This window comes from Acidovorax sp. LjRoot66 (assembly GCF_964253305.1).
Classification (GTDB): Bacteria; Pseudomonadota; Gammaproteobacteria; order Burkholderiales; family Burkholderiaceae_C; genus Acidovorax.
In genome coordinates this window covers 6,138,974-6,251,683 of sequence record NZ_CAXUQU020000001.1, presented here as the reverse complement: position 1 = coordinate 6,251,683, position 112,710 = coordinate 6,138,974, and the positions used below count along the sequence as shown (strand labels likewise).

Here is a 112,710-nt window from a genome sequence, read left to right as displayed (position 1 = left end):
AGAAGAATGCTAATTTTGCGGTTGGTGAGAGATGGCCTTTTGCTTTCCATCAGCTGCGACGAACAAGCGGCATTAATATGTTCGCAAGTGGACTACTCAGTGCTAGTTCAATACAGGTGGTGATGAAGCATTTGACAATGCTGCAGACAATGTATTACGGAAAAAACTTCAGTCACGCTCGATTTAATGAAGAGGTCGAGGAAATCACCTCAGCCGCTAGATTCGAGGTGCTTGCGAAAAATATTGAGACGCTTATGGATGAGCGCTACGTATCGCCCTTAGGTAGTCTTCGGAAAGATGAGATAATTGTAAATATTATCGGTGAAAAGGATTTCAAAAGGCTAGTGCGAGCTGGGAAGAATGGTGAAATTACATTTCGTGAGACACGACTGGGCGGCTGTGCTAAGCCCGGATTTTGCGATTACGGAGGCTATGAGTCGGTTGCGAACTGTTCGGGATATGAGGGGAAAAAACCCTGCGCCGACGCGATTTTTGACGTCAATAAGCGCGCAACAATCGAGACGCAGCTGAAGAGCATCGAAAGCCTTCTTGATGAAAACTCTGATGATGGCCCACGCCGACGAGTTTTAGTTTCAGAGGCACAGGGAATGAGGAGATATTTGGATGCAATACGAAAAAGAGACTGCTGAGGAGCGCTTTCGCGCTGCGTTTGAGCGGCTAAAAGAAAATAATCCGACTGAACTGAAAAGAGGCACGCCTGTAAGTCAAAATAACGTTGCAAAAGAAGCAGGAAAAGATCCCAGTGCGCTTCGAAAGAATCGACATGGAAAGCTAATCGCTGATATTCAAGCATGGGTCTCTGCCGGAAACATAGGCAGAGCAGGAAAGAGGGAAGAGAAAAAAGAGGGCAGATTAGGTAGGCTCGATGCTGACGAAAAATACCAAAGACTAACTGTCGAGAGGGATTTTGCGCAGTCGCAGCTTGTTTCTGCGCATCGTCAAATCCTTGAGTTGCTTGAGAAAAATGCGTATCTTCAGCAAAAAATCGATGAATTACTTCCGCCGCCTATACGGCTGCGACCGGAAAAATGAATACGGTTTCAAGCGGGCCGTAACGCAAAAAGGCTCAGCCACCGCTGTGAGCTTTGCGCGAGCATGCGGGCGCTGGGCGATGAGTGGCTGCAGGTGGGGCGCGACCATGAGAGCCGCTGTCCTGCTGCTGGGTCTGCTGGCGCTTGTGGGCTGCGCGAGTCCCGCGCCCGCCGGCCGAACGGTGGTGCCGGTGCCCGTGGAGTGCCGCGAACCTGTGCCCGACCGGCCCGCCATGCCTACCGAGCTGCTGCTGCCCGGCGCCTCGCCCTGGGTGCTGCTGCGCGCGTCGCTAGCTAGCCGAGATCGACCGGCGCGAGGGATACGAAGTGCAGCTCCGTGCGGCGCTAGCGGTCTGTACCTCGCCAGTCAGATGCCAGTAGTTCGAGCTACGCTCTGCTGGCCCAAAGTGGTGCCGTCGAACGCTACCTGATGCAGGCATTCGGCCCCGTTCTCCATGAATTCTGCAAACTCGAGTTGATGATCGCCCAAACATCTTTCAGCATCGCGCCGCAGCCTATCTTTAGCGAGGAGCGCAACCAACTCACCCTGCACCCGTGTGGGCCACGGGCCTGCTGAGTCCAGCAGGCTGCCGATGACTTGCTGGAACAGATGCCTGTCGATGCCTTGATTGCCGCGTAACCGAGCAAGAGCCTCCGCCCCATCGAGCAAGAGGAGCCGGGGTTCGGGAAATTGCTGCCGATGCGTCGATCGTTGGTCTATGTCGAAGGGTTTTCCGAAAGGGTATGTGAGGTCTGTGGAGCTGGCTGGCCAAACGAGAGAGGTGCCGCAGCGCTGAAGCGGGCTGGTTACCGGTCTTTCCCCCGACGCCGACACCGTGTGATCCCCTTGTCCACCGAACGAGCGGCAACAATCCGTGTCACGATGCAATCTCGGCATCCTGCCAAAATATGGCAATTGTCTCTAGTGGGGTGGATGCTGCGTGCGCAATTTTTCTCTCCTCGGACCCTGGGCCCATCGTGCCTTTTCTTCTGAGAACGGCTGGCTTCGCATCCGCCAGGCTTGCATCGCGTTCGTTACCATAGCAGTCGCCTTTATTTGCTTGCTGACTTGGCAACGGTTGAGAGCCGAGCAGGAATTGCTGGACAGCACTGCGCAGGCTCAGCAGCAGAGTCTTGCAACCATCATCTCCGAAAACCTTACGCAGGTGATTGATCGGGGCCGCACAGTGGCTGTCGCTGCGGAGTCTTGGCTAAGCGGAGACCATCGGGAAACCGAGCAACGGTTGGCGAGCATGCTGGCAATAGACGACATTTTTCTCAATCTATCGCTCTACGACACATCGCTGCAGCGAGTCTATAGTTCGTCGCCTGGATCCGTCGACCCTCTTGCTGACGGCGAACTGCAGTCTGCACTATTGACGGTCGACCGGACCGCCGCGCGCACGGCCACTGTGCTGGTGTCGTCGAGAGAGCAGGAGAATTTGTGGGCAGTACCCGTGCTTTTCCCGATAACGGATGACATCGGGGCAAGCAAGGGGTTTCTTCTTGTCACGCTCGACTTGGGCTACTTCCTTGGCCTGTTCCGCAATATTGATATTGGAAGGACGGGCGTCATCCATATTTTGGATGGAAATGGAGTCGAATTGGCGGAAGCCAGGGCGGAAGGGCTCACGCATCAACGCCAGCGCCAGAAGTTCGAGGAACTCGTTGCGGCGGCAGTTGCTGACGGTAGCTACGTGGGGGATTTGCGCGGGACTGGCCCCCAATTGGCAAACGCTCGAAGGGTGGACCGTGCTCCCTTCATCGTCGCCGTTACCAAAGAGCTGTCGGAAGTCAGAGCCAGCCATGTACGCAGCAGCATGCGTGTATGGTCCTCAATTGCGGTACTTGTCAGCGCTTTGGGCATCGCTACATGGGGCCTTCTTCGTGGCTTTCGTCGTCAGCAACAGTTGTTCGCAGCCTTGTTGAGATCTGACGGGGAGAAACGCTCCCTGATCGCCCAACTAGAGGCTGGAGAGGCTCGCGCTGTGACTTTGGCTTCTTTTGACCACCTCACGGGCTTGCATAACCGGCGCCTGTTCAATGAACTGGCAGCTAGCCATCTTGAGGTTGCGCGAAGGAGCCGAAAGCATTACGCGGTGGTCTACATGGATCTAGACCGATTCAAGTCCGTTAACGACACCCTTGGGCACCATGTGGGTGACCGCCTGCTGCAGGCCGTCGCAGAGAGGCTCAAAATTGGCTTGCGTAGCGCCGACATCGTGGGCCGTATGGGCGGCGACGAATTTGCAGTGCTGTTGACCGAGCTGGACTCGGCCGAGTCGGTGGACGTGATTGCCACCAAATTGCTGCACCAGTTGAGCCTACCCTACCCGGACCTCGACGGACATGATGTGCAGACAAGTCCAAGCATGGGCATCGCCTTTTTTCCGCGCGATGGGCACGACGTCAACAGCCTGTGCAGAAACGCCGATTCCGCCATGTATACGGCCAAGCGCCTTGGGCGTGGGTGCTTTTCGTACTACGACGCAGCGTTGCGGCCCCGGACCGACCGGGCATTTCGGCTGCAAGGCGAGTTGCCGCAGGCTATCAAAAAAGGCGAGCTGCTCCTGCACTTTCAGCCCAAGGTTCGGCTTTCGGACTATCGCATCGTCGGCTTTGAGGCCCTGGTGCGATGGAACCACACCGAGCTGGGCCTGATCCATCCGGGGGATTTCATTCCCATGGCCGAAGAGTCTGGCCTTATCCTGCCGCTGGGAGACTGGGTCATGCATGCCTGTTGCGCCCAACAAGCAGCCTGGCGTAGTGAGGGCGTGCAAGTGGTGCCCTTGGCCTTCAATGTGTCACCCCGTCAATTGCGCGACGCTGGGCTTCCACGGCGCGTCGCGGAACTGCTTTTCGCGCACGGCCTGGATGCAGGCGACATCGAAGTGGAGATCACTGAAAGCTCGCTTGTCGAACCTTTGGAAATGGCCGTGCAGGTACTGGAGGAACTCAAGCATATGGGGGTGGCGGTTGGGCTCGACGACTTCGGCAGCGGGTTTTCCAACTTGAGCCAAGTGCGTACGTTGCCGATCAGCAGCCTGAAGATCGATCGATCGTTCATCAACGACATCCGCACCAGCAAGGAGGTTGGGGTAATTGTCACCTCCATCATCACCCTCGCACATAGCCTGGGGATGCGCGTAATTGCAGAAGGCGTCGAGCTGCTCGACCAGCTCATCCAGCTCAAGACCGCAGGCTGTGATGAGGTGCAGGGCTACTACCTGAGCCGTCCTGTGCCGGCGAACGAAGCGCTCCGCTTGATGAGTCAGCCAACCATCGTGCCCCAATGAACCCGACCTTACCGAAATTGACGCTACTTTGCCTGATCGCTTGCGGTAGTGCGTCGGCCATAGCCCAGGGCTGCGACGACCCGCCCATTGTCCGTTTTGCATCCATTCCTAAGTCGGAGGGGGCCGACCAGCCGCAGACCCTGCGACCTTTGTTGAAGGAACTGGAGCGCGTGCTGCAAAAGCGCGTGGATGTCGTTCGCAGCAACTCGTACGCAGCGGTGGTGGAGGGACTGCAGGCCGGCAATGTCGATCTGGCCGAACTCGGCCCAGCATCGTATGCAGTACTGATGGAGCGCAATCCTTCCGTTACCGCTTTCGCTGTCCTCTCGGCGCGCAAGCCCGGCGGATCTGCAGAGGCTGGAACGTACCGCGCGGTTTTGGTAGTTCGCGCGGACAGCGCCTTTAAATCCATCAATGATCTCCGGGGAAAAACACTCAGTCTGACGGATCCCTTGAGCACATCGGGTACGTTACTGCCGATGCAGGCAGTGCAGAAACTGACCGGGCAGAGCGTGGAGAAGTACTTCGGCCGAGTTACTTATGCTGGCTCGCACCTTCGCGCGCTGGAGACCGTGCAGAAAGGGCTGGTCCACGCCGCGTTTGTATCCAGCACACGCCTGGACGAACATCGAGCGCAAAAGGGTCGAGCTGCCAATGAAATAAAGGTGCTATGGGAGTCGCCGCTCATTCCCACAGACCCCTTCGTTTACCGAAGCAGCCTGTGCAAGCCCCTTGTGGACAAGATCCTTCAAGTGTTCTTTACGGCCTCCCCAGCATTGCAGCCAATGTTCGAAGAGCTCGGCGGGCGACGGTTTGTCCCGGCCTCTGATGGGGACTACCGAGCCATTCGAGAGCTCATTCGACCCCGGTGAAGACCGTGGACGATGCCCTATCCGCAAATGCGTAAAGTGATAGTCAAAGCCCGTCATTGTTAAAGACGGGGTGATGACAAAACACTCGGAAATAGGGTAATCCCGAGGTCACTAAGTTGCAACAAATTATTTCCACAATCAGCTCGCATCCCCATATGGGACGGTGCAACCTGGCCCAACAACCGATGGTAGGGGAGCCTTTGTGGAAATCAGTTCGGGTCGCAGACAGTGGATGCGCTACGGCGTGGCAGGCATGGCCGCCTCATTGACGGGATGGACTGCCACCGCAGCTGAGCCGGACGTCTTCGTAGTTTCCCAAATAGTGGATATGTCTGCCCAGCAGCAGGATGTGAGCCGAGACTTCGTAGCGGGGTCCAAGGCTGCATGGCAAACCCTCAATATCAAGGGTGGCATACGCGGCAAAAAAATCCAGCACGTCGTCACTGAGACCGATGGGTCGACTACAGCGGTAAAGAACGCCTGGAATGCGGCCTTGGCCGACCCACGCTGCATAGCCATTTCCGGATGTGTGGGAAGCACTGTCTCCGAGCAGCTATCTGCTTTGCAGATGTCTTCGGCCAAAGGCAAGACCCTACCTATCATCGCACCATGGCTGCACAGCCCACCGGACAAAGCCAGTCGCGAAGGCGTTTTTGACATCTTCGCCGGCCAGCACCAGCAGATTGAATTTGCCGTGCGTTCCCTGGCCATCATGGGCGTTCCCCGGGTAGTCAGCATATTCTCCTCTGCACTTTACGAGCAACAGTCCCGAAGCCAAGTAGAAAAAGCCGCGAGTGCCACACGCATTGCAGTTGACTACGTGCCCGCAGCCAAGCTCAGCCAAGGAGGCTACAAGTACCAGCCCGACGTGCCGGTGGTGCTGTTTCTGGGTGGCACCCTGGAATTGCACGAATTCATCAAGCAAATGGCCATGCCGGCTGGCCGGCAGTGCTACGTCATCGCCCTTGCAGACGTCAATCTGCAGGTGCTGGCACAGATGTCCAAGATTCCAAGCCAGATATCGGTAGTTGCCACCCAGGTGGTGCCACCAGTCACTTCTGGGACGGCAGTGGTGCGCGAGTATCGCGACGCGCTGAGCCGGCTGTTCGACGAAGAGCCTACACCGCAGGGATTGGCCGGCTTCATTGCGGCAAAATTCACTGAGTCGACCATTGCGCGCTCGGCTCAACCATGGAGCAGGTCGTCGCTGCTTGCCACGCTCAGGAAGCAGGAAGACAGCGATCTGGGCGGCTTCAACGTGCTGTTTGAAAAGGGCACTCGCATCAGCCAGTACGTCACACAAACCGTCATAGCGAGAGATGGGCGGGTACTGAGGTAGACGCACTTTAGGCCAACAGTCCGAGAAAATCGCGCGGCCTGTGCCGCATTCGAGTTCCGCATTTTGGAGGTTTGATGGCAGATGTCCATGTGGTCGTATTTGTATCCCAGCGCAATTCGTTTCGAAGCGTTCTCGCTCGCGCCTGCCTTGAGCATGTGGGCAAGGGCCGTTTCAAGGCCTACTCTTGCGGCAATCCCTCCAGGTTGGCTTCCGAACCGCATGACCTTGCCTTGCATGCGATCCGCACCGCGGGCATTCCACTGCGACAAGACAAGCAACACGACTGGAACGAGTTTGCGCGCCTGGGCGCGATGAAGGCCCAGTTCGTCATCACTTTGGATGCCACCGTCCAGGACTTGACGCCAAAGTGGAGCGGTCAGCCCGACACCGCCTTGTGGGCCTACCCTGATCTGGTGGGCGATGCAACAGGTACCGTAGACCTGCAGCGGGCTGCAAGTGTCATGCTGTTGTCGCTGCGTCGCCGCCTGGAGATCCTGTCGAGTCTGCCCATGACCCATGGGGATCGAACGGCCCTTCGCCACGATGTCAGAGATCTGGGCTACCTTGAGTGATCGGTCTTGCGCTATCGACGGCTTCTGATCAGGACGCTCTCATTGCAGCCGTGGCATTGAATTCGCGAAGTCCTCGACAGCCATCCCAGCCCGGAGTGAACTGCGTTTAGGAAATGGGAATAGCCCTTCCAGTGAAACGACAGCAGCATGGGTTTACCCTTGGCCTATGAGACTTCTACCCCGCGTATTGATCGTCGAAGACGAGCCCGCGATTGCAGAGCTGATCTCCATAAACCTGAGACACAACGGGTTCACACCGTGCTGCGTCGAAGATGGGGAGTCGGCCCAGCGGGAGCTGGATATCGAACTGCCGGACGTGATCCTTCTTGACTGGGTGCTCCCGGGTGAAAGCGGCTTGTTGTTCGCCCGCAAATGGCGTGCAGCCCCCCGTACGAGGCGCGTTCCCATCGTGATGCTGACTGCCCGGGGTGATGAGTGGGACAAGGTGACCGCACTGGATGCTGGAGCAGACGACTACATGACCAAGCCGTTTTCCACCCAGGAATTGCTCGCCCGGATTCGTGCGGTCATGCGGCGCAATATGTTTGATCCAGGCCGTGAAAAAGTCACCATTGGTCAACTGACCCTGGATGCGGCCACGCACCGCGTAACCTTCAACGCCCAGGAACTCGAGCTCGGGCCCAGGGAATTCAAGTTGTTGCGATACTTGATGACACATGCAGAACGAATCCATACGCGATCGCATTTGCTCGACATGGTATGGTCAGAAAATGTGCTGATCGAAGAACGCACTGTCGACACCCATGTCAAGCGACTGCGTGACGCCTTAGGCGATGCAGGCGCCATGATTGAAACAGTGCGTGGCGCCGGTTACCGCCTGATCGCCAATTCCCAACCGAGCTCATAGATTCCCGCAGGCGCGACATAGCGTATACGCTGGTGCAAATACCATGTGGCACCCGCCGACAGGATCTAATTCGGCACTAATGCTGCGTGTTCTCTAAAGCTCTCGATCACCGGTAGCAGCCATGATTCCTCGTCCAGTGAAGCATGCTGTAGGCTGATGCTGGAGAATTAGCTGACTTCAGCGAGGAGCCCTGTGGCAAATGTCCTTTTTGTGTCATCCGAGAACGCAGTTCGTAGCCAGTTGGCCGAGGCGTGTCTTCGCCATGTCGGCAAGGGACGCTTCGGGGCTTTCTCATGCGGGGTACCTGGAAAGACGGCGAACACGGTGAGCCCTGTTGCGCTGGAAGTGCTTCATCGCGCAGGCATGCCTCTGGCCTACCTTTCCCCCAAAACCTGGGAACGGTTTCTTGCACCGGGCGGTACGCGCATCGATATTGTGGTCGCCCTGGATGGCGAAAGCATGCACACCCATCCGACATGGCCTTGGCAAGCGCGCAGCGCGCACTGGGCCTACCCACCGCTGCTGCACACCCTTACGCCGGTATCCAACCGCGTGCAGCAAGCTGAGCGGACGCTGCATTCACTGCGCCACCGCGTCGAGCTTATCGTCAACCTGCACGCCAGCGGCAAGCTGCGGAGTGGTGACTGGCAAGGCATTGGCGAGGCGTCGCCTATGGCTGCGTTCTCTGCAAAATGATGAAAAGGCAGCAAGCCTGCCCCCAAAAAGGACACCCATGGAAGTCGAATTCAAGTTCCATATCCCAGACAACCAGCTGGCTGCGTTGAAGGCCGCTTCCCGCCGGGGCGACTGTGCCAGCGTGCGGCTGGAGGCGCGCTATTTCGATACCAAGGACGCTGCACTGTCGTCGCGCGGCATCGCACTGCGTCTGCGCAAAGAGGGCGACCAGTGGGTGCAGACCGTGAAGGCCCGGGGCGATGGCCCGCTGGACCGCGAAGAGCACAACGCAGAGGTCGACGCATCAAACCCTTCGGTGCAGCCCGAGTTGCATGCGGGCACTACGGTGGGGAAGCGGCTGCGCGAGGCGCTGAATAGCGCTGAAGGCCCACTGGAAGAAACCTACCGCACCGAGATCGACCGCGCCATACGCAACCTGCAGTTCGATGGCGGCAGGGTGGAGTTGGCGCTGGACACCGGCAAGATCGTCGCCCACGGCGGTACCGAACACGAGAAGCAGGCAAGTGTGTGCGAGCTGGAGCTTGAACTCAAGGAGGGCCCCGTATCCGGCTTGGTCGAAGTGGCCACCCAGTGGGCGTCCAAGCATGGGCTGGTGGTGAACACGGTTTCCAAGGCCGAGCGCGGCGAGCGGCTGCTGGCGGCCGGGTGGGGACGGCCTGCCGCCAAGGCCCGGCCCATGGTGGCGCCAAGCGGCACGCGCAAATTCCTCAAAGGACCAGCGCTGCAGCGCGCCGCCGTGGCCAACTGCCTGGCGCAGATTCTGGGCAACGCCAGCGAAATCGTCGAGGGCTCGGATGACGAAACCCATGTGCACCAGCTGCGCGTGGGCATTCGCCGGCTGCGCACCGTGCTGCGGGAGCTGGATGCGCTGGCCCCGGGCGCTTTCGACACTGCCTGGGAGGCGCCGCTGGTGGAGGTCTTCCGCCGCCTGGGGGAGCTGCGCGACCGCGACCAGGCGGTGCAAACCATCGGCGCGGAGCTTTTGGAAGCAGGCGCTCCACCGGTTGATGCGCCGCCGCAGGCCACCACGGCGTCGCCGCTGGAAATCGTGCGCTCGCCGGCCTTTCAGGGCACGCTGATCGCCCTCATGGGCTTTACTGCGCACCCAGCCGACACCGAGGCTCCCGGCATGGCAGGCTCGCCCCTGGGAGCCCGGGACACGCGCAGGTACCTGCACCAGCGGCTGCGCACGCTGCGCAAGAAGGTGCACCAGGACGCAGGCAGGTTCGAATCCCTGTCAATTGACGACCAGCACAGCGTGCGCAAACGCCTCAAGCGGCTGCGGTTTCTGGCGGAGTTTGCTGCACCGGCGATCCAACGCGAGGCCGGTGATTTCCTTGAAAGCCTGCAGCCGGCTCTGTCCGCGCTGGGTCGTCTTAACGACGAATATGTGGCAAGCACCTTGTACCGCGAGATGGCAGACAAGGATCCCAAGGCCTGGTTCGGCGTGGGCTGGTTGGTGGCGCGGCGCGAGGCTTCCGTCAAGGCAACCAAGAAGGCGCTGGCCAAGATGCAGCGTGTGCCGCGAATGCGCCGTGTCTGACGCGACCGGGCAGCCTGCTATCTGGTCTGTGCGATCAACTCCCGGTCAATTCCGTTTTCCGCGCAAAGTTCCGAGAGATCATTCATCGCAGCCTCCAGATGCCCGTGGGTGAATGTGAGTTCTGCCACCAGGACATCTTCGCGTTCATCGACCAGCACCCGGATGCTTCTGTCACCGTCCAGCGCGCGCCAGACGGTGATTGCGCTGAGCGCATCAGTGGCTGCGCTGGCCTGGGACTTGATGGGCGCTCGGGCGGCTCGGATGAACCTGAATGATTGGGATACATTTCGCATATTGATCCGTGTTCAACCAGCTTGCACCGCTTCAACTCCTGTTGATCTGCGCAGAAGCCCTGCTGATGCTACTTGACCATTTAGACATCACTGTGTCGGAGATGAGCGACCGCTGGTGGGAACTACGCCATCGTCCAGTCCTTAGCATTGGCATTGGCATTGGCATTGGCAGGGGAGCCGAGACATGAAGCTGCAAGAGCATCAAGCCCTGGCCATACTTGCGATGGCCGAACATCGGAACGAGTACAACTTCGGGGTCTTTGCCATGCTGGGCAAATTCGACCTTGCCGTTGACTACGGTGCTGCCTGCAGGGCGGTTGACGCCACCTGTTCTGCTCTGCAAGATGCTTTGGGAGCGGCAGGCAGACATGACATGGCGTTCAGGGAAGCCATGGAGCATCCATCCGCACTTGGAGTCAAGATTGTCGAGCTTGTCGCTTCCTGCGAAGCAGCCAGCGAACGCCGCGCCAGCATCTGGGCAGAGATCGAAGAGCTCAAGGAGCAGTACAGAGATGTTGGTGCGCAGGCTATCAGAAACTGGATTCCTTGAGCCCATCTTTCATGCCCACATTACGACCTCAAGCGGCTTGCGCCTCGAATTCAGAGATTCAAGGACAGTAACGCAAGCCGGCTTGCTGATGGCCATTTGCAGCGATCACTGACTTCATGTCAGAGCAAAATCAGCTCCATCGCCACCCCCCGGCGCTCACTCGTTTTGTCGCCTTGTCGATGGCAAAACCATTGGCTTCCTCTTGCGTCTCAAAGGTATCGACCGATGCACGAAAGCATCTGGCGGGCTCCTGGGTGTGAAGGCGCTGAACGTCAACTTGGGCCACCCATCTCCCATCCGCTGTCGAGTATGAGGATGGCGTCAGGCGCAAGCTCTTAATGACCAGAGTAGACATCGTGCATCTGTACTTCGTTGTGAGCTGCTCGCGGAAAGAAGCGATCAGCGCCTTCAAATCTCGCACACTCGGCTGCACCCGGGTTGTCAAAAATTGTTAAATCCAGCCCATTGACCCTAAAGCGGCGCACAAACGGGCCTATCCAAGCGGGCTGATCGGCATAGTTGTGACGTCTGCTCCTGAAACTGCGTTCAAGGAGCGAGCAGCGAGACCCTCGATGATGCCCAGATTCCGTTCGGCGCTGCCCCGCGCCCTGTTTGTCCTGCTTGGCCTGTGGCTGCCGAGCCCATCCTATGCAGGGCTGGTGTGCCCGACGTCGCCCGAACGTGCGGTGCTGCGATTGCAACCTGCGAACCAGCCTGCCCAAGTCTGCGACCTCCAGGCGCTGGATAGCCTGCCAGCACGCACCATCGTCACCGCATTGCCGCAGGCACTGGGGATGCCGGGCCAATCCCAGTGGCGAGGAGTCTCTTTGCGCCAGCTCGTTGAACTGCTGGGCGGCAACGAAAACAGCCAGATTGAACTCACGGCCATGAACGACTACTTTGTGCGAATTCCCTGGGCCGATCTCGTTCAGTACGATCCGATCCTTGCCTATAGCCGCAACAACCAGCCCACTGGCATACGCGACAAGGGGCCGCTGATCCTCATCTACCCCTTTGACCGCAATCCTCGGCTGCAGACGCAGGACTACATCAACCGTACCATCTGGCAGGTCAATGGTAAGCGGCCAGCCATGGCATCTTGAAACAATGGCGTACTCGTAGGAGCCTCGTGTCCACCTCAACTCTAGGTGGACACGTGAACACTACTCCTGAACAAAGCGGCGAAGGTCGTCGGCGCCGACGCTTGCACAGTGACGAATTCAAAGCGAACGCAGTGGCGTCATGCATGCAGCCAGGCATCTCGATGGCTGCGGTGGCGATGGCCAATGGGATCAACGCGAACCTTCTGCGCCGCTGGGTGCAGTCTGCCGAGATGCGCCCCGGTAGCGTCGTTCCAGATGCACCGCCGGCGCCCAAGCGCCAGGGGGCAAACACACCTACAGCCTTCGTGCCGATGCAGCTACCCGCCAAGGCTGCTGCGGCTGACATCCGCATTGAACTGCGTCGCGGCAATACCTCGATCTCCATGACATGGCCCATCGATGCCGCCAGCGAGTGCGCGGCCTGGGTGCGCGAGCTGCTTCGATGATGCGCATCGATGCCATGTGGCTCGCAGTGGACCCCGTGGACATGCGTGCCGGCGCCGACCGCCTGATCGCCCGCGTGGTGCAAGTCTTCGGCGCCGCGCAGGCCCACCACGGCTACCTCTTTGCCAATGCGCGCGGCACGCGGATGAAGCTGGTGGTGCATGACGGCTTTGGCGTATGGTGCGCAACGCGCCGGCTCAACCAGGGACGCTTCGCTTGGCCCAGCGATGGGGCGCCGCTGCAGCAACCCGCACTCACGCAGGCCCAGTTCGAAGCCCTGATCGTGGGCCTGCCGTGGCAGCGGCTCGCGCACATGCAGACCATCACGCGCGTGTGATGGTGTGTGACGGATAGCCCCGTGCGCGCCGGTGAGGGTCGCGCCCGGGGCAATTCGAGAATGCCCCGATGACATCCATCGCCAAGCTTCGGACAATGGCGCATGCTCGATGTGAATGCGCTCAAAGCCCAGGACCTCCAAGGTCTGAGCCAGAGCGCCATGGTCGAGTTGGCCACAGAGATGCTGGCCCGGATCGCGGCGATGAACACTCTGCTGCAGGCACGCGACAAGCAGGCAGCCGAGCACGCCCAGGAGATCAAGTTCAAGGACACCAAGCTGGAGCGCATCACGCACGAGCTGGCGCGTCTGAAGGCCTGGAAGTTCGGAGCCAAGACCGAACGCATGAACGCCGGGCAGCGGCAGATGTTCGAAGAGACAGCGGCCGAGGATGAGGCCAGCCTGCAGGCCCAACTGCTGGCCTTGCAGGGCACATCCGAGCCGAGCACCTCGCCTGCGGCAGGCACCAAGCGCCAGCCGCGTCGCCAACCGCTGCCAGAGCACCTGCGCCGCGTCGAGCATCGCCACGAACCCGAGAACACCACATGCACATCGCCTGGGTGCGGTCGGGCAATGGTGCGTATTGGCGAAGACGTGAGCGAGCGGCTGGATATCGTTCCAGCCGAATTCTTCGTGCAGCGCCACGTGCGCGGCAAGTGGGCCTGCAAGTGCTGCCAGCTACTGGTGCAAGAGCCCGTCGAGCCTCAGATCATCGACAAGGGCATGCCGACATCGGGGCTGCTCGCGCACACACTGGTCAGCCGCTTCGTGGACCATCTGCCGTACTACCGGCAAGAACAGATCAATGCCCGCGCTGGCGTGCACACGCCGCGCTCGACGTTGGCTGCGTGGTCTGGAGCTGCTGGGGCCAGCCTGCAGCCGCTGTATGACGCGCATCGTGCGTTCGTGCTGGGAGCGCAGGTACTGCACGCCGATGAAACACCGGTGAGGATGCTCGACCCCGGGGCAGGCAAGACCACCAAGGCCTACATCTGGGCGTATGCCCGAGGCGAGCACAACTGCACTCCTGGCGTGATCTACGACTTCTGCGCAGGTCGGGGTGCAAAGTATCCAATGGCGTTCCTGCAAGGCTGGTGCGGCACCATCACCTGTGACGACTACAAGGCGTACGACGCGGTGTTGCGCACAGAAGGACGCAAAGAGGCTGGGTGCCTGGCGCATGCGCGCCGCAAGTTCGATGAACTGGCCAAAGCTCATGCAAGCCCGGTAGCTGCACAGGCCATCCAGCGCATGGCCGCGCTGTACCGAATCGAGCAGCAAGCGCGGGAGATGACAGCGGCGGATCGGTTGGCACTACGCCAGTTGCACGCACAGCCGCTGTGGGACGAGTTGCACGTGTGGCTGCGGCTGGAGAGAACCCGGGTGGCGGACGGTGGGGGCATCGCCGCTGCTCTGGACTACAGCCTCAAGCGCTGGGAGGCACTGGGGCGCTTCCTGCACGATGGTGATGTCAGTATCGACAACAACCACGTCGAGCGCATGATGCGCCCATGGGCGATGGGGCGCAATAAGGCGAACTCCGGTTTTATGCTCAGTCGACGCCGCGATGTTCAGTCGGTGGCGCTTCCTGCCTTTGCCGCGTCGGTCTGATCACCTGCTGGACTTCGCATAAGAAGTCGCGTCTCCTGGGGGGCCAACCCCCTTCAGGAGATCGCGATGGATGTCTTCGATGCCCTCACGGAACTGGCCGCTGCTCGACTTCGGGTGAGCGCTCTTGCCCCCTTTGTTCAGCCCTTCTGGGATCGGCTGAACGAGCAGCGTTACTCGCCGGGCACGGCTCGCCAGTACATGAACTGCGTTGCCCACTTCGCCCACTGGTTAAGGCGCCGTCGCGTCTCCCTTCAGACTCTCGATCAACACGTCGTTGCCTTCGTTGACGAACACCTGCCGCGCTGCACTTGCGCCGCTCCGGTGCAGCGCAGCCGCAACCAGGTCCGCGCGGCTCTGCATCATCTGTTGGCTGTTGTTTGCGCTTCGGGCGTCCAGCAAGATTCCCGACAGAGCAGTCTGATCGACGAGCAATTGCTGCGCTTTGACGAGCACCTGCTGCACGCGAAGGGACTCGTTGGCAGCACGCGTCTTCGGCGCACGAAGATCATTCATGCGTTGCTGTCTATGACATCGAACTCGACGACGCCGTCGGCCGATGAGTTGCGGCAATTCCTGGCCCAAGAGCTCTCGCGGGTGAGCGCCGCCAGCGGCGGCGTCACCGCGACCGCAGTGCGCAGCTACCTGCACTTCCGCGCCTTCGAAGGCGATCACGTCGAGCACCTACTGCCTGTGGTTGCCGCGCCGGCGCACTGGCGTCTTGCACCCTTGCCACAGACGCTCGCCCCGGACGAGGTCAGTCGGCTGCTGGTTGCCTTCCCGGTGGATCTGCCATCGCGCCTGCGCTGCTACGCCCTCGTGCGCTGCGTCGTTGACCTCGGCTTACGAAGCAGCGAGGCGATCGCGCTGGAACTCGACGACATCGACTGGGTGGCCGGCACCGTGCGCATCGGCACAAGCAAATCGCGACGCGCTGATGTGCTGCCGCTACCACAACTCACCGGTGCCGCCATTGCTGACTACGTACGATCGGAACGACCCCAGACCACAAGCCACCGGGTCTTCGTTCGGCATGTGGCGCCTGTAGATGAACCAGTGACCGCCGACGTCGTCAGGCGTGCCGTGCGCCAGGCCTATCGGCGCGCCGGGTTGCAATACACCCGGGTGCACATTCTTCGGCATACGCTGGCCAGCCGGCTCCTGAACACCGGCGGCACGCTCAAGGAAGTCGCCGATGTGCTTCGCCATCGCGAACTAGACACTTCACTCATCTATGCCAAGGTCGACTTCACTCGGCTGGGTGCGGTGGCCATGCCCTGGCCCGGGAGCCGGCCATGAGTGCGGCAACAACAATGCAAGCCGCAGTGGAGCGCTATCTCGAGGATCGCCGCCGCCTGGGTTTTGCGCTGACGGCACCGGCCACCGAGCTCGCCCGATTTGCCCGGTACGCCGATGCACGAGAGCACCGAGGCCCGCTCACGCAGGAGTTGATGCTCGGCTGGGCACGGGAGCATGTGCATCGAACCAGCGATGTGACTGCGGCACGCCGGCTGGAGATCCTGCTTCCATTCGCCGCGCACTACCGGCAGTTCGAACCGGCCACGGAGATTCCCCCGAGGGGGATTCTGGGTCGTGGTCATCGGCGCTTGGCGCCACACATTTACACGGACCAGGAGATCATCCAACTGCTGGACGCTGCCGGCGGACTGACCTTGACTTGGCCTCTTCGAGCGCTGACCTACCGCAGCCTGTTCGGGCTGATCGCAGCGGCTGGCCTCAGGCTGTCTGAAGCGCTGATGCTCACGATGGGCGACGTCGACCTACAGGCAGCCGCGCTCACCGTGCGCCAGACCAAGTTCCACAAGTCCCGCTGCCTGCCGCTTCATCCGAGCACAGTGCAAGAACTCAGGCGGTACCGGCAAGCCCGTGACCGATGCCGGAGCACCGACGATAGCGCCCCGTTCTTCGCCTCGCACGATGGTGGGCATCTTCCCAAACGCACAGTAGAGAACGTCTTCCGGCGCCTGCAGCCAAGACTCGGCTGGCGTGCCCGGGGGGATCATCCATACCCCCGGATCCACGATCTGAGGCACACGATGGCGGTCCGGCGCTTGCAGTGCTGGCGCGAGTCTGGTCAGTCGATCGACCAAGCGATGTTCTGGCTGTGCACCTATCTGGGCCACGCCAAGATATCCGACACCTACTGGTACCTGTCCGGCATCCCCGAGCTGATGGACACCATCAGCGCGAGGTTCGAGCGCTTCGTCGCGCAGGGGGACGAACAATGAGCAGTCAGACCACACCGACGTTCGCCGGTCTTGTGCAGGAATTCTTCACCGACTACATGGTGCAGCAGCGCGGCTTGAGCTCGCGCACGGTGGCGTCATATCGGGACACCTTCGTGCTGTTGCTGCGCTTCGCTGAAGACAAGCGACATCTGCCGGCGCACGGGATGACGATGGCCGACCTGAATGCCCGGTTCCTGGCCGACTTCCTGGATCACCTGGAGGTCCATCGGCACAACTGCGTGCGAAGTCGCAATGTTCGATTGGCCGCGGTACGGGCGTTCCTGAAGTTCGCCGCCAGGCGTGACCTGGCCAACCTGGGGGTGATCGAGAACGCGTTGGCCGTGCCGATGAAGCGCTTCGAGCGCAAGATGGTCGGCTTCGTGCCACACGAGCAGATGCTGGCGGTGATCGACGTGGCGATCGACACCTGGATCGGGCAGCGTGACCGACTGATGCTGACTCTCATGTTCAACACGGGCGCTCGCGTCTCCGAGATCATCGGCGTGCGAGTGGCCGACGTCGTGCTCGGGCCGAGCAACAGCATCCGACTGCACGGCAAGGGGCGCAAGCAGCGCTCGCTGCCGTTGTGGAAGAGTTCGGCGCGGGCCGTGCGCGAATGGCTGCATTTGAATCCGCAGTTACACGAGGATTCGCCGCTGCTGCCTACACGAGACGGACGGGCGATGACCAGGGCCAACATCGCCCAGCGGCTGAAGCTGGCCGTTGACGTGGCATCGGTCAAACACACGCAGCTCAAGACGATGTCGGTGTCGCCGCATGTCGTGCGGCACTCGACTGCAATGAGCCTGCTGCAGTCCGGGGTCGACCCTTGCGAGATCGCGCTCTGGCTGGGGCACGAGAGTCCGTCGACAACTCACATGTACGTCGAGGCAGACCTGGCCATGAAGGAGCGCGCGTTGGCGCGTCTGAAGCAGCCTGAGGTCAAGCAAACGCGGTACCAGGCGCCGAAAGCCCTGTTGGCATTCCTGCAAGGGTTGTGATTATGCGAAGCGGTATCGGTGCCTTGGGCCGGCCTGGCCCTGGTCGCCGACACCACAGCGCCGAGCCGACTGCGCATAAAACCGGAGTTCGCCTTATTGCGCTTATGCGTAGCTGCGCATAAGCGCAAAGCGTGGCTCTTCTGTGGCAGCGAACTGGCTGGTCAGCGGGCCGCCATGGTGATGAGCCTCGTGCAGTCAGCCAAGCTGCATGGGCACGATCCCTGGGGTTACGTCAAGGACGTGCTGGAGCGGCTGCAAGCGCACCCGAACCACCGGATTGATGAGTTGCTGCCGCATCGCTGGAGCCCTGCGGAAGACGGCAAAATGCCGTCGCATGAAGAACATTGAAGCACTCATCGACGACGGCGGCGACATCACCCTTGGTGCGATCTACCCGATCAAATGCGCAGCCACAGCTGCTGACGGCCACAACAGTGTGGCCATGCTGGTTCGCCGGGAAGGTGAGACGCTGAACGCGTTGCTCAAGAGGCTGGACAAAGCCATCGGTAAGTTCTACGACGGCGGGGACGCGGTTGACGAGATCAACGGCTACTGAGGCGATCAGCGTCGCCGTCAAGATGGCATGGCTGGCCGCTTACGGTCAATGCCCTCTCAATCCGATAAGCGACTGGCATCTGGACAGGCAGACCGCAGTCTGCCGAGCCAGCGAAGGGGAACCTATTGGTCGCTGGCGGTTGTGCTGACCATGGTGGTAGCCACGTCCGCCTCCCTTTGGTGGACGCTTCGGCAGGTGCAATCGCTGGCGCAGCCATTTCAGCACAACGACCTTTGGCACGTATCGAGCGTTCACAGCGAACTGGCACGCGTTGCCTTGTTGGCGCGCCAAGTCAAGGAGCTGGAAGCGCCTGATGTCCATTTGCAGGAGCGCCTGGAGGTACTCCTGAGCACGCTCGACATATCGGGCTCGAGTCCGCGCATCAGCACACGTTTGCGGCAAACTCTTCCGCAGACGGCCCTCGATCTGGAAGATTTGGCCAGGCATGCCGAGCGGTGGGCAAAGCGCATGGGATCGGCGGCGCGCGAGCGTGCGGGAGTAAGCGACGACATCAATCTGCACGCCGATGATCTGCTGCAGCGCGTGCGCAAGGCTGTGGTGGCGGTGCATCTGTTCGCTACCCAGGAAACGGACCGGCTTCGCCAGGAACTGCACAAAAACTTTATGCAGCTCAGCGCTGTGCTCGGTGGACTGCTGGTCGGCACTGCACTGCTGATCCGCAAGCTACTGAGCGAAGCCCGCGCGGCCCAGGCCCTTTCCCTGCAGTTGTCGCAGGCGAACCGCCAATTGGAGGCGAGAGTGTCCAGCCGCACGCGCAAGATCGAGGAGAGCCGTGCGCTCCTGAGTTTCATCCTGAACTCCAGCCCGAGCGATGTGGTTCTCGTGGATGTTGAGAGTGGCTTCGTGCACTTCATCAACAACCAATTGGTGGAGCGCCTCGGGCTGCAATGGCCGCCTATCAAGCTTTATCTGCCGGAGTTGCTGCAGGACCCCGACACCAGTCGGCGGTTGATGGACGCACTTGAAAAGTACGGCCAGGTCGATGCGATGGAAGCACTCATCGGTGGCAGAAGCCCCCGATGGAGTTCACTGTCTGCACGCCTCATCGAAGTCGATGGCAGGCTGGCCCATTTGTTGTGGGGTTTCGACATAAGCACCCACAAGCAGTTGGAGTCGCAGTTGCGCGAAATCGCCTCACACGATTCGTTGACAGGGGTGCTCAACAGGCGAGCTTTCATGGAGCGAGGAACCGCTCTTCTCGACCACTGCCGCCGCCACGCCAAGCCCTGCGCTGTGATGATGATCGACATCGACCACTTCAAGCTCGTCAACGACAGGTATGGGCACCAGACCGGCGACGATGCGCTGCGCGCCTGCGCCACCTCGATTGCCGGCGCGCTGCGGGAAGCCGATATCCTGGGACGCCTTGGGGGCGAGGAGTTCGCGGTTGTACTGCCTCACTCGTCTGTCGAAAGTGCCTTTTCGGTGGCAGAGCGGATCCGCGAGGCCATCTTCGAGATGCAAATTCTCGCTGGCGGCGCTACGCGATTGAGCATTACAGTGTCCATCGGGATGGCAGAGATGGATCATCGTGATGCGGACATTGAAGCCATTCTTGGATGGGCCGACCAGGCGCTCTATCGTGCCAAGGCCACCGGCCGCAACAGGGCGATTGCCTACGAGCGACCTACTCCGTCTGCTGAGCACAAGGGGGTTTCATCATGAGCTTACGCCTTCTCATCGTTGACGACAGCCGCATGTCCCGGCTCATCCTGCAGGGATTCGTTGAACAAGCCTATCCCCATTGGACCATCTTGCACGCCGGCAGTGGCGAAGAGGCCTTGAGCATGGTGGAGCAGCATGAGGTGGATATCGTGTCCATGGACTTCAACATGCACGGGATGAATGGCCTGGAAGCGGCCCTGGTTTTGCGAGAGACCCGACCACAACTGCCCATCGCGATCGTCACGGCCAACGTCCAGGGGGCAGTTCAGGAACGCATTGAGAAGGCCGGCTTGGTCTTCATTGCAAAACCCATTACGGCCGATGCAGCGAGGAAGCTCGCGACACTGGCAGGAGCCTGACATGACTGCCCAACTCGATGCGGAACAAATAGACGCGCTCAGCGAGATCTTCAACATCGGTGTCGGCAAGGCGGCCGCTGCGATGGGCAAGCTCATGCACGACGAGGTGCTGCTGTCGGTGCCGCGAGTGAGCATTTTCACGGTGAGCGAGGCGGCGCAGCAGTTGGGCACGACCGGCAGCACCATGTATGGAGTTCGCCAGCCGTTCCGGGGCGTCTTCAGCGGCGACGCGCTGCTGATCTTTCCGGGCGACAAGAGCCTTGAGATCGTCCGCATCGTTGCGGGCCAGAGCGTGCCGGGCGAGGACCTGAGCGCCATCGAGCAGGATGCGATGACGGAGTTGGGCAACGTGATGCTCAGCGCCTGCCTGGCCACCCTGGCCGACCTGCTGGGCAACGAGTTCGAGCTGAGCCCGCCCCGTGTCGATGTCGGTGACAGCCGAACCATTCTGGGCACGCGCATCCAGAACCACCTGGTGGTGTTCCTGCACATCCGCTTCGAGCTGCTCAACAGCCAGATCGAAGGCTTCGTGGTGTTCGTGCTCAACACTACTTCACTGGCGGCGCTTCGCTCCGCGGTGGACAGGCTTCTTGGGCGCCAAGCGGATGAAATTTGAACCTAATTGCCGACAAGATCCACTGCGCTGGCGTGAGCGCGGGGGCGGACTGTGGGGGATGCGCTGATCGGCAAAAGAACCGCAGCCGACCTCAAGCCGCGGCGCCTATATGCAGCACCCTGTGCGTACATCGCTCGAGCGACGTGGCGCAGATCCAGACGGGAGCAATAGCTGCCGCAGCCCACCCCAGGGTGCTGACAGCCTAGCGCTGAGCCTCCCTGCGTGCTCAAGGTCTCGTCGCGAGGCAGGGACTGTGTGGCCGTTCTGCGCCACCCGCACTCCATCTCACAGGCCGGTCAACTGCTTGCCTGAAACCACCACCCTCTTGCAGCCATCCGCCACGAGGCACATGCCGCAAGGTTTCCCAGTTGCTCTGCAACTGGGCTCCACACCAAGTCGCGCGAATTGCGCATCAGGCGCAACGCCAGACGAGCGCCCCCAAAACACAAACGCATTCAGGCCAAGGACTGAGGCAACAACTTGGGCATGATGTGGGGTGTTCAAGTTTTGTGAAGGCCTTGCCAGGTGATTTTCAATGGTGCAAAAAAGCCAACTCAGCAGGAATATTCCTCGCAAAGGTTGGAACCCTGGAATGTTTTTTGGTGCGTATTCGTATTAGCAGGTTTGGCCGTTGGAGCGCAATTGCTCAACGCCAGGCATGCCACCAGAGAGGCAGAGTCCGCTCGGTTACTGGACATCAGTAGGTATGTGTCTGAAAACCTCACGCGCCAACTCAACGGTCTCAATACGACACTGACCAACGTTGACCGCGACTACCGTGCCTCAATCCTCACCGCGTCAAGCGCGGATTCGTCGCGGCAGCTGCACCTGCTAACCGATGCGATCCAGGCTGTGCGCGGACTCGCGGTGTATGACGCCAATGGCACTGCCGTCGCCTCTGATCGAGACAGCAACGTGGGAAAGGATTTCTATTCTCATGAGTTCTTCACAGCGGTGCGGATGCGACCCGACCCCAATGTGCTTTACCTTTCGCGACCGTCGCCCACGGATGATGAAAGAGTTGCCTTGCACCTGTCTCGCGCGATCTTTGACGCCAACGGCCAATTCACTGGCGTAGTGAGCGCGACTTTGGACGAAGAGTTTTTCGCGTTCATAGTTCGTTCCGCACTTTTTGCACCTGACATGCGCGCCACGCTGGTACACCCGGACGGCGCAATCTTCGTGACGGTTCCAAAAATCGAGGGCCGGCGTCCCGTAAACGTAGCAACACCTGGCTCAGCTTTTGTAGATCACGTTTCCAGCAAGCGCCAGAGTACAGTTTTCGAGGGGCTTGTCGCTGTGACCGGTCGTGAGCGCTTGTTGGTGCTCACCAGTGTCCAGCCGCCTGCCCTTGGTTTGGACAACACCATTGTTTTCGTCGTCAGCCGTGAACGATCTGCAGTTTATGCGCCGTGGTACGACCAGGTGAGGATTTATGCCTCGCTGTACTTTGCGGTGCTTTTGATGGCCACGGCACTTCGATTGTTCGAAAGGCGCAGGCGTCGCAAACTACTTCAGCAGGAAGAGGCCGCGCAAGCGGCGCTGCGCTTGAGTGCGTCACGATTGGAGCGGGCACTCGACGGTGCCCAGTTGGGTTTGTGGGAACTGCATGTGGACAGTAGGCAGCTCAAACTGGACGCGCGCGGCGCACGCATGCTCGGCTATGAAGAGGCCGAAATGGTCCGCAGCACCGAGGAGTGGACTCAGACGCTGCATCCGGGCGATCGCGAAGGCAACACTGCGGCCTTCTCAGCGCACCTGAATGCCGACACGCCGGTCTACGAAAACGAGTTTCGTGTCGCGCTTCCGGACATGCAGTACGTATGGCTTTTTAGTCGTGGCAAGGTCACAGAGCGTGCGCAAACGGGAGCACCCCTTCGCATCATTGGTACTTTCATGGATATTTCCTCACGCAAAGCAGATGAAGCCGCCTTGGCTGAGGCCACCCTGTTGCAAAAACTGTCCGGCGAGATAGCGCAGATTGGAGGTTGGACCGTGGAGGTGCCTTCGGGCATTTCCCGCTGGACTGAGGAGGTCTACCGGATTCACGATCTTGATCTCGCCAATGCTCCGGATTTGTCCAACGCGCTTGCCTTCTACACAGAGGAATTCAGACCCGTGATTGCGGCTGCGGTTGCGAAGGGGATGCAGGACGGAACACCTTGGGATCTGGAACTGCAGATCGTGTCAGCCAAAGGCCGTCTTGTCTGGGTGCGGGCGCAAGGCGAGGCTATCTATCAAGCCGGCGCCATCGTGAGGCTTGCGGGCGCGCTCCAGGACATTACCGCACGCAAGGAAGCCGCGTTAGAACTCCAACGCCTGAATTTGGCCCTGTCCGAGCTCTCCTATCAAGATGCATTGACTGGGGTGGGGAACCGAAGGCTGTTCGATGAAACTCTGGCGGCCGAATGGGGCCGCAATGCCAGACGGGGTTCGGTGCTCTCGCTGCTGATGATTGATATCGACTACTTCAAACGCTACAACGATCATCACGGACATCTGGGAGGAGACGAATGCTTGCGCCAAGTAGCCAACGTGCTCAGAGATACGCTTCGGCGCGCCCACGAACGTGCGATGCGGTACGGAGGGGAGGAATTCGCGATTTTGCTTCCAGAGACATCAGTTGAGGGGGCATCCCTTGTTGCACTGCGCATTTTGGGCGCCGTGGCAGCTGCGCAGATTCCTCATGGCGCGTCGCCAGTGAGTCCATGGATAACGTTGAGTATCGGCGTCGCAGGCGTACTGCCTTCGGTGGACGCAAAACCATCATCGTTGACACGCAATGCAGATATGGCTCTCTACCAAGCCAAGGCCCAAGGGCGCGCTCGCTTGGCCATCTATGACGATGTAGAAAAGGAATGAGATCTACGGGGTTACGGCAAGCTGCCGAAAATCGAAACGCTACAGCAACGACCTTTTATCGCGTCACTGGATTTAACGCAATCACACAACCTGAAACAAAAGAACGGAGGACAATATTTTGAACTTATGGGGCCGGAGTGAATAGCATTCTTGTAGTGGATGACTCGTTAGAGACACTGCAGCTCATGAGTGAGTTGCTGGAGTTCTCTGGCTACGTAGTTCGCCAGGCCACTTCCGGCAAGGAGGCCCTCGATCACATGTTCGAGCATTTCGTACCCGTCGTGCTTATTGATGAGGATCTTCCCGATTTCACTGGTATCGATCTGTCGTATCACCTTAAAGCTGCGGCCCAAGTGACCTGGGGCGGCAAGAAGTGCGTCACTATCGCGATCCGGGGCGACCTAGCGGCGGATCAGGTGGGCGATTGGCCCGGCGCCGACCATGTGGTTCTCAAGCCGATCAACTACGACGTCTTCAACGCGTTGATCGCGAGATGCTGCAACGAGGCGGCAGGGGCGGCTGAGGTCAGGACCGATTTAGAGGAGATGGTTGGCAAAGAGTGAGCAACTTGAGTTAGCCCAGTTTTGATGAAGGGGGCAACGCCCAATGCAATGCCTTGGCCTCCGATCCGGCCTTCCTGGAATTGCCAGGCCAAAGCCGGAAGACAGCGCTGAGAACCTGCTGCGCTAATTCGGCACCAACTTGGCGACCGGGCGCCGAGAGAATGGGTCTTGCCGTACCTATGGAATGGAGTGCCGAGGCAGTGAGATGGTGAACACGCAGCCTGAGCCTGGAACATCGCGCACGGTCAGGGTGCCGTGGTCGGCTTCTATGCTCTGGCGGGCGATGGACAGCCCAAGCCCCAGGCCTGCGCGGCTGTCATCGTTCTGCCGGAACGGGATGAACATTCTGGCGGCGCCCCCCGTGGGCAGGCCGCCGCAGTGGTCCTCGACGTCCATCAGGACATACTCTCCGAACGCATAGGCCGTCAGCGTCACCACGGTGTTTTCGTGCGTGTACTTGAATGCGTTCTGCAGCAGATTGGCCAGCGCGGCATGCAGCAGTTCGCGGTTGGCTTCGACCGCCAGCGCAGGATCTACCGCAATGACTTCCAGCACAGCACCTTTCAGGCCCACGTCCAGGCGCGCAGCCAGTTCGACGTCGGAGATGAACGCAGCGACGGAAAATGCCTGGCGCTTGTCCGAGCCCTCGCCGCGCACTTCGGCGGTGGCCCTGCTGATCAGCAGGCCGAGCGTCGACAGGCTGCGCTTGAGCACCGCGCCGGTGGCGCCGCCGATGGCCATGTTGCCCAGCTCCAGCGCCCTCACGGCCAGGGTGGCCGTGCCCAGGGAGTTGCGCAGCTCATGCACCAGAAACCCCAGCCGCTGCTTTTCTCCAGCGAGCTGTTGCATGAATAGCTGCGCGTCGCGCTGGAAGCTGAACTCTGTCACCGCGTCGGCGATGGCGTTGTCCAGGCACCGGTTCAAGGTGCGGAACTCCACCACGGCAAACGGCGCATCTCGCTCGAACGCCAGGTCGGTGATGGCCTGGCACAGGTCGCCGTAGTCGTGAACCACCTGGTCGACGGTGTAGCCGAGCAGCAGCAGCTCCTTGCCATGCGCGGTGGCACTCACGCCGATTTCAGACAGTGCCGACCCGTCGCCCCCCGAGGGGCCCGAGATGGCTGCACTCGTCGCCGCATCGTCATCGTCCTCTGCCGCCAGGGTGCGAGTGAGCTGGTCCAGGAACAGGGGCACCCCATGGGCCAGTTGCTGGTCGGTGGCCTGGCGCCGGGGTCTCTCGGCTACCTTGTGTTTGCACCGCGCGATCAGCTCGTCGCGGTTGTTGGATAGGAAGCGGTGCATGGAAATTCTCAGGGTCTGGCACGATGTGGATGGATGGGCGGGCAGCGTGTGCTTTGGGGATCGGAGAGGCCGCAACAAACCCGCTGGCTCTCGGAGCGTCCTTGCGTTTCTAAAGAATTTCCCTCCTTCAGGGTGGAGTCGATGATTCGTCTTCTTTGATCTTCTTCGCCCGGTACATGGCAGCATCTGCGTGAAGCATCAACTCGTCGAGCTCCAGACCATCGTCTGGGTACACGCACACGCCAATGCTGGCCGAGATCACCAGTTGCTCGGTGCCCAGCGTCATCGGCGTGGCAATGGCGGCGGCGACCTTGTCGGACACCAGCACGGCATCCGATATTTCTGCGATGTCGGTCAGCAGAATCACGAACTCGTCGCCGCCATAGCGGCTCACGGTGTCCACGTCCCGGATCGAGGCTTCCATGCAGCGGGCGGTCTGCTGCAGCACCGTGTCTCCCGCCGCGTGGCCGAGGGTGTCATTGATGGACTTGAACTTGTCCAGGTCGATGAACAGCAGTCCCAGCCGGTTGTGGTGCCGCTTGGCATGTGCAATGGCCTGCACGAAGCGGTCGTGCAGCAGGGCCCGGTTGGGCAGCTGCGTGAGCCCGTCGAGCTCTGCAGAGCGCGAAAGCGCGGTCAACTCCTGGGTGACTTGCTCGGTATCGGCCCGGCTCTGAAGGGCTGTGATGACCAGGTGCGCGTTGGCTTCCACCAGGTGCTGGCTGGTGCCGGGCTCGACCAGCGCCTTGGCGCCCTCCAGCTCGGTGTGTAGGTCGGCCAGCAAGCAGCGCGCGTTGTCAATCTGTAGCAGTAGCTCGGTCAGTTCCTGCGAGGCGGTGCGCAGGTCTGTGGCGACCAGCGCCACGGCATGGGCCACGGGCTCGGCCTGGGCGGTCCGCTCAACATCTGGCTGCGGCATCAGGGCGCATCCCCGGTGGCAGCGGTTTGGCGGGCCTGTTGGCGCGTGGGGCGGGGACCCAGAACGCCCTCGTAGCCCGTCATGCGGTCTTCGATGTGCAGACCGTCGTCGTCTATGCTGAACAAGCGCATCTCATCGGAGTGCGCGCTGGCGCGGATCTTCACTACAGCGATCATGCGGCGCAGCCGGCTGTCGATCTCGATGTAGCGCTGCATGATGATGGCGTCGGTCAGAAAGGCCGTGCCATACGGGCTGAAGCGAAGGTCGGTGTAGCGGTCTTCCAGCTCTGAGGTCATGAGCACCGTGACCCCCCTGCGCGCCAACGCGCTGACCATGCCCGACAGCGACTCGCGAAAGTCGTCCCTGAACGTGGGTGCCAGGGCCAGCTCGAACCCCGATAGCGAATCGATCACGACGCGGGTTGCTTTGAGGCGCTCTATCTCGACGATGATCAGGTGCACTATCTCGTCGATGGATAGGTCTGGCGCGCGGCTGTCCACGATGCCAACCACGCCTTGGGCGATGAGCGCGGCCACCATCGGGTTGCGCGAGCCGCTGGGCTGCTGCTCAAAGGCGGCAATCACGCCGGTTTCCCCTTGGCGGGCGCCCTCGGCCAGGAAAGCAGCCGCCAGGACGCTCTTGCCCGAGCCCGAGGGTCCGGCCACCAGCACCGAGTAGCCACGCGGCAGTCCCCCGCCCAGCATGGTGTCCAGTTGGGGCACACCGATGGACAGGCGACTCGCACGGCCCACTGGCTCCTTGCATGGGGCAGATATCTGCCGCTCCTGCCCTACCGGTGCAAAGACGCGAATGCCCTCGCGTTCAATGCGAAAGGTGTGCAGTCCTGGCAGGGTGGACTGGCCACGCATCTTCAGGATTTCCATCTTTCGTACCATGGAGTTGCGCTGCACGCTCTGGCGCAGCCAGATGAGCCCATCGGCCACGGTGCACACTGGGTTGGCATCGGTGTCGTCGAAATACTCGCCAATCAGGAAGGTCGTCGCCTGCCAGCTTGTCATGAGCATGCCCAATTGGTGCACAAACAGTTGCAGCTCTGCCTGTGACTTACCCAGCACCTGGTTGGCCAGAATAACGGAGCGGAACGAGTCCACAAACACCAGCGCCGGACTTTGCTTTTGCACCTCTTCGGTGATGCGCCACAGCACGGTGTCCAGGTCTCCCTCCAGAGTGGCGTCGGACAGGTTGATGAACTGGATGGCGTGGTTGACCTTGTCGCTGTCGAAGAACCCGAACTGCTGTTGGTAGCGCAGCATTTTCAGCGGCGGTTCACCCAGAACCGTGAAATACAGGGCCGGGCGCTCGGGCGTGGCCAACGCAAACATGATCTGGTGCGCCAGCGTGGTTTTGCCCGACCCGGGCTGACCGGCGATCAGGTTGAAGGAGAACTCCGATAGCCCACCGCCCAGCACCTCGTCCAGGCCGGGAACCCCGGTGGCCAGTTGCCTGATCCCGGGCCGTGAGCACGCCATCGTCCAGCGTGGTCTCGACGGCCGCCATATCGGGCGGCAACAGGGCGACGCCATCTCCCCATTGGCAACCTGGAACGGTCACCAGAAGTAACACCCCGACCATGGCGCGGGCAAGGCAGGCGCCCACACGGACAGCGGTTGCATTCAACATGGCAAGGCCCTCGGAGCAGCGGCTGCCCGCGGCAACCATGGGGGCAGTTTCACACCCATTTAAACCCTCGTCGGTACGAAACCGCACGAAACTCCATGTAAATTCCTTTGAGGCTTTGGTGCTCGGCCAATCGGAATTTGCAACTACGGAGTGAAAAATGTCACGCGAATCGATGTAATCGAGGTAGCTCCAAAGCGGCTACCTCAGTTCGGCATTCAGCCGCACACCGCCCTAAGTTATTGATCACTGCGGGCGATAGACCAACCCGTTTGCATAGCGAAGCAGAATTTGCAGCCCCCTGGGGGCAAGACCAGCGTGATCGGTTCGATCATGGCGGTGATCGACCGGCCAACAACGCGTTTAAACCATTGAAATGGCGCAAATGCGAAGTGGCGCACGCTCCCGGCAATACGTCGCGCGCCGCACGCGAGAAGGAAGGTCGGAGGATGAGATTCACCGCTTCCCTAATCGCTACATCATCCTTAAGCTCAGCCCTGCTGGGATACATTGCCTCATATCTGCACCCGTGTACCCAACTCCACCACGCCGTTGTGCGGGAGCCGCAGGAAATCCCCCACGCTGCTGGCATTGCGTGCCATGGTGGCAAACAGCGCCTCGCGCCAGTGGACCATCCCCGCTCCGCGGGTCGGGATCACGATCTCCCGGCTCAGGAAATAGGAGAGCGCGGATTGGTCGATCAACAGTCCTTGTTGCTTGCACAGGCGAAGCGCACGCGGGACGTCGGGCTCATCCTTGAATCCGAAGTTCACCTGCACCCTCCAGAATCCTTCGACCAGTGCCTCTACCTGCAGGCGGTCTTCTTCGGGTACCCAGGGCACCTCCTGAAAGCGCACAGTGAGAATCACGTTTTGCTCGTGCAGCACCTGGTAGTGCTTGAGGTTGTGCAGCAGCGCCTGGGGCACCGTATCTGGATTGGCCACGGCATACACCGCAGTCCTGGAGGTGCGCCGCACATGTTCGTCAGCCACGAGTTGCTGGATGAAAGGCAACAACTCAGGGTCATCGCGTCGAATGTGCTCGATCAGCAATTCTCGGCCACGCCGCCAGGTCGCCATCACCGCGAAAATGACCCCCCCCAGGACGATGGGGAACCAGCCTCCCTGCCAAAACTTGAGCGCGCACGAAATCACCAGCACGGCATCAACCAACAGGAATGCGCCCGTCGCTGCCAAGGCGAGCGGTAGCGGATAGCTCCAGGCATGCCGAACGACAAAGAAGGTGAGCAAGGTAGTGATGAGCATTGTGACCGTGACTGCGATGCCATACGCCGACGCGAGTGCGGAAGAGCTTCCGAAGCCCACCATGGCCAGCAGTACCGCCACCATCACCACCCAGTTGACGAGAGGAACATAGATCTGCCCAACCTCGTTCTCCGAGGTGTGCAAAATTTGCATGCGCGGGAGCAGTCCCAACTGGATCGCCTGCTTGGTCAACGAATACGCGCCAGAAATCGTGGCCTGGGATGCGATTACAGAGGCCAATGTCGCCAGCACGACTGCGGGAATCAGCCACGACGAAGGGAACAGCCGGAAGAATGGGTTGCCCAAGGCAGTGGCGTCGCTCATGAGCAGCGCCCCCTGTCCCATGTAGTTCAGCGCCAGCGCAGGCAGAACAAAGGTGTTCCAGGCCAGCCGAATCGGCTTCTTGCCGAAATGCCCCATGTCGGCATACAGTGCCTCGGCGCCGGTCAGCGCCAAGACGATCGCCCCCATGACGACAAACAGGTGCCAGCCGCGCGCCTGCACGAATTCCACGGCCCGTAGCGGATTGAGCGCCGCCAGGATGGCCGGGTTTTGAAAAATCTGCACGACGCCCGTAAGGGCAAGGACCGCGAACCAGACGACAACGATCGGGCCAAACAACTTACCGACGACCGCGGTGCCATAGCGCTGCCCCAGGAACAGCCCGATGATCACGGCCGTCGAGATAGGCAGCACATAGGGCTTGAGCGCAGGGGTGATGGTTTCCAACCCCTCCACCGCACTCAGCACGGATATTGCCGGCGTGATGACGGCGTCGCCGTAGAAAAGTGCCGCGCCGAGCACGCCGATCAACAAGAGCACCGTGTGGCGTCTGGGTGTGCTCCCAGCCGCTTTGGCCGCGAGGGCCGTTAGCGCCATGATCCCGCCTTCGCCCCGGTTGTTGGCGCGCAGGATGAGCACCACGTACTTGAGCGTCACCACGATCATCAGCGCCCACAGGATTGTGGACACCGCGCCAATGATGTTCGCGGCGTCCAGTGCGAGCGAATGGGCGGGGTTGAAGACCTCCTTCATGGTGTACAGAGGGCTGGTACCGATGTCGCCATAGACGACGCCCAGTGCGCTCAGCGTAAGAACTCCCAGACCTTGTCGAGATGGCTGCATTCCGTGGCTTTCTTTTTGGTACAGATGGGCGAGGCCGATCAAGCTATCATTTTCGAGAAACTCCGTCGCATCGTGCTCAGATTTGCGCGGTGGAGCCGGGCATGCAGTGAACCACAAACTGCGGCTGTTTTCTCGCTGCGCCCTTCGTAAATCTTGCTACGATGAGGACAGAACTTCGCTGGTAGACCCGGGCGCAAGCCAGCTTCGATCCTGAAATCGGCGCCGTCTTCCTCACCAAGAGCGGCACAATGACGCGCCAGTGTCAGCAAGAACGAATAGCAAACGATAGGCGCAAAGGCCAAAAAATGTGCCAATCCGAGCCGAAGTAGTAGGCTTTAACGCTTCAAAGCCGGGAGCTAGTCATGACAGACGTGCTTGGTCATATTCAGTTGCAAACGGTACGCTGCTTCACCCTGTTTTATCCGGGTGGAAGCGTATACGCGAGCGACACTACTGGGCGTCTCATTGCCGTCGCAGTGGTTTCTGGTCATCCGGGACAGTACAGCTTCAAGCTTGAGGGCAACGGTATCGCAGGCGAGGGGTTTGAGGATTTGCTGGCCCTTTTGGAAGGTGTCGCCAGTCAGCTTACGGCCAACTACCTGGAAGTGCAGTTTCGCAATATGCCGGACTTGTCGAATGCGGATGTTTTCGACCTCACGGCCGGACCCCATTTACACATGAAGCTCCAAGCGTGAGGCTCCGGGCAAGCCCCTGCACGGGACGAATGGTCCTAGCAGGCTGAAGAAATACTCAACAGATTCCAAGCCCGTCCTGCCCCACAGCCGCAGGCTGGCTCGCTTTTTTCACATTCCGGGATTAGCGTGCCCAATTGAGCGTTTTATTGCACTTCAGAGGCCGCTTTTGGCTTCGTTTGCCCTCAATGCGCCTCCTGCAGACGCACCTGTCCCAATTGCTCCAAAGTGCGCATGCGCACCAGGTTGTAGCCCGCCATCGTCAGCACGAACATCTGGTCCACGCGCTCAAGGCCTCGCACCATCACTTGCCTCATGCCGCCCACGGTCTTGGCCCAGCCAAAGCCTTGCTCGATGAGCTTTCTCTTTTGTTGCGATACCGCGTAGCCTTCACTTTGCGCAATCGCATCGGGCACAGCCGAGCTTCTGCCTGACTTGTTCTGCGCCACATGGGGAATGACGTTCATGGCCTGGCAGGCCTCAATGAATTCGCGTGCGTCATAGCCTTTGTCCGCTCCCAGCGTGATGGTTCGCGTGGGATCGGCCTGCGCCTGTCTGGCGTCGTTGACCATGGCTTTGGCCGCTTCGCGCTCTGCGTAGCCATCGGCCAGCGTGACCACTGCATTGGCCACCAGGCCGTGGCGGTTGTCGCTCAGGGTGTGGCCCATGTAGCGCAGCTCGCTGGCGGTTTTGCCTTTGCGGTACAGCCGGGCATCGCCGTCCGTTGTGGATTCATGGGTGTCGTTGCTGCGCCGCTGGCCCTTGAAGTTGCCGCCATCGCTGTTGGCTTTGGCTTCTGCACCAGGGCCATCATCTGTGTTGTCGCCATTGCCATCACGATCATCACCGCTCGCGTCATCGTCGCCTTTGCGCACGAAGCTCTTGTGGCCCGCCCAGGCCTGGATGAGTGTTCCGTCCACGCTGAAGTGCTCGCCCGAGAGCCAGTGTTTCTTGTCGGCGATCTTGAGCACTTCGTTGAAGAACTCGATCACGGCATCGTGTTCGATCAGCCGCTCGCGGTTCTTGGTGAACACGCTGGGTACCCAGACCTCATCGTCCATGGACAGGCCGATGAACCAGCGAAACAAGAGGTTGTACTGCACCTGCTCCATCAGCTGGCGCTCCGAGCGCACGCTGTACAGCACCTGCAGCAGCATGGCGCGCAGCAGCTTCTCGGGGGCGATGCTGGGGCGTCCGCCTTCGATGTCTGCTTCGTACATGCGCGAGAACAGGGCATCCATCTTGGCCAAGGCGGTGTTGACCATCTTGCGAACGGGGCGCAGGGGGTGCGCGGCAGGGACAAAGTCTTCGAGCTTGCGGACAGAGAACAGGCTCTCGGTGAAGGTGTCGGCGCCGCGCATGGGGGTCAGGATCAAGCTATGTGGGGGGACCGGTGAGCTTACCGGGGTTGGGCTGCTGGGCTGGCCGGGTGGGAGGTATTTCTTCAGCCTGCTAGAGTTGACGGGAGCATGTCGTAGTGATGCGAAATTGAGGGTTTGCTCTGAAGTTGATGACGGACCGTGATGGACCCCAGGCTGCCGGTGAGCGCCATGACAGCGCATGTCGAGCTGACCCTGCGAGTTGTAGACTACGCAATGCAAAAATTTCCCTTCAGCGTTACTGCAGCTATTCGCTGGCTGGTTTTGGCAGGTTTGTGCTTCGGCATTGCCACTGTCGGCATGAAGGTGATTGTTTATCAGCTCACGAGCTGGGGAAGGCACGTCTGTCCAGAGGGCTGGTGGCGCTCATCGCCTGGCCTTTGTGCTTTTCCACCCGTATCAATTTCTATCTGGTCAATTGGCTATGCTGCAGTTTCGACGCTTCTTCTCTGCGCTACCGTGTTTCTCGCTCCCGCTCATAAGCTTAGAGTTTGCGCAACCCTGCTGATCGCGTTGATGTGTTGGCAAGCCAACATTCTCATCTCCAATTCCTTTTCTTGGGTGGCTTTGGGCTCGCTGTGCGCAGTCGTTGGCATAGCAACATGCTTTAGTCTAGGCGCCTTAGCCTTGCACAACAAATCCTTCAAGTACACCTCCCCGACAGTCCTCGTCGGCGAATAAAGTGCCACCGCCGAGCGTCTGTCCGGTACTCAAGGGGTAGGTGATCAACTTTTTTCCTGCGCGCGGGACGGACTTGCGTTGCCCAATCATTTCGTTTCTCGCGACTCACCCGCACGTCGCTGCGTTGGTTCAATCTGTGTGGAGCGCAGCACCTTTGAGGTAAGGGCTCTGCGCCCCCGCTCGGTGAGGCCCCGTATTACAGCCCAGTCTGGTTCAGGGTCTTCTGCCGCCGTGCACTTTGCATTGACCAAGCCTTCATCGCGTAGCTGTTGAACCCATCGAGCTGCTTCGCCAACAACGAAAAATGGGAACTCGTGGCCTTCAAGTGCGTGAAGGAACTCCATGGAGGAATTCGCCAAGGGCAGGGGAACTGGCATTCGTGCAGTAGTCAATTGGTCGCGGATCCAGTGCTCACCCCCAAGCAACGCCAGCTTTCCCGCCTCCTTCCTGGACAGCAGCATGCACAAGCTCTCCGGCTTGTCCACTTCGCTCTCGCCAATGAGCCAGGAAACGTGCTGCAGATCCGGATCACCAAATTTCCGGGTTTTTGAGCGAATGATTGCACCGGAATGCAGATCCACAATGTGGGCCCAATCCGCAGTGATGGTATGTCCGGCCGCGATGCATTGCTCAAGCGTGCCTCGCGTCACCATGTCGAGCCAGCCGCCGGTGGTGTCTCGGACGAGGTTTGCGAAAAGCACGTACGTCATGCGAGCCTGCCAAAAAGTGAGCTGCTCGAGAAAAAGACTAAATTCATGGCCGATAGTAGCGCCTTGCCAACCTGGATCCTCGTAGGACGCAACCGGGTAGAGACGACGCCCAAGTTGCATCATCGCAGTCACCCCTGCCTATGCAGCCTTGCGGGATCTGCTTCACAAGGTCATGCCCTTCCAGCGGGAGACAGAGTGCCTAGGCTGGATGCGAACCAACAGACCCGGGCATGCCACATGGATCGCGGTCGACGAGCGGCCTTGGCTTTCCAGGCCTTTCAGCCGAGCTTTTCCTGTCGCCGGCAAGACATGCCTGGATGCAGCAGCCAACAGCCGGTTGCTTGAACGGCTTGAGCGCCTATAGTTCTGGCAGGCAGGGCGTATCAACGACCGGCATCCGACTGACAGGCGAGCGCAAAGGAGGCGTGGTGGGTGAACTCGAAGACTATCTGCAGGCGGCAGACCGAGAGACCACGGTGCGCAGCTATGCGGCTGCCATCAAGCATTTCGAGCTGGAATGGAGAGGGCTGTTGCCGGCCACCAGCGACACTGTCGCTCGCTATCTCGTGGCTTATGCGGGTACCCACAAGATCAGCACCTTGAGGCAGCGCCTGGCGGCCCTGGCACGCTGGCATGCGGAGCAGGGATTCGCCGATCCGACCAAGACGCCCCTGGTGCGCAAGGTGCTGCGAGGCATCGTAGCCAAGCACCCGACAAAGCAAAAGCAGGCGCGGCCGCTTGAGCTCGACCAACTGCAGAAGGTCTCCGAATGGCTGCAGGATGCGCAGCGCACTGCACGCGGGAAAGGCGACGACACCGCAGTGCTGCAGCTGACGCGCAACCGATCCATCGTGCTGCTGGGCTTCTGGCGAGCGTTTCGCTCCGACGAGATCGTCAACATGCGCGTGGAGAACGTGACTGCCGTCGCCGGCAAGGGCCTGACCTGCAGGCTTGATCGCAGCAAGACCGATCGGGCACTTGAGGGGCGCACGTTCCACTGCCCGGCACTGTCCCGACTGTGCCCTGTGGACGCCTACTTGGAATGGATCGCCGTCAGCGGCCGCCAGGCGGGCCCGGTGTACTGTGGCATCGACCAATGGGGCAACCTGTCCGAGCGCACCATGAACCCGACCAGCCTGATTCCCTTGTTGCGCAAGGTGTTCCACGACGCCGGCGTCGAGTCTGCCGAGGGCTACTCCAGCCATTCGCTGCGCCGCGGCTTCGCGGGGTGGGCGCGCGCCAGCGGCTGGGACATCAAGGAAATGATGGAGTACGTCGGGTGGCGCGACATGGAGTCGGCCTTGCGATACCTCGATGCGCCATCCTCAGGGCTGCAGGCGCGTTTCGAAAGCGGGCTCTGAGCCTTCCGATGCGACCAACCCTCGCCTCCATGTCCTGGCGTTTAGGAATGCCATGACGGCACTGCCGCCCGGACCGCAGTGCCTGAAAAGCGCCGCGCAGGCGGCACTACCAACGCTACCTGAAATCGTGGCTCTCCGTTCCCCGCAGAACACGGGTGGAGTGTCTGAGATTTGCCGACAGTCACGTCTGAATTTCAGAGAAGCATGGCTGCATTCTTGCGATGCAAGCTTCAGATAAACCCTGGACAGCCACGCACTGACGCCAGTTCGCTGCGATCAGGTCCGCCACCTCTTCAAAGATCGTTTCAGCGTTTTTCCGCTCTGAGGCGAATACCTCGCAGTCGCCCAGCAAGTTCTCCTTGGTTGCAATGGACTCACCTTTGCCCACCACCATAGCTTGATGGCGCGCGCGGGTCCCGTGGGCTCTGGGCACCATGTCGTACGCTGGGGCCAGGCGCAAGCTGCCCGGCATGTCGTCAGCCACCAGCCCGTGATTGCGCTCATGATCGTCAGTGTTGGAGATGAGCGCATTAAAGACCATGCGCCGAAACAACTGTGCCTGGTCTTCCGCGCTCTGGCACGAATAGCGCCTCAGCTCGGACGCAAATTGGACATAGCTCCCACCAAAGTTCGACCGAAACCCCGTGCACTCAAAGAGCGTGCGAGCACTCAAAAACGCATCGCGCCGCGCCATGCCGTCGCCGTCGACCGGCCCTCTGTCAAAACGCTCCACCAAAAGAACATCGTCATGCACCACATGCGCTCGAACCGAGTCGATGCCACAGCGCCTAGCCAGGTCCAACACCGCGGCCTCGAGTTTGGCAATCGGCACGAGTGGATCGTCCTTACCCGATGGAAACTTCGCCAGCCACAGCCGCCCCTCTTTCTCAACCGTGAGCTTCGGCCGGGCACCACCCATGGCGGTGTTTGCCCAGACTTGCTCCACCAGTTCCGGCGGTACATCGTGGGGTGACTCCAGGTCCAGCAGAACGGCTCGCGCAAGGCCTATGTCTTCGGCGCCAATTGCTCGCCGGCGCCTTGGAGCATCCGTGCGCGAATGGCTAAACGCGATGTTTCCGACGGAATCGCCCGATGTATGGAGCATGTAGTTTGCGGGGAACACCTGCTGCCCATGCAGCTTGTCGATGACGTACCGTCCCCAGTCATCCGGCATGGCATCCAGCAATGCCCCAAAGACCCCATTGGAGAGGGTCGTACGAAACTCCTGCGCCCGCAATGGCAGCGCGATCGGATCAAGGGCGAACGCGCTCGGGTCCTTCAGGTAGGAGGTGCAGTAGTTGAAGGTCCCCACAGGTCCAGCGAAATGCGACTAGTTAGACGTGGTCTTTTTAGTCGCCATCGGCGGAAATCAAGTGAATGCCCACCCGAAAGTCAGATCCGCCAAAAGCTGCTGTTGGTCGCGCGCTCAAGCAGCTGCGCGAAGCTCGCGGCTTTACCCAGGAGGATCTGACACCGGCGATCAGCCGGCGGCACATTGGGCGTCTCGAGCAGGGCGAGCAGCTCCCCAGCATTGGCATGGTGGAGCACCTCGCTGAAGGCCTGCAGGTTCACCCAATGACTCTCCTTGCAGTGGCATACGCGCGCAGATTCGATGCAGCATCGATTGAGAAGGTGCTGAAGTCCGTCCGAACCGATCTCTCTACACTGCTGCCTGAGGACGTCGCTTAGCCCTTCTTGCCTGCGATGGAGAACTATCTCCGACCATGATGGCTTCAATTCCAGTCAGCATGGACAACGATTCATCTTCGTTTGGGCGATTGAGTAGTCTGTTCACGATCTCGCGGTCTGCGGCCATGCTGAGCACCATCATCACGTCGCGTAACTGCTCAAGGCTGCCTTCAAACATGAGTTCGCCATTTAGGGGAGGCGACGGATGTGCTTTTGCTATCAGCAGCAACGCCATCGCGATCGCTGCATTGGGTTCGCCGTCAGGACCTCATGTGCCTTCTCCCCACAGCATGGCCCGAAGTTGATCGGAAACATACACCAATTGGCCGTCGCTAAGGCTTCTTGGAAGGATTGCATCAAAGCCACCGGTTTGAAGGATTTCTTCCAGGTCCATCTCGCTGAAATGGCCGATTTGTTCTTTGTCTAAATGCAGCATGCTCGTCAAAAATTTAAGGGACTAGTTGGTCTCGTTTGGGACTGAGCGTGCGAAGATAGCTGAACTTTCTCTGTGTGGGCCGCTTCTGAAGACGGTCCTGCGCAAATCGAAAGCTCCCGGTTGCCTTGCTGCGACGTGCGCGCAACCATAGCGTTGTCTTGAACTTTCGCACCCACCCGCCCCTGATGAGTCGATTGGATATTTCCCGTTTGGTTGAGCTCGACAGCCAGTTTCGCGAACTCGCGAAGCTGCAGGGTTTTGGCACGCCCAGGTGCGGGTGGGTGAAGACGGTGCGCTTGGCGCTTGGGATGAACTCTGAGACCTTGGGTCGCCGTATCGGCATCTCTCAGCAGGGCGTGCGGAAACTTGAGCAATCAGAAGCCGATGGCTCGATCTCCCTCAACACGCTGGCCAAAATCGCAAATGGATTGAATTGCGACGTGCGCTATGTGCTCGTTCCCAGGATCAGCTTGGTGGATCAGGTCATGGCCAGAGCCAGGGAGCATTCCAATGGCGCGATATCGACGGGCGCTGGCGGCGCGCCGATCAAGGTTGATAGCGAGTCGCTGGTTGTACTCGCGTCGCTTCTCTCACGCATCGACAAACGGGCATTTTGGTAGCTGACGTCGTGGCTTGCTGTTGAAATGGGGCCGAACATGCCGGCAGGATAGCCATGGAGGCCGCAGCGGCGAGTTGTTGCGCAACGGCCAGAGCGCCTACATGGTCGCACCCGGACCTGTCCCAGGCGAGTTGGCTGTTGTGGGGCCGAGCGCAAAAAGAGGCGTGGTGTGGTGGGGGATCCGATGAGATCGTCAACATGCGCATCGAGGACGTGACGGCCATCTCAGGTAAGGGCCTGACCTGCAAGCTGGATCAAAGCAAGGCGGATCGCGCGTTGGAGGGCCTTACGTTCGCTCATACCTTTCGGCCCAACATGCCGTTAGCCTCAGCAACAAGGGCGCCCGTCTGCAAAAAGTTGATGGCGTCCGAGGACGGTTTCTTCCTTGCCGGGTTTGCTTGACCTTCAGCCGCTGGGCACATCGAGTTTTGGGAGACGAGATGCTTCTTGTGTATGTGGATACCGGTGGAATGCTCAAGGAAGTCGCTGCACTGGAAACTGCGGGCTTTCTGAAAACCCATTATTTCCCCTTCGAGCAACGAAATCGCAGGGTCAAGGCCTTCGTGCCTGGCTCGGGCGCTACTTGGAAGCAAAGCAATCTGAGTTGGAAAGAGGCTCGGGGAACCTGGAACGACTACAAAGTATCCGTTCTCTTTGAACCCCTACGCAAGTTGCTGGGCGCGCATGTCGATGCGCAGCATCTCGATTCGGCAGTCAAGGCCGGCTGCTCAGTTTTTCTCACGAGCGACAAGACAGATATTTGGTCCAAGCGCGAAGCGATTCTGGCGCTCACCAACATCCGGGTGCTCCACATGCCTTCTGAGCTGGCGAAACTGCGGCAAATGGCCGATGCAGGGTAAACCCTTGGTTGCAAACGGAATTATTTGCACGGAAAACGAGATCACCCCTACTGTGCCGAGCCGGGTACTGCAGGCTTGCATTGAGCCATCCTATTTCGCAGTGGGATAGGGGGGCACCAGATCGTTCAGCGTGAGGTAGCTCGCCACCAGGAGCATCAGTTTGGTGTCGACCTGGGCAACGTCCCTGGGCACCAGGTCGTAGTGGCACAAGGTGCCCACGATGGTCCCATTCGAATCCATGACCGGAACGCCCACATAGGAGGCCACCGCAGATCTTGCGGGGTGCGAATTCAGGCGTTCGTCCACCAGCGCGTGGGGCGTCTTAAAAGGTTTGCCGCTCTCGCGCACATAGCAGCAGTAGGTGGCGTTCTGTGACACCTCCACCGCGCTCATTGCAGACGGGTCTTGCCGATCAAAGTGCACAGCGGCATTGGCCATGCCGCCCTGGAACCGCCAAATGCCGATGTAGCGGAAGTCCGTCATCAGCAGTAGTCTCGCAAGGGCATCGCGTACTGACCGATTCTTGGCGGTCAGCACGAAGTCGGCGAAGGTTGCACTTGACGAGGGAGAAGAAGGCATGCGATTCTAATGTTGGCCGGTACGCGAGAAAGGTCGCCCCAGGTCCATTGTCACAGAGATCAGGGCTACAGCAGCAGCAACACGCTCACGGCAACCGGGTTCTACATCCCGACCCAGTGCGGCACCGGCGATTTGCGGAAGGGAGGACGATGACCTGTAGCCTGATCGTGGTGGATGATTTTCACAATACGCTTGTAACCCTGCAGGAGCTTTTTTGACTCGACGGGAGAGACGTTAGATCAGCTTCCAGCGGGACCGAAGCCATCGCGCTCATGAACGAGCGACCTGCCTAGGTAGTGTGGATCGATGAAGATTTGTACGACTTCTCAGGTTCGGATCTGGCATTTCACCTGAAGGCGATTGTGCAGACCCACTACCCACATAGAGAGTGCATTACCGTCGCAGTGCGAGGAGACCTTTCGCCTGAAGAGATGCGCGACATCCCTGGCTTCGACTATGCGTTCTCCAAACCCTTGGACTTCGCTAAGTTCGATTCGTTTCTTGCTGAGTGCGATCAGCGATTCAGGAATTCCAAACGAGCAACAGGGAACCCAATGCCACCTGCGGCCAGCTGACCAGATCTGACTGAGAAGCTCAGCATTGGTCTGTTGAGCGCATGGCTGCGCTGGCTTCCAATGTTGAAAGAGATTTAGGAAGCCTTACGGTAAACGTGCTTCCCTGCTGTAACCCGGGACTTGAAACGGCCACCACGCCGCCGTGCAGCTCCACGATTTGGCGCACCAGTGCCAGGCCGATGCCCAGGCCTCCATAGTCGGGCGCGGGGTTTTCGCTCACCTGCATGAACATGTCAAACACGCGGTTGAGCATCTCCGCAGGAATGCCCTTGCCCGTGTCCGCCACCTCGAACACGACGCCGCCGGTATCGGAAGCGGCCGTGACCTGGATATGGCCCCCGCTCTCGGTGTATTTGGTGGCATTGTTGATGAGGTTGATGAGCACCTGCGCCAAGCGGCGTGGATCGACCTCCAGTACCAGCGGGTCCGAGGGAGCGAACACCTGCAGGGATAGGCCCTTTGCGTCTACCATGGGCGCCGACACCTCCAAGGCCAAAGACAGAATGTCCTGCGCCGTGGTGCGTTCAGTCTGCAGTTTGAGCTTGCCGCTGCGGATGCTCACCACGTCCGTGATGTCCTCCACAAGCGAGGCCAACTGCTTGGTCTGCTTCTGGATGATGGCGATGGTCTTGTGCTGCGCGGACACTTCGCCCTGCGCCAATGACAGGACCTTGGCCGCCAGGCCGATAGAGCCGAGCGGGTTGCGTATCTCATGAGCGAGCATGGCCAGGAAGTTGTCCTTGTTCCGGTCGACTTCCTGAAGATGGTTGGCAAGCGCCACCGATTGCATGGCTGCACCCGCGAAATTTGTGAGCACGCCCACAATGCGCAGATCCTCCGCATCGAATGTACGGTCATCATGGTTGATCACCCACACCGTACCTACCGGTCTTCCCTCGCGGTGAAACGGCAACAGCAATGCCTCTCGCACCGGCGCATGCAGGGATTTGATGTACGGAAATACCTTAACCGGCTCGCGCATGACCATGGCCTGGTTCTTCGCCACCACGCTGCCGCACGGGCTAAAGTTGCGTGGCATGGTGCCTTTGACGTAGCGCGCGAACTCGCCTGCAGTTGCGATCCACTCGAAGATGATGCCCGGCTGTCGATCTCGCTCAAGAGTGACACCCGCCGAGTTCGCGCCGGTGAGCGCCATGGCCGCTTCGGCAAGGGCTTGGGGCAGTTCTTCGGGGCGGTTGGCCAGCATCTCGACCAGCTTGGCCATGCTGCGGCTTTCGGCCTCGAAATCGCTGGCGCGTGAAGGACGCGCTGCCACGGTCGCGGTTACATCGACGTCTCCCAGGGAGACTACCGTGTCTTCAAGGATGGCGTGGTCTGTCATATCGACCCCTGGAAAAGTGGACTGGGTGATGCGTACGGGTGCCGAAGCTCGACGACAGAAGTCGCCAACATTCGTCCCAGATCCGTGGAATTCTCCGGGAAAACCTCACGTACCTGTGGGGTGCAAATTGGGCGCGGCAGCGGTGAACCGACCGGCGCCAGGGTATTTTCGCCTACTTCCAGTTAATGAGGCACGGGCACACCAGCACGGGCAAAGTGCGTCTGCACCACATAGGTGACAACGTTGCGATCCGATCGTGGGTTAAAGCACTCTGTGATCTAACGCCGGTAAGTTGCCTCTCAAAACCTGCGGTCGCTCCCGGACGCAGTCAAGATGTCTTCGCTGGACGCTTACTTTTATTCGACCGGCAACCCCCCATTCGTTGCGGGAACAGAGCCGCCTGCTAGGCTAGATCGGTCCCCAAGCACGCGTGCCAAGATTGAAAATCGTGACGTTGCCGCGCAGCGCGCGCATCTGCCCGCCCTACGAAGCCAAGTGGGCATCCCTGGATGGCTCGCCTATCGACGTCAATGTCGGGCCCTGGCTGCAGCAGACGTGCGAGGTCGCACTTCCGGGCGGCAGCACCCAGCCTATAGCAGCCTTTACAACGGAATGTTGATTTCCATCCAGAAGTGACCCACTAAGCCCTGTGGCCGTCCGTTGGAGGCTGCCATGGGGCTATTCCAAGAGGGGCAAGCGAGAGGCTGGAAGACCGTTTTTCACGTAGAAGGCCTCCAGACGCTTTCGCCCCGGGTCACCCGCCCTTAGGCTGAGGAACTTTGCTGCATTGCCCGAAAACAGGCGCTTGAGCCGCTCTGCGTCCTTTCCGTCGCCGCCGGTGAATACTCTGGTCCGGAAGTACTCGTACACGCTACCCGAAAAGATGTCGTAGGACTTGTCAAGGCCGAGCATCGTCCAATCGGTTCCGAACATTAGGTGCTGACAGTCGGGGTCGAACTCAGACATCCACCGCTTCAAGGTCACCGTGTATGCCGACAGATCCGCATCAGTTCGGCCGAAAAGCTCGGAGAGGTAACTGATGTCGCCGAACACTGGCGCCATCGGATTCGCTTTCAAGTGACGGCCCAGCGTCCATTCCCAACTGGACTCAGGCAGAGGCTTGCCTTTCTCGGAGTCCGACGTGGACGCGAAGTGCCCGAAGTGGGCCAAGCAGACCCTCAGCGTGGGCCATTTACGGAAGACTGGTAGCCAGAACTCCGGATCTGCGCGCTTGGAGTAGTCATTTCCGCCGCTGTTGCTGTTGTTGGCGTGGGCGATGACGCTCCCGCCCTCGCGTACGCAAGCGTCGAACAGGCGGCCCATGGCCTTATCAAGCGACGCGCCAATCTGGCGCGAGCCATCCTCTGGGCGAACCTCGCACTTCGCCGTCGATTGGTCGACAGGCTGCCCGTTGAGCAGCTGTTGAAACGTCTTGGTGTCAGGGTACCTTTGGCACGTGGCCAACTCGTTGCCAGTGGCTCTGAAACCCATGGGTGGATACAACTTGACGCCAACAAAGCCGTGCAGACGGATCGCATCCACGACGACCTGCAGCGGGTCGTAGTCCTTGCGGATGCCTTTGTCGAACAGCACCTGGCGAAGGGGGTCGAAGCCGACATACCCGTGAACAGCCGGTCCCTTCTTCCGCAGCGCAACGCGCCCCATAACCTCCACTTGGAGAGGAATCGGGGAGGTCTCAACATGCTCGCCGAGCCAGTTGTCGTAGTCGACGATGGCCGGGCAGAGCAGCAAAGGCGAGAAGCCTTGGCGTGCATGGTCGGCGGCCAGCTTCTCCGCCAGAATGTAGCGGTAGCGAGTAAACAAACCAAACCACCGAAGTAGCAGGCCCAAGTCAACCTTGGACTTGTAGGCCCGTTCAGCCACGAGTTTTGCGCCGTCGTCTGGAATTGGGCCGCTCATGACCGAAACTGATGTGTCGCCTGCGGCACGTAGTAGCGCGCGACGCACCTTCTTGATGCCTCTGTCCTCGGGAGTGTCAGAGACGCCCATCGCGCCAGATGCGGCGAACTCCGCGATGGCATTTATGACGGCCGACTCGTTGACCTTGTCGTCGGAGTTGACCATGTTGATCTGTTCGCCCTTAAGGGCCTTTATCTCGTCCTCAGCCGACGGGGCTTTCGTGCGCCCCACGATCCAGGTGAAGAGGGCAATCAACCCGTCCAGCGCATCGGGGTCTTCGATTGAGAGCGTCTTGATGGCGTCCTTGGGGTAGTGTTCCAGAACGACGATCTTGATAAACCTCACTGTCGGCAAGTCGCTGCTGTTGAAGAGGTGACAGTGAATGTCCACAAGCCCTGTTCCCTTTGGCGCCGTTGGACCGGTGGCAGGTGCGGTTGAACAGCCCTGTAGCGGCAGGCCGCCTAAGATGGCGCCGCCGGTAGCCAGCAGAAGTCGTCTTTTCATCAAATGCTCCCTCTTTAGTTCGAACGAGACTCTGGGCGGACGATCAGCTCCGCCACCTCTTCCAACGGTTTAGACAGGATTTTCCGAGGCTTCAGCTCAACGAAGCCGGTGGGCGTGAGCATCCAACTGGCTTCAAAGACAATCTGGCCATCTGTGTTCCCAGCCAGCGGGCACGGCTGATCCAAGTTGGAATTCAGCCGACCCGTGAACAAGCGGTCAGCGGTCTTGCTTCGCTTGATTGCCCAGACGTCGGGCAGCGGATCTTCATTACTGTGATCGGCCTCCTCGCATCTGGCGCCAGAGAGCTTCAGCGCTTCTCCAACGTAGCGGCCGCGTTCCTCGCCTGTGACCTCAATGTAGTCTTGGAACCAAAGAAGAGCCTTGGGGATGTTGAGGCGAACGCCGTAGGCAAGTCGCTTGAGGTCATCGACGTTATCCATGAGGTCGCCGGAGACGATAAACCTTTGCTTTACCGCCGCTGCGGAGGCGGATGTGTCAAGGGACCAAAGCAGTGACCCTCCGAACGTGATGGCGGGGGCGGCTTGGGACGTCCCGCTAAGCGCAACCGGCGCTGGCTGATTGGATATCCAAGAGTCGATTTCGCAACCGGGTGCGGCCATGTCTACCGACTTGCCGCTCTTATTAGAAAACGGAGCCAGCCCACCATCACCATCTAGAGCTGCCACACTGATGACATTCTTAGCCATGAGACCACCCAATGAAGCCGGATAGGCCTTGAGCTCTGTCACATCACTGTGGCTGTTCCCTGCGGCGACCACGAACAGGCTGTCGTCGAACCTCTTGAAGAGAGCGCGATAGCCCTCGCCAGCATCGTTGTCGACACGACCATCGTGAGTGAGGCTCATGTTGATGATGTGTCGACGCTTGTCCGTTGGAATCAGCGATGACAGGGAGTGGTATGCCCCACCAATCAAGTGCTCATTGCCATTTGCAACGTTTAAGATATTCACCGAGGCCCACGTGCTCACTGCAACCGGCCACTGGTTCAGAAAATAGTTGAAGCTCGGCCCGCCTAAAGCGAGTCCTGTCACGTGTGTTCCGTGGCCGCGGATTGCGTCGGGTGCCGCTTCAGCGTCGAAACTGACCGGACGAAGCTCCTCGCCGCTTGAGATCACATATGACCGCGCGACCGTGGTTTTGGGGTTGACATCAAAATATCGGCGATTGAAGGGACTACCGTCGAACGCGACTTCCAACCCTTTGCTCGGGTCCGCGCCCATGAAGCCGTTGTCGACAATCGTTATGGATGTCTGTCCGTTCGGGGGCAATGGCTCGACTTGGTTTCGGCGGTCGTCCGCAAAACGATAGAAGGCGGCCACCTCTTTGGCGTCGAATTGGGCTCCAGATGGCTTGCGACACTTGGTCTCTGCGGCTGCTACCGTTCCCCCAATAATGATTTTCCCTTGCTGCGGTAGTGGTACCCGAACAAATGCCGACACCGAAACGTTTGGCGCCTTATCTTGCACGGATTGCCCCACGATGGCTTTGAACTTCTCCGGTGACATGTTGACTGGTGTAAGCGCAACAGGCGCAGTTCGGTGAGCTCCATAAACGAACTTCTTCGCATCACCCGTATTTACCCGATTAGCGGTCGCGCCGAAGAACTTCTTCAGCACTGATGGCATGCCATCGCCACCGGTCAATTCCGTGTAGATCTTCTTCTTGTTCTCGTCTGGTGTTACCTCGCGCTTGATGCCAACGTCGCTGCGCTCAACGTACAGGCACGCTGGAAATACAATAGTGGTGGCGAGGTCTCCAAGTACCAGTCCTTTGCTTAAGGCCATGGAGCTATTGGCCGCCGAGAGGGCTTCGAAGTATGCATCCCGGTAGCTTCCGCACACCTTGGCGATGGCCGCCTCCAAAGGCATCTTTGCGAGCTGCGCGCGCATTCCTTCGCCGACATCAAACGGGGCAGCATTTTTCGCGATAGCAGCCACGGTTGCGTCGGGCACATGCGGCCCCACCGCCCGAAGCACTACCACTGCCTCTTCCTGTTGAGCGTGCGTAGTCGCGCAAACGCTGATAAGCGCTAGACCAAGTACTCTGCTGAGGTTGCGGAAAGTCATTGCCTGCATGGATAGTCCCCTGCCTTCTTGTTCACGCCGCAGATGGTTGGGGCGATGGCCGGCTTGAGCTTTTCCTCGTCCTTCAACCACTCTCGAGCCCAGGTGTCGAAGGTGATGGTCGAGGTCGAAGAGACGAACGACAGGATGTCGTAGCCGCCAACGACCTTCTCCATGTTGATAGAGGAGTTCACCGCGCGAATACGCCGCTTGGCACGAGGGTTCGTCGTCGTGGCGCCGGAAAACATTGGCCCGCCGGAATCGCCCGGACACAGCGCAGGCTCCTCACCTCGGACGGAGCGCAATCGTGCATAGGCGGGCTGAGCTGGGTCGTACTTCGGCGCCCTCTCAACCTGCTGGTCGCCGATGCGCAAGGTCTTGTCGGACGACTTCCAACTGAACTCCTCGTTGACAACCTTGAGGTCTGTGCAGCCGTAGCCAACCATCAGCACCTTGTCGTCCTTCACAAGAGTCTGGGTGACTTCAACTACCTCAATGGTGAGCGCTTTGAGGGATGCCGGAAGGGGGTCCTTCCCCCGCCAGATACAGAGTGCGTAGTCCTCGCTTCCGCGTGGGGACGTGATCCGAGGCGGATGCTGAAGATACGCAGGACTGATCGTGCAGTTAAACAGAAGCTTGCGCCCATCAACCTCCACCCACAGCTCGCGAGGTTTTGGTGAGAGAGCTGCATCAACGCAGTGAGCCGCGGTCAGCATCACGGTAGGTCCCACGAAGGTCGCTGTGCAGGACGCCATACCAGAGCCCACCGGAATCTGCGCGATGGCTAGGGCTGGCCAGTCGCCGACGCTCACTGTCACCCCGCCTGACAATTGCACTTTGCCTGCCGGAATAATGGCGGTTGCAAGTCGGAAGAAAACCTTCTCGGAATCCGCCTTCGTAGCGGGAGTAGATGCTGAAGTGCTAGGCGCTGATGCCGTGATCGCACGAGAAAGCGGTGGCGTCTGGGCAAATGAACCCATGAGCATGGACGCGAGACTCGCTGCGGCTACTTGGCGGGAGAAAGTTGAAAGGGCGTTCATTGGTCGGCGAACGATATCGCGCTGCGCTGCGCCGCAAGCCCGCAAGACCATCGTGTGGCTGGCTCTATCACTGAATGCCATTTCACCCTCCCGTTCGACCCGGCACAGCAACGGCGAACATCGCCGAAGCCAACCCAAGTCAATATTTGTAATAAGGGTATCAGTTGCACGAAAGAACCTCCAACTTTTTATGGCAGTTGGTTCGAATGGCGAAGCCCGCTGTGGTCTGCAGCGCTGGGCAACGAGGATCCTGCCGCTGGCAGAGAGAAGCCTAGGCCCCGCTCGCACGTAACTCGGCAATCGAACGATCAACAGGGGGAAAACGACCTGGCATCAGGCAAGCGTGTATCCACGGTAGAAGGCTGGACCGGCAACAGCGGGCCACCGCATCGCCGATTCGGGCAAACACTTGCCACTGGAGAGTGCGGCCGGCAAGTTGGCGAGCACCAGCCGTCGCCCTTGACTGAGACCAGCGTGATGCCAACCAGCTTGCTGGCGGCATCGACCTGCAGCCGCTCACCCGCTCGCAGGCTCTTGCCGCCCAACTCGGGCAGGGATCCCCGCAGGCGGTACCAGCGAGCCGGACACGATCGCAACGGCCAGCGACTGCGCATCGCTGCGCGTGCCCGCACCGCCGTAACATCGCCTGCCAGCGCCATAGGCTGGCGTGCAGTGGGCTAGTTATCGACGCCGAGCCCGGCACGTGACAAAAATCAGCACGGCCTGGTCGTGGACCTGGGTGGTCTTGAGCTGCGTACCGGCAGGGCCTGGATCTGCAGGGATTGGCCGTGGACAGCGATGCTCGGCTCCACTGGCGTGCTACCTGTGCCGGGCAGCACGATGGTGGTGCCAGCCGCGCTGGAATCGCCTTCACGCCCGAGCTGATCTGTGTGTCCAGCCATGCCGGTCCAGCCGTTCAACTCATATGGCGCCGCCTGTCCACCAACGACCGAAGCATTCAAGCTGCAAAGAGTTATTTCTGCCTACCTGCTTCAATGCGGGCATCCACTTCAGCTCTTGCTATGGCAAGAGCTTCCACGGATTCGGATGCTTGCTTCTGATTCACATCCCCAAGACCTACTCGGGCAAGGTGGGAGGGCGGCACAGGTTGCGTCTTGACTTTCTGTCTTCCGCAAAGCCTCGATTTGAGCGTCGAGGTTTTGGCGTTGCGCGAGAAGTTCTTTATAGTTCGGCATAAATTTATCGGTCCGTTAAACACTAGATACTGACCCAAATACTACATCAGTCCTCCGCTGATATGGAGTCGATCCAGCGTTCAAAGTCTTGAACGTATGCGTACTTGTTTTTGCCGTCTGCTATGGGAATCGCCGAACCTCGCAGAAATGACCAAAAGCTGCTTTGGTAGGGCTCGGGAAGTGTGTCAACCACAACGTAGATCGCGTCCACATAACGGTAGGTTGCAATAGACTTCCTAACAGGCTGAAGAAATACCTCCCGGCCGGCGTTTCCCAAAAATCTTCGACCTCGTAGAACGCGCTACAAGCGACTTTCCTGACGCTGGCAAGGGGTAAGGCACCCTCGAATCGAACAAATTTCAGATCCGAAAACAGTATTTCTTCAGCCTGCTAAGACCTTCAAGCACGAGTGAGCTCGACATTTTCAACGCGCAGAAGTGGGCCAGTTAGGTCGGCAGTCTGTGTGAACCTCGCATCTCGTGCGGTGCCACGCCTCTTGAATGAGTTTGCCAGGCGCTCCGCACAGTTCACAGGTTTGGAGTGAGAGGCTTTCAGTGTGCGCAACAATCGCCGCGTCGGCGGGGTCAAGTGGGCTAAAACGCAGAGTTAAGCGACCCCACTTTTCGCGAGCGATATGCGCGCGGGCCTGCACCCCTCCACCATCTGCGCGAGCTTGCAGTTGAATCAAAAGCGTCTCGAGAATTGATAGCCAACCTGGACCTCCGGTTGGGTGACATCTGGGGAAGATGAAAGGAAATTTTGACTCCAAGTCGCAAATGCTCATAGCGGACTCCCGATGCTTTCGAAGAAATTTTCGATTCGATGTTGCTCGGCTGTTCTCTGGTCGATGGTCCAATCTGTTCTATATCCTACCTTCAAAAGCTGTCGATAGTGAAGGCGCAAACTGTCTAAGCCCTTCTGCTTTAGAGGATTGACGCCGCTTCTGCACATAGGGCATTTCCCCTCTTCGCCAACATCGACGCGAGTGCCCAACCAATCGCATCGAGGGCATCCCATCGGGCTGTTGGGGGATTCGACTTCGTAGGTCATTAGATGGTCCCTTTGCTGGACATTTCAGTATGAGATAGCAGAAGTACGATGTTGGCCGAATGCCGAAGTAGCCGCGAAGCCAATTCACTCTTTTTGGGTGCAAGAATTCACTACGGTACTGCTATCTGGTGCATGGGTCACCTGCAAGTGGTGCGACTACGCGCCGAGTCACTCATCTCGGCGAATCGCACTCGAAAATTGTCGAGCGCCCATTGGGTTCTATCCGGGAGTGCCAGCGTGCAACCTGACCCCAACCCTATTTCGACGTGTGCGTCGAACATTCACGTTCGGAGTGATCTGTCTCTACTAAATGCGTGACATACGCCCCCGACTCGGGGTCGTGGTACCCAACACCCGCATCCAGGCTGCTGTCGCGGGCTGCAAGATAGGCCTTCGTCACCGTCAGTTCACTGTAATAAAGGTGAGTACTGAAGATCCGCAAAACCTGACCTACGGCACGTTCCATGCGCGCGTTCTCTCCTCGCAGAAACGTAATGAACGCCTGTTGCTCAAGTGCAAGATCGGATGCCAGGCCATGGGGATAACCGTCGGGAGAGCCGATGCCAAAGATGCTGACCAGCCCGGATCCCTCTACGAAAAAAATCGCCTCAAAACGCTGGATCAAAGACTCGCTTCGGCTCACTTCCACGTCGGCCACCCAAAGCTCTTCATCACTTCTCGGAAACTTGGCTACGAAGCGCGGGAGGTTCACTTCGGCGACCAGCGGGGCCGTGTCGTCGATCAAATCCAGACTGTCCAGGCGCATCGCGGTCTCACTCCCTCGGTGAAGAGCGCAGCGACATCACACTACGCGTGTTCGTGAAAAGCGGGCGAGAACCGCTCCAGAAGAACGTCAAGCGTCGCCCCCTGCCCATGCGCAACCCTCGAAAAAGCTGCTTTCAAATGAACACTATAGATTGTAGTCCTATAGTGTTCATTTGGCGGTAATCGGAGGAATGTCCTCCAAGCGCCGCGTCACCAACAGCCTTCCTCGCGCAATCAAGGCTATTCGGGACGTGCGTGCGCTTAGCCAGGAGGATTTCAGCTTGGTTTCCAGCCGTACCTACATGAGCACCGTGGAGCGTGGCCTCAAGAGCCCAACGTTAGGCAAACTGGAGCAGATCGCATCGGTGATGCAAATCCATCCCCTCACATTGCTAGTACTCACCTATGCGAGCTCCGCGTCGCCTAACGCGGCCGCAGAAATGTTCGACATAGTCCAACGCGATGTTGAACAGCTCTGGCCGCGCGAACGTAAAGTGTAGATGCGGTGTCCTCAGTGCTTACCCAACTGCAGCGGTTGTGGTGCTGCGATTCCGTTGTGAGGCCTCAAGTTGAGGGTGCTGAAATTTAGAACGGAAAGCGCAGCCGGGCTGTAAACCTTTTGTTGAAGTTGTCTTGAAGCAACACTACCAAAACTTTTTTTGTGTCCATATGGACGGCGCGAAAATGCAAACAAGTTAAATTAATTCAATGGCTTAAGCAGGTGTCCATACAAATTTACGTAGGGGTGCAGGGTCAACGTCTGACCCCTGGCAGATTCCCCGGCAGGCGCCCTTGCTCCTGCCCCGCATCCCTGCAGTGCCCCGTGCCTTGCAGGGATTTTTTTCATGTGCCCCCGGCGATGCGCCGTGTGCCGATGCCCTGATGGACCCATGAACACCGGAATCCTCTACGCCAGCCTGGCCTATGTCGCCTGGGGCCTCTTGCCCCTGTACTTTCGCCAGGTGGCCGATGTGCCGGCGCTCGAAGTGGTGGTGCACCGCACCGCCTGGGCGCTCATGTTCCTGCTGGTGGTGCTGGGCCTGCGCCGGCAGTGGGCCTGGCTGCCGGCGCTGCTGCGCCAGCCCCGGGTGGTGCTGGCCTTCGGGCTGTCGGCGCTGCTGCTCTCGTCCAACTGGCTGACCTATGTGTGGGCGGTGCAGAACCAGCATGTGGTGGACGCCAGCCTGGGCTACTTCATCCTGCCGCTGGTGAACGTGGCCATGGGTTTCTTCTTTTTGCACGAGCGGCCCCGGCGCGGGCAGTGGCTGGCGCTGGCCGTGGCGGCTGCCGGTGTGCTGTGGCTCACGGTGCAGACCGGCAGGCTGCCGTGGATTGCGCTGGTGTTGGCGCTCACTTTTGGTGTCTATGGCCTGCTGCGCAAGCTGGCGCCCCTGGGTGCGCTGGAAGGGCTGACCCTGGAGACGCTGATGCTCGCGCCGCTGGCCTTCGGCGCCATGGCCTGGTGGGCCTGGCAAGGGCAGGGCGTGCTGGTGCAGGGCGATGCCGCCTCGGTTGGCTGGCTGGCGCTGGCGGGGCCGCTCACGGCCATCCCGCTGCTGCTGTTCGCTGCCGGTGCCCGCCGGCTGCCCCTGGCGACGCTGGGCATCCTGCAGTACATCTCGCCCAGCCTGCAGTTCGCGCTGGGCGTCTGGCTGTTCCATGAGCCCCTGCAGCCGTCCCGGCTGGCAGGCTTCGTGCTTATCTGGGCTGCATTGCTCGTCTACAGCCTGGAGGGCTGGTGGCAACTGCGGGCAGGCTCCGCCGCCGTGGCGGCAGGGCGCTGATGGGGGTGGCTACTGGAAAACACGGGGGCAATAGCGATAGGCTGTACCTAAAATACCGGGTCCCATGATCGGGGCCCTCGACTGGGCGTGTGCGCCATGTTTGTGCGGGCGAGGCCCTGCTGGCTGTCCATTGACTGAAAAAACGAACGTTTCCAACCAAGTGCACAGACCACCATGGGCGCCACCTCCCCTTTCTCGACGCTCTTCGGACGCAAGAAGCCGCTGTTTGCCAACACGGACGCCTTTCCGCTGACGGACGCCATCCTGGAGTTCGATGACTCCAGCGACGAGACGGCGATCCATCACCACCCTTCGCGCAGGGAAATGGATGCGGCCGGCCAGCCACGCGATCTGGCCACTGCCCGCCGCTGGTGGATCGCCAGTGGCCTGATTGCCTTGTATTTCGTGGCGATGCTGGTGTTCCATGCGATGGGCCTGGTGCAGACGCGCACCGTGTTCGTGGCCCTGGCGCTGGTGGCCGTGTTCGTGCCGGTGTTCGCCATGGTTTTTGCACTGGGCCTGCACCATCGCTTCAAGGAAAAGCAGCTCAAGCTGCCCATTGCCGCTGTGGCCTATGGCGGCCTGCTGCTCATCTGCTACCTCGACCCCATCATGCAGATCCTGATGGCGCCGTTCGCCTTTGTCGTCGTGGCCTATTCCATGTACCGCGTCTCGGGCCGTGCGCTCATTGCCCTGGCGGCCCTGCTGCTGCTGGGCTATGCGGTGGTGATCGCGGTGCACTACGCAGAGCAGTCCAACGACGCGCTGCTGCGGCTGGAGCTTGCGCACTGGCTGTCGCTGGCGTTCGCGCTGCCGGCCGTCATCCTGCTGATCGGCAAGGTGCAGAAGCTGCACCGTGTGCTGCACCGCGCCAGCCGCAAGATCCGCAACATCCAGCAGGATGCGCAGCGCGACACGCTGGTGGGCTGCTTCAACCGGCGCTACACGGTGGCGGCTCTCGAAGAGCAAAAGCAGCTCGCCGATGAAAGCGGCATCCCGCTGTGCCTGGCGGTCATCGACCTGGACCACTTCAAGCGCATCAACGACGAGCTCGGCCACCTGGGTGGCGACGAGGTGCTGCGCACCTTCTCGCGCGTGGCGCAGGACAACGTGCGTGCGGGCGACATCTTCGGGCGCTACGGCGGCGAGGAGTTTCTGCTGATCTTCCCGGGCACCTCGCTGCTGCCGGCGCTCAATACCTGCGAGCGCATCCGCTCGCACGTCGAATCGCATCCCTGGACCGATGTGCTCAAGAGCCGCGTGTCGGTGTCCATCGGTGTCACACAGTACATCCTGGGCGAGTCGGTGCTCGAATTCTTCTCGCGCGCCGACACCGCCATGTACATGGCCAAGGAAGGCGGGCGCAACCAGGTGGTGGTGGAGGAGCCCGTCTCCAAGGGTGATTCGTCCATCGCGCCCCTGGGCACCGAGAAGGATTTCCTGGGTACGCCCGCACCCTGAGAAGGTGCGAACGAACCCGGCATACCCGCTCATCCCGCCAAAACGCGCGCGCTCGTCGTTGCAAATGCTCGCCATAGCCCGAGCTATGGCTGTGCTTTGCGCCTAGATCGCACGCGTTTTGACGGCCTGCTCGGCCCGCCGGATTCCTTCACCCCTTCTGAGCGATCAGGTGCCGATCTGCCCCGGCATGAAGTGCAGCAACACGGTGGTCATTACCATGTAGCGCATGAACTTGCCCACCGCCATGTAGGCCAGGCACGGCCAGAACGGCAGCTTGAGCCAGCCGGCCACGGCGCACAGCGGGTCGCCCACCACGGGCAGCCAGCTGAGCAGGCAGGCGCGGGCGCCAAAGCGTTCCAGCCACGCCAGCGCACGCACATTGGTTGTGTGCCCACGGGCCTTGTCCACGGCCTTGTGGGCCCCGAGGCCCATCCACCAACTGACCCCGCCGCCCAGGGTGTTGCCCACCGTGGCCACCAGGATGGCGGGCCAGTACATCTCCGGGTTGAGCTTGATGAGGCCAAAAACGGCCGGCTCCGAACCCAGCGGCAGCAGTGTCGCCGAGATGAACGAGACCACGAAGACGGTGCTCAGGCCGAACTGCGGCAGGGCCAGCCACTGCATCAGCTGGTGCATCCATATTTCCATGCACCGGAGTTTAGGGGCACCCCGCGCACGAAAAGCCGGGTGAAGGCTCCGTCCTACACCGGTGCGCGCCATCCGCGCATGGCCCGTGGCGAGGTCTGTTTGTATCGTTCATGGACGCTACCGCTCAAGCAGGAGGCCCCCATGCACAGCACCCACCACACCACCACCGCAACCCACCGCAGCCCCTGGCTATCGCTGGCAGCGGCGGCGCTGCTGGCCGCATGCGTGCAAAGCCCCCAGGCGGCCGTGCCCCAGCCAGTGGCTGCGTTGCCATCGGGCGCGATCAGCGTGGTGCAGGAGCGCGGCTGCGGCGCCAATGGCCAACCGGCGGCCCTGCGCTCTGCGCAAGACGGCCTCAAGGCCCAAGGGATGGCGCTCAAGGCCCGGTGCGATCTCCAGACAGGTGCCTGGGTGGTGCAGGTCATCGTGGTCGACGGCATGCGTGCCAGCAAGGTGGTGCGCGGGCCTCTGGCCGATGGAGGCGAGGTGGACATGGGCACGCCTTCCGGGGTGCTGAGCTCTGCCACGCAGAACCTCTCGCCGGACGTGCACCACAACCGCCAATGGCTGCGCGCTTTGATGGCGCACCACCAGTTCGATAACCTGCCCGGCGCCTGGTGGCACTATGCCCAGCGCGGCATGCCGGTACAGGCCAGCGATACCGACCTCGCGGCGCGCTGACAAGGCATCACCGGAGGGGTGCGCAGCGGCACTGTTGCGCAGCAGCACAGGCGGGCTGTAAAAGTCGCGCAGATTTCATTTGCTGAAATTTTGAGCAGGTACAATCCTGCCTCCTTTTTCAGCATTCGCAGCTTCGGCGCACCCCCATCCTTCCCATGCACATCGGCCACATTCCTTTGGCGAACCGCTTGTTCGTCGCCCCCATGGCGGGCGTCACGGACCGGCCGTTTCGCCAGCTGTGCAAGGAACTGGGGGCGGGCTATGCCGTGAGTGAAATGGTGACCTCGCGCAAGGACTTGTGGAACAGCCTCAAGACCTCGCGCCGGGCCAACCATGAAGGGGAGCCGGGGCCGATCGCGGTGCAGATCGCCGGCACCGAGGCGCAGATGATGGCCGAGGCTGCGGTCTACAACGTGGAGCGCGGTGCGCAGATCATCGACATCAACATGGGCTGTCCGGCCAAGAAGGTGTGCAACAAGTGGGCCGGCTCAGCCCTGATGCAGGACGAGGCGCTGGCCGTGTCCATCGCGCAGGCGGTGGTCGAGGCCTGTGCGCCGCACCAGGTGCCCGTCACGCTCAAGATGCGCACCGGCTGGTGCCAGGAGCACAAGAACGCCGTCGCGCTGGCGCGCCAGTTTGAGGCCGTGGGGATCCAGATGCTCACGGTGCATGGACGCACGCGCGAGCAGGGCTACAAGGGCCATGCCGAGTACGACACCATCGCCGCCGTGAAGGCGGCGGTGCGCGTACCGGTGGTGGCCAATGGCGACATCACTTCGCCCGAGAAAGCGCGCGAGGTGCTGGCCGCCACGGGGGCCGATGCGATCATGATCGGCCGCGCGGCACAAGGACGACCGTGGATCTTCCGCGAGATCGGGCATTTTCTCGCCACGGGCGAACACCTGGCGCCACCGCTGGTGGCCGAGGTACGGCGCCTGCTGCTCGAGCATCTGCACGACCACTACCGCCTGTATGGCGAGCTGACCGGGGTGCGCAGTGCGCGCAAGCACATTGCCTGGTACCTGCGCTCCATGCCGGGCGGCGAAGCCTTTCGACAACACATCAACACCATAGAGGACTGCGCGGCCCAGTGGCAGGCGGTGGCGGACTATCTGGATGCCCTGGCGCAGCAGATGGACCGCTTTCCCGCCGCCAGCACACTGGCTGCCGACGCAGACCCCAGCGAAGAACAAGAGGGATTGGCTGCATGAGCAAGAAACATATTGAAGAATGCGTGCGCGAGAGCCTGCAGGGCTACTTTCGCGACCTGGGCGGAGAGACGCCCGATGGCATGTACGACATGCTGGTGCGCGTGGTCGAAAGGCCGCTGCTGGAAGTCGTGATGCAGCAGGCCGACAACAACCAGTCGCGCGCTGCTGAATGGCTGGGCCTGAACCGCAACACCCTGCGCAAGAAGCTGGTGGAACACAAGCTGATCTGATGCCCCGTTGCGCCGGGCAACGCTGGCGCTTCCCACTACCGCAGTGCAGTTGCCGGCAACTGCACCCCACCCGATTCCAAACTCCTTTACCGACCTGCCATGAACGCACTTCTTTCCGTCTCCGACAAAACCGGCATTGTTGAATTTGCCCAGGCGCTGCACGCCCTGGGCATCAAGCTGCTGTCCACCGGGGGCACCGCCAAGCTGCTGGCCGACAAGGGCCTGCCCGTAACCGAAGTGGCCGAGGTCACCCAGTTCCCCGAAATGCTCGACGGCCGCGTGAAGACCCTGCACCCCAAGGTACACGGCGGCCTGCTGGCGCGCCGCGAGCTGCCCGAGCACATGGCCGCGCTCAAGGCGCATGGCATCGACACCATCGACCTGCTGGTGGTCAACCTCTACCCCTTCGAGTCCACCGTGGCCAAGGCCGGCTGCACGCTGGCCGACGCCATCGAGAACATCGACATAGGCGGCCCCGCCATGGTGCGCAGCGCCGCCAAGAACTGGAAGGACGTGGGCGTGCTGACCGATGCCTCGCAGTACCCCGCCGTGCTCGAAGAACTCAAGGCCTCGGGCAAGCTCTCGGACAAGCTGCGCTTTGCGCTGTCGGTGGCGGCATTCAACCGCATTGCCCAGTACGACGGCGCGATCAGCGACTACCTCTCGTCCGTCAGCTTCGAGGAAGACAAGCTGTCCGAAACCTACGTGCCCGCGCGTGCCCAGTTCGCCGGCCAGAGCAACGGCATCTTCACCAAGGTGCAGGACCTGCGCTACGGCGAGAACGCCCACCAGCAGGCCGCGCTGTACCGCGACCTGCACCCCGCGCCCGGCTCGCTGGTCACCGGGGTGCAACTGCAGGGCAAGGAGCTGTCGTACAACAACATCGCCGACGCCGATGCCGCCTGGGAATGCGTCAAGAGCTTCGAGGCGCCGGCCTGCGTTATCGTCAAGCACGCCAACCCCTGCGGCGTGGCCGTGGGCCTGGACGCGCTGGACAGCTACGGCAAGGCCTTCCAGACGGACCCCACCAGCGCCTTCGGCGGCATCATCGCCTTCAACCGCCCGGTGGACGGCAAGGCAGCGCAGCAGATCTCCAAGCAGTTCGTCGAAGTGCTGATGGCCCCGGACTTCACGGCCGAGGCGCTCGAAGTCTTCAAGGCCAAGGCCAATGTGCGCCTGCTCAAGATCGCACTGCCCGCCCACGGCGGCACCACCGACTGGCAGCGTGGCCGCAACGCCATGGATGCCAAGCGCATCGGTTCGGGCCTGCTGCTGCAGACCGCCGACAACCAGGAGCTGTCGCTGATCGACCTCAAGGTCGTGACCAAGAAGCAGCCTACGCTCGAAGAGATGGAAGACCTGCTGTTCGCCTGGAAAGTGGCCAAGTACGTCAAGAGCAATGCCATCGTCTTCTGCAAGGGTGGCATGACCATGGGCGTGGGGGCCGGCCAGATGAGCCGCCTCGACTCGGCCCGCATCGCCAGCATCAAGGCCGGCCATGCCAGTCTGAGCCTGCAGGGCACCGTGGTGGCCAGCGACGCGTTCTTCCCCTTCCGCGATGGCCTGGATGTCGTGGTCGATGCCGGTGCCACCTGCGTGATCCAGCCCGGCGGCTCGATGCGCGACAACGAAGTCATCGACGCTGCGAACGAGCGCGGCGTGTCCATGGTGTTCAGCGGCGTGCGCCACTTCCGGCATTGATCCGGTTGCGATGCCGCCGCCAGCGGTGGCATTGGCGCACAAGAAAGGCGGCCTCGGCCGCCTTTTTCTTTCCTGGTCCGGTTCGTTCAGACCGCCACGATGCGGCCGCGCCCGGCGGTGCCGGCCACCACCTTGAGTGACTTGTCCGTGCTGGCGATGTAGCTGCGGCTGGTGATGGTGTTCACGTAGACCCAGTCGGCGCGGCACTCGGTGGCCGTGGCGGTAAGCAGCATGTAGCCGCGGCGCGAGGTGTCGCAGTATTTGAGCGGCGAGATCAGTTGCTGCAGTGCGCCGGCCAGCACGGCCGGGTTTTCCTTGGGCAGGTAGTCCTCGAACCCAGGAGAGGTGACGGACGAGGTGGCGAACTCCACGCCCACGGCATTGCCGCCCAGGTCGGCCAGCTCGTTGGCCCAGGCGTTGTGCGTGTCGCCCGACAGCACCACCAGGTTCTTGTTCAAGCCGCGCGCCATGCCCAGCACGGTTTCGCGCGCGGCTTGGTAGCCGTCCCATGCATCGAGGTTGTAGGGGATGGAGGGCTGGGCCAGCACGCCCTTTTCGGTCGCTGTCAGCGTGGCGGGTGCCGCCTGCGCCTTGGCCACGATGGCCGCGTACTGGGACACGCTCACCCCGGCCCCAGGCTGCAGGGTGTCGATGAGGATGGGGGCAGGGATGTTCATGCGGCCCATCAGCACCTGCTGGCCCAGCACCTGCCAGGTGGCGGACGATGCGGCCATCTGCTGCTGCAGCCACTGGGTCTGTGTGCTGCCCATGAGCTGGCGCGTGGGGGCGCCCACGGCAGCGGTGAAGCCCGCGGCATCGAAGCCGCTGGCCGTGAAGAAGCGGCTGTAGTCGGCCTGCTCGTCGCGCCCGATCACGCGGGTGTCGAGCATGTGCAGGGCCACCAGGTCGCCGAAGGCAAAGCTGCGGTAGATCAGTTCGGGCTGCGCGTTGCGGGTGGGCATCCACTCGTGGTAGGCCTGCATCGCCACGGCCTTGCGCGCGGCAAAGCTGCCTTCGGTCGCGCTCTGGTGGTTCTCGGCGCCATTGGCCCAGGTGTCGTTGGCGATCTCGTGGTCGTCCCACACGGCGATCATGGGGGCGGCGGCATGCAGGGCCTGCAGATCGGCATCGGTCTTGTACTGGGCGTGGCGCGTGCGGTAGTCGGCCAGTGACAGGATTTCACCCACAGGCTGGGAGAGGCGGCCCAGTTGCTCGGCATTGGCGGACGCGTAGCCGCCCCGGGCATATTCGTACACGTAGTCGCCCAGGTGCACGGTCGCGTCCAGGTCATTGCGGCGTGCCGCCTCTGCATACACGTTGAAGTAGCCGGCAGGGTAGTTGGCGCAGGAGAACACGGCCAGGCGCACCTGGGACACGCTGCCGGTCGGCAGGGTGCGCGTGCGCGCCGTGGCCGAGGTGGCGGCATAGGCCATGAAGCGGTAGTAGTACGGGGTGGCAGGCCTGAGGCCGGTGGCATCAACCTTCACCGTGAAGTCGCGGGCCGCCGTGGCGGATGCCGTGCCCTGGGCCACCAGGGTGGCAAAAGCGGAGTCGCTTGCCACTTCCCAGCGCACGGGGATGTCGGCGCTGTGGTTGGCGGGCGGCGTGACGCGCGTCCACAGGATGACGCGGTCGCTCAGGGGATCGCCGCTGGCCACGCCATGCGCAAAGCGCACCTCCGGTGCATCGTCGCTGCCGCCGCAGGCCGCCAGGGGCAGGGTGCCCAGTGCTGCAGCACCGAGCGCCAACTGGCGCACAAAGCTGCGGCGGCTGGCATGGGCGGGATCGGCTGGGGCATCGTTCTCGGGTGCATTGCCCTGCAGCAGATTGGTCAGCGGGCGTGGGGTTCGGGGAGGGCGGTTCATGGTGGAGCGGTCCGTTGTGTATCCGCCAAGGCTCGCATGGCGGTGTGACGGACCGATGAACGGCCACCCCGTTGTCAGCGCCCGTGTGCCGACGTTGTTGCCTGCGCCCCGAAATCCATCGGCAGCCCCACATAGTTCTCGGCCAGCGCGGTGGATGCGGCGCGCGAGTGGACCAGGTAGTCGAGCTCGGCCTCCTGCATCTTCTGGCCGAACTCGCCGGTGTCCGGAAAACGGTGCATCAGCGAGGTGAACCACCACGAGAAGCGTTCGGCGCGCCACACGCGGCGCAGGCAGCGGTCGGAGTAGGTATCGATGCCGGCATCCGACTTGTCGCCGTAATGATCGGCGAAGGCGTTCCACAGGTAACCCACGTCGCTGGCCGCCAGGTTCAGGCCCTTGGCACCCGTGGGCGGCACGATGTGGGCCGCGTCGCCGGCCAGGAACAGGCGGCCAAAGCGCATGGGCTCGGCCACGAAGCTGCGCAGCGGCGCGATGCTCATCTCCAGCGCCGGGCCGGTCACCAGGTTCGCGCGCGCCTCGGGGTCCAGCCGATTGCCCAGTTCGGCCCAGAACTGGTCGATGCTCCAGTTCTCCAGCTTGTCGGTGTCGGGCACCTGCAGGTAGTAGCGGCTGCGCGTGGTGCTGCGCATGCTGCACAGCGCAAAGCCGCGCTCGGTGTTGGCGTAGATCAGCTCGTGCGAAACCGGCGGCACATCGGCCAGCACGCCCAGCCAGCCGAAGGGGTAGACGCGTTCATAGGTCTTGAGCGCGCCCTCGGGCACGCTGGCGCGGCACACGCCGTGGTAGCCGTCGCAGCCGGCGATGAAGTCGCAGGTGATCTCGTGCGCCTGGCCATCCTTCTCATAGGTCACACGGGGCTTGCCACCGTCGAAGTCGTGCACGCGGACGTTGCCGGCTTCATATACGGTGACCAGGCCCGCAGCGGAGCGCGCATCCATCAGGTCGTGCGTGACCTCGGTCTGGCCGTACACCGTCACGCGGCTGCCGCCGCTGAGCGCATGCAGGTCGATGCGGTGGCGCTGGCCCTTGAACAACAGCTCGATGCCGTCGTGCGGCAGGCCCTGTGCATGGGCGCGGGCGCTCACGCCGGCTTTCTCCAGCAGGTCCATGGTGACCTGTTCGAGCACGCCGGCGCGGATGCGGCCGAGCACGTAGTCGGCGCTGCGCTGCTCGATGATGACGGCGTCGATGCCGGATGTGTGCAGCAACTGGCCGAGCAGCAGACCGGCCGGGCCGGCGCCGATGATGGCAACCTGGGTACGCATGGATGAACCTCGCAAAGCTGGGGAAGGAAGGCCCCGAGCACCGGCTCGAAGGCATGGCCCAAGCGTAGGTTGACGCAGGTCAACGCGGGGTGCCTCCCGGCCGGTTGCGTGCGATGTGCAGATGCTTTGTGCGATCATCGCGCAATCACTGCGCGCTTGGCCATCCCGCTCCATGGCGCCCGCCCCATGAACACCCCTCCCACCCCCGCATCCACCCCCATCGCCAAGGCCGACTTCATCGAGGGCATGGCCAAGGGCATGGCCGTGCTGGAGAGCTTCGACACCGAGCGCCAGCGCCTCAATGCCTCGCTGGCGGCGCAGCGCACGGGGCTCACGCGGGCGGCGGCGCGGCGGCACCTGCTCACGCTGGCGCACCTGGGTTATCTGGAAAGTGATGGCAGCTACTTCTGGCTGGCGCCCAAGGTGCTGCGCTTTTCGGGCAGCTACCTGGCATCGGCCCGGCTGCCGCGCGTGCTGCAGCCCACGCTGAACCGGCTGGCCGCGCAGACGCAGCAATCCTTTTCGGCCGTGGTGCTCGACGGCAGCGAGGTGGTGATCGTGGCGCGCAGCGGGGTGTATGGGGCGCCCTCGCGCGTGCTGGCCTACGGCCTGCACCTGGGGGCGCGGCTGCCGGCCCACCCCACGTCCACCGGGCGGGTGCTGCTGGCGGCACTGCCGGCGGCGGCGCTCACGGCCTGGCTCAAGGGGGCCACGCTGCAGCGGCTCACGCCCCACACACTCACCCAGGTAGGGCCGCTGCGCCAGGCCATCGCGCGTGCGCGGCGCGACGACTGGTGTCTGGCGGTAGAGGAGCACGAGCTGGGCGTGCACGCCCTGGCCGTGCCGCTGCGCAACCTGCAGGGGCAGACCGTGGCGGCGCTCAACGTGGTGGCCTCGCCCAGGCAACTGGACGAGGGCAGCCTGCAGCGGGAGATGCTGCCGCTGTTGCAGGAGGCCGCGCGCGAGCTGCGCGGGCTTCTCTAGATGCCTACTTCGCCAATGTCTTGAACACTTCGCGCGCGGCAGCCACCGTGGCGTCGATGTCGTCCGCACTGTGGGCGGCGCTCACGAAGCCGGCCTCATACAGCGCTGGCGCTATATAGATACCGCGGTCCAGCAGCCCATGGAACAGCTGGTTGAAGCGCGCACTGTCGGTGGTGAGCACCTGGGGGTAGCTCTGGGGCAGGCTGGGCAGCAAGAAGAAGCCGAACATGCCGCCCTCACAGTCGGCGCTGAAGGGCACGCCCTCGGCCGCGGCGGCGGCCTTGAGGCCATCCACCAGTGACTGGGTGCGTGCCGACAGGGCGTCGAAGAAGCCGGGCTTGGTGATTTCGCGCAGCGTGGCCAGGCCGCAGGCCGTGGCCACCGGGTTGCCCGACAGGGTGCCCGCCTGGTACACGGCGCCGATGGGCGCCAGGTGCTCCATGATGGCGCGCGGCCCGCCGAAGGCCGCCAGCGGCATGCCGCCGCCGATCACCTTGCCCAGCACGGTCAGGTCAGGCTTGAAGCCTGGAATGTCCTTGGCATACACGCCCTGGGCGCTGGTCAGGCCCACGCGGAAACCGGTCATCACCTCGTCCAGCACCAGCAGCGCGCCATATTCGGTGCACAGCTCGCGGCAGCGCTGCATGAAGGGGACGCTCGCGCGCACGAAGTTCATGTTGCCGGCAATCGGCTCGATCATCAGGCAGGCCAGCTCCTTGCCATGCAGGGCAAAGGCCTCCTCCAGCTGGGCGATGTCGTTGTATTCGAGCACCAGGGTGTGCTGCACCACTTCAGGGGGCACGCCCGCGCTGGTGGCGTTGCCGAAGGTGGCCAGGCCCGAGCCGGCCTTGACCAGCAGGGCATCGGCATGGCCGTGGTAGCAGCCGTTGAACTTGATGATCTTGCTGCGGCCGGTGGCGCCGCGCGCCAGGCGGATGGCGCTCATGCCCGCTTCGGTGCCCGAGCTGACCAGGCGAATCATCTCCATCGAGGGCACCAGGCCGATGATGGCCTCGGCCAGTTCCACTTCGCGTTCGGTGGGGGCGCCGAAGCTGAAGCCTTCGAGCGCCGCCTTCTGCACCGCTTCGAGCACGGCCGGGTGGCCGTGGCCCAGGATCATCGGCCCCCAGGAGCCGATGTAGTCGATGAAGCGCTGGTCGTTGGCGTCCCAGAAGTAGGCGCCCTGGGCCCGCTTGACGAAGCGCGGAGTGCCGCCCACGGCCTTGAAGGCCCGCACGGGCGAGTTCACGCCGCCGGGGATGAGCGCCTTGGCGCGTTCGAACAGGGGGATGTTGAGATCAGTGCTTGGTGTCATGGGGGGGCATCACAAAGCCTTCGATGGCTGCTGTGTCGTCAATCGGTGTGTCGTCGTCGGCCCCGTCCTCATCGTCGGGCTGGGCCCAGAACATGCGGTCGGGCACGATGTGCCCCATTCCGGGGCGGAAACCGGCGTCAAGGCAGCGGTCCAGGTAGCCCAGCGCTTCGCTGGTGGCCTCGCCCAGGTCGTTGCCGCTGGCCACCAGAGCCGTGAGTGCGGCCGACAGGGTGTCGCCCGCGCCCGAGAAGGTGGCGTCGAACAGCTCGAACTTGCCGCTGCCCAGCACCGTCTGGGGCGAGGCCAGCACGTTTTCGACGAACTGCTCGGGCAGGGGGATGCCGGTGACCAGGGTGTAGGGCACGCCCATCTCGGAAGCGGCCCGGGCAATGTCGCGCGCGGTGGGGCTGCGGTCGCTCTTCCAGTCCGGCAAAAGCCAGCGCCACAGCGTACTGTGGTTTCCTACCAACACTGAGGTCTGCGGCAACAACAGCTCGCGGAAGGCGTCCAGGTACTCGTCGATCTGCTCTTCCGTCCACCAGGACAGGTTGGGCATGTACGCTATCACCGGGACTTCGTCATAGTCTGTGGTTATTTCGGCGATGGCGCTGATGTTCTCGGGGCTGCCCACGAAACCCACCTTGATGGCCTGCACGGGCATGTCTTCCAGCACCGCGCGGGCCTGCTCGGAAACGGCCTCGTCGTCGAAGCTGAAATGGTCGAATATCTGCGCCGTATCACGCGCGTAGGCCCCCGTGACCACCGCGATGGGGTGGCCGCCGACGGATGCGATGGTGGTGATGTCGGCCGTCAGGCCGCCCGCGCCGCTGGGGTCGCTGGCGTTGAAAACGAGCACGCAGGCCGGGCTGGCTTCGTCACCAGATTCGTCGTCGGCGTGTTCGGTGTCGGGAGGGGGGAGTGCGGATGTGGTCATGGTCCAGTGGCGGCATCGGGGGTGGCACGGAAGCTGCAGCCCGGGGAGATGACTAGATACAATCGTTGCATTCTATGTGAAGGCCCTTTAAGCTGTGATCGACTCTAAAACTTGGATGTGTTTGATCTGCGGGTGGATTTATGACGAGGCAGAGGGTGCGCCCGAGCACGGCATTGCCCCCAACACGCCATGGGACCAGGTGCCCATGAATTGGACCTGTCCTGAGTGTGGCGCCCGCAAGGAAGATTTCGAGATGGTTCAGATTTGATGCGCGGCTCGGGCCGCGCTGTTTGTTTTTCCATCGGGAGCATTAGCAATTGACTACAACAGGCGCATCTTTCAAAGTGCTCGTGGTGGATGACAGCAATACCATCCGCCGAAGCGCCGAGATTTTTCTCAAGCAGGGGGGGCACGAAGTCTTGTTGGCAGACGACGGCTTTGATGCTTTGGCGAAAGTGAACGATTACCAGCCGCAGCTGATTTTCTGTGACATTCTCATGCCCAAGCTCGACGGGTACCAGACCTGCGCGATCATCAAGCGCAATGCCCGATTCGCAGATACCCCGGTGGTGATGCTGTCCTCCAAGGACGGCGTGTTCGACAAGGCGCGCGGGCGCATGGTCGGCTGCCAGGAATATCTCACCAAACCGTTTACCAAAGACCAGTTGCTGCAGGCCGTGCAGCAATTTGGCAATGCCCAACAAGGAGCGATGTAATGCCCATCCAGAAAGTTCTGGTCGTCGACGATTCGAAGACCGAGTTGATGTTTCTGACCGACCTGCTGCAGAAAAAAGGCATGCAGGTGCGCACGGCCGAGAACGCCGAAGAAGCCTTCCGCCGCCTGGCTGAAGACAAGCCCGACCTGATCCTCATGGACGTGGTGATGCCCGGACAGAACGGTTTTCAGCTCACGCGTGCGATCACCCGTGATCCGCTGTACGCCGACGTGCCCATCATCATGTGCACCAGCAAGAACCAGGAGACCGACCGGGTCTGGGGTATGCGCCAGGGCGCGCGCGGCTATATCACCAAGCCGGTGGATCCCGCCGAGCTGCAGGCCAAGATTGACGCGCTGAACTGAGGCAGCGGCGCGTTCATGGCCAACCGCGAAGCCCTCCGCGAGCTACAAGTCCGACTGGCCAGCCGTCTTCAGGCAGCCAGGACGGAAGGCTTGTCCGTATCGTCCTGGCTGGCTGTCGAGACAGCAGGACAGTACTACCTTCTACCTCTCGCCCAGTCGGGCGAGATTTTTCCTTGGGTCACCGTCCAGCCCGTGCCGTACACGCAAAGCTGGTTCCTCGGTGTCGCCAACCTGCGTGGCGGCCTGGTCGGCGTTGCCGACCTCGCCGGCATGCTGGGCACCACGGTCACGCGCACCGAGCAGGCGCTGTCCGAGTCCAGCCTGCTGGCGTTCAATGCCGTGCTCGAAGTGAATGCCGCCTTGCTGGTGGACCGGCTGGCCGGCCTGCGCGGCACGGAGTCCTTCGTGTCCTCCGAGCCTCCCGCACCCGAATCTCCCGCATTCTTCGGCACCACCTACATCGATGCAGGTGGTGCGCGCTGGCAGGAGCTCAATTTGCAGATCCTGTCCCAACATCCCGCTTTCCTGAGCATCAGTGCTTGAGTTTTTCTGTAAGGCTGCACCATGTCCGTCGTCAATCAATTTGGAAAACTGTTCAACCGGAAACCCGGCACGCCGAACGCCGCAGCGGGCCACGCCGCGGCCGATGACGGCCAGGATCTGATGGGGACCGGTTCGCTCGAAGCAGCGGCGCTGCGCGAGTACCAGAGCGATGCCATGAACAGCGTGCAGGGGGATCCCGGCGGCTATGCCCCCGAACTCACCGAACCCGATAGCGACGAAGACCTGATCTCCCTGCCGGTGCTGGGTACATCCACGGCGGCTGGCCACCAGCGCCGCCTGCTGGCCTTGCTGGCCATTGGCGTGGTGGTGCTGGGTGCGATCGCCTTCTGGGTGCTGCAGCAGGCAGACCGTTCCGCACAGCAGCTCGCCGCTACCGGCCAGTCCCTGATGCAGTCGCAGCGCCTGGCCAAATCGGTGTCGCAGGCCCTGGTGGGTAGCCCCCAGGCCTTCCCCGACGTGGTGGAAAGCTCGGGCGTGCTGGCGCGCAACGTGCGCGCCCTGACCGCTGGCGACAACGAGCTCGGCGTGCAATCGCTGGGCGAGCCCTACAAACCTGATCTGGACGCCGTGACGCCCCTGATGGAGCGCGCCGAACGCAATGCCAGCGTGGTGATGGGCCAGCAAAAGATCCTGACCCAGGTGGGTGACGCTCTGCGCACCATCAACCGCCAGTCGTCCGACCTGCTGGAAATCGCCGAAACGGTGTCCTCGCTCAAGCTGCAGCAGAACGCCCCCGCCGCCGAGATCTCGGCCGCCGGCCAGCTGGTGATGTTGACCCAGCGCATCGGCAAGTCCGCCAATGAGTTCCAGACCATGGAAGGCGTGAGCCCCGAGGCCGTGTTCCTTCTGGGCAAGGACTTGAACTCCTTCAAGGAAATCGCACAGGGCCTGCTGGACGGCAGCCCCGAACTGCGCCTTTCCGCCACCAAGGACGGCCAGACCCGCGAACAGCTCGATGCCCTTGTGAAGCTGTACGAGCAGACCCGCACGCAGGCCAGCGCCATTCTGGGCAACCTGCAGGGCCTGGTGTCCGCCCGTGAAGCGCAGTCCGCCATCATTGCCGACAGCGAACCGCTGCGCCGCCAACTGGAAAACCTGCAGGGCAAGCTGTCCGCACAGACCGGCCTGGGTGCCGGGCAGATCGGTGCCCTGGCCCTCGCCGGCCTGTTCGTGCTGCTGTGCGGTATCGGCATTTCGCGCGTCCAGCTGCTGGACAGCCGGGGCCGCCAGACGGCTGCCGAATCGCAGCAAAAGGACGCCAAGCGCCAGGAGCAGGAAGCCAAGCGCGTCAACGACGCCAACCAGGCCGCCATTTTGCGTCTGATGAACGAACTGCAGTCGGTTGCTGAAGGCGATCTGACCCAGGAAGCCACCGTCACCGAAGACATCACGGGCGCCATCGCCGACTCGGTGAACTACACGGTGGAAGAACTGCGCCAACTGGTGGGCAGCGTGCAGAACACGGCGACCCGCGTGGCACAGACGACGGCCCAGGTGGACAGCACCTCGACCGAACTGCTCGCCGCCTCGACCGAGCAGCTGCGTGAAATTCGCGAAACCGGCCGCTCCGTTCTGGACATGGCGACTCGAATCAACGAAGTGTCCACCCAGGCGCAAGAGTCCGCCACGGTGGCCCGCCAATCGCTGCAAGCCGCCGACTCCGGTCTGCAGGCCGTGCAGAACGCCATCGGCGGTATGAACTCCATCCGCGACCAGATCCAGGACACCTCCAAGCGGATCAAGCGCCTGGGCGAATCGTCGCAGGAGATCGGTGAAATCACCGAGCTGATTTCCGACATTACCGAGCAGACGAACGTGCTGGCACTGAACGCCGCCATCCAGGCCGCATCCGCCGGTGAAGCCGGTCGAGGCTTCTCGGTGGTGGCCGAAGAAGTGCAGCGACTGGCTGAACGTTCCGCCGATGCCACGCGCCAGATCTCGGCGCTGGTGAAAGCCATTCAGACCGACACCCAGGATGCCGTGGCCGCTATGGAGCGCTCCACGCAGGGTGTGGTGGAAGGGGCCCGACTGTCCGACAGCGCTGGTACCGCACTGACGGAAATTGACCGCGTGTCGCGCCGCCTGGCCGACCTGATTGAACAGATCTCGTCCTCGACCTCGCGTGAAGCCGTTCTGGCCAACGAAGTGGCCGACAACATCCAGCACATTTTTGCCGTGACGGAACAGACCGGTGAAGGTACCCGCACGACGGCCCAGCAGGTGCGCGAACTCTCGCACATGGCCGAAGAATTGCGCCAGTCTGTCGCCCGTTTCAAGATCGCTTAAGGCGATCCGTAGTCATCAACCAGCTGGCTCATTGCAGCCGGGGACGAACCCATGCCATCTATTGATGTCAAAAATGCACCGGCCGCAGACTGGACCCAGGGAGAGCAGGACCTGGGTCCTTTGGCTTGGGTGCTCGACGAACTGCGCAAATCCCTGGGGGGCGCTGTCAAGTCGATGCGCCGCTTTGTGCGCGACGTGGAAACAGCGACCGAGTCGGACCTTGCGGCGCTCGACGCCGGCGCCTTGCGCATTGCAAGGCAGCAACTGCACCAGGCCAGCGGCGCGCTGGAAATGGTCGGTATGGGGCCACCGGCCCTCGTGCTGCGGGCCATGGAGTCCGCCGTGCAGCGCTTTGTGCAACGCCCTGAGCTGTGCACCGATGAGGCCACCAGCACCATCGAAAAAGCCAGCTTCGGCCTGATCGAATACCTGGAAAGCGTGCTGTCCGGCAAGTCCGTCTCGCCCGTCGCCCTGTTTCCCCAGTACCGTGAGGCCCAGGCCCTGGCCGGAGCCGAGCGCGTGCACCCCGCAGACCTGTGGCCTGTGGAGCGGCGTTTCCGCGAACCGGAAGTCACCATCCCTGCGGAACCCCTGCCCTATGGCCCGCAGGCGCGGGCGCACCTGGACGCGGCGGTGCTGCGCATCGTCAAGACGGGCGACCTCAAGGCCGCCCGCAGCATGTACGAAACCTGCCTGGGCCTGGTTGCGGCCCAGTCGGACCGCCAGTCGCGCGCGTTCTGGAAGATCTGCGCTGCCTTCTTCGAAGCCTTTGCCGGCGGCCTGCTGCCAGCGGACGTGTATGCGAAGCGCGTGGCTTCCCGCGTGCTCATGCAGTACGCCACCCTGGCCAAGGGCGACAACACCATTGCCGACCGCCTGGTGCAGGACCTGCTGTTCTTCTGCTCGCAGACCACGGTGCCTGCGGGCGCAGAGGCCAAGTTCCCCGCGCTGATGACCGTGCGCCATGCCTTCAGCCTGGACCGCTTCAAGCCGGTGGACTACGACACCGCGCGCTTTGGCCGTTTCGACCCTGCCGTGCTGGCCCAGGCCCGCAAGCGCATTGCCGCCGCCACCGAAACCTGGTCGGCCCTGGCCGGCGGTGACCGCAACAAGATCAAGCCCGCTGCCGACCAGTTCAGCCTGGTCTGCGATTCGCTGCGCAAGCTCAGCCCTGGCAGCGAGAAGCTGGCCACGGCGCTCACGCACGTGATGGACACCACCACCAAGTCTGGCGAGCCGCCATCGGCTGCTCTGGCCATGGAGGTGGCCACCTCGGTGCTGTACCTGCAGGCTGCGTTCGAAGAGCTTGATGCGGCCGAAGACCAGATGGCCGTGCGCGCTGCCCGCCTGTCCGAGCGGCTTGAAGCCGTGGGCTCCGGCGCCGAACCCGAGCCCCTGGAAGGCTGGATGGAAGAGCTGTACCGCCGTGTCAGCGACAACCAGACCATGGGCAGCGTGGTGGACGAACTGCGCGCCACCCTGGCCGAGGCGGAAAAATCGCTGGACCTGTTCTTCCGCGACCCCAAGGACCCCACGGTGCTGGCGCCGGTGCCCGGGCACATGGCGCAGATGCGCGGCGTGCTGTCCGTGCTCGGCCTGGACCAGGCCTCGCTGGCCGTGGTGCGCATGCGCGACACCGTGGACCGCCTGCTGATCAACGACATCCCCGAGGAAGAGCGCCAGCCCGTCTTCGAGAAGCTGGGCAGCAGCATGGGGGCCCTGGGCTTCCTGATCGACATGCTCAGCTACCAGCGCGCCATGGCGCGCAAGCTCTTCGTCTACGACGAGGAACTGGGTGAGTTGCGCATCCTCACGGGCCGCACGCGCGCCCGCGTCAGCGACACCCAGGAAGTCACGCCCGCCAAGCTCGACGAGCGCGCCGCCATTCCGCTGCCCGATGTGGTGCCGCGCTTCCCGGTCGAAGAGCCCGAAAGCGCCCCCACCGACTTCTCGCCCCTGCCCGGCGAATTTGCCGAGCCCGCGCCCGCCCCGGCACCGGTCGAGCAACTGGCTCCCGACATCGGCTTCGGCCACCTGGGTGCTGCGCCCGCATCACCTGTGGCCCCCGTGCCAGCCACGGCGCCAGCCGCCGCCTTGCCGGCACTCGTGGTGCGCCCCCCGGTGGACGTCGAAGACGAACTGCTCGAAATCTTCCTGGAGGAAGCGCGCGAAGTCGTCACCACCGGCTTGGCAGCCATCGCCACCCTGCGCAACGAGCCGGGTGAACTGAGCGAGCAGACCACGCTGCGCCGTGCCTTCCACACCTTGAAGGGCAGCTCGCGCATGGTGGGCCTCAACGACTTCGGCGAAGCCGCCTGGTCGATGGAGCAGGTGCTCAACGCCTGGCTGGCCGAACAAAAGCCCATGCACGCGCCGTTGCTGCAGCTGTCCACCGATACGCTGCACGCCTTTGGCGACTGGGCCGACAGCCTGGCCTCGGGCAATCCGACCCATTGGCAACCCGAGGCCTTCCGCAAGGCCGCAGAGGCCATGCGCCAGGATGGCACCTTGCTGCCATTGACGGGCGGCCCTGCCGAGGTCGCCTCCCTGATCGAGGTGCCTGCCGACAACACCGTGGCAGAAGTGCCCGCCGAGCTGCCTGAGGCCGTGCCCCAGCCGGTGGAAGACTTCGTGCCTGTGCCGGAACTGGTCGATGCCCCCGTCGCCCTGGAGCCAGCGCCCGAGGCCTTGCCGCACGAAGACGAAGAAATCGTCCACGCCGACTTCGTTTCCACCGAAGTCCCTGAAGACGCCGTCGAGCCCGAGATCATCGCGCTCGAGGCGCCCAAGGAAGTTCCCGACACCAGCTCCACGGTCACCGAGGAGATCGACTTCGCGGTGTTCGCCGAAGCCGTCGCGCAGGTGCCCGACAGCATCGACGCACCTGCCATCGAGCCTCCCGTTGTGGTCGAGCCAGTCGCCGCCACGGTGGTGGACTTCGACCTGCCGCTGCTCGATGCCGTCGAGATCGCCGCAGAGCCAGCTCCTGCACCCGTGCCCGAGCCGGTGGTGCAGGCCGTGTTCGACACCCCGTTCGAATTCGCGCTCGACGACCAGTTGCTGGAAGCCGGCGCCCCCGCACAGCCCGAGGCCGCGCCGGAGCCCGAAGCCGTTCTGGAGTTTGCCCCCGAGCCTGAACTGCAGGCCCCGGCCGTGGTGGCCGAGCCCGCCCAGCCTGTTGAAGCGGTGCTGGAGCCCGTCCTCGATGTGCTGCCAGAAACCCCGGCAATCCCCGTGGCACCGGTCGCTGCGCCCGTGGCCGAAGAGGCTTCCTTCGACGAGGCTGTCAAGGTCATCGAGACGCTGCGCATCGGCATCCCGCTGTACAACGTCTACCTGAACGAAGCCGACGAATGGTCGCGCCGCCTCGTCACCTGCTTGCAGGAATGGTCGCTGGAGCTGCACGAACCCCTGCCGGACACGGCCGTGGCCCTCGCGCATTCGCTGGCGGGCAGCTCTGCCACGGTGGGCTTCAACGCGCTGTCCGAAATGGCACGCGTGCTTGAGCATGCGCTGCAGCATGTACAGCTGCAGACGCGCGGCTCCGAAGAGCAGGCCCGCGTCTTCATGGATGCGGCGGAAGACATCCGCCGCCTGCTGCACCAGTTCGCCGCCGGTTTCCTCAAGGAGCCCAGCCAGGAAGTGCTGGAAGCGCTGCGCCAGATCCTGCAGACCGAGGTCGACAACACCCTGACCCCGATCGAGGATGAGATCGACGATGAGCCAGTCCGGGATGCCGAGGCCGAGGCTGAGGATTCCGCTGCGGCAGCGCTGGCAGCGGCTGAGGTGGCGCCCGTCCTTTCTGTCGTCCCTACCGGGCATGTGGCACCCGCGCTGTCGCCGGTGGTGCACGACAGCGACCACGACCAGGATGTGGACGACGCCATCGCGCGTGCGGTGGCGCTGTCGTCCGACCTTGACGATGACATCGACGTCATCGACGTGATCGACCCCGACCTCTTCCCGATCTTCGAAGAAGAAGCCCAGGAACTGCTGCCCCAGTTGGGCGGCGCCCTGCGCCAATGGGCCTCGCGCCCCGACAACCTGGGCGCCCGCAGCGAAGTGCTGCGCGCACTGCACACGCTCAAGGGCAGCTCGCGGCTGGCCGGTGCCATGCGCCTGGGCGAAATGGCCCACCGCCTGGAGTCCGCCATCGAGCAGCTCGATGTGGACACCGTCACCAGCGCCGAGATCGAGCCGCTGCAAGCCAGCTTTGACGGCCTGCAGGCCAACTTCGCTGCCTTGAGTGCCATTGGCAGCCAGGGCCCGGCCGATGCTGTCGTCACCCCGCCAGTGGCCGCCCAAGTGCCAGCCGCTGCAGCGGCACAGCCCGCCGCCTCTGCGGCAACTGCAGCCAGCACCCCGGAGCAGCGGCCTGCTGCTGCCGCCGTGGCGCCAGCCGCTCGCCTGGCGGGTCCGTCGCAACTGGCACCGCTGCGTGTCGCAGCCAACCAGTCGGTGCGCGTGCGCGCCCAACTGCTGGACCGTCTGGTCAACCAGGCGGGCGAGGTGATGATCAGCCGCTCGCGGCTGGACGTGCGCCTGTCGCAGTTCCGCTCCTCGCTGACCGACCTGTCGGGCAACCTGGACCGCCTGCGCCTGCAGCTGCGCGACATCGAAGTGCAGGCCGAATCGCAGATGCAATCGCGCCTGGCGCTGTCCAAGGACTCGGCCGCCGGCTTCGACCCGCTGGAGTTCGACCGCTTCACCCGTGTGCAGGAGCTGACCCGCATGATGGCCGAGTCCGTCAACGACGTGGCCACCGTACAGCGCAACCTGCAGCGCACCATGGAAGGCGCCGAAGACGACCTGATCGCCCAGGGCCGCCAGGCGCGTGAGCTGCAGCGCGATCTGCTGCGCACCCGCATGGTCGAGTTCGAAGGCATCGCCGAACGCCTGTACGCCGTGGTGCGCCAGGCGTCCAAGGAAACCGGCAAGCAGATCAAGCTCGATATCACCGGCGGCTCCATCGAAATGGACCGCGGCGTGCTGGACCGCATGACCCCCGCCTTCGAGCACTTGCTGCGCAACTGCGTGGCCCACGGTATCGAGAACCCCGAAGCCCGCGTGGCCGCCGGCAAGCCGGCATCGGGCACCATCACGGTGGACCTGCACCACGAAGGCAACGACGTGTCGGTGGAGTTCCGCGACGACGGCGCCGGCCTGAACCTGCCGCGCATCCGCGAAAAGGCCATCGCCCAGGGGCTCATCGAGCCGGGCCTGGACCTGAGCGATGCCGACGCCGCCAACCTGATCTTCACGCCCGGTTTCAGTACCGCCAGCGAAGTGACCGGCCTGGCCGGCCGGGGCATCGGCATGGACGTGGTCCGCTCCGAAATCAATGCCTTGGGCGGCCGCATCGAGACCACGACCGAAACCGGCAAGGGCGCTGCCTTCCGCATGATCCTGCCCTTGACCACAGCGGTCACGCAGGTGGTGATGCTGCGGGCCGGCGACCTGTCCATCGGGGTGCCTGCCAACCTGGTGGAAATCGTGCGCCGTACTTCGGTGGCCGACCTGCAGGAAGCCTACAAGTCCAGCCACTTCGACGACGGCACGGAGCAACTGCCCTTCTTCTGGGCCGGTGCGCTGCTGCAGGCCTCGGCCCGCAGCCATGAATCGGTCGGCAAGACCCGCCCCGTGGTGGTCTTCCGAAGCGCCTCGCAGCGCATCGCCATGCACGTGGACGAAGTGCTGGGCAACCAGGAAGTGGTGGTGAAGAACCTCGGGCCGCAGCTGTCGCGCCTGCCTGGCCTGGCCGGCATGTCCGTGCTGGCTTCGGGTGCCGTGGTGCTGATCTACAACCCGGTGGCCCTGTCCACCGTGTACGGCGACCAGGTACGTGCCGCCAGCGCCGACCTGCCGATGGTCACCGACCGGGTGGATGCCAAGGGTGCGACCGTTGCGCCGCTGCCATCGGGCATCAGCCAGGTGCCGCTGATCCTGGTGGTGGACGATTCCATCACCGTGCGCCGCGTCACGCAGCGCCTGCTGCAGCGCGAAGGTTACCGCGTGGCCCTGGCCGCAGACGGCCTGCAAGCGCTGGAACGCCTGCAGGACGAGCGCCCCACGGTGGTGCTGTCGGACATCGAAATGCCCCGCATGGACGGTTTCGATCTGGCGCGCAACATCCGCGCCGACGGTGCACTGCGCGATCTGCCCATCATCATGATCACCTCGCGGATTGCCGAGAAGCACCGCGAGCATGCGATGGAGCTCGGGGTGAACCACTACCTGGGCAAACCTTACTCGGACGAAGAGCTGCTCAGCCTGATTCAGCACTACGCCCGCATCGCCGCTGCCGCAGAGGCCTGACAAACCACCCGACGCCTGCATCCCTCACCGGTGCAGGCGTTGGTGTTTGTGGGGACCTGCGGCTTGTTTGTGTCTGTCAGCCTGATCAGAGGTACCGATGGAGTCGACTTCACCTGCCGGCGACAGCCGGCTGCTGGCCTGCCTGGGCCTGGTGGCGCGCGAAGGCGCGTCCGACCTGTTTCTGCTCGCGGGCGCCTCGCCCACGGTCAAGCGCCAGGGGCTGTACGTTCCCATCTCGCGCCAGGTGCTGGGCGCCGACGATATCCGCATGATGGCCTACTCGGTGATGCGCAAGGCGCAGCGCGAGGAGTTCGAAGCCACCATGGAGTGCGACCTCTCGTACACCACGCCGGACGGCGAGCGCTTTCGCTTCAACATCCACATGCAGCGCGGCCAGGTCGGCATCGTGGTGCGGCATGTGGTGTCGAACATTCCGCAGCTTGACCAACTGGGTCTGCCGCCGGTGCTCAAGCAGCTGGCGTTCTTGAACGGCGGGCTGATCCTGACCGTGGGCGCGGCGGGTTCGGGCAAGACCACCACGCTGGCGGCCATGCTGGACCACCGCAACGAGCACGCCAACGGGCACATCCTCACCATCGAGGATCCCATCGAGTACCTGCACAACCACAAGAAGTCCCTGGTCACCCAGCGCGAGGTGGGGCTCGATACGCTGTCGTACGACGAGGCCCTGCGCCGCGCCATGCGCGAGGCACCCAGCGTGATCCTGATCGGTGAGATCCGCGACCGCGCCACCATGCAGCATGCGCTGCACTACGCCCAGTCGGGCCACCTGTGCGTGTCCACCCTGCATGCGCACAACGCCAGCCAGTCGGTGCAGCGCATCTTGAACTTCTTCCCCGAGACGGCCCACCAGCAACTGCTGATGGACCTGTCGCTGAGCCTGAAGGCTGTTGTCGCGCAGCGCCTGATCAAGAGCGTCAAGGGCACCCTGGTGCCCGCCACCGAGGTCATGCTGCTCACGCCCTATGTGGCCGACCTGATCCAGAAGGGCCAGGTCGACGAGCTCAAGACCGCCATCATCCGCGGCACCGAGCAGGGCATGGGCAGCTTCGACCAGTCGCTGCTGGCCCTGGTGGAGGCCGGCTCCATTACCCCGGCCGAAGCCGTGGCCAATGCCGACAACCGCACCGACGTCACCCTGCGCCTGCGCTTGGCATCGGGCAATTCACTGGCCATCGACGATGGCGGCATGCAGATGGCCGAGAAGCCGCGCGACTCGAGGTTCTGACCGCGCCGCCTCGCCCCGGGCGGCTGCAGCGCCCTCATTCCGCCGCAGTCTTCACCACGGCATACCTTTGCAGAGTGCGCTTGCGCGCCTCGTCGTGGTCCACGATGGGGTGGGGGTAGGTGCGGCCCAGCACCACCCCGGCTGCCTGCAGCTCCAGCGGCTTGGCTGCCCACGGGGCGTGCAGTGCCGCATCGGGCAGGGCGGCCAGCTGCGGCAGGTACTTGCGGATGAACTGGCCCTTGGCGTCGAACTTCTCGCTCTGGCTCACCGGGTTGAAGATGCGAAAGTAGGGCTGCGCATCGCAGCCGCTGGAGCTGGCCCACTGCCAGCCGCCGTTGTTGGCCGCCAGGTCGAAGTCGTTGAGCTGGGTGGCAAAGTAGCCCTCGCCCCAGCGCCAGTCGATGCCCAGGTCCTTCACCAGAAAGCTGGCCACCACCATGCGCAGGCGGTTGTGCATGTAACCCGTCTGGTTGATCTGGGCCATGGCCGCATCCACCAGCGGGTAGCCGGTGCGGCCCTCGCACCAGGCGGCAAAAAGTTCTTTGGCCTCGGGGCCGCTCTCCCAGCGAATAGCGTCATAGGCCGGCTTGAAGCTGTGCTCCACCACCTGCGGGTGGTGCGCCAGGATCTGGTGGTAGAAGTCGCGCCAGATCAACTCGCTGAGCCACGTTGCGGCGCCCTGGTTGCCCTGCACCATCAGCGCATGGGCCGTGCGGGCCAGCAGGCGCGGGGAGATGGTGCCAAAGCGCAGGTGCACGCTCAGGTAGCTGGGCCCCTTGACGGCCGGAAAGTTGCGTGTGTCCTCATAGCGCGCGATGCGCTGGCGAAAATCCTCGAACAGGCGCTGCGCGCCGCTGGCCCCCGCGGGCAGGGCCAGTTGCGACAGCCCTGCCGGCTCGAATCCCAGGGCCTGCAAACCGGGTACCGCCCGGCGATGTGCCTCGGGCCGGGGTGCCAGGCGGCCCGCATGGGGTTCCACGGGGTAGCTTTTCAGATAGTAGGCGTCGATCTTGCGGAGCCAGGCGTTCTTGTAGGGCGTGAACACGCTGTAGGGCTTGCCCGTCTGCGTGAGCACCTCGCTGCGCTCGAACAGCGTGTGGTCCTTGTAGGTGTGAAACGCCCGCCCGGCCGCCGCCAGCCGGGTGCGCACCCGGCTGTCGCGCGCCAGGGCCTGGGGCTCGTCGTCGTGGTTGGTGTAGACGGCATCCACCTTCAGCTCCTCGGCCAGGGCGGGCAGGGCATCGCTGGCCACCGCGTGCAGCACGATCAGCCCCCCGCTGGCATGGCCCGACAGGGTGCGCAGGTGCTCGTCCAGCTCCCCCAGCGACTCGCGGATGAACTCCACGCGCCGGTCCTTTCTGGGCAGGGGGTCGAGGATTTCCGTGTCGAAAACGAAGGCGCAGTGCACCTTCTGGCATGCGGTCAGGGCGTGGTAGAGGGCTGCGTGATCGGTCGCTCGCAGGTCGCGGCGGAACCAGACGAGTCCGGTGGAATAAGAGGGCTCCATGTTCACCGTTAAAATTGGCACATATGTCTATCGATTCTGCGCCCATCAACCTGACGCATCACTTCCTGATCGCGATGCCCGGTCTGGAGGATGAGTCTTTCGCGCGCAGTGTGGTCTACCTGTGCGAGCACAGCGAGCGTGGCGCTTTAGGGCTCATCATCAACAAGCCCACCGACATCACCCTGAAGGGCCTGTTCGACAAGGTCGACCTGTCCCTGCGCCGGGAAGACCTGCGCACCGCGCCCGTCTTCTCGGGCGGCCCGGTGCAGACCGAGCGCGGCTTCGTGCTGCACGAACCCATGCTCATGGACCGGGCCGAAACCGACGAATCGGCCTACGCCTCCACCATGACCATTCCCGGCGGCCTGGAGATGACCACCTCCAAGGACGTGCTCGAAGCCCTGTCCACTGGCGCAGGCCCGCGCCGGGTGCTCATCACCCTGGGCTATTCGTCCTGGGGCGAGGGCCAGCTTGAATCGGAACTGGGCGAAAACGCCTGGCTCACCGTGGCGGCCGACCTGTCGGTGATTTTTGACACCCCCGTGGCCGAGCGTTACGACCGCGCGCTGGCCCTGCTGGGCCTGCAGGCCTGGATGCTCTCGCCCGAGGCGGGGCACGCATGACCGGCTTGCCCGCCCAGCCGGCCGTGCCTGCGCATTTCCAGACCTTTCTAGCTTTCGATTTTGGCCTCAAGCGCACGGGCGTGGCCACCGGCAACCGCCTGCTGCGCAGCGCCAGCCCGCAAGAGACCATCAAGGCCGAGGGCGACGCCCGCTTTGTGCAGGTGGCCCAGCGCATCAAGGAGTGGCAGCCCGACGCCCTGGTGATCGGCGTGCCCTTCCACCCCGACGGTGCCAGCCACGAGAACACCGAGCGTGCCCTGAAGTTCGGGCGCCAGCTGCGCGGCCGCTTCGGCTTGCAGGTGTTCGAGGTCGACGAGCGCTACAGCACCACCGAGGCCCTGTCTGGTGGCGCCAAGGATGCCGATGCCGCCTCGGCCTGCATCATCCTGGAACAGTTTTTGAGGAATCTTCCATGACGACGACGACCCCCTCATCGGGCGCACCTGCCGCATCCGGCGGCAGCCTGGTGCTCGACGCCGAGGCCTTGTACCGCGAGCTGCTGCGCGGCGTGCGCAGCATGATGAGCCCCGGCAGCACGCGCCTGGCGGGCATCGCCTCGGGCGGCGCCTGGCTGGCCGAGCGCCTGCAGAAAGACCTGGGCCTCGAAGGCGCCCCCGGCGTGCTCTCGTCGGTGATGCACCGCGACGATTTTGCCCAGCGCGGCCTGTCGGCCGGCGCGCAGACCACACTGCCCTTTGACGTCAACGGCGCCGACATCATCGTGCTCGACGATGTGCTGTACACCGGCCGCACCATCCGCGCCGTGCTCAACGAGCTGTTCGACTACGGCCGCCCCGCCAGTGTGCGCCTGGCCGTGCTGGTCGACCGCGGCGGGCGCGAGCTGCCGGTGCATGCCGAGTTTGCCGCCGCCCGCGTGGCGCTGCCGGCCACCCAATCGCTGGCCTTGGCGCGCGACGAGCAGGGTGTCTTCCAATTCCAAGTCCATCCCGTCCAAGAGGCCTGACCGTGCTGCACAAGCGCAACCCCCAACTCAACGGCCACGGCGAACTCGTCCACCTGCTGTCCATCGAAGGCCTGCCGCGCGACATCGTCACGCACATCCTCGACACCGCCGCCAACTTCGTGAGCGTCAACGACCGCGAGGTCAAGAAGGTGCCCCTCTTGCGCGGCAAGAGCGTGTTCAACCTGTTCTTCGAGAACAGCACCCGCACACGCACCACCTTCGAGATCGCGGCCAAGCGCCTGTCGGCTGACGTGATCAACCTCGACATCGCGCGCAGTTCGGCCAGCAAGGGCGAATCGCTGCTCGACACCATCGCCAACCTCTCGGCCATGGCGGCCGATCTGTTCGTGGTGCGGCACAGCGAATCGGGTGCACCCTACCTCATCGCCCAGCACGTGGCCCCCCACGTGCACGTGATCAACGCGGGCGACGGCCGGCATGCCCACCCCACGCAGGGGCTGCTGGACATGTACACCATCCGCCATTACAAGAAGGACTTCAGCAACCTCACGGTGGCCATCGTGGGCGACGTGTTGCACTCGCGCGTGGCGCGCTCCGACATCCACGGCCTGACCACCCTGGGCTGCGCCGAAGTGCGCGTGGTGGGCCCGCGCACCCTGGTGCCGTCCGACATGTCGCAGATGGGGGTGCGCGTGTGCCACACCCTCGAAGAGGGCATCAAGGACGCAGACGTGGTCATCACCCTGCGCCTGCAGAACGAGCGCATGAGCGGCGCGCTGCTGCCATCGAGCCAGGAGTATTTCAAGAGCTTCGGCCTCACGCAGGAAAAGCTGCAGCTGGCCAAGCCCGACGCCATCGTCATGCACCCCGGCCCCATCAACCGCGGCGTGGAGATCGACTCTGCCGTGGTCGACGGCCAGCAGAGCGTGATCCTGCCGCAGGTGACCTTCGGCATTGCAGTGCGCATGGCCGTCATGTCCATCGTCGCGGGGAATGAAGCATGAAAATACTGATCCAGAACGGCCGGGTGATCGACCCCGCATCCGGTTTTGACCAGACCTGCAGCATCGCCCTGGCGGCGGGGCGCATCGTCGGCATCAACCGCGTGCCGCCCGACTTTGCGCCCAACCGCGTGATCGATGCCGCCGGCTGCTACGTGCTGCCCGGCCTGGTGGACCTGGCCGCGCGCCTGCGCGAGCCCGGCCATGAGCACGAAGGCATGCTCGAATCCGAGATGGCCGCCGCCGTGGCCGGCGGCGTGACCAGCCTGGTCTGCCCGCCCGACACCGACCCCGTGCTCGACGAGCCCGGTCTGGTGGAGATGCTCAAGTTCCGCGCCGAAAAGCTGCACCAGAGTCGCTTGTTCCCCCTGGGCGCGCTCACCCGCAATCTGGCCGGCGAGGTGCTGACCGAAATGGCCGAGCTCACCGAGTCCGGCTGCGTGGGCTTCAGCCAGGCCGAGGTGCCGCTGGCCAGCACCCAGGTCACGCAGCGTGCTCTGCAGTACGCCGCCACCTTCGGCTACACCGTGTGGCTGCGCCCGCAAGAGCTGCACCTGGGCAAGGGCGTGGCCGCCAGCGGCCCGCTGGCCACGCGCCTGGGCCTGTCGGGCGTGCCCGTGGCGGCCGAGACCATTGCCCTGCACACCATCTTCGAGCTGCAGCGCAGCACCGGCGCGCACGTGCACCTGTGCCGCATCAGCAGCGCCGCCGGCGTGGAGCTGATCCGCCGCGCCAAGGCCGATGGCCTGAAGGTCACGGCCGACGTCAGCATCAACTCGCTGCACCTCACCGACGTGGACATCGGCTTCTTCGACAGCCGCGCCCGCCTGTCGCCCCCGCTGCGCCAGCAGCGCGACCGCGACGCGCTCAGCGCCGCGCTGGCCGACGGCACCATCGACGTGCTGGTGTCCGACCACACCCCCGTGGACGAAGACGCCAAGACCCTGCCATTCGCCGAGGCCGAGCCTGGCGCCACCGGCCTTGAGCTGCTGCTGAGCCTGGCCTTCAAGTGGTCGCAAGACAGCGGCATTCCCCTGCGCCGCGCCCTCTCGGCCGTCACGGCCGACCCGGCCCGCGTGCTGGGCAGTGCCCTGGGCACGCTGCAGGCCAGCGTGGGCCAGATCGTCGAAGGCGGCGTGGGCGACCTGTGCATCTTCGACCCCGCCGCCGCGTGGACGGTGCATGGCGACGCACTGCGCAGCCAGGGCAAGCACACCCCCTTCCTTGGCTACGAGCTGCCGGGTCGTGTGCGCACCACCCTGGTCGGCGGGCAGGTCGCCTTCGACCGCGGCGGCTGAGCGGTCCGGTCGGTACCATGCTGTTCACAACCGCGCGATGAAGGCCCTGCGCGCCCTGTGGCGCCTTCTGCGCATGCTGGGCCACATCGCCAAGGGCCTGGCCATCGTGGCGCTGCGCTTTCCCGCGCTCTCGCCCGACCAGCAGCACGCCCGTGTGCAGGCCTGGTCCATGGAGCTCTTGGCCAAGATCGGCATCTCGCTGCGCCTGCAGGGCCAGCCCCCCGTCTCGGGGCCTGTCATGCTGGTGGCCAACCACATCTCCTGGCTCGACATCCCCGTGATGCACGCGGCCCGCCACTGCCGCTTCGTCTCCAAGTCCGACGTCAAGGCCTGGCCTGTCATCGGCGGCCTGGCCACCGCCGCCGGCACCCTGTACATCGAGCGCGCCTCGCGCCGCGACGCCCTGCGCATGGTGCGCACCATGCAGGAGTCGCTGGAACGCGGCGAGGTTCTCGGCGTCTTCCCCGAGGGCACCACCGGCGACGGGCGCGAGATACTGCCCTTCCACGCCAATCTCATCCAGGCCGCCATCGCCGCCAACGCCCCCGTGCAACCCGTGGGCCTGCGTTTTGTCGACCGCACCACCGGCGACCTGAGCTTCGCCCCCAGCTACATCGGCGACGAAACCCTGGTCGGCTCCATCTGGCGCACCCTGAGCGCCCCGGCCATCGAGGCCGTGGTGCACTATGGCGAGCCCGAGCTGCCTGCGGGGCGGGATCGGCGGGTGTTTACGCAGGATTTGCAGGGGGTGGTGGATCGGTTGCGGCGCAGCTAGGCAGCCGCAGCCGATTGGGCAGTTGTCCGACTTGGCGCCCAGGCGGCACGCGCGATACTGGCCTCTATCCTTGATGGAGGCAGCAGCTATGCGATTCATTCAACAGCTCAGCGTGTGGATGGTTCTGGTCTTCAGTTCCATAGCCGCCGTGGCGCAGGGCGTCAACACGCCTGCCATCGTGCCTGGACTACAGCCGGCCATTCCCCCGGCATCGTCGCAGTACCAGTCCCCGGTGCCATCGACCAGCACCACGCCGCAGCAGACCCCTGCGCCCGCGCCCAGCCAAACTCCGGCCCAGACGCCGGAGCCCCCGCCTTCCCAGTCGCCCTCCGAAACACCTCCCGAACCGGTGCCTGCACCGCCTGTGCAGGGGTGATGTAGCAGGCCGCCACCTCTGTGGGTAGTTGTCGCGGCCAGGTTTGCAACCTGGCCCTGCGCTAGTACAGTCTTAGCATGTCGCGTTTCTCTCCGCAGGCTCACCTGGAGCCTGCCTTGCCGTTGAGCGATCTCGTCCAGACCATGCACGCCCATGCGGCCCGGCTGCGCGCGTTGTACGGGCGCATCGGCGAAACCTGCGCAGAGTGTTTAGCCTCTGCGGCGGCCAACAAGCAGTGGCAAGACGCGTGCAGCGATTTTCATGATGTGTACGACGACCTGTTCTTTCCGGGTGGGGGCCTGGCGTGGGAGCAGTTCATCGATGGCAGCAGCCCGGACGTCTCGGCTGCGCTGGCGTTCCTGCAGGCCGACCCGTGGTACCACCGGTCGGGCTACCACAAGCAGGTGGTGTGGCACCGTTTCAAGCGCATCGTGCTGACCCGTGAGGAACTGCAGCAGCTGGAAGGGGTTGCCCTGGACTACCTGGGGCGGCGTGTGCGCAGGGAGTTCTGGCACATGGCCCGGTTCGTGCGGCTGCGGGGCAGTACCGACTTCTGGCAACGTGTCGAACAGATGGCGAGCGACCCGGTGCGGTCGGCGCAAGCCATAAAGGCCACGTGGCTCGTGCTGGCCGGGCAGAACAAACCGGTGTGCCGCGCCATTGCCGGGGAGGTGCGGCGTGCCAGCTACCAGCCGGGTTACCAGGCGGTGCTCGACTTGCGCAGCCTTGCGGTCCCTTGACGGAGCCTGAGTAGAGCAGCCCTGTTGACCGCCAGGCCCCAGGCGCAGCGCGCTTGGGCACCGCGACCATCTGGCCCTGCACGAAGCGGGTACCGGCGCTTTCTGCCGGACAGCCGGAGTAGCCTGCCCGCCCGAAACCGTGCATATTCCACATTTGCGGCGCCACGGGCTTTTGCACCTGCGTGTAAGTGCTCCCAATTGCCTTATCGTCCGCACCAGTTGTCAACAGGCCTGCATCCCAGTTCGGGGGCGCAGGGCTCCATTCACACTGCCGGGAGGGCACCGCCATGAACCTGATCGAACGCGTCAAGAGCATTCTTCTCAAACCCAAGGAGACCTGGGTCACCATCGAGTCTGAGCCGGTTGATGTGGCGGGGCTGTACACCCAGTACCTGATGATCCTGGCGATCATCCCTGCGGTCTGTGGTTTCATCGGCATGTCGCTGATCGGCTTTGGCGGCTTTGGCTTCACCATGCGGGTGCCCATCTTCTCGGGCCTGATCAACATGGTGGTCTCGTACGTGCTGAGCCTGGTGGGCGTGTTCGTGCTGGGCCTCATCATCGATGCGCTGGCGCCCACCTTCGGCGGGCAGAAGAATTCCATCCAGGCGCTCAAGGTCGCGGTCTACGGCAGCACGGCAGCCTTGCTGGGCGGCATCTTCAGCCTGCTGCCGGCCCTGGCCATGCTGGGCTTCGTCGCGGCGCTGTACTCCATCTACCTGGTCTACCTGGGCCTGCCGGTGCTCATGCGCAGCAACCCCGAAAAGTCCATCGCCTACACCGCCGTGGTGATCGTCGCGGGCATCGTGGTGGGGGTCATCATCGGCGCCGTGAGTTCGCTCTTCATGCCCCGTGGCGGCGCCATGTTCAGCGGTGCCGATGCCCCTGCGATCTCGGTGAACACCCCCGGCGGCAAGGTCACCATCGACACTGCGGGCCTCGAAGCCGCGAGCAAGAAGATGGAAGAGGCCGCACGCCAGATGGAAAAGGCCCAGAAGAGCCAGGACCCCGCCGCCATCGCCGCCGCCAACAGCGGTGCCGTGGCCGCAGCCGCCGGCATGATGGGTGGCGGGCAGGCCGTGGCGGCCCAGTCCCTCAAGGCCGCGCTGCCCGAGCAGTTGGGCGGCATGCCACGCACGGGCTTCGACGTGCAGGACGGCGCGGCCCTGGGCCTGCCCACCAGCCAGGCCAGCGCCTCTTACGGTAGCGGCGACAAGCGCGTGCGCATCGAGATCATCGACATCGGCGGCCTGGGCCAAATGGCGGCCCTGGCCATGGGCATGGGCCAGGGCGAGAAGGAAGACCAGAGCAGCGCCGAAAAGACCTGGCAGGAAAACGGCCGTACCCTGCACCAGAGCTACCGCAAGGACGGCAGCCGCGCCGAGTTCAAGACCGTGCTCAAGAACGGACTGGTGGTCGGCATTGAAGGCGACCGCGTGGGCGTGCAGGACCTGCGCGGCATGCTGTCGCAGGTGGACCTCAATGCCCTGGAAGGCCTGCAGCGCAAGCCAAAAGGTTGAGGCACACCCTCATGGGTATGCGCGGGCTGCGGCCCGCATTTTTGTGCCTGCTGCAATGCTCCGGGTAGACTGACCGCATGTTGGCTTTTGGCCGCCCCTCCCTGCCGACGCACCGCTCCATGACCTCCACCGCATCCCCTGCTGCCACACCCGCCACGCTGTACCAGCGCGTGATGGGAGTGGACTTTGATCGGCTGGCGTCCCCAGTGGCGCGCTTTCACCGCTTGGCGGGGGCGCAGGTGCTGCATGGACAGGTGCAGGTACAGGCACCCGCATCGCTGCTGGGCCGGGTGCTGGCCTGGGGGCTCGGGGCGCCGCAGCAGGCGGGGCAGGGCGCCATCCGCTTCGAGCTCGATGCCACGCCGGGCGCCGAGGTCTGGACACGCATCTTCCCCACGCGCACCATGCGCTCCACCCTGCGCGAGGCGCCGGGCTTTGTCGAGGAGCACATGGGTGCGGCGCGGCTGCTGTTTGGCCTCACGGCGGTCGAGGGCGGTCGGCTGGAGATGCGCCTGGTGCGCATGCGTTTTATGGGCATTCCCTGCCCGCGCTGGCTGCAGCCCGCCATCGTGGCGCGCGAGACGGGGCAGGGCGATGACCAACTGCACTTCGATGTGCAGGCCACCGTACCCTGGATCGGCCAGGTGGTGGCCTACCGGGGGCATCTGCAGGTGCCTGCCGACGCCCAGTGCGCATGATTGTCGTCTTCGACACCGCACTGCGATGATTGTCGTCTTCGACGCCAAGTGCCTGCTGTGCAATGGCTGGGTGCAGTTTTTGCTGCGCCATGACCGCGCGGGCCGCGTCCGCTTTGCCTCCATCCAGGGGCAAGAGGGCCTGCGCTTGCTGCACGAGGCGGGCCTTCAGGTCGATGGCCTGCAGACGCTGCTGGTGGTGGAGGACAAGGAAGACGGTGGCCGCACCTGGCAGCACACCGCCGCCATCCTGCGCATTCTGCACGCGCTGGGCTGGCCCTGGCGGCTGGCCTGGGTGGGCTGGCTGGTGCCGGCACCGCTGCGCGATGCGCTGTACCGGCTGGTGGCACGCAACCGGTATCGCATCTGGGGGCGGTCGGACGTCTGCATGGTGCCCGCGCCGGAGCACGCAGGGCGTTTTCTGGATTAGATTCGCGCCTTGACGTGGAAGAGGGCGGTGCGCCCTTCGGTATCGGGGCTGGGCGCAAAGCTGTATTCCAGCGGCGCACTGGCATCGCGCGCAATGGTCAGCAGGCCCAGGCCGGCGCCCTTGCTCAGCGTGTCGGTGGCGTTGTGGTCGGGGTTGCGCAGTTGCTCCCGGTAGCTTTGCTTGATCTCCTCCAGGCTCATGGCGCGCAGGGCGTCGAGCTTGTCGGTAAGCCGGGGCACGTGGGCGATGTCCACGGCGTTGCTGCAGACGATCCAGTACTGTGGTGGTCCATCGCCCTCCAGCCCGGCGGCAGGCAGGTCCTTGCCCACGCCGATGGCACCCTTGGGGGCGGGCGCTGCGGGCACATCAGCCGCTGCCGTTGTCTGCGCGTCGTCGTCGGGCGGCACCGCATAGTGCAGGATGTTGTGCGCCATCTCCACGAAGGTGGAGAACAGCTTGCGCTTGGCCGGGCCGGAGGCATCCTCGGTGGTCAGGCGCTGCTTGAGCGAGTCGGCCGCTGCGGCCACCACGGCAGGCGTGAACTCACCGGCGTAGTAGAACAGCACGCCGCAGTCCTGCGCGTTGGCCTGAAAGCGTTCGAAATCGGGGCCGTTCATGCGCCGGCTCCGGCTGGGTCCACAAGGGAAAAGGGCCGTGCCGCCTGGACGAAGGCGCCAGCGGCCAGGCGACTGGCGAGAAAAGACATGCAGGAAGAACCGGTGATGCTGCGAATTGCCACCGATTCTTGCCGCCTTGCATGACGGCGCCGTGACGCCCTTTGTGGCAGCTCAGGCGGTGCCGGCTTCTGCCTCACGGGGGAAGGTCACCACATGGTCTGCTTCGGCGCGTATGCCGATCCACTCGCCCACGGCATGGTCGTGGTGGCTGGGCACATGCGCCAGCACGCTCTGGCCGCTGGCCAGGCGCAGGGTGTACAGGAACTCCGAGCCGCGGAACGACTTGCGCACGATCTGCGCCTGCACCGGGGATGCGTCGTCGTGCACGATGTCATCGGCGCGCAGCAGCACATCGCATTCGCCGCCGGGGTAGCTGGCGGGCAGGGGGCATTCGGCCAGGTCGGTGAGCTCGCCCACCGGCGTCTGCGCCACCACGTTGTCCCCGCGCTGCACCAGGGTGGCGGGGGCGAACACGCCGTGGCCGATGAAGTCCGCCACGAAGCGCGTGGCCGGGCGGTGGTACAGGGTGTAGGCATCGTCCCACTGGTGCAGCCGGCCTTCGTGCATGACGCCGATCACGTCGCCAATGGCAAAGGCCTCCAACTGGTCGTGCGTGACGAACAGGGCCGTGGCACCCGCCGCCTTGAGGATGCCGCGCACCTCGTGCGCCAGGCGCTCGCGCAGGTCCACGTCGAGGTTCGAGAACGGCTCGTCCAGCAGCATCAGCTGCGGGCGCGGCGCCAGCGCGCGCGCCAGCGCCACGCGCTGCTGCTGCCCGCCCGATAATTCATGCGGAAAGCGCTGCTCGCTGCCTTCGAGCCCCACCAGCGCCAGCACCTCGGCCACGCGCGCCGCCTGCTCGGCGCGCGGCAGGTGGTGGATGCCGAAGGCCACGTTGCGCCCCACCGACAGGTGCGGAAACAGCGCATAGTCCTGGAACACCATGCCGATGCGCCGCTGCTCGGGCGGCACGCTCACGCTGGCGCTGCTGACCACCTTCTGCGTCAGGCTGATCTGCCCGCCCGACACGGGTTCGAGCCCGGCCACGGCGCGCAGCAGGGTCGTCTTGCCGCAGCCCGAGGGGCCGATGAGCACGCCGATATCGCCCGCGCGCAGGCCCAGGGACACGTTCTGCACCGCCGCACGGGGGCGGCCGGCATAGCGCACTTCAAGTTGGGAGACCTCTAGGAACATGGCCCCATTTTAGGTGGATGGGCTCGAATGCTTAAAATTCGCATTTGCATTTCCGAACTTCCCTGCTGCCCCGGGCGCGGGGCCGGCGTGCCCTGACCCCTTTGCCGAGCCCTTTTGCCTTGCGCCGCACACCGTTTCGCTTCCTCCACACCCTTCCCCTGGTCCTGCTCGCCGGCATCCTGGTCCTGCCCGTGCTGGCGGTGCTGGCCTCGTGGCTGCCGTTTGGGCAGACCGATGCGCTGGCTGGCCCCATCCTGCGCGAGATGGCTGCCACCGTGCTGCCCGGCTATGTGTGGACCACGCTGTGGCTGAGCGTGCTGGTGGCGCTGGGCGCGGCCATCGTGGGCACGGGGGCGGCGGCGGCCGTGACGCTGTTCGATTTCCCCGGCCGGCGCACCTTCGAGTGGCTGCTGCTGCTGCCGCTGGCCATGCCGGCCTATGTCACGGCCTATGCCTACACCGACTTCCTGCAGTTCAGCGGCCCGCTGCAGGTGGGGTTGCGCGCCACCTTCGGGCTCGAAGGCCGGCTGCTGCCCGAGGTGCGCAGCCTGGGCGGCGCGGTCTGGGTGTTCATCTTCTCGCTGTACCCCTATGTCTACCTGCTGGCGCGCACGGCGCTGGGCGAGCGCGCCGCGCACCTGATGGAGGCCGCGCGCCTGCTCGGTGCACCGCTGCCCCGGCGCATCCGCGCCGTGGCCCTGCCGCTGGCGCGCCCGGCCGTGGCCGCCGGCGTGGCCCTGGTGCTGATGGAGACGCTGGCCGACTTCGGCGTGGCCAGCTACTTCGGCATCCAGACCTTCACCACCGGCATCTACAAGGCCTGGCTGTCCATGGACAACCGGCTGGCCGCCGCACAGCTGGCCACCATGCTGCTGGTGGTGGTGATGGCCCTGCTGCACCTGGAGCAGCGGGCACAGAAGCGCATGCGCTTTGCCGGCGGCCTGGGCCGCGCCGGCTCGGCCGAGGCCCAGCCCCTGGCGCTGCGCGGCGGGCGCCGCCTGCTGGCCTGGGCCGTGTGCGGCCTGCCGGTGCTCATGGGCTTTGTCGCGCCCGTGGTCTTCATGCTGCGCCCGCTGGCGGCCGACTGGTCGGTGCTGCCCTGGACTCGTTTCATCGAGTGGGCCGGCAACAGCGTGCGCCTGGGCGCCATCACCGCCGTGCTGGCTGTCATCGTGGCGTTGGCGCTGGCCTTTGCGGTGCGCCGCAGTGCCGATGCGGTGACGCGCGGCGTGGTGCAACTGGTCAGCCTGGGCTACGCCGTGCCCGGCGCCGTCATCGTGGTCGGCCTGCTGCTGCCCGTGGGCTGGCTGCAGGCGGCCGTGCCACAGTGGGGCGTGGGTGCCTTGGTCACGGCCACGGCCGTGGGCATCGTCTGGGCCTACCTGGTGCGCTTTTGCGCCGTGGCGCTGCAGTCCATGCAAAGCGGGTACGCGCGCATTCCGCAAAGCCTGGACGACTCGGCGCGCATGCTGGGCACGGGCAGCGCCGGCCTGCTGGCGCGTGTGCACTGGCCCCTGCTCAAGCGCTCCACCGCCGCCGCCGCGCTGCTGGTCTTCGTGGACGTGATGAAAGAGCTGCCCGCCACCATGGTGCTGCGCCCCTTCAACAGCGACACCCTGGCCGTGGTGGCCTACCAGCTGGCTCGCGACGAGCGCCTGGGCGAGGCGGCGCTGCCCTCGCTGGCCCTGGTAGCGGTGGGGCTGGTGCCGGTGATATTGCTCAGCCGCACCTTGCGCTCCGCCAAGCGCTGAGCGCGGCTCAAAAAACTCTTCTGGCGTCGTTGCCGAGTCTTGTCGTACTACCCGTACTGCCTGCGACGCGACGCCTAGCCAGAACCGCTTCGCTGAGTTTTGTGAGCCGCTTGAAGCCGTGCCGGACGCAGCATCGCCCGGCAAACCGGGTAACCTGCGCGCCATGCACGCCCGAGTTCTTCGCTACCTCGACGAAGTGGTCCGCCGCGGTTCCATCCGCAAGGCGGCCGAGCACCTGCACGTGGCGCCTACGGCGGTCAACCGCCAGATCCTCGACCTGGAGGCGGAGTTGGGTGCGCCGCTGTTCGACCGCATCCATAACCGGCTGCGCCTGACGCCGCTGGGCGAGATGGTGCTGGCCCATGTGCGCAGCACCCTGCGTGAGCATGCGGCGCTGCGCGAGCGCATTGCGGAGTTCAAGGACGAGCGCCGGGGCGAGATCTCCGTGGCCACCACGGCGGGCCTGGCCGGCTCGCTGCTGCCTTCGCTGGTGCACGATTTTCGCCAGCGCTACCCGGGCATCGCGGTGCGCATCATCGACCTGCCGATTGCCGAAATACCGTCCGCCGTGGAGCGCGGCGATGCCGAGCTGGGCCTGGGCTACGACCTGTCGCTGAAAGCCGCCCTGCGCACCCTGTCGGCCAGCGAATGGCCCATCGGCGCCGTGGTGCCGCCCAAGCATGCGCTGGCGCGCCAGTCGTCCGTGCTGCTCAGCGACTGCATCGGCCACGCGCTCATCCTGCCCGCGCCGCAGCTGACCATCCGCACGCTGCTCGATGAGGCCTTCGAGCGCAATGCCATCAAGGTCACGCCCGTGGCCGAATCGACCTCGATGGCACTGATCCTGCGTCTGGTGGCGCTGGGCGAGGGCATCGCCCTGCTCAACCCGCTGGACGTGATGGAAGAGCGCGCCCGCAATGCCCTGGTCTTCGTGCCGCTGCGCGACGCCCACCTCGCGCGCCAGACCCTGGTGCTGGCGGCGCGCGCCAAGGGGCAACTGAGCGCCGCGGCCGAGCTGATGGCGGCCAACATTGGCGACGCGCTGGCGCGGCTGTTCGCTACCGCGCGCTGAACTCCGCAGGTTCATGTGTCCACATTTTGTGGACACCCCAGGCGCAATTCGGCGCTATCGCAGATGCACTGCCGTTCCTAGACTGGCGTCATCGATTAGCGAAGAACGAGAAGCCCCATGACCACCCTGATAGCCCTGAACGCCGATGTCCTCGTCACCATGGACGCGCAGCGCCGCGAGATCCGTGATGGCGCCCTGGTAGCCGATGGCCCGGCCGTGCAGTGGGTGGGCCCCACGGCTGAGCTGCCGCTGCAGTACCGCCGCATGGCCGACGAGGGCGCGGCCCGGGTGCTCGACATGCGCGGGCGCGTGGTACTGCCGGGCCTGGTCAACACCCACCACCACATGTACCAGAGCCTCACGCGCGCCGTGCCCGCGGCGCAGGATGCGGAGCTGTTCTCGTGGCTCACCAACCTCTACATGCTGTGGTCGCACCTCACGCCCGAGATGGTGCATGTGTCCACCCAGACGGCGATGGCCGAGCTCATGCTCTCGGGTTGCACCACCACCAGCGACCACCTGTACCTGTACCCCAACGGCGCGCGCCTGGACGACGCCATCGCCGCCGCGCAGCAGATGGGCATGCGCTTTCACGCAGCGCGCGGCTCCATGAGCCTGGGGCGCAGCAAGGGCGGCCTGCCGCCCGATGCCGTGGTGGAGGAGGAAGAGGCCATCCTGCGCGACAGCCTGCGCCTGATACAGCAGTACCACGACGCCTCGCGCCACGCCATGCTGCGCGTGGTGCTGGCGCCGTGCTCGCCGTTCTCGGTGACGCGCGCGCTGATGCGCGAGTCGGCCCTGCTGGCGCGCGCGCACGGCGTGTCGCTGCACACCCACCTGGCCGAGAACGACAACGACGTGGCCTTCTCGCGCGAGCAGTTCGGCCACACCCCCGCGCAGTACGCCGAGAGCCTGGGCTGGGTGGGCCGCGACGTGTGGCATGCGCACTGCGTCAAGCTCGACCCCGAGGGCATTGCCCTGTTCGCGCGCACCGGCACGGGCGTGGCCCACTGCCCCTGCTCCAACATGCGCCTGGCCTCGGGCATTGCGCCCGTGCGCAGCATGCGCGATGCGGGCGTGCCCGTGGGCCTGGGGGTGGACGGCAGCGCGTCGAACGACGGCGCCCACATGCTCGGCGAGGCGCGCCAGGCCCTGCTGCTGCAGCGCGTGGGCCACGGCCCCGCCGCCATGGGCGCGCGCGAGGCGCTGGAGATCGCCACCCTGGGCGGCGCGCGCGTGCTCAACCGCGACGACATCGGCGCGCTGGCGCCCGGCATGTCGGCCGACTTCGTGGCCTTCGACATGTCCGCCGTCGGCTTCGCCGGTGCCGGCCACGACCCGGTGGCGGCCCTGGTGTTCTGCACGCCGGCCAACGCCGACACCAGCGTCATCAACGGCCGCGTGGTGATTGAGGGCGGCCGCCTGCTCACGGCCGACCTGCCCGTGGTGCTGGGGCGGCACAACGCCCTGGCAAAGACGCTGTTCGAGCGGGCCTCGGCCGGCCACTGATCCCCTTCATCCACCACCAGGCTGCCTCTTCGGGGGCTGGCCTGGCCTGGGCGCTGGCCGTCCATCACCGCACGCAAGGAGCGCCGACCCGCCATTCCTACCCGCCATCGCATTCCTTCACATGACGACAAGTGCCTTTGCAAAGGCCAACGGACAAGGAGACAAGACAATGGAACAATTGCTTTACAAGGTGGAAGACCATCCACCGATGCTGGCCACGGCGGTGCTGCTGTCGCTGCAGCACCTGCTGGCAGCACTGGGCGGCATCATCGCCGTGCCGCTGGTGGTGGGCGGCGCGCTCAAGCTGCCGGCCGACCAGATCGTGGCCCTGGTGAATGCCGCGCTGCTGGGCTCGGGCATCGTCACCATCATCCAGTGCAAGGGCGTGGGCCCCGTGGGCGTACGCCTGCCCTGCGTCATGGGCACCAGCTTTGCCTTTGTCGGCGCGGGCATCAGCGTCGGGCTGGAGCATGGCGTGGCCGGCATCCTGGGCTCATCGCTCGTGGGCTCGCTCGTGATGATCGTGGGCAGCTTCTTCATGCCGTTGATACGGCGCTTCTTTCCGCACACCGTGACCAGCGTGGTCGTGACCATGATCGGCCTGTCGCTCACGCCCGTGGCGGTGGACTGGGCGGCCGGCGGCGTGGGCGCCAGCGACTATGGCGCCGTGGGCCACCTGGCGATTGCCGGCTTCGTGCTCGCACTGGTCATAGCCTTCGTGCAGTGGGGCAAGGGCATCGTCTCGGCCAGCGCCGTGGTGCTGGGCATTGCCAGCGGCTATGTGCTGTGCCTGGCGCTGGGGCTCATCGACTTCACCCAGGTGCGCGAGGCGCCAGTGTTCTCCATCCCGCAGCCGCTGCACTTTGGCATGGCCTTTCCGGTCGCGGGCATCATCGCCATGTCCATTGCCTTCCTGGTCACCATCGTCGAGACCACGGGCACCTTCATGGCCCTGGGCGCGGCCACGCAGACGCCCATCCCCAACAAACGCCTGGCCAGCGGCATCCTGTGCGACGGCGTGGGCTCGGCCTTCGCTGCGGTGATGTCCAGCCCGCCGCTGTCCACCTTTGCGCAGAACGTGGGCGTGGTCTCGCTGACCGGCGTGGCCAGCCGGCATGTGGTGATGCTCACGGGTGTGATGCTGCTGCTGGCCGGGCTGTTCCCGGTGCTGGGCGCGCTGGTGGTGACCATTCCGCAGCCCGTGCTTGGCGGTGCGGGCCTGATGATGTTCGCGATGATCGTCTCGGCCGGCATCCGCATGCTCGCCAGCAGCGCGCCCTCGCGCCGCAACAGCCTCATCATCGCCGTCTCGCTGGGCTGCGGCCTGGCTGTGACGGTGCGCCCCGACCTGCTGGTGCGCATGCCGGCCTTCGTGCGCGAGGTCTTCGGCTCGGGCATCACCGTGGGCGCGCTGGTGGCGGTGGTGCTGAACCTGGTGCTGCCGGGGCGCGAGCGCGAGGAAGACGAGCCCGCCTGACCCCGCCCACGAAAAAGCCGCCCGAAGGCGGCTGGCTGGGTGGGGGCATTCGGGTGAGGCGGGGCGCTGGCGCGCTTATTCGCTCCAATCCGAGTGCTTCTCGCAGATCTTGTTGGTTTCCTTGCCCTTGCGTGTTTCGCCAAAGGTCACGAGGTTGCCCTTGAAGTCGTCAGGCGTCTCGTTCCACATGCAGGTGCACCAGGCCTGGGCCTTGGTCTGGCCCTTGATGGGGCTCTTTTCGTCGCCGCCCTCGTACAGCTTGGCGGCGTAGCCCAGGCATTGCCGGTACTGGGCGTCGCCTGCAGGGGGCTTGTTGTAGTCGGTGGCGGCCAGGGCGGATGTGCCCGCCGCCAGGATGAGAAGGGCGCCGGTGAGTGCGGTACGGATCGATTGCATGGGTGGGGACCTCTGCCAGGTGGTTTTTTGGTGTTGAAACGGCGCGGGCCTGGGGTGCGTGCGGCAAGCTGCTTGCTGCGCGCCACCTAGGTGTTATGCAGTGTATCTGGATGAAACAAAAGGTTTCAAACTTATTTTGCAATGGGCCTGGACGTCTGCACCGGGCCCCGCCAGGGCCGCACCAGTCGCCGCCAGCCCACGACCACGCCCGTGAGGCTCAGCAGCGCGCCCCCCAGGCTCAGCACGATCAGCACCCCATCCCACAGCGGGCGGCGCGCCAGCAGCGGCCCCCAGTCCCAGCTGTGCAGCAGCGCGAACAGCCAGCGGCTGGCACGGCGGTGGGTGTCGCTCTTGTCCAGCACGGCGCCAGTGTGCGGGTCGATGTGCACCCAGGTGGCGTGGGCGTCGGTGAACACCACGCGCAGCACCGGCAGGGGCTTGTCGCCGCCGCCCGTCATGGTGTGTGCGGCGCGGCTGTAGTAGTGCATGTCGTACTCGCGCAGCGTCTCGCTGCGGGCCACCGGGTCCGGCAGGAGGCGCGCGGCGGCGGCCAGCAGTTGCTGCGTGTCCATGGCGTGGGGCTGGGCGGTAGCGGCATCGAGCAGGGCCGGCGCGCCCGTGGAGCTGGCTGCCTGCACCAGCGTGTGGCCGGCCGTGCGCACCCAGCGCAGCTCCCGGGTGTTGGGCGAGGCGGCAGCCAGCAGGGCCTGCACACTGGCGGGCTGCGCGGGCAGCAGCAGCGGGCCGCCGTGCATGGCCTGCGTGCGCAAGGCCGGGGCGCCGCTGTCGAAAACCTTCCAAGGGTTCATGGACATCAGGCCGCTGAAGATCCAGGTCAGCGTGACCGCTGCGAACAGCAGCCCCGAGACATGGTGCCAGCGCATCATGAAGCCCCGGTAGGGTGAGCGCGAGCCGCTCTTGTAGCGCCTTGTGAAGCGCCAGCGCATGATGCCCACCACCGTGCCGGTGACAGTCAGCACGATGCCGGCGATGGACAGCCAGTTCACGATGTCGGCCCACCAGGCATCGAAGGCATTGCCGCGGAACGGGTAGAGCCAGTGGATCCAGGCGCCCGCGTAGTTCCAGCCGCGTTCCGTGCGCGTGGCGTCGCGCACCACCTCGCCCGTGGTGCCCGAGACGTAGACCTCGGTGTCCGCCGCGTCACCCAGTGCCAGGCGGTGCAGGGGTCGGTGCGCATCGAGGGCGCGCGAGTGGGTGAAGGCGTCCTCGTCCAGGCTGCCCAGGTAGCGCGGGGCGCTGCCGGGCGCACCGGCAAAGGCCTGGGCCGATGCTGTGGCCCAGGCCGCGTCCACCCCGCGCAGCACCTGGCCGGTGCTGGCATCGACCACGGTGGCGGGACCGCGCCTGGGTGCGCCCTCCGGCAGCACCAGGTAGACCGCGCGCCCGCCGCTGGCCACGGCCAGCCGCAGGTCCGACAGGGGCTTGCCGTCGAAACCCGCCGCGCGCAGGGCCTGCGCGGGCTCCAGCGCGATGGCGGCCGTGCGCAGCGGTGCCAGGTGCTCCAGCCGCTCGGTGGCCGTGAGCTTGGGGTAGCCCACGTACATCATCACCACGCCTGAGACGAACCACATGGCGAATAAGGCGCACAGCACCACGCCTGCCCAGCGGTGCACAAGGTAGAGCCAGCGCTTGGCGTGCGGCAGCATGGTTGGCCCCTGCTCAGAACGCGACGTGCAAGGTGACGTCCGCCGTGCGCGCGGCGCCCAGGTAAACCTGCGTGCTGCGCGACTCCACAGCGTGGATGCGATCAGTGGCGTTGCGGATGCGCCCGGTGAGCGTGGTGGACCGGTTCAGCTTCCACTCCAGGCCCAGGTCCAGCAGGGTGTATTCGGGCCAGTACTGCGTGTTGGCCGCGTCCGCATAGACCTTGCCCACATGGCGCACGCCGGCGCTGGCCGTGAGGGCCGGGGTGAGTGCGTACGACACCCAGAGGTTGGCCACCGTCTCGGGCGTGTTGATGGGCGTCCTGCCGGCCAGGGAGGTGCCGCCCTGCACATAGCTCTCGTAGCGCGCGCGGGTCCGGGTGAGGTTGGCCTGCACCTGCCACAGGCTGGTCGGGCGCACACCCACCGCCAGCTCGATGCCCCGGGCCGACTGCTCGCCCACCAGCACGGTCAGCACGGGGTTGTTCGGGTCTTGCGAGGCAATGTTCTTGCGCGTGATCTGGAAGGCCGCCGCCGTGGCCGTGCCCTTGCCGTCCCAGAAATCGAACTTGCTGCCCACCTCGGCCTGGCGGCCGGTGGTCAGCGCGCTGTTGTTGGCGACGTCGGCAAACGACGCGGTGGCCAAGGAGCCCGATGGCGGGTCGGCAGCGGTCGATGCCTGGGCATACAGGTTGGCGTTGGGCGCGAAGTCCCACACCACGCCCAGGCGGCCGGTGGTGGGGTGGTAGCTGCGGCTGAAGCTGGCCGGGCTGGCAGCCGTGACGGTGCGGCGGTTGGTCAGGTCCAGGTCGATGCGCTCCTGCCGCAGGCCGGTGATGAGGTGCACGCTGGGGGCAAGCGCCGTGCGGTTTTCCAGGTACAGCGCGGTGGTGGTGGTCTTGTTGTCGCGGTCGGGGTTGAAGCCTGGCGCCATGCCCGGGATGTCGAAGAAGCGCTCGGTGGTGAACTGGTAGGGGTTCACCGTGCTCACGGTGCTGGTCAGGCTGTTGGGAAAGCGCGTCTGCCGGTTCACGCTGGCATCGAGGCCAAAGGCCCAGTCGCTCTTGCGGCCGGCCAGCGTGCCCTGCCAGGTGGCCTCGATGCGGTCGCCCAGCACCTCGTGGTCGTGGCGCTGCAAAAAGGGCGAGGTGCGCGCCACCTGGGTGTTGGCGGCGTTGAAGCGGTAGGTCTCCACGTTGCGGTAGTCGCGCAGCGCATCGTAGGCATACAGGGTGTTGCGCAGTTGCAGCGCGTCCGAAACCCGCCACTGCGCCACCGAGCGCAGCCACTGCACGCGCTGCTGGTAGATGCCATCGGCACTGTTGTAGTTCTTGAAGCGCGTGGCCGGGTCCACGCGCAGCGCGCCCAGGTTGGGGTTGAGCACAGGCGTGCCCCAGTAGGGGCGGTCCACGTCGTCCTTCTGGTACTCGTAGGCCAGCAGGTGGGTGAAGCCGCCGCCCAGGTCCGTCAGCAGCGAGGCGGCCAACTGGGTGGAACGCGAGTGCACACCCTCGACCCAGTTGCCCGCATCGCGGTGGTTCAGGTCGATGCGGGTAAAGTTCGCCGCGCCAGCGCCACCATCATCGCCGGACAGGCGCCGGTTCAGGCCCACCGACACCTCCTTGAGGTCGTTCGCGCCCAGGCGCAACTGCGCCTCGCCGAAGTTGCTGCGCTCAGGTGTCTTGGTGATGTAGTTGAGCGAGCCGCCCACCGCGCCCGAGCCGTAGAGGAAGCTCGATGCACCGCCCACGGCCTCGACCCGGTCGTAGATCCAGCTGTCCACCGCGCGCGTGGCGCTGCCGTACTGAACGGTGATGCCGTTGTACATCTGGCTCACCGAGTTGCCGCTGAAGCCGCGGTAGCTGGCGGCCATGGAGCCAGGGGCGTTGTGCGCGGTGACGCCGGGGATGGCGCGCAATATCTCCTGCGTGTCCTGCGCGCCGCGCGCGTCGATGGTGGCGCGATCCACCAGGGTGACCGATGCCGGCGTCTCGCGCGGCGTCAGACCCAGGCGGCTGCCGGTGCCCACCGGCGTGTCGAGCTGCAGGCGGCCATTGGGCTGCGGCGCCGCGTCTGTCACCTCGACGGCCTGCAGGGTGGGGGCGGGCTGCGCCTGGGCGGCCGCGCACAGCGGCACCAGGGCGAAGATGGCCGCATGCAGCGGCGATGGGGCGAAGAAGGCCGGCGTGCAAGCAGGCGAAGGGGAACGGGACATGGCTCAACTCTCTGGCAGGCAGCACGGCGCCGGGGGGCAGGGTGGCCCTGCAGGCGCGCACTGCCCGCGACATCACGGACAGGAAGGCCGCGCAGCCCTGGCGATCAGGGGCCACGCGTGTTGCGGTCAGATCAGAGAGAAGTGGGGGGCCCGCGGGCGGGCAGCGGTGCCGCGGTGATGGCGGCGATGCGCGCGGCCTCCACCGGCTGCACGGCGTGCGCCAGCGGCTGGGGCAGGGGAACCAGGGCCGGGGGAGTCGCCGGTGGGGCCCCTGCGATGGAGCACAGCGGGCAGTCCATGCCCATGCTGCCCATCTCCACGGCACCGTCATCGGTCTGCACCAGCAGCTTGATAGTGCCGGCGCCCGAGCAGATCACCTCGATGGCCTGGGGGTTCACCAGCGGCGAGGCCATGGCCACGCCCATGGACGCCACGAACCAGGCCAGCACCAGAAGGCGCAGGGCAGCAAGGGTTCGAAGGGCGTTCATGGGCCGAGATTATGCCTGCCGGCGCCGCAAAGCGAATCGGGCGCCAGGGCGCCCGATTGCTTTGCGTCAAGCCTGGATCACGCTTGCGTGTAGGCCGTCTTCACCGTGGTGTAGAACTCGGCGGCATAGCGGCCCTGCTCGCGCGGGCCGTAGCTGCTGCTCTTGCGGCCGCCGAATGGCACGTGGTAGTCCACACCGGCGGTGGGCAGGTTCACCATCACCATGCCGGCCTGGGCGTGGCGCTTGAAGTGCGTGGCATGCTTGAGGCTGGTGGTGGCGATGCCACTGGCCAGGCCGAAGGGGGTGTCGTTGGCCAGGGCCAGCGCTTCCTCGTAGTTCTTCACGCGCTGCACGCTCACCACGGGGCCGAAGATCTCTTCGCGGTTGATGCGCATGCCGGGCGTGGTCTCGGTGAACAGGGCCGGGCGCAGGTAGAAGCCGGGCGCGCCATCGGCGTTCTTCTCCAGGGCCTCGCCGCCGTAGGCGAGCTTGGCGCCTTCCTGCTGGCCGATGCCGATGTACTCCAGGTCCTGCGCCAGCTGGCGGTCGTCCACCACGGGGCCGATGTCGGTGCCGGCCTTGCGCGCGTCGTCCACCGTCAGGGTCTTCATCTTCTCGACCATGGCTGCCACGAAGCGGTCGTGGATGCCCTCGGTCACCACCACGCGGCTGCTGGCGGTGCAGCGCTGGCCGGTGGAGAAGAAGCCGCTGTTGACCGCAGCGCCCACGGCCACGTTCAGGTCGGCGTCATCGAGCACCACAAAGGGGTTCTTGCCACCCATTTCGAGCTGCACCTTGGCACCGCGCGGCACGCAGGCAGCGGCCACGCGCTGGCCCGTTCCCACCGATCCGGTGAAGCTCACGCCTGCAATGCGCTCGTCTTCGAGCAGCACCTGGCCGACGTCCGAGCCGCGGCCCATCACCAGGTTGAACACGCCGGCCGGCAGGCCCGCGCGGTGCAGGATATCGGCCAGCGCCCAGGCGGAGCCGGGTACCACTTCGGCAGGCTTGAACACCACGCAGTTGCCATAGGCCAGTGCCGGGGCGATCTTCCAGGCCGGGATGGCGATGGGGAAGTTCCACGGCGTGATGATGCCAATGATGCCCAGGGGCTCGCGCGTGATCTCGATGCCCACGCCGGGGCGCACCGAGGGCACCAGTTCACCGCCGGGGCGCAGTGCCTCGCCGGCAAAGAACTTGAAGATGGCGGCCGCGCGGCCCACTTCGCCAATCGCTTCGGGCAGGGTCTTGCCTTCCTCGCGGGCCAGCAGGTCACCCAGCTCGGCCTTGCGCGCGATGATCTCGTTGCCCACGGCGTCCAGCACGTCAAAGCGCTGCTGGGGCGTGGAAAGGCTCCACGCCGGGAATGCGGCCTGGGCAGCCGCCACAGCGTCCAGCGCCTGCTCGCGGCTGGCCACGGCGTAGTCGCCGATCACATCGCGGGTGTCCGATGGGTTGGTGTTGCGGTAGCCGCGGACGCCTTCGGTCCAGGTTCCGCCAATCAGGTTTGCATGCATGGTGTGGTGCGGGTAGTGAGAAAGTGATGGCAATGCCGAACAGGCCGCCGGCGCACCGCGCAGGCCCGGCCACTGCACAGCGCCTGCGCGGGGCAGTGCATTGTGCAGCGGTCGGTGCGCGGTGGCTGGTGGTCCATTCTGGCGTGCCTTAAAAAGCCGTGCGCACGCCGATCTGCGTGACGCCCTTCTGGCTGACGAAATCCTTGAGTCCGCCGGTGGCTTGCGACGCCGACGCATACAGGAAGGTGTTCTTGGACAGCGCATAGCGCGCGCCGACGGCGACCTTGCCCAGGGTGTCATTCTGGCCGGCCGCGTTGGCATACTTCACGCGGGTGTAGTTGGCGCCCAGCAGCACGAAGGAGCCCACGGGCACTTCCACGCCGATGGTGGTGCCGTCGCTGTGGTCCATGGCGAAGGTATTGGTGCCGGTCACGGTCAGGTTGTTGCCCGTGAAGGCGCCGTTCACCGAGGTGGTGGCCAGGTCGCGGTTGCGCTGCACGCCGCCCAGCACCTTGACCACGCCGAAGTTGTAGTTGGCCGCCACCGTGAGCGACTTGTTCACGTTGTCCCCCGTGGTGCGCGAGCGGTTCCACTCGTACGACAGCGCGCTGTTGAACGGGCCCTGGCCGTAGCTGAGCTTGACGCCGTAGAAGCGGTCGGCCGTGCCCTCGCCGGGCGCCACCTGGGCGGCGGCCTGGAAGCCGCCGTAGTTGATGCTCTGCACCTGCAGCACGTTGTCGGCACGCGGGGCGTTGAGCCACAGGGGCAGGGCCTTGCCGGCGTTGGTCACGCCCGTGCCGGGGTTCAGCGTCAGGGCGTTGGTGAACGGGTTGCTCAGGCCCATGACCGAGTCTTCCAGGATGTACTGGCGGCCCAGGCGCAACTCGCCCACCGTGGACGACGACAGCCACACGAAAGCCTGGCGCCCGAAAGCCCGGCCGCCCTGGCCGAAGGTGCCGTTGTCGGCGTTGAAGCCGTTTTCCAGCAGCACACCGGCCTTCAGGCCGCCCCCGAGATCCTCCACGGTGCGGATGCCCCAGCGCGAGCCGTTCAGGCCGTTGGTCGTGCCGTCGTTCATGGCCGTCATGCTGCCAGCGCCCGAGCGCGAGCCCGCGCTGTAGTGGCTGACGTTGACGTCGACCAGGGTGAACAGGGTCACGCTCGACTGGGCCTGGGCTGCGGGTGCAGCGGCCAGCAGCGCCGCGCAGGCGGCCAGGGACAGGTTGGAAATTTGCGTCGTCTTCTTCATGGTTTTTTGTCTCTCTCTCGTTCTCGGCTCTTGTTTTCTTCAGGGTTGATGAAAGCGGGGATGGAATGGGCGGTGGGGCTCCTCAGGGGTGGATGGGCATGGCAGGGCAGCACGCCAGCGCGGCGCGGTCAGGGGCTGTCGTGCTGAAAGGGGGCGGCCCGGGGCCGCAGGGTGGCGAAGTGCTCAGCGCCCGGTGGCTGCTGCCATCGGGGCGGGCAGATGTCTGACCTCACAAGGTCCCATGCCGATCGGCGGCGCGCATTTTGGTGAGGTCATGGACGAAGGCTCCCAGGCAATGAGGCGTGCGCTGGCGTGTGCCGGTGCTTTCGGGGGCAGGGCGGTAGCCTCAACGCGTTGATTTGTTGTATGTCATCGTACAACAAAATGCGAGCGTGGGGCCTCGGGTTATTACTGACGGTCTTGGTCCGGGGCGCGGCTCCACGCCGGCGCGGCCAGCAGCCTGCGCAGGCGCTGGGCTGAGCGTTGGAGGCAGGGTGGGGGCGTGGGCCCCCGGGGGATCAGCCGGCCTCGGCCTGGGCGCGGCGGCGGCGCTCGCGGCTGTTGGCCAGGTGGGTGCGCATGGCTGCGCGCGCGCCATCGGGGTCCTGGCCGACGATGGCGTCGTAGATGCTTTCGTGCTCGCCGTTCACGCGCCGCAGGTACTGGCGCAGGTCGCTCTGGCTGTCGCCGGCCTCGAGCCGCGCACGCGGGATGATCATGCTGCCCAGCGTGCCCATGAGCTCCGCGAAATGGCTGTTCTGCGTGGCGCGCGCAATCTCCAGGTGGAACTGGAAGTCCGACGCCACCGCGTCGCGCCCTTCGTCCACGGCCTTGGTCACGGCGTCCAGCGCCACGCGCATGGCGGCGATGTTGGCGTCGGTGCGGCGCTGCGCAGCCAGCGCGGCGGCCTCGGTCTCCACGCCGATGCGCAGCTCCAGCACGGCGATCACGTCGCGCAGCGTGCTGAACTGGTCGGGCGTGATCTTGAAGCCCGGCGCCTGCCCCAGGCCCAGCACGAAGGTGCCGATGCCGTGGCGCGTTTCCACCAGGCCCGAGGCCTGCAGCTTGGAAATCGCCTCACGCACCACGGTGCGGCTGACCTCGAACTCCGCCATGATCGCCGCCTCCGTGGGCAGCTTGTCACCCAGCGCCAGGCGCCCGTCGCGGATGCGGTCGCCCAGGGATTCAACCAGCTCCAGGGCCAGGGTGCGGGGCTTGCGGCGAAGGGCGATGGCGGTGTTCATTTCTCGGTGTTATCCCTATGTGATCGTGGGGCGCTTGGGAGTACATTGCATTCGCGTTGTACGACAACTGATGACGTGCAACAGAGCATACCGCCACTGTACCAAGAACCTCCTCGATTTCCATGCCTTGTCACCCGACACCGATCCGATTCAACCGCCTGCTGCTCACCGGTGCCGCCGGCGGTCTGGGCCGTGAGCTGCGCACCCGCCTGAAGGCCTATTGCACCAGCCTGCGCCTGTCCGACATCGCCGACCTGGGTGCCGAGGCCGCAGGCGAAGAAGTGCGCCCCGCCAGGCTGGAAGACGCCGCCGCCATCCATGAACTGCTGGCCGGTGTGGACGCCGTGGTGCACCTGGGTGGTGTGTCGACCGAGCAGCCTTGGGACGCCATCCTGCCAGCCAACATCGTCGGTGTGTACAACCTGTACGAGGCCGCCCGCAAGCAGGGCGTCAAGCGCGTGGTGTTTGCCAGCAGCAACCATGTCACCGGCTTCTACCGCCAGGACGAGGTCGTGGGCCTTCGGGACCCGGCCCGGCCCGACGGCCTGTACGGCCTGTCCAAGGCCTTCGGCGAAGACCTCTCGCGCTTTTACTTTGATCGCTACGGCATCGAGACCGTGTGCCTGCGCATCGGCTCCTCCTTCCCCGAGCCGCGCAACCGCCGCATGCTCGCCACCTGGATGAGCTACGACGACCTGGAGCGCCTGGTCATCGCCAGCCTCACCGCGCCCGTGGTGGGCCACAGCACCATCTACGGCATGGGCGACAACACCACCACCTGGTGGGACAACACGCTGGCGCGCCACATCGGCTACCGCCCGCAGGACAGCTCCGAGCCCTTCCGCGCCAAGGTGGAAGCCGCCGACCCCACGCCCGACATGAGCGACCCGGCCGTCATCTACCAGGGTGGCCCCTTCGTGCGCACCGGCCCGTTCGAGTGAGCACGACCGCCATGGAACTGCTGCTGCCCGACCACCGCGACCAGGTGGGCGAGAGCCCGCTGTGGTCTGCCACCGAACAGGCCCTGTATTGGGTGGACATCGAAGGCCGCGCGCTGCGCCGCCTGCGCTGGGCCGACCGCCAGTTGACCAGTTGGGCCGCGCCCGAGCGCCTGGCCTGCATCGCCCTGCATGCCGACGGCGGCCTCATCGCCGGCATGGACACGGGCCTCTTTCACCTGCGCCCGGCCGATGACGACACGCTGGCCTGCACCCTGGTGTCTACAGTGCAGCACCCGCAAGAGGGCATGCGTTTCAACGACGGCCGCTGCGACCGCCAGGGCCGCTTCTGGGCCGGCACCATGGTGCGCGACATGGCCCTGGCGCAGCCCGCCGGCGGCCTTTACCGCCAGGACGCGCGCGGCCTGTCGGTGCCCCAGGTCGAAGGCCTGGTCACGCAGAACGGCCTGGCCTTCAGTCCCGACGGCGCCACCATGTACCTGAGCGACAGCCACCCCAGCGTGCAGAAGATCTGGTCGCTGGACCTGCACGACGACGGCAGCCTGGGCCCGCGCCGCCTGTTCGCCGACATGCGCGAGCTGCCCGGCCGACCCGATGGCGCCGCCATCGACACCGACGGCTGCTACTGGATCTGCGGCAACGACGCCGGCATGGTGCACCGTTTCACACCCCAGGGTGTGCTCGACCGCTCGCTCAGCGTGCCGGTCAGCAAGCCCTCGATGTGCAGCTTCGGTGGGCCCGACCTCGACCTGCTGTTCATCACCTCCATCCGCCCCGGCCAGCCCCAGGGCAACGACGTTTTGCACGGCGGCGCGGTCTTCGTGACCCGCCCCGGCGCCCGCGGGCTCGCAGAAGCCCCGTACCGCACGGCCTGAAGACCGCAGCACCGCACACCCCTTTCAACCCTGGAGACAAACCACCATGAACGTTCCACACCTCATCGGCCGCGTGGCGCTGGCCGCCGGCATGCTGATCGGCAGCCTGGCCGCGCAGGCCACCGAATTTCGCTCGTCCGACATCCACCCTGAGGACTACCCCACCGTGCTGGCCGTGCGCCACATGGGTGAGACGCTGTCCAAGGCCACGGGCGGCAAGCACAGCATCAAGGTCTACGCCAAGGGCTCCCTGGGTATCGAGAAGGACACCATCGAGCAGACCAAGCTGGGTGCCATCGCCATGACGCGCGTGAACGTCGCGCCCATGAACAACATCTGCCCCGCCACCATGGTGCCCACCATGCCCTTCCTGTTCCGCGACAAGGAACACATGCGCAAGGTGCTGGATGGCACGATCGGCGACGAGATCCTGAAGGACTGCGAATCGCAGGGCTTCGTGGGCCTGGCCTTCTACGACAGCGGCGCGCGTTCGATCTACACCGTCAAGAAGCCGGTCAAGACCCTGGCCGACGTCAAGGGCCTGAAGGTGCGCGTGCAGCAGAGCGATCTGTGGGTGTCGCTGCTCGAAGCCATGGGCGCCAACGCCACCCCCATGCCTTTCGGCGAGGTCTACACCGCGCTCAAGACCGGCCTGGTGGACGCTGCCGAAAACAACTACCCCAGCTACGAGAGCTCGCGCCACTTCGAAGTGGCCAAGTATTTCAACAAGACCGAGCACTCCATGGCGCCCGAGATCCTGCTGTTCAGCAAGCGCGTGTGGGACACCCTGAGCGCCGATGAGCAAAAGGCCATCCGCGCCGCGGCCAAGGAGTCGGTGGGCTTCATGCGCAAGATCTGGGACGAGCGCGAAGAGAAATCCCTGGCCACCGTGAAGGCTGGCGGCGCGCAGATCGTGGAGATCGACAAGGCTGCATTCAAGACCGCCATGAAGCCGGTGTACGACAAGTTCCTGAAGGACCCCAAGCTGCAGGACATGGTCAAGCGCATCGACGCCGTGCAGTAAGAAAAAGCCAGAGTCTCCAGGGCCGGCGGCACAGAGAGCAGTCCGCCGCCTGCCCACTTCCAGTTGTTTTTGAATGTCCACTATGTACACGCGACTCTGCGCTTTCATTGCGCGCACCTGCCTTCAACTCGGGGTAGGGGGGCTCGTCCTGCTGGTTTGCGCGGTGCTCTACCAGGTCATCGGCCGCTATGTGTTCAACGACACACCCACCTGGGCCGAGAGCGGCGCGGTGCTGCTCGTGCTCTACGTGACCATGCTCGGCATGGCGGTGGGGGTGCGCGATGCAGGCCACATCGGCCTCGAATCCTTTCTGGTGCTGGCGCCCGACTGGCTGCGCACCAAGCTCGAACTGCTGATCCACGCGCTGGTACTGCTGTTCGGCGTGGTCATGGCCTGGAACTGCGGTGTGCTGGCCGAGTCGGTGGCGCCCTACAAGATCCCCACGCTCGGTATCTCCGAAGCCTTCAAGTACGTGCCGCCCGCCATGGCCGGCGTGCTGGTGGCCATGTTCTCGCTGGAGCACATCATCGCCATCCTGCGCGGCGTCGAGGTCGAACCCGCCTGGCACTAAGAGACTGGGAATCCTCGCCCATGCCCGCCTGTCCCCTGCACCCTAACGTCCTCATAAAGATTCCACCACCATGGCGTTGACCATCCTCTGCGTGACCTTCACGCTCCTGCTGCTGCTGGGCGTGCCCGTGGCCTTTTCGATCGGCCTGTCCTCGCTGGCCACCATCCTCTACGAAGGCCTGCCGCTGGCCGTGGGCTTCCAGCAGATGATTTCGGGTATGAACCCGTTCTCGTTCCTGGCGATTCCGTTCTTCATCTTTGCCGGCGAAATCATGATGTACGGCGGCATTGCCGACCGCATCGTCAACTTCGCCAAGAGCGTGGCGGGCCATGTGCGCGGCGGCCTGGGCATGAGCAACGTGCTCGCCTGCACCCTGTTCGGTGGTGTCTCGGGCTCGCCCGTGGCCGACGTCTCGGCCATGGGTGCCGTGCTCATCCCGCAGATGAAGAAAGAGGGCTACCACGCCGACTACGCGGTGAACGTGACCACCCACGCCTCGCTGGTGGGCGCGCTCATGCCCACCTCGCACAACCTGATCATCTTCACGCTGGCCGCTGGCGGCAAGGTGAGCATTGCCGCGCTGATCCTCGCTGGCATCGTGCCCGCGCTGCTGCTCACGGTCTGCAACCTGGCGGCCGCCTACCTCGTGGCCGTCAAGCGCGGCTACCCCGCCGGCACCTTCCCCGGCTGGGAGATCGTGTGGATCTCGTTCCGCGCCTCCGTACCCGGTCTGGCCGTTGTGGTCATCATCATCGCGGGCATTTTGTCGGGGGCGTTCACGGCCACCGAGTCGGCGTCCGTCGCGGTGCTGTGGGCGCTGGTGCTCTCGGTCTTCGTCTACAAGAAGCTTACGCGCGAGCAGTTCCTCAAGGCAGCCTCCAAGGCCGTCAAGACCACGGGCACCGTGCTGCTGCTGATCGGCATCTCGTCGATGTTCGGCTACCTGATCGGCCTGTACGGCGTGGCCGAGCTCACCGGCGAGGCACTCAAGTCCATGAGCACCTCGCCCTGGGTCATCTTCCTGAGCGTGAACATCATTTTGTTCATTCTGGGCACCTTCCTGGACATGGCGGCCACCATCCTCATCTGCACGCCGATCTTTCTGCCCATCTGCCAGCAATTCGGCATGAGCACCGAGCAGTTCGGCATCGTGATCCTGATCAACTGCGCGCTGGGCCTGAACACGCCGCCCGTGGGCACCACGCAGTTCATCGGCTGCACCATCGGCGGCATCTCCGTGGGCGAGGTGATGAAGACCATCTGGCCGTTCTACAGCGCGCTCATCGTGGCGCTGATGCTCGTGACCTACGTGCCGCAGTTCTCCATGTGGCTGCCGGACCTGGTCCTCAAAGGTGGTGGGTGAAGCGCAGGGGGCCTGGCGGCGAGGCCGGGTCTCCTGCGTCTTTTTTCCTGCACTGCTGACCGATTGATCGATAGCATCCATGAGGCGCCCTCGGGCGCCTCGTTGCCTTTTTGGGCGCCCCGCGGCGCCTCGTTTCCTTCTTGACCGAGAGATTTCCGCATGGGGGCTGTTTCCCGTTTCGCCGACCGCAAGGTGCTCGTCGCCGTGGCACTGCTGTGCTGCCTGCTCTGGGGCAGCTCCTACCCCGCCATCAAGACCGGCTACGCCTGGTTCGGCATCGCCAAGGACGATGTGCCCACCCAGCTCGTCTTCGCCGGCTGGCGCTTCGTGGGCGCGGGCCTGGTGCTGCTGGCCTGGGCCCTGGCCAGCGGCCGCAAGGTGTGGGCCCTGGGCCACGGCTCGGCACGCCAACTGGTGGTGCTGGGTCTGGCGCAGACCGCGCTGCAGTACGTGTTCTTCTACGTGGGCGTGGCGCACACCACCGGCGTCAAGGCCTCCATCATGAACGCCACCGGCACCTTCTTCAGCGTGCTTCTGGCGCACTGGGTCTACCACAACGACCGCTTGAGCCACGCCAAGCTCTGGGGCTGCCTGGTGGGCTTTGCCGGCGTGATGGTGGTCAATCTGGGCCGCGGCTCGTTCGACCTCGACTTCACCCTGCTCGGCGAAGGCTTCGTTGTGCTCGCCGCCCTGGTGCTGGCCGCCGCCAGCATCTACGGCAAGCAGCTCTCGCAGCGCATGGACTCGGTCGTGATGACCGGCTGGCAACTTGCCATCGGCGGCGTGGCCCTGCTGGCGATGGGCTGGGGCGCGGGAGGGTCGCTCACCGGCTTCACGCCCGCATCCACCACCTTGCTCGTGTACCTGGCCCTGCTGTCCTCGGCCGCCTTCTCGCTGTGGAGCCTGCTGCTCAAGCACAACCGCGTGAGCCAGGTCACCGTGTTCAACTTCACCGTGCCGGTGTTCGGCGCCGGCCTGTCGGCCCTCTTCCTGGGCGAAGCGCTTTTGGAGTGGAAGAACCTGGTTGCGCTGGTGCTGGTGTGCGGGGGGATCTGGCTGGTGACGCGCGATGCGGGGCAGGGCGGGGCAGGCAAATAAGCGCTTCTCCAAGGCCCCCCTGCGGCCACAGGTCCATCCTTCGCGCATGGGGCCGGAAAAGCCACGGGCCTTGTGCGCATGGCCTTTTCTGCTACCGTTGTTCACTACCATGCCCACGCTTGCGATCCACAACGACTGTGACCAGGACTTCATGCAGCTCGCCTTGGCGCAGGGGCGGCGTGCCCTGCCAGGGTGCCTGCCGAACCCTCCCGTGGGCTGCGTGCTCGTGAAGAATGGGCAGGTGATTGCCAGCGGCTTCACCCAGCCGCCCGGTCAGCACCATGCGGAAGCGATGGCTCTCGCCCGGCTGCCCGAAGACCTGTCGGGCGACCTTTCCGAAGTCACGGCATTCGTCACGCTGGAGCCCTGCTCCTTCCATGGCAGACCGCCGTTGTGCGCCACAGCGCTGGTGGCCCGTGGCATCGGCCGGGTGGTGGTGGCGACGCTCGACCCGGACCCGCGCAATGCGGGCAAGGGCATCGACATCCTTCGGGCGTCAGGGATCCAGGTCGCCTTGGGTGTGCTCCAGGGCCAGGCGCTGGAAGACCTGGGGCCGTACCTGGGCCACTCCCGGTAGTTGCCGCCATGAGCCTGTGCGCCGTTGAACTGACCACCATTCCTGCGGACGAGCATTTCCACCAGCAAGGGGTGGCCGTGCGCGTCGAGATTTTGCACGACCACTTGGTGTGCCAGTCCGCCCGCTATTGGCGCCGCAGTACCGTGGCGATGGAGTGGATGGAGCACAACCATCCCCCGGAACTACGGGCCGGTGCACCCAGCGCCTTGCGCGATGACCTGGCAGCAGGCCTCCTGGGCCTGCTGCGCGCGGCCAGGATCAGCCCCTATGTGGAAGGCGTGCATGCAGGTATCCACGCCACGAAGTGCCAGTTGGCGATTTCTTCGGCATTTCTCTCCTGCAGCCTCTCGTGGTTTGCCGCGTTGCCACCGGAGTGGAGCAGGCTTGCGCCCCTCGTGAATGCGCTCGAAGCGATAGGCCGGGACTGATGCTCCAGCGGGCCAAGGGGCTGGCTTAGGGCGCCCCGAAGCCGTCACCTTGACAGCACCGGGCACTGCTATAGTCGCCGCCATCCTGGTGTGTTGCTGCCATGCACTGTGGCAAGAGGCGGCCTCCATTCCCTTCATCTTCCGTTCCGATGAGCATCACGATTTCCTCCGGGGACGGGCTATGCCTGCATCTCAACGCCTGGAGTTGGGGCGTGCTCCATTTCCTTGTCGAGAAGGCCCAGCTGTTTCCCGAAGACGTCTGGGAGTCCGCGCGCTACCTCGGGACCGAGCTCGATTCCAGCCAGGCGACGCAACTGGCGGATTTTCTGGGTGCCAGTGTCTTGCCTGCGCTCAAGCCTGGGGAGCGCATGTTCTTCGACGGCAGCAAGACCGACCTGCCTGACGACGGCACCTTTTTCCGTGACGCTGGCGAGCAGTGGAAGAATTACAGCCTGCATAGAGAAGTGGTGCAGGACATTCTTGAGTTCCTGAAAACGTCCAAGGGCGCAGTGTCGTTCTACTAGCAGTGCCGTTGCAGGCCCTGCCACCAGCGTCTGCCATCATTCCCGCCCCCGACTTCTACCACCGACCCCGAATGAACCGACAAACCCTGTTCCCTGCGCTGACCCGCGGCCGTGCCCTGCTGTTCTCGCTGTGCGCCGCCTTCTTGGCCGGATGCACGGCGACTACCCCCAACATTCCCCTGGACAAGGCCGGCGCCGCACCGATTTCCACGGTGTCGATCCTGCGGGTCACCGAGTCGCAGTCCTTCACGGTGCGCAACCGCTCGGGCCTGTCGGCCCTGGGCGGCGCCGTCGGCGGTGCCATTGCCGGGGGCATACAGGCCACGCAGACCGAGGGCTTCGTGAAGGAGTACAACGCCGGCCCGGTCCGGCTACCGGCGCAACTGGTCGATGACCTGCAGCAGAGCCTGTCGGCGCGGGGGATGCGGGTCTCCTACCTGCCGCACGAGGTCGCCAAGCTCAAGGACGGTGTCGACGACTACACCCACATACAGACGGACAGCGATGCGCTGCTGAGCGTGTGGTTCGGCCCGGTGGGCTATGTCGCCGATGGCATCGTGGACGCAGCGTTCGAGCCCTGGGTGGTGGTGCACGTGCGGCTGCTGCACGGCAAGACCAAGCAGGTGCTGGCGCAGAAGAGCTACACGGCAGGTTACCAGTCCTCGGTGAAGGGGGCCGTGCCCGTGCCGTGCGCCGCGGCGTACCGCTTTGGCACCTACGACCGGCTGATGGCGGAATTCGCCCGGGCCACCCAAGCCCTCTCGGTCTGCCAAAAGGCCATCGCGCAGCAGGTGGCACAGGACCTGCGGTGATTCCAGCCCAAGGGGGCCTTCCACCCGCAGGAGGGGCGCCCGCGCAGCGCGCCGACCGCCCCCATCGCCACACAGGCTTGCCGGCTAGCGCGCCAGCCGCACGATCCCATAGGGGTTGAACTTGAAATCGTCCTCCTCGTACGTGGAGGCGAGCGAATGGGCAGCGCGGCGCTGCTTGAGCACTTGGGCCACTCCGTGCTGCGCCATCTCGTCCGCCACGGCATCCATCAGCGCTACCACCTGCAGCTCCGATCCAAGCGATTGCGGCGCATACACCTCCGGCAAGCCGACCAGGTGGAACCCCACGCTTTCCAGGTAGCCCTGGTCCGACAGCGGGCGCCTGGCAAAGGCCAGCCGGCCAATCCGCTGCTGTGCCAGCAGGTCGCCGGACTGCAGGGCCTGGGCGCCCTGGCGCACCAAGGCCCGCCACCGGTCGATCCCGTGCGCGACGCCTGCACTTTCGCCCTTCACGGCGACAGCCCCCGCGTCGATCAGCCGGCCGACCAGCTGCAGGGCGGCCATCGAGACCTTGACCGTGTCCTGCCGGTGCATGGGCGGCCCCAGGACGTAGAGGACGGACTGGTGGCTGGCGACCGCCTTTTCGTCTGCTGCGGTCCACGCATTGGATGCAACCCGGTCGCGGTTCACCGTGAACGACCGCGGCATGCGATCGTCAGGCTCTGCGATGGAATACTCCTCGTCCACGCTGAACCCGGTCGCGAACTCACGCACTGCGCGAGACACGGCCTCCTTCAACTGCGTCTGGTGGCCACTTTTTCCGAGGAAGCACAGAACGTGGCGCGGCTGCACCGACGGCTCGGGCGCCGACACCGCGGTCTTGTCGCCGGGCGAGCCCGCGCCGGACTCCTGGGCCATAGAAACCCTCCAGCCCATGGCTGCTGCAATCCCTGCTGCAAGCAAACGGCGCATGTTGTTCAATGTTCTGTCCTCACGTGCGGATGCGGTTGCATGCACCGCGTGGCGGAGTGCGGGGCGAGGCGGGCTTTTTTCATGCAGGCAAGTCTACTGCCAGCCCCCGCAGGGGCAGCCGCCGCGGCCCCGCTGCAGAAGAGAAGACGAACCGCGTTTTTCATATTCGTACCTTGCAACGGTGGCTGAAAGGAAGAAAAGTGCTTTGCAGGAGCACCGTCGCCGGGCCGATGACCCGCAGATGGACGGCAATTCGATGCGGGGCAGCGAGCAACCGCTTCGTCGTGACTGTATCGGGCACGGCACGTCTTTCATGGCGAATACTGGTACTCGCAAATCACCTCCTCTGCGCCAGTGGCGTGAAAGAAGTCATAGCCTATCTGGTGTTCGCGCAGACACGTTGCAAGGCGGTCGCAGCAGGTCGCCACAAAGTCGACGGGAACGCCGTACCCGCTGCCATCCACTTGAAACGGTGACTCCGGTGAGAGGTTCCCAACATGGCGCAGGCTGAAGGTGCGTGCGAAGTCCTCAAGGCGTATCGCCCACTGCCCGACGGTCACGGCAATGCCCGCCTCCACGAGAATCTGCGCGAGCTGCTCCTTGGATTCTGGATAGAACACGTCGCCCAACACATACGAGTCAGGAACCGCCATGGGAGCCCCCAGGTTGCAGCGGACGGTACACAGGCGGCGCCTCGGAACGCGCCCTTTCGGCACAAGGCTCAGGCGCCGGATTTCGCCAGGACATAGGCGATGCGCTCTTTGTCAAAGGCCACCCACGATGCCTTGCCTTGAAGCACGGCACCTCGAAGCTCCGGCAGCCGCTGGGTCATTTTCAGGAAGTCGAGCCATTGCATTCCAACATGGGCGCCGGCAAGTGACGGGTGTGATGCGAGGATGGCGGCTGAGGACCAGGCTCCGTGATGGGGTATGGAAACCGACTGCATTCTGAGCCGATCAGACGCCTGGGTCGTGTAGGGAGCACCGGCTTCGATGGATGCAGGCAGGGATGTGCGATCGATCCCCACAAAGACTTCGCGACCGGACATCCGTTGGTACAGCAGATGGAAGTCTGCATCTCGCTGATGCTCCGCGATGTCAAAGATCAACTGCCCGACGTCGCGCGCATCTTTCTTCTGTGGTTTTTTAAGAAACGCGAACACACTCACCTCCGGCGCCCAGGGCCTTGGTCAACGGCGCCAAAGGATGGCCAGGCCGGTTGACGGGCCGTGCCCATCTGTACCGTAGCCTCTGTCGATCAAGACGATGGGCCGTGTGGTAACCGCCGATCAAGACCCGGAGATCGCAGTCAGGACACTTCAGGTCAATGGGCATTTTGAGGCGGATGAAGGAGGGCTGTTCCTGGCCGGTGACGGCAATCGTAGCAGTGCCTGCGTTGGGCCCGAGGCCGAACGAGCA

Annotated in this window: 104 protein-coding genes and 1 pseudogene (1 of these 105 running past the window's edge); 71 read left to right on the top strand and 34 right to left on the bottom strand. The window is 63.9% G+C overall.

All coding sequences use genetic code 11. The features are described from left to right. From ACSQ3Y_RS29295 to ACSQ3Y_RS29255, 9 genes are all read left to right on the top strand, one after another. Nucleotides 1-650 carry the end of a hypothetical protein gene (locus ACSQ3Y_RS29295; RefSeq protein WP_436179717.1) on the top strand. 1,414 nt of this gene lie to the left of the window's left edge, so 650 of the gene's 2,064 nt are visible here — the last part of the coding sequence; the start codon falls outside the window, past its left edge; it ends in the stop codon at nt 648-650. Further along, nucleotides 625-1,053: a hypothetical protein gene (locus ACSQ3Y_RS29290; RefSeq protein WP_436179716.1), complete on the top strand. Its 429-nt coding sequence runs from the start codon at nt 625-627 to the stop codon at nt 1,051-1,053. The genes ACSQ3Y_RS29295 and ACSQ3Y_RS29290 overlap by 26 nt, the downstream gene beginning before the upstream one ends. 940 nt (nt 1,054-1,993) lie before the next feature. Beyond that, nucleotides 1,994-4,348, top strand: a complete 2,355-nt coding sequence (locus tag ACSQ3Y_RS29285; protein ID WP_436179715.1) for a putative bifunctional diguanylate cyclase/phosphodiesterase — start codon at nt 1,994-1,996, stop codon at nt 4,346-4,348. After that, on the top strand, nt 4,345-5,220 hold the full coding sequence (locus ACSQ3Y_RS29280; RefSeq protein ID WP_436179714.1) for a phosphate/phosphite/phosphonate ABC transporter substrate-binding protein: 876 nt from the start codon (nt 4,345-4,347) through the stop codon (nt 5,218-5,220). Before ACSQ3Y_RS29285 ends, ACSQ3Y_RS29280 begins: the two co-directional genes overlap by 4 nt. A 232-nt stretch (nt 5,221-5,452) precedes the next feature. After that, nucleotides 5,453-6,559 carry an ABC transporter substrate-binding protein gene (locus ACSQ3Y_RS29275; RefSeq protein ID WP_436179713.1) on the top strand — a complete coding sequence of 369 codons (1,107 nt, stop codon included), beginning with the start codon at nt 5,453-5,455 and terminating at the stop codon, nt 6,557-6,559. Between the two features lie 74 nt (nt 6,560-6,633). Next, complete coding sequence (locus tag ACSQ3Y_RS29270) at nt 6,634-7,131, top strand: protein tyrosine phosphatase (RefSeq protein ID WP_436179712.1); 498 nt, start codon at nt 6,634-6,636, stop codon at nt 7,129-7,131. 166 nt (nt 7,132-7,297) lie between these two features. Beyond that, the gene (gene phoB, locus ACSQ3Y_RS29265) at nt 7,298-7,999 is read left to right on the top strand and encodes a phosphate regulon transcriptional regulator PhoB (RefSeq protein WP_436179711.1); all 702 of its coding nucleotides are present in this window, start codon (nt 7,298-7,300) and stop codon (nt 7,997-7,999) included. Between the two features lie 192 nt (nt 8,000-8,191). Further along, on the top strand, nt 8,192-8,695 hold the full coding sequence (locus tag ACSQ3Y_RS29260; protein ID WP_436179710.1) for a low molecular weight phosphatase family protein: 504 nt from the start codon (nt 8,192-8,194) through the stop codon (nt 8,693-8,695). Nucleotides 8,696-8,732: 37 nt separating this feature from the next. Beyond that, entirely contained in the window at nt 8,733-10,238 is a 1,506-nt protein-coding gene (locus ACSQ3Y_RS29255) for a CYTH and CHAD domain-containing protein (RefSeq protein WP_436179709.1), read from the top strand. A gap of 17 nt (nt 10,239-10,255) precedes the next feature. On the opposite strand, the gene ACSQ3Y_RS29250 is transcribed toward ACSQ3Y_RS29255, so the two are convergent. Next, nucleotides 10,256-10,531, bottom strand: coding sequence for a hypothetical protein (locus ACSQ3Y_RS29250; protein ID WP_436179708.1), 276 nt, complete (start codon nt 10,529-10,531; stop codon nt 10,256-10,258). A gap of 184 nt (nt 10,532-10,715) precedes the next feature. Here ACSQ3Y_RS29250 and ACSQ3Y_RS29245 point away from each other — a divergent pair, with 184 nt between their 5' ends. The 15 genes and pseudogenes from ACSQ3Y_RS29245 (at nt 10,716) to ACSQ3Y_RS29175 (ending at nt 24,462) form a co-directional block, all read left to right on the top strand. Next, nucleotides 10,716-11,081, top strand: a complete 366-nt coding sequence (locus ACSQ3Y_RS29245; RefSeq protein WP_436179707.1) for a hypothetical protein — start codon at nt 10,716-10,718, stop codon at nt 11,079-11,081. Nucleotides 11,082-11,653: 572 nt separating this feature from the next. Continuing rightward, complete coding sequence (locus tag ACSQ3Y_RS29240) at nt 11,654-12,184, top strand: molybdopterin-dependent oxidoreductase (protein ID WP_436179706.1); 531 nt, start codon at nt 11,654-11,656, stop codon at nt 12,182-12,184. 26 nt (nt 12,185-12,210) lie between these two features. After that, complete coding sequence (locus tag ACSQ3Y_RS29235; RefSeq protein ID WP_436179042.1) at nt 12,211-12,630, top strand: transposase; 420 nt, start codon at nt 12,211-12,213, stop codon at nt 12,628-12,630. Then, nucleotides 12,627-12,965, top strand: coding sequence for an IS66 family insertion sequence element accessory protein TnpB (gene tnpB / locus ACSQ3Y_RS29230; RefSeq protein WP_055392902.1), 339 nt, complete (start codon nt 12,627-12,629; stop codon nt 12,963-12,965). The genes ACSQ3Y_RS29235 and tnpB overlap by 4 nt, the downstream gene beginning before the upstream one ends. Before the next feature lie 102 nt (nt 12,966-13,067). Further along, a complete protein-coding gene (gene tnpC, locus ACSQ3Y_RS29225; protein WP_436179705.1) occupies nt 13,068-14,573 on the top strand; it encodes an IS66 family transposase in 1,506 nt (501 codons plus the stop codon). A 66-nt stretch (nt 14,574-14,639) separates the two neighbouring features. Next, complete coding sequence (locus tag ACSQ3Y_RS29220) at nt 14,640-15,869, top strand: tyrosine-type recombinase/integrase (protein ID WP_436179040.1); 1,230 nt, start codon at nt 14,640-14,642, stop codon at nt 15,867-15,869. Then, on the top strand, nt 15,866-16,819 hold the full coding sequence (locus tag ACSQ3Y_RS29215) for a tyrosine-type recombinase/integrase (protein WP_436179039.1): 954 nt from the start codon (nt 15,866-15,868) through the stop codon (nt 16,817-16,819). Before ACSQ3Y_RS29220 ends, ACSQ3Y_RS29215 begins: the two co-directional genes overlap by 4 nt. Then, on the top strand, nt 16,816-17,820 hold the full coding sequence (locus ACSQ3Y_RS29210; RefSeq protein ID WP_436179038.1) for a tyrosine-type recombinase/integrase: 1,005 nt from the start codon (nt 16,816-16,818) through the stop codon (nt 17,818-17,820). Before ACSQ3Y_RS29215 ends, ACSQ3Y_RS29210 begins: the two co-directional genes overlap by 4 nt. A gap of 123 nt (nt 17,821-17,943) precedes the next feature. Next, nucleotides 17,944-18,168: pseudogene (locus tag ACSQ3Y_RS29205) on the top strand (transposase domain-containing protein); the annotation flags it as partial. After that, nucleotides 18,155-18,376 carry a hypothetical protein gene (locus ACSQ3Y_RS29200; protein ID WP_436176463.1) on the top strand — a complete coding sequence of 74 codons (222 nt, stop codon included), beginning with the start codon at nt 18,155-18,157 and terminating at the stop codon, nt 18,374-18,376. The pseudogene ACSQ3Y_RS29205 and the gene ACSQ3Y_RS29200, both read left to right, overlap by 14 nt. A gap of 150 nt (nt 18,377-18,526) precedes the next feature. Continuing rightward, complete coding sequence (locus ACSQ3Y_RS29195; protein ID WP_436179704.1) at nt 18,527-20,062, top strand: GGDEF domain-containing protein; 1,536 nt, start codon at nt 18,527-18,529, stop codon at nt 20,060-20,062. Continuing rightward, the gene (locus ACSQ3Y_RS29190; RefSeq protein WP_436179703.1) at nt 20,059-20,421 is read left to right on the top strand and encodes a response regulator; all 363 of its coding nucleotides are present in this window, start codon (nt 20,059-20,061) and stop codon (nt 20,419-20,421) included. Before ACSQ3Y_RS29195 ends, ACSQ3Y_RS29190 begins: the two co-directional genes overlap by 4 nt. A 1-nt stretch (nt 20,422) precedes the next feature. Then, nucleotides 20,423-21,037, top strand: coding sequence for a chemotaxis protein CheC (locus tag ACSQ3Y_RS29185; protein WP_436179702.1), 615 nt, complete (start codon nt 20,423-20,425; stop codon nt 21,035-21,037). A 708-nt stretch (nt 21,038-21,745) separates the two neighbouring features. Further along, nucleotides 21,746-23,899: a diguanylate cyclase domain-containing protein gene (locus ACSQ3Y_RS29180; protein ID WP_436179701.1), complete on the top strand. Its 2,154-nt coding sequence runs from the start codon at nt 21,746-21,748 to the stop codon at nt 23,897-23,899. Between the two features lie 137 nt (nt 23,900-24,036). Next, complete coding sequence (locus ACSQ3Y_RS29175; protein ID WP_436179700.1) at nt 24,037-24,462, top strand: response regulator; 426 nt, start codon at nt 24,037-24,039, stop codon at nt 24,460-24,462. A 177-nt stretch (nt 24,463-24,639) separates the two neighbouring features. Here ACSQ3Y_RS29175 and ACSQ3Y_RS29170 read toward each other — a convergent pair whose 3' ends face one another. The 4 genes from ACSQ3Y_RS29170 to ACSQ3Y_RS29155 all read right to left on the bottom strand — a co-directional run bounded on the left by ACSQ3Y_RS29170 (nt 24,640) and on the right by ACSQ3Y_RS29155 (nt 30,711). Continuing rightward, nucleotides 24,640-25,764, bottom strand: a complete 1,125-nt coding sequence (locus ACSQ3Y_RS29170; protein WP_436179699.1) for a sensor histidine kinase — start codon at nt 25,762-25,764, stop codon at nt 24,640-24,642. A 127-nt stretch (nt 25,765-25,891) separates the two neighbouring features. Further along, nucleotides 25,892-26,683 carry a diguanylate cyclase domain-containing protein gene (locus ACSQ3Y_RS29165; protein WP_436179698.1) on the bottom strand — a complete coding sequence of 264 codons (792 nt, stop codon included), beginning with the start codon at nt 26,681-26,683 and terminating at the stop codon, nt 25,892-25,894. Then, complete coding sequence (locus tag ACSQ3Y_RS29160) at nt 26,683-28,173, bottom strand: ATPase domain-containing protein (RefSeq protein ID WP_436179697.1); 1,491 nt, start codon at nt 28,171-28,173, stop codon at nt 26,683-26,685. The genes ACSQ3Y_RS29165 and ACSQ3Y_RS29160 overlap by 1 nt, the downstream gene beginning before the upstream one ends. Nucleotides 28,174-28,836: 663 nt before the next feature. Then, nucleotides 28,837-30,711 (bottom strand): potassium transporter Kup, encoded by a 1,875-nt coding sequence (locus tag ACSQ3Y_RS29155; RefSeq protein WP_436180187.1) that lies wholly within the window; start codon nt 30,709-30,711, stop codon nt 28,837-28,839. Between the two features lie 362 nt (nt 30,712-31,073). On the opposite strand from ACSQ3Y_RS29155, the gene ACSQ3Y_RS29150 reads away from it, so the two are divergent. After that, nucleotides 31,074-31,406: a hypothetical protein gene (locus tag ACSQ3Y_RS29150; RefSeq protein WP_436179696.1), complete on the top strand. Its 333-nt coding sequence runs from the start codon at nt 31,074-31,076 to the stop codon at nt 31,404-31,406. Nucleotides 31,407-31,588: 182 nt separating this feature from the next. Here the strand turns inward: ACSQ3Y_RS29150 and ACSQ3Y_RS29145 are convergent, their stop codons facing one another. Further along, complete coding sequence (locus ACSQ3Y_RS29145; protein WP_436180186.1) at nt 31,589-32,764, bottom strand: IS5 family transposase; 1,176 nt, start codon at nt 32,762-32,764, stop codon at nt 31,589-31,591. Between the two features lie 162 nt (nt 32,765-32,926). Between ACSQ3Y_RS29145 and ACSQ3Y_RS29140 the strand changes: the two genes are divergently transcribed. Beyond that, nucleotides 32,927-33,463, top strand: coding sequence for a hypothetical protein (locus ACSQ3Y_RS29140; protein ID WP_436179695.1), 537 nt, complete (start codon nt 32,927-32,929; stop codon nt 33,461-33,463). 86 nt (nt 33,464-33,549) lie between these two features. On the opposite strand, the gene ACSQ3Y_RS29135 is transcribed toward ACSQ3Y_RS29140, so the two are convergent. Then, entirely contained in the window at nt 33,550-34,296 is a 747-nt protein-coding gene (locus tag ACSQ3Y_RS29135) for a hypothetical protein (RefSeq protein ID WP_436179694.1), read from the bottom strand. Between the two features lie 305 nt (nt 34,297-34,601). On the opposite strand from ACSQ3Y_RS29135, the gene ACSQ3Y_RS29130 reads away from it, so the two are divergent. Beyond that, entirely contained in the window at nt 34,602-35,534 is a 933-nt protein-coding gene (locus ACSQ3Y_RS29130; protein WP_436179693.1) for a tyrosine-type recombinase/integrase, read from the top strand. Nucleotides 35,535-35,715: 181 nt separating this feature from the next. On the opposite strand, the gene ACSQ3Y_RS29125 is transcribed toward ACSQ3Y_RS29130, so the two are convergent. Continuing rightward, nucleotides 35,716-36,846: a type II toxin-antitoxin system HipA family toxin gene (locus ACSQ3Y_RS29125; RefSeq protein ID WP_436179692.1), complete on the bottom strand. Its 1,131-nt coding sequence runs from the start codon at nt 36,844-36,846 to the stop codon at nt 35,716-35,718. Between the two features lie 65 nt (nt 36,847-36,911). Here ACSQ3Y_RS29125 and ACSQ3Y_RS29120 point away from each other — a divergent pair, with 65 nt between their 5' ends. Beyond that, nucleotides 36,912-37,223: a helix-turn-helix domain-containing protein gene (locus tag ACSQ3Y_RS29120; protein WP_436179691.1), complete on the top strand. Its 312-nt coding sequence runs from the start codon at nt 36,912-36,914 to the stop codon at nt 37,221-37,223. Here the strand turns inward: ACSQ3Y_RS29120 and ACSQ3Y_RS29115 are convergent. Both ACSQ3Y_RS29115 and ACSQ3Y_RS29110 read right to left on the bottom strand, forming a co-directional pair. Beyond that, nucleotides 37,195-37,458 (bottom strand): hypothetical protein, encoded by a 264-nt coding sequence (locus tag ACSQ3Y_RS29115; protein ID WP_436179690.1) that lies wholly within the window; start codon nt 37,456-37,458, stop codon nt 37,195-37,197. The genes ACSQ3Y_RS29120 and ACSQ3Y_RS29115 overlap by 29 nt on opposite strands. A gap of 33 nt (nt 37,459-37,491) precedes the next feature. Then, nucleotides 37,492-37,659, bottom strand: coding sequence for a hypothetical protein (locus tag ACSQ3Y_RS29110; RefSeq protein ID WP_436179689.1), 168 nt, complete (start codon nt 37,657-37,659; stop codon nt 37,492-37,494). A gap of 158 nt (nt 37,660-37,817) precedes the next feature. On the opposite strand from ACSQ3Y_RS29110, the gene ACSQ3Y_RS29105 reads away from it, so the two are divergent. The 3 genes from ACSQ3Y_RS29105 (at nt 37,818) to ACSQ3Y_RS29095 (ending at nt 39,138) form a co-directional block, all read left to right on the top strand. Beyond that, nucleotides 37,818-38,279, top strand: a complete 462-nt coding sequence (locus ACSQ3Y_RS29105) for a helix-turn-helix domain-containing protein (protein WP_436179688.1) — start codon at nt 37,818-37,820, stop codon at nt 38,277-38,279. A 197-nt stretch (nt 38,280-38,476) separates the two neighbouring features. Further along, the gene (locus ACSQ3Y_RS29100; RefSeq protein WP_436179687.1) at nt 38,477-38,680 is read left to right on the top strand and encodes a hypothetical protein; all 204 of its coding nucleotides are present in this window, start codon (nt 38,477-38,479) and stop codon (nt 38,678-38,680) included. 68 nt (nt 38,681-38,748) lie between these two features. Further along, nucleotides 38,749-39,138, top strand: coding sequence for a hypothetical protein (locus ACSQ3Y_RS29095; protein WP_436179686.1), 390 nt, complete (start codon nt 38,749-38,751; stop codon nt 39,136-39,138). 90 nt (nt 39,139-39,228) lie between these two features. Here ACSQ3Y_RS29095 and ACSQ3Y_RS29090 read toward each other — a convergent pair whose 3' ends face one another. From ACSQ3Y_RS29090 to ACSQ3Y_RS29065, 6 genes are all read right to left on the bottom strand, one after another. Next, nucleotides 39,229-39,717, bottom strand: coding sequence for a GAF domain-containing protein (locus ACSQ3Y_RS29090; RefSeq protein ID WP_436179685.1), 489 nt, complete (start codon nt 39,715-39,717; stop codon nt 39,229-39,231). 594 nt (nt 39,718-40,311) lie between these two features. Beyond that, nucleotides 40,312-41,634 carry a sensor histidine kinase gene (locus ACSQ3Y_RS29085; protein ID WP_436179684.1) on the bottom strand — a complete coding sequence of 441 codons (1,323 nt, stop codon included), beginning with the start codon at nt 41,632-41,634 and terminating at the stop codon, nt 40,312-40,314. Between the two features lie 678 nt (nt 41,635-42,312). Then, nucleotides 42,313-44,058 carry an amidohydrolase family protein gene (locus ACSQ3Y_RS29080; protein ID WP_436179683.1) on the bottom strand — a complete coding sequence of 582 codons (1,746 nt, stop codon included), beginning with the start codon at nt 44,056-44,058 and terminating at the stop codon, nt 42,313-42,315. A 14-nt stretch (nt 44,059-44,072) separates the two neighbouring features. After that, complete coding sequence (locus ACSQ3Y_RS29075; RefSeq protein ID WP_436179682.1) at nt 44,073-46,154, bottom strand: S8 family serine peptidase; 2,082 nt, start codon at nt 46,152-46,154, stop codon at nt 44,073-44,075. Continuing rightward, complete coding sequence (locus tag ACSQ3Y_RS29070; RefSeq protein WP_436179681.1) at nt 46,142-47,122, bottom strand: trypsin-like serine peptidase; 981 nt, start codon at nt 47,120-47,122, stop codon at nt 46,142-46,144. The genes ACSQ3Y_RS29075 and ACSQ3Y_RS29070 overlap by 13 nt, the downstream gene beginning before the upstream one ends. 2,562 nt (nt 47,123-49,684) lie before the next feature. Continuing rightward, entirely contained in the window at nt 49,685-50,194 is a 510-nt protein-coding gene (locus ACSQ3Y_RS29065) for a hypothetical protein (protein ID WP_110535242.1), read from the bottom strand. Between the two features lie 190 nt (nt 50,195-50,384). Here ACSQ3Y_RS29065 and ACSQ3Y_RS29060 point away from each other — a divergent pair, with 190 nt between their 5' ends. The 3 genes from ACSQ3Y_RS29060 to ACSQ3Y_RS29050 all read left to right on the top strand — a co-directional run bounded on the left by ACSQ3Y_RS29060 (nt 50,385) and on the right by ACSQ3Y_RS29050 (nt 53,438). After that, a complete protein-coding gene (locus ACSQ3Y_RS29060; RefSeq protein ID WP_110535728.1) occupies nt 50,385-50,693 on the top strand; it encodes a helix-turn-helix domain-containing protein in 309 nt (102 codons plus the stop codon). Nucleotides 50,694-51,083: 390 nt separating this feature from the next. After that, entirely contained in the window at nt 51,084-51,977 is an 894-nt protein-coding gene (rarD, locus tag ACSQ3Y_RS29055) for an EamA family transporter RarD (RefSeq protein ID WP_436179680.1), read from the top strand. A 174-nt stretch (nt 51,978-52,151) separates the two neighbouring features. Next, the gene (locus ACSQ3Y_RS29050) at nt 52,152-53,438 is read left to right on the top strand and encodes a GGDEF domain-containing protein (RefSeq protein WP_436179679.1); all 1,287 of its coding nucleotides are present in this window, start codon (nt 52,152-52,154) and stop codon (nt 53,436-53,438) included. A 165-nt stretch (nt 53,439-53,603) separates the two neighbouring features. Here ACSQ3Y_RS29050 and ACSQ3Y_RS29045 read toward each other — a convergent pair whose 3' ends face one another. Further along, entirely contained in the window at nt 53,604-54,074 is a 471-nt protein-coding gene (locus ACSQ3Y_RS29045; protein WP_200961103.1) for a YqaA family protein, read from the bottom strand. Between the two features lie 153 nt (nt 54,075-54,227). Between ACSQ3Y_RS29045 and ACSQ3Y_RS29040 the strand changes: the two genes are divergently transcribed. The 4 genes from ACSQ3Y_RS29040 (at nt 54,228) to purH (ending at nt 57,909) form a co-directional block, all read left to right on the top strand. Beyond that, on the top strand, nt 54,228-54,767 hold the full coding sequence (locus ACSQ3Y_RS29040) for a M15 family metallopeptidase (protein ID WP_428003541.1): 540 nt from the start codon (nt 54,228-54,230) through the stop codon (nt 54,765-54,767). 155 nt (nt 54,768-54,922) lie between these two features. After that, a complete protein-coding gene (gene dusB / locus ACSQ3Y_RS29035; RefSeq protein ID WP_057201738.1) occupies nt 54,923-55,978 on the top strand; it encodes a tRNA dihydrouridine synthase DusB in 1,056 nt (351 codons plus the stop codon). Beyond that, nucleotides 55,975-56,208, top strand: coding sequence for a Fis family transcriptional regulator (locus tag ACSQ3Y_RS29030; protein ID WP_057201739.1), 234 nt, complete (start codon nt 55,975-55,977; stop codon nt 56,206-56,208). The genes dusB and ACSQ3Y_RS29030 overlap by 4 nt, the downstream gene beginning before the upstream one ends. Before the next feature lie 99 nt (nt 56,209-56,307). Next, nucleotides 56,308-57,909: a bifunctional phosphoribosylaminoimidazolecarboxamide formyltransferase/IMP cyclohydrolase gene (purH, locus tag ACSQ3Y_RS29025; protein WP_428003542.1), complete on the top strand. Its 1,602-nt coding sequence runs from the start codon at nt 56,308-56,310 to the stop codon at nt 57,907-57,909. Nucleotides 57,910-57,995: 86 nt separating this feature from the next. Here purH and ACSQ3Y_RS29020 read toward each other — a convergent pair whose 3' ends face one another. Together ACSQ3Y_RS29020 and pobA are read right to left on the bottom strand one after the other, a co-directional pair. Further along, entirely contained in the window at nt 57,996-59,774 is a 1,779-nt protein-coding gene (locus tag ACSQ3Y_RS29020; RefSeq protein ID WP_428003543.1) for an alkaline phosphatase D family protein, read from the bottom strand. A 74-nt stretch (nt 59,775-59,848) separates the two neighbouring features. Further along, a complete protein-coding gene (gene pobA / locus ACSQ3Y_RS29015; protein WP_057201742.1) occupies nt 59,849-61,060 on the bottom strand; it encodes a 4-hydroxybenzoate 3-monooxygenase in 1,212 nt (403 codons plus the stop codon). Nucleotides 61,061-61,246: 186 nt separating this feature from the next. On the opposite strand from pobA, the gene ACSQ3Y_RS29010 reads away from it, so the two are divergent. Next, on the top strand, nt 61,247-62,044 hold the full coding sequence (locus ACSQ3Y_RS29010; RefSeq protein WP_436179678.1) for an IclR family transcriptional regulator domain-containing protein: 798 nt from the start codon (nt 61,247-61,249) through the stop codon (nt 62,042-62,044). A 4-nt stretch (nt 62,045-62,048) separates the two neighbouring features. Here ACSQ3Y_RS29010 and hemL read toward each other — a convergent pair whose 3' ends face one another. Continuing rightward, nucleotides 62,049-63,359: a glutamate-1-semialdehyde 2,1-aminomutase gene (gene hemL / locus ACSQ3Y_RS29005; RefSeq protein WP_436179677.1), complete on the bottom strand. Its 1,311-nt coding sequence runs from the start codon at nt 63,357-63,359 to the stop codon at nt 62,049-62,051. Further along, complete coding sequence (thiD, locus tag ACSQ3Y_RS29000; protein ID WP_436179676.1) at nt 63,343-64,293, bottom strand: bifunctional hydroxymethylpyrimidine kinase/phosphomethylpyrimidine kinase; 951 nt, start codon at nt 64,291-64,293, stop codon at nt 63,343-63,345. The genes hemL and thiD overlap by 17 nt, the downstream gene beginning before the upstream one ends. A 94-nt stretch (nt 64,294-64,387) precedes the next feature. Between thiD and ACSQ3Y_RS28995 the strand changes: the two genes are divergently transcribed. From ACSQ3Y_RS28995 to ACSQ3Y_RS28965, 7 genes are all read left to right on the top strand, one after another. Beyond that, complete coding sequence (locus ACSQ3Y_RS28995; RefSeq protein WP_082604130.1) at nt 64,388-64,561, top strand: rubredoxin; 174 nt, start codon at nt 64,388-64,390, stop codon at nt 64,559-64,561. Nucleotides 64,562-64,610: 49 nt separating this feature from the next. Then, the gene (locus tag ACSQ3Y_RS28990; RefSeq protein WP_034692846.1) at nt 64,611-65,009 is read left to right on the top strand and encodes a response regulator; all 399 of its coding nucleotides are present in this window, start codon (nt 64,611-64,613) and stop codon (nt 65,007-65,009) included. Further along, nucleotides 65,009-65,374: a response regulator gene (locus ACSQ3Y_RS28985; protein WP_007853160.1), complete on the top strand. Its 366-nt coding sequence runs from the start codon at nt 65,009-65,011 to the stop codon at nt 65,372-65,374. Before ACSQ3Y_RS28990 ends, ACSQ3Y_RS28985 begins: the two co-directional genes overlap by 1 nt. Before the next feature lie 15 nt (nt 65,375-65,389). Beyond that, a complete protein-coding gene (locus tag ACSQ3Y_RS28980; RefSeq protein WP_057201746.1) occupies nt 65,390-65,917 on the top strand; it encodes a chemotaxis protein CheW in 528 nt (175 codons plus the stop codon). Nucleotides 65,918-65,938: 21 nt separating this feature from the next. Further along, entirely contained in the window at nt 65,939-68,224 is a 2,286-nt protein-coding gene (locus tag ACSQ3Y_RS28975) for a methyl-accepting chemotaxis protein (RefSeq protein WP_436179675.1), read from the top strand. A gap of 51 nt (nt 68,225-68,275) precedes the next feature. Beyond that, a complete protein-coding gene (locus ACSQ3Y_RS28970; protein ID WP_436179674.1) occupies nt 68,276-74,539 on the top strand; it encodes an Hpt domain-containing protein in 6,264 nt (2,087 codons plus the stop codon). Between the two features lie 97 nt (nt 74,540-74,636). Beyond that, the gene (locus tag ACSQ3Y_RS28965) at nt 74,637-75,788 is read left to right on the top strand and encodes a PilT/PilU family type 4a pilus ATPase (RefSeq protein WP_057201749.1); all 1,152 of its coding nucleotides are present in this window, start codon (nt 74,637-74,639) and stop codon (nt 75,786-75,788) included. A gap of 34 nt (nt 75,789-75,822) precedes the next feature. Here the strand turns inward: ACSQ3Y_RS28965 and ACSQ3Y_RS28960 are convergent, their stop codons facing one another. Beyond that, nucleotides 75,823-77,295 (bottom strand): cryptochrome/photolyase family protein, encoded by a 1,473-nt coding sequence (locus ACSQ3Y_RS28960; protein WP_436179673.1) that lies wholly within the window; start codon nt 77,293-77,295, stop codon nt 75,823-75,825. A gap of 23 nt (nt 77,296-77,318) precedes the next feature. On the opposite strand from ACSQ3Y_RS28960, the gene ACSQ3Y_RS28955 reads away from it, so the two are divergent. The 11 genes from ACSQ3Y_RS28955 to ACSQ3Y_RS28905 all read left to right on the top strand — a co-directional run bounded on the left by ACSQ3Y_RS28955 (nt 77,319) and on the right by ACSQ3Y_RS28905 (nt 85,678). Further along, a complete protein-coding gene (locus ACSQ3Y_RS28955) occupies nt 77,319-77,918 on the top strand; it encodes a YqgE/AlgH family protein (RefSeq protein WP_057201751.1) in 600 nt (199 codons plus the stop codon). Beyond that, entirely contained in the window at nt 77,915-78,334 is a 420-nt protein-coding gene (gene ruvX / locus ACSQ3Y_RS28950; RefSeq protein ID WP_305742512.1) for a Holliday junction resolvase RuvX, read from the top strand. Before ACSQ3Y_RS28955 ends, ruvX begins: the two co-directional genes overlap by 4 nt. Beyond that, entirely contained in the window at nt 78,331-78,882 is a 552-nt protein-coding gene (pyrR, locus tag ACSQ3Y_RS28945; RefSeq protein WP_057201753.1) for a bifunctional pyr operon transcriptional regulator/uracil phosphoribosyltransferase PyrR, read from the top strand. The genes ruvX and pyrR overlap by 4 nt, the downstream gene beginning before the upstream one ends. Before the next feature lie 2 nt (nt 78,883-78,884). After that, the gene (locus ACSQ3Y_RS28940; protein ID WP_057201754.1) at nt 78,885-79,847 is read left to right on the top strand and encodes an aspartate carbamoyltransferase catalytic subunit; all 963 of its coding nucleotides are present in this window, start codon (nt 78,885-78,887) and stop codon (nt 79,845-79,847) included. Next, nucleotides 79,844-81,142, top strand: a complete 1,299-nt coding sequence (locus tag ACSQ3Y_RS28935) for a dihydroorotase (RefSeq protein ID WP_057269011.1) — start codon at nt 79,844-79,846, stop codon at nt 81,140-81,142. The genes ACSQ3Y_RS28940 and ACSQ3Y_RS28935 overlap by 4 nt, the downstream gene beginning before the upstream one ends. A 37-nt stretch (nt 81,143-81,179) precedes the next feature. Continuing rightward, nucleotides 81,180-81,917 (top strand): lysophospholipid acyltransferase family protein, encoded by a 738-nt coding sequence (locus ACSQ3Y_RS28930; RefSeq protein ID WP_436179672.1) that lies wholly within the window; start codon nt 81,180-81,182, stop codon nt 81,915-81,917. An 88-nt stretch (nt 81,918-82,005) separates the two neighbouring features. Then, entirely contained in the window at nt 82,006-82,293 is a 288-nt protein-coding gene (locus tag ACSQ3Y_RS28925; RefSeq protein ID WP_436179671.1) for a hypothetical protein, read from the top strand. Between the two features lie 116 nt (nt 82,294-82,409). Beyond that, on the top strand, nt 82,410-83,033 hold the full coding sequence (locus ACSQ3Y_RS28920; protein ID WP_436179670.1) for a hypothetical protein: 624 nt from the start codon (nt 82,410-82,412) through the stop codon (nt 83,031-83,033). Nucleotides 83,034-83,320: 287 nt separating this feature from the next. Then, nucleotides 83,321-84,553 (top strand): Yip1 family protein, encoded by a 1,233-nt coding sequence (locus tag ACSQ3Y_RS28915; RefSeq protein ID WP_436179669.1) that lies wholly within the window; start codon nt 83,321-83,323, stop codon nt 84,551-84,553. 119 nt (nt 84,554-84,672) lie between these two features. Continuing rightward, nucleotides 84,673-85,251, top strand: a complete 579-nt coding sequence (locus ACSQ3Y_RS28910) for a DUF4166 domain-containing protein (RefSeq protein ID WP_436179668.1) — start codon at nt 84,673-84,675, stop codon at nt 85,249-85,251. Between the two features lie 25 nt (nt 85,252-85,276). Beyond that, entirely contained in the window at nt 85,277-85,678 is a 402-nt protein-coding gene (locus ACSQ3Y_RS28905) for a thiol-disulfide oxidoreductase DCC family protein (RefSeq protein ID WP_436179667.1), read from the top strand. On the opposite strand, the gene ACSQ3Y_RS28900 is transcribed toward ACSQ3Y_RS28905, so the two are convergent. Together ACSQ3Y_RS28900 and ACSQ3Y_RS28895 are read right to left on the bottom strand one after the other, a co-directional pair. After that, complete coding sequence (locus ACSQ3Y_RS28900) at nt 85,675-86,295, bottom strand: DUF6272 family protein (protein ID WP_436179666.1); 621 nt, start codon at nt 86,293-86,295, stop codon at nt 85,675-85,677. The two genes, ACSQ3Y_RS28905 and ACSQ3Y_RS28900, sit on opposite strands and share 4 nt — an antisense overlap. Before the next feature lie 171 nt (nt 86,296-86,466). Further along, nucleotides 86,467-87,549 (bottom strand): ABC transporter ATP-binding protein, encoded by a 1,083-nt coding sequence (locus ACSQ3Y_RS28895; protein WP_436179665.1) that lies wholly within the window; start codon nt 87,547-87,549, stop codon nt 86,467-86,469. A 119-nt stretch (nt 87,550-87,668) separates the two neighbouring features. Between ACSQ3Y_RS28895 and ACSQ3Y_RS28890 the strand changes: the two genes are divergently transcribed. From ACSQ3Y_RS28890 to ACSQ3Y_RS28875, 4 genes are all read left to right on the top strand, one after another. Continuing rightward, nucleotides 87,669-89,300: an ABC transporter permease gene (locus ACSQ3Y_RS28890; protein WP_057269006.1), complete on the top strand. Its 1,632-nt coding sequence runs from the start codon at nt 87,669-87,671 to the stop codon at nt 89,298-89,300. Between the two features lie 163 nt (nt 89,301-89,463). Continuing rightward, nucleotides 89,464-90,372 carry a LysR family transcriptional regulator gene (locus ACSQ3Y_RS28885; protein ID WP_436179664.1) on the top strand — a complete coding sequence of 303 codons (909 nt, stop codon included), beginning with the start codon at nt 89,464-89,466 and terminating at the stop codon, nt 90,370-90,372. A 117-nt stretch (nt 90,373-90,489) separates the two neighbouring features. Then, nucleotides 90,490-91,881 (top strand): 8-oxoguanine deaminase, encoded by a 1,392-nt coding sequence (locus ACSQ3Y_RS28880; RefSeq protein WP_436179663.1) that lies wholly within the window; start codon nt 90,490-90,492, stop codon nt 91,879-91,881. A gap of 169 nt (nt 91,882-92,050) precedes the next feature. Beyond that, complete coding sequence (locus ACSQ3Y_RS28875) at nt 92,051-93,358, top strand: nucleobase:cation symporter-2 family protein (RefSeq protein WP_436179662.1); 1,308 nt, start codon at nt 92,051-92,053, stop codon at nt 93,356-93,358. 75 nt (nt 93,359-93,433) lie between these two features. Here ACSQ3Y_RS28875 and ACSQ3Y_RS28870 read toward each other — a convergent pair whose 3' ends face one another. The 7 genes from ACSQ3Y_RS28870 to ACSQ3Y_RS28840 form a co-directional block, all read right to left on the bottom strand. Further along, a complete protein-coding gene (locus tag ACSQ3Y_RS28870; protein ID WP_322596207.1) occupies nt 93,434-93,754 on the bottom strand; it encodes a hypothetical protein in 321 nt (106 codons plus the stop codon). 131 nt (nt 93,755-93,885) lie between these two features. Then, complete coding sequence (locus ACSQ3Y_RS28865; RefSeq protein ID WP_436179661.1) at nt 93,886-95,421, bottom strand: PepSY domain-containing protein; 1,536 nt, start codon at nt 95,419-95,421, stop codon at nt 93,886-93,888. A 13-nt stretch (nt 95,422-95,434) separates the two neighbouring features. Then, nucleotides 95,435-97,633, bottom strand: a complete 2,199-nt coding sequence (locus ACSQ3Y_RS28860; RefSeq protein ID WP_436179660.1) for a TonB-dependent receptor — start codon at nt 97,631-97,633, stop codon at nt 95,435-95,437. Nucleotides 97,634-97,764: 131 nt separating this feature from the next. Further along, complete coding sequence (locus ACSQ3Y_RS28855; protein WP_057201769.1) at nt 97,765-98,121, bottom strand: DUF2946 family protein; 357 nt, start codon at nt 98,119-98,121, stop codon at nt 97,765-97,767. Nucleotides 98,122-98,198: 77 nt separating this feature from the next. Then, entirely contained in the window at nt 98,199-99,638 is a 1,440-nt protein-coding gene (locus tag ACSQ3Y_RS28850) for an aldehyde dehydrogenase family protein (protein WP_057201770.1), read from the bottom strand. Nucleotides 99,639-99,786: 148 nt separating this feature from the next. Further along, nucleotides 99,787-100,887: a porin gene (locus ACSQ3Y_RS28845; protein ID WP_057201771.1), complete on the bottom strand. Its 1,101-nt coding sequence runs from the start codon at nt 100,885-100,887 to the stop codon at nt 99,787-99,789. 518 nt (nt 100,888-101,405) lie between these two features. Next, complete coding sequence (locus tag ACSQ3Y_RS28840; protein WP_007853081.1) at nt 101,406-102,131, bottom strand: FadR/GntR family transcriptional regulator; 726 nt, start codon at nt 102,129-102,131, stop codon at nt 101,406-101,408. A 122-nt stretch (nt 102,132-102,253) separates the two neighbouring features. On the opposite strand from ACSQ3Y_RS28840, the gene ACSQ3Y_RS28835 reads away from it, so the two are divergent. From ACSQ3Y_RS28835 to ACSQ3Y_RS28790, 10 genes are all read left to right on the top strand, one after another. Next, on the top strand, nt 102,254-103,072 hold the full coding sequence (locus tag ACSQ3Y_RS28835; protein WP_057201772.1) for an NAD-dependent epimerase/dehydratase family protein: 819 nt from the start codon (nt 102,254-102,256) through the stop codon (nt 103,070-103,072). An 11-nt stretch (nt 103,073-103,083) separates the two neighbouring features. After that, entirely contained in the window at nt 103,084-103,965 is an 882-nt protein-coding gene (locus tag ACSQ3Y_RS28830) for an SMP-30/gluconolactonase/LRE family protein (protein WP_057202488.1), read from the top strand. Nucleotides 103,966-104,011: 46 nt separating this feature from the next. After that, a complete protein-coding gene (locus tag ACSQ3Y_RS28825; RefSeq protein ID WP_057201773.1) occupies nt 104,012-104,989 on the top strand; it encodes a TRAP transporter substrate-binding protein in 978 nt (325 codons plus the stop codon). An 82-nt stretch (nt 104,990-105,071) separates the two neighbouring features. Further along, nucleotides 105,072-105,560, top strand: coding sequence for a TRAP transporter small permease (locus tag ACSQ3Y_RS28820; RefSeq protein ID WP_007853074.1), 489 nt, complete (start codon nt 105,072-105,074; stop codon nt 105,558-105,560). Nucleotides 105,561-105,630: 70 nt separating this feature from the next. Further along, on the top strand, nt 105,631-106,923 hold the full coding sequence (locus ACSQ3Y_RS28815; protein ID WP_436179659.1) for a TRAP transporter large permease: 1,293 nt from the start codon (nt 105,631-105,633) through the stop codon (nt 106,921-106,923). A 159-nt stretch (nt 106,924-107,082) separates the two neighbouring features. Continuing rightward, nucleotides 107,083-108,021, top strand: a complete 939-nt coding sequence (locus ACSQ3Y_RS28810; RefSeq protein WP_436179658.1) for a DMT family transporter — start codon at nt 107,083-107,085, stop codon at nt 108,019-108,021. A 109-nt stretch (nt 108,022-108,130) separates the two neighbouring features. After that, nucleotides 108,131-108,598, top strand: coding sequence for a bifunctional diaminohydroxyphosphoribosylaminopyrimidine deaminase/5-amino-6-(5-phosphoribosylamino)uracil reductase RibD (locus tag ACSQ3Y_RS28805; RefSeq protein WP_436179657.1), 468 nt, complete (start codon nt 108,131-108,133; stop codon nt 108,596-108,598). Nucleotides 108,599-108,606: 8 nt separating this feature from the next. Beyond that, nucleotides 108,607-109,026, top strand: coding sequence for a hypothetical protein (locus tag ACSQ3Y_RS28800; RefSeq protein ID WP_436179656.1), 420 nt, complete (start codon nt 108,607-108,609; stop codon nt 109,024-109,026). Nucleotides 109,027-109,175: 149 nt separating this feature from the next. After that, nucleotides 109,176-109,550, top strand: coding sequence for a hypothetical protein (locus ACSQ3Y_RS28795; protein WP_436179655.1), 375 nt, complete (start codon nt 109,176-109,178; stop codon nt 109,548-109,550). Between the two features lie 71 nt (nt 109,551-109,621). Beyond that, nucleotides 109,622-110,362 carry a hypothetical protein gene (locus ACSQ3Y_RS28790; RefSeq protein ID WP_436179654.1) on the top strand — a complete coding sequence of 247 codons (741 nt, stop codon included), beginning with the start codon at nt 109,622-109,624 and terminating at the stop codon, nt 110,360-110,362. 84 nt (nt 110,363-110,446) lie between these two features. Here ACSQ3Y_RS28790 and ACSQ3Y_RS28785 read toward each other — a convergent pair whose 3' ends face one another. From ACSQ3Y_RS28785 to ACSQ3Y_RS28775, 3 genes are all read right to left on the bottom strand, one after another. Further along, nucleotides 110,447-111,292, bottom strand: a complete 846-nt coding sequence (locus ACSQ3Y_RS28785; protein WP_436180185.1) for a hypothetical protein — start codon at nt 111,290-111,292, stop codon at nt 110,447-110,449. A 311-nt stretch (nt 111,293-111,603) separates the two neighbouring features. Continuing rightward, complete coding sequence (locus ACSQ3Y_RS28780; protein WP_436179653.1) at nt 111,604-111,945, bottom strand: hypothetical protein; 342 nt, start codon at nt 111,943-111,945, stop codon at nt 111,604-111,606. 68 nt (nt 111,946-112,013) lie between these two features. Beyond that, entirely contained in the window at nt 112,014-112,454 is a 441-nt protein-coding gene (locus ACSQ3Y_RS28775) for a hypothetical protein (protein ID WP_436179652.1), read from the bottom strand. Between the last annotated feature and the right edge of the window lie 256 nt (nt 112,455-112,710).

Excerpts from the sequence above, each read along its gene's own strand:
- ACSQ3Y_RS29290 (WP_436179716.1), top strand. The coding sequence starts at position 625 with ATGCAATACGAAAAAGAGACTGCTGAGGAGCGCTTTCGCGCTGCGTTT.
- ACSQ3Y_RS29280 (WP_436179714.1), top strand. The coding sequence starts at position 4,345 with ATGAACCCGACCTTACCGAAATTGACGCTACTTTGCCTGATCGCTTGC.
- ACSQ3Y_RS29275 (WP_436179713.1), top strand. The coding sequence starts at position 5,453 with ATGCGCTACGGCGTGGCAGGCATGGCCGCCTCATTGACGGGATGGACT.
- ACSQ3Y_RS29270 (WP_436179712.1), top strand. The coding sequence starts at position 6,634 with ATGGCAGATGTCCATGTGGTCGTATTTGTATCCCAGCGCAATTCGTTT.
- phoB (WP_436179711.1), top strand. The coding sequence starts at position 7,298 with ATGAGACTTCTACCCCGCGTATTGATCGTCGAAGACGAGCCCGCGATT.
- ACSQ3Y_RS29255 (WP_436179709.1), top strand. The coding sequence starts at position 8,733 with ATGGAAGTCGAATTCAAGTTCCATATCCCAGACAACCAGCTGGCTGCG.
- ACSQ3Y_RS29250 (WP_436179708.1), bottom strand. The coding sequence starts at position 10,531 with ATGCGAAATGTATCCCAATCATTCAGGTTCATCCGAGCCGCCCGAGCG.
- ACSQ3Y_RS29245 (WP_436179707.1), top strand. The coding sequence starts at position 10,716 with ATGAAGCTGCAAGAGCATCAAGCCCTGGCCATACTTGCGATGGCCGAA.
- ACSQ3Y_RS29240 (WP_436179706.1), top strand. The coding sequence starts at position 11,654 with ATGATGCCCAGATTCCGTTCGGCGCTGCCCCGCGCCCTGTTTGTCCTG.
- tnpB (WP_055392902.1), top strand. The coding sequence starts at position 12,627 with ATGATGCGCATCGATGCCATGTGGCTCGCAGTGGACCCCGTGGACATG.
- tnpC (WP_436179705.1), top strand. The coding sequence starts at position 13,068 with ATGCTCGATGTGAATGCGCTCAAAGCCCAGGACCTCCAAGGTCTGAGC.
- ACSQ3Y_RS29220 (WP_436179040.1), top strand. The coding sequence starts at position 14,640 with ATGGATGTCTTCGATGCCCTCACGGAACTGGCCGCTGCTCGACTTCGG.
- ACSQ3Y_RS29215 (WP_436179039.1), top strand. The coding sequence starts at position 15,866 with ATGAGTGCGGCAACAACAATGCAAGCCGCAGTGGAGCGCTATCTCGAG.
- ACSQ3Y_RS29210 (WP_436179038.1), top strand. The coding sequence starts at position 16,816 with ATGAGCAGTCAGACCACACCGACGTTCGCCGGTCTTGTGCAGGAATTC.
- ACSQ3Y_RS29200 (WP_436176463.1), top strand. The coding sequence starts at position 18,155 with ATGAAGAACATTGAAGCACTCATCGACGACGGCGGCGACATCACCCTT.
- ACSQ3Y_RS29195 (WP_436179704.1), top strand. The coding sequence starts at position 18,527 with ATGGTGGTAGCCACGTCCGCCTCCCTTTGGTGGACGCTTCGGCAGGTG.
- ACSQ3Y_RS29190 (WP_436179703.1), top strand. The coding sequence starts at position 20,059 with ATGAGCTTACGCCTTCTCATCGTTGACGACAGCCGCATGTCCCGGCTC.
- ACSQ3Y_RS29185 (WP_436179702.1), top strand. The coding sequence starts at position 20,423 with ATGACTGCCCAACTCGATGCGGAACAAATAGACGCGCTCAGCGAGATC.
- ACSQ3Y_RS29170 (WP_436179699.1), bottom strand. The coding sequence starts at position 25,764 with ATGCACCGCTTCCTATCCAACAACCGCGACGAGCTGATCGCGCGGTGC.
- ACSQ3Y_RS29165 (WP_436179698.1), bottom strand. The coding sequence starts at position 26,683 with ATGCCGCAGCCAGATGTTGAGCGGACCGCCCAGGCCGAGCCCGTGGCC.
- ACSQ3Y_RS29160 (WP_436179697.1), bottom strand. The coding sequence starts at position 28,173 with ATGGCGTGCTCACGGCCCGGGATCAGGCAACTGGCCACCGGGGTTCCC.
- ACSQ3Y_RS29155 (WP_436180187.1), bottom strand. The coding sequence starts at position 30,711 with ATGCAGCCATCTCGACAAGGTCTGGGAGTTCTTACGCTGAGCGCACTG.
- ACSQ3Y_RS29150 (WP_436179696.1), top strand. The coding sequence starts at position 31,074 with ATGACAGACGTGCTTGGTCATATTCAGTTGCAAACGGTACGCTGCTTC.
- ACSQ3Y_RS29145 (WP_436180186.1), bottom strand. The coding sequence starts at position 32,764 with ATGCGCGGCGCCGACACCTTCACCGAGAGCCTGTTCTCTGTCCGCAAG.
- ACSQ3Y_RS29140 (WP_436179695.1), top strand. The coding sequence starts at position 32,927 with ATGGACCCCAGGCTGCCGGTGAGCGCCATGACAGCGCATGTCGAGCTG.
- ACSQ3Y_RS29135 (WP_436179694.1), bottom strand. The coding sequence starts at position 34,296 with ATGATGCAACTTGGGCGTCGTCTCTACCCGGTTGCGTCCTACGAGGAT.
- ACSQ3Y_RS29120 (WP_436179691.1), top strand. The coding sequence starts at position 36,912 with ATGCCCACCCGAAAGTCAGATCCGCCAAAAGCTGCTGTTGGTCGCGCG.
- ACSQ3Y_RS29115 (WP_436179690.1), bottom strand. The coding sequence starts at position 37,458 with ATGGCGTTGCTGCTGATAGCAAAAGCACATCCGTCGCCTCCCCTAAAT.
- ACSQ3Y_RS29110 (WP_436179689.1), bottom strand. The coding sequence starts at position 37,659 with ATGCTGCATTTAGACAAAGAACAAATCGGCCATTTCAGCGAGATGGAC.
- ACSQ3Y_RS29100 (WP_436179687.1), top strand. The coding sequence starts at position 38,477 with ATGCGCATCGAGGACGTGACGGCCATCTCAGGTAAGGGCCTGACCTGC.
- ACSQ3Y_RS29095 (WP_436179686.1), top strand. The coding sequence starts at position 38,749 with ATGCTCAAGGAAGTCGCTGCACTGGAAACTGCGGGCTTTCTGAAAACC.
- ACSQ3Y_RS29090 (WP_436179685.1), bottom strand. The coding sequence starts at position 39,717 with ATGCCTTCTTCTCCCTCGTCAAGTGCAACCTTCGCCGACTTCGTGCTG.
- ACSQ3Y_RS29085 (WP_436179684.1), bottom strand. The coding sequence starts at position 41,634 with ATGACAGACCACGCCATCCTTGAAGACACGGTAGTCTCCCTGGGAGAC.
- ACSQ3Y_RS29080 (WP_436179683.1), bottom strand. The coding sequence starts at position 44,058 with ATGAAAAGACGACTTCTGCTGGCTACCGGCGGCGCCATCTTAGGCGGC.
- ACSQ3Y_RS29075 (WP_436179682.1), bottom strand. The coding sequence starts at position 46,154 with ATGCAGGCAATGACTTTCCGCAACCTCAGCAGAGTACTTGGTCTAGCG.
- ACSQ3Y_RS29070 (WP_436179681.1), bottom strand. The coding sequence starts at position 47,122 with ATGGGTTCATTTGCCCAGACGCCACCGCTTTCTCGTGCGATCACGGCA.
- ACSQ3Y_RS29065 (WP_110535242.1), bottom strand. The coding sequence starts at position 50,194 with ATGCGCCTGGACAGTCTGGATTTGATCGACGACACGGCCCCGCTGGTC.
- ACSQ3Y_RS29060 (WP_110535728.1), top strand. The coding sequence starts at position 50,385 with ATGTCCTCCAAGCGCCGCGTCACCAACAGCCTTCCTCGCGCAATCAAG.
- rarD (WP_436179680.1), top strand. The coding sequence starts at position 51,084 with ATGAACACCGGAATCCTCTACGCCAGCCTGGCCTATGTCGCCTGGGGC.
- ACSQ3Y_RS29050 (WP_436179679.1), top strand. The coding sequence starts at position 52,152 with ATGGGCGCCACCTCCCCTTTCTCGACGCTCTTCGGACGCAAGAAGCCG.
- ACSQ3Y_RS29045 (WP_200961103.1), bottom strand. The coding sequence starts at position 54,074 with ATGCACCAGCTGATGCAGTGGCTGGCCCTGCCGCAGTTCGGCCTGAGC.
- ACSQ3Y_RS29040 (WP_428003541.1), top strand. The coding sequence starts at position 54,228 with ATGCACAGCACCCACCACACCACCACCGCAACCCACCGCAGCCCCTGG.
- dusB (WP_057201738.1), top strand. The coding sequence starts at position 54,923 with ATGCACATCGGCCACATTCCTTTGGCGAACCGCTTGTTCGTCGCCCCC.
- ACSQ3Y_RS29030 (WP_057201739.1), top strand. The coding sequence starts at position 55,975 with ATGAGCAAGAAACATATTGAAGAATGCGTGCGCGAGAGCCTGCAGGGC.
- purH (WP_428003542.1), top strand. The coding sequence starts at position 56,308 with ATGAACGCACTTCTTTCCGTCTCCGACAAAACCGGCATTGTTGAATTT.
- ACSQ3Y_RS29020 (WP_428003543.1), bottom strand. The coding sequence starts at position 59,774 with ATGAACCGCCCTCCCCGAACCCCACGCCCGCTGACCAATCTGCTGCAG.
- pobA (WP_057201742.1), bottom strand. The coding sequence starts at position 61,060 with ATGCGTACCCAGGTTGCCATCATCGGCGCCGGCCCGGCCGGTCTGCTG.
- ACSQ3Y_RS29010 (WP_436179678.1), top strand. The coding sequence starts at position 61,247 with ATGAACACCCCTCCCACCCCCGCATCCACCCCCATCGCCAAGGCCGAC.
- hemL (WP_436179677.1), bottom strand. The coding sequence starts at position 63,359 with ATGACACCAAGCACTGATCTCAACATCCCCCTGTTCGAACGCGCCAAG.
- thiD (WP_436179676.1), bottom strand. The coding sequence starts at position 64,293 with ATGACCACATCCGCACTCCCCCCTCCCGACACCGAACACGCCGACGAC.
- ACSQ3Y_RS28985 (WP_007853160.1), top strand. The coding sequence starts at position 65,009 with ATGCCCATCCAGAAAGTTCTGGTCGTCGACGATTCGAAGACCGAGTTG.
- ACSQ3Y_RS28980 (WP_057201746.1), top strand. The coding sequence starts at position 65,390 with ATGGCCAACCGCGAAGCCCTCCGCGAGCTACAAGTCCGACTGGCCAGC.
- ACSQ3Y_RS28975 (WP_436179675.1), top strand. The coding sequence starts at position 65,939 with ATGTCCGTCGTCAATCAATTTGGAAAACTGTTCAACCGGAAACCCGGC.
- ACSQ3Y_RS28970 (WP_436179674.1), top strand. The coding sequence starts at position 68,276 with ATGCCATCTATTGATGTCAAAAATGCACCGGCCGCAGACTGGACCCAG.
- ACSQ3Y_RS28965 (WP_057201749.1), top strand. The coding sequence starts at position 74,637 with ATGGAGTCGACTTCACCTGCCGGCGACAGCCGGCTGCTGGCCTGCCTG.
- ACSQ3Y_RS28960 (WP_436179673.1), bottom strand. The coding sequence starts at position 77,295 with ATGGAGCCCTCTTATTCCACCGGACTCGTCTGGTTCCGCCGCGACCTG.
- ACSQ3Y_RS28955 (WP_057201751.1), top strand. The coding sequence starts at position 77,319 with ATGTCTATCGATTCTGCGCCCATCAACCTGACGCATCACTTCCTGATC.
- ruvX (WP_305742512.1), top strand. The coding sequence starts at position 77,915 with ATGACCGGCTTGCCCGCCCAGCCGGCCGTGCCTGCGCATTTCCAGACC.
- pyrR (WP_057201753.1), top strand. The coding sequence starts at position 78,331 with ATGACGACGACGACCCCCTCATCGGGCGCACCTGCCGCATCCGGCGGC.
- ACSQ3Y_RS28935 (WP_057269011.1), top strand. The coding sequence starts at position 79,844 with ATGAAAATACTGATCCAGAACGGCCGGGTGATCGACCCCGCATCCGGT.
- ACSQ3Y_RS28930 (WP_436179672.1), top strand. The coding sequence starts at position 81,180 with ATGAAGGCCCTGCGCGCCCTGTGGCGCCTTCTGCGCATGCTGGGCCAC.
- ACSQ3Y_RS28925 (WP_436179671.1), top strand. The coding sequence starts at position 82,006 with ATGCGATTCATTCAACAGCTCAGCGTGTGGATGGTTCTGGTCTTCAGT.
- ACSQ3Y_RS28915 (WP_436179669.1), top strand. The coding sequence starts at position 83,321 with ATGAACCTGATCGAACGCGTCAAGAGCATTCTTCTCAAACCCAAGGAG.
- ACSQ3Y_RS28910 (WP_436179668.1), top strand. The coding sequence starts at position 84,673 with ATGACCTCCACCGCATCCCCTGCTGCCACACCCGCCACGCTGTACCAG.
- ACSQ3Y_RS28905 (WP_436179667.1), top strand. The coding sequence starts at position 85,277 with ATGATTGTCGTCTTCGACGCCAAGTGCCTGCTGTGCAATGGCTGGGTG.
- ACSQ3Y_RS28900 (WP_436179666.1), bottom strand. The coding sequence starts at position 86,295 with ATGAACGGCCCCGATTTCGAACGCTTTCAGGCCAACGCGCAGGACTGC.
- ACSQ3Y_RS28895 (WP_436179665.1), bottom strand. The coding sequence starts at position 87,549 with ATGTTCCTAGAGGTCTCCCAACTTGAAGTGCGCTATGCCGGCCGCCCC.
- ACSQ3Y_RS28885 (WP_436179664.1), top strand. The coding sequence starts at position 89,464 with ATGCACGCCCGAGTTCTTCGCTACCTCGACGAAGTGGTCCGCCGCGGT.
- ACSQ3Y_RS28880 (WP_436179663.1), top strand. The coding sequence starts at position 90,490 with ATGACCACCCTGATAGCCCTGAACGCCGATGTCCTCGTCACCATGGAC.
- ACSQ3Y_RS28875 (WP_436179662.1), top strand. The coding sequence starts at position 92,051 with ATGGAACAATTGCTTTACAAGGTGGAAGACCATCCACCGATGCTGGCC.
- ACSQ3Y_RS28870 (WP_322596207.1), bottom strand. The coding sequence starts at position 93,754 with ATGCAATCGATCCGTACCGCACTCACCGGCGCCCTTCTCATCCTGGCG.
- ACSQ3Y_RS28865 (WP_436179661.1), bottom strand. The coding sequence starts at position 95,421 with ATGCTGCCGCACGCCAAGCGCTGGCTCTACCTTGTGCACCGCTGGGCA.
- ACSQ3Y_RS28860 (WP_436179660.1), bottom strand. The coding sequence starts at position 97,633 with ATGTCCCGTTCCCCTTCGCCTGCTTGCACGCCGGCCTTCTTCGCCCCA.
- ACSQ3Y_RS28855 (WP_057201769.1), bottom strand. The coding sequence starts at position 98,121 with ATGAACGCCCTTCGAACCCTTGCTGCCCTGCGCCTTCTGGTGCTGGCC.
- ACSQ3Y_RS28850 (WP_057201770.1), bottom strand. The coding sequence starts at position 99,638 with ATGCATGCAAACCTGATTGGCGGAACCTGGACCGAAGGCGTCCGCGGC.
- ACSQ3Y_RS28845 (WP_057201771.1), bottom strand. The coding sequence starts at position 100,887 with ATGAAGAAGACGACGCAAATTTCCAACCTGTCCCTGGCCGCCTGCGCG.
- ACSQ3Y_RS28840 (WP_007853081.1), bottom strand. The coding sequence starts at position 102,131 with ATGAACACCGCCATCGCCCTTCGCCGCAAGCCCCGCACCCTGGCCCTG.
- ACSQ3Y_RS28835 (WP_057201772.1), top strand. The coding sequence starts at position 102,254 with ATGCCTTGTCACCCGACACCGATCCGATTCAACCGCCTGCTGCTCACC.
- ACSQ3Y_RS28830 (WP_057202488.1), top strand. The coding sequence starts at position 103,084 with ATGGAACTGCTGCTGCCCGACCACCGCGACCAGGTGGGCGAGAGCCCG.
- ACSQ3Y_RS28825 (WP_057201773.1), top strand. The coding sequence starts at position 104,012 with ATGAACGTTCCACACCTCATCGGCCGCGTGGCGCTGGCCGCCGGCATG.
- ACSQ3Y_RS28820 (WP_007853074.1), top strand. The coding sequence starts at position 105,072 with ATGTACACGCGACTCTGCGCTTTCATTGCGCGCACCTGCCTTCAACTC.
- ACSQ3Y_RS28815 (WP_436179659.1), top strand. The coding sequence starts at position 105,631 with ATGGCGTTGACCATCCTCTGCGTGACCTTCACGCTCCTGCTGCTGCTG.
- ACSQ3Y_RS28810 (WP_436179658.1), top strand. The coding sequence starts at position 107,083 with ATGGGGGCTGTTTCCCGTTTCGCCGACCGCAAGGTGCTCGTCGCCGTG.
- ACSQ3Y_RS28805 (WP_436179657.1), top strand. The coding sequence starts at position 108,131 with ATGCCCACGCTTGCGATCCACAACGACTGTGACCAGGACTTCATGCAG.
- ACSQ3Y_RS28800 (WP_436179656.1), top strand. The coding sequence starts at position 108,607 with ATGAGCCTGTGCGCCGTTGAACTGACCACCATTCCTGCGGACGAGCAT.
- ACSQ3Y_RS28795 (WP_436179655.1), top strand. The coding sequence starts at position 109,176 with ATGAGCATCACGATTTCCTCCGGGGACGGGCTATGCCTGCATCTCAAC.
- ACSQ3Y_RS28790 (WP_436179654.1), top strand. The coding sequence starts at position 109,622 with ATGAACCGACAAACCCTGTTCCCTGCGCTGACCCGCGGCCGTGCCCTG.
- ACSQ3Y_RS28785 (WP_436180185.1), bottom strand. The coding sequence starts at position 111,292 with ATGCGCCGTTTGCTTGCAGCAGGGATTGCAGCAGCCATGGGCTGGAGG.
- ACSQ3Y_RS28780 (WP_436179653.1), bottom strand. The coding sequence starts at position 111,945 with ATGGCGGTTCCTGACTCGTATGTGTTGGGCGACGTGTTCTATCCAGAA.